Raw genomic sequence first — 109,284 nt, 5'->3', positions numbered from 1 at the left:
CCCTGGTCAGCGCGGGCGAGTTCGGTGATCGTGCGCTCGAACTCGAACGGCGATCCAACGAGGTCGGTAGATCTCCGCTCGAAGGCTGCGCTGGACGTGTACGCCGTACCGGCAAGCGCGAAGTCCCGGGCGCACGCACCCTGTCGAGATCTTGGACGATCGACCACCGATTTCGGTGGTCACGCGTTCAAGATCCAGGACCGCGATGACGCCATGGCCATCAGATTGCGGACCTGTTCGCAGACCACGTGACTTCTGGTGGTCCACCCGCCCGGGATCGGCCGGCTCGTGCTGGACACCCGCATTGATCTGTCAAGGTGTACGGCTCCGGCGGGCCTTGCCTGAAGGCGACCTGAGAACGAGCCTTCGGCGTCACCGAGCGAGGTGAAGCGCGGCTGCGAGAGAGTGCGGGGCCGGCTGGTGGATGCCGGCCTCGCCGTGAGTCCTCAGGCCGCCGGATCCAGATCCAGGGCGTACGAGTCGCCGCGGGGGTGGAAGCCCAGCTTCTCGTAGTAGGGCGACCTCATCCCGGGCGGCGTGAGGACGGTGCGGCAGCCGCGGTCGGCGAAGTAGCGGCTCTGCCGGAAGACGAACTCGCCCGGGGTGAAGTCGCGGTATCGCTGCGTCACGTAGTCGAGGACGACCTGCGCGACCCCGTCGCCGGCCGTGCGGAAGAGGACCACGCCGACCACCTCGTCGCCGTTGACGATCAGGAAGGCGGCCAGGCCGTCCTCCCAGGCGAAGCCCGGGTTGAAGCGCATGATGTCGTCGTGGTGCAGGCGCAGCGTGTGCGCCAGGAACTCGTCGTCGCTGCGGACCTCGACCACCTGGTACGTCGCCGCGTCGTGCCGGGTCGCCAGCATCCGCCACAGGTAGTAGATGTTGATGGCGGCCAGGACGACGTTGAGGCCGACCATCGGCCACACCGCGATGGCCGCGTTGAAGACGATGAGGATGAGGCAGCCGGCCAGGTTCAGGGCGCGCAGCCGGAGGACCCGGCTCTGGAGCAGGGACCAGACGAGCAGGGCGGACCCGGCCCATCCGATGAGGTCGTGGGTTGTCACCCGGTCACTGTCTCATGATCCGGACAGGTGACCCGCAGCTCGGTGTCGCCGAACGGGGCGTCGACGAAGTTGCAGTGGTGCGGCCGGCCGGTCTCCGCGGGGTGCGCGTCCGGCACGAAGAAGCGGCAGGTCACGCACATCTGGGAGACCGGGATGGCCTTACGGTCCTGCAGTTCGCGCATCAGTGTCACGGTGCCGCGCATCATCGCCGCGAAGTCGTCCGGCGACAGGGCCGCCACGGCGCCGCCGAGGTTCTCCGACACGACGTCGAGCCGGGCCGCCTCCTCGGCCCCGGCCGGGGAGAGCGTCAGCAGCACGACCCGGGCGTCGCCGGGGTCACGGACCGCGTCCAGGAGTTCCTTCTTGCGCAGCACCTTCACGGCGTCCGAGACGGTCGGGGGTGTGGAGGCGAGCGCGGCCACGATGTCGCCCTGCCGCAGCGGGGCGCGTTCGGCGGCGAGCAGCGTGACGATGTCGGCCTGCAGCGGCGAGAGGTTGTGCGGGCCGGCGTTGCGCCACGCCTCCATCCGTACGGCCTGACCGAGCCGGGCGAGACCGGCGAGCAGCTGGGTGACGGGCGGGGGGCCGGGGACCTCTTCTTCCATGCCCCCATATTAGTTGGCAGACCGAAGCATCGTATGTATTGTTGGCACTGCCAAAGAAACCGAGGCGACTCAAAGGAGATCACCATGTCCCGTCTCGCCACCGTCGACCCCGCCACCGCCGAGGGTCAGGCCCGCACCCTGCTGGGCCGCGTCGAGCGCGCCCTCGGCGTCACCCCGAACATGATGCGGGCGATGGCCAGCTCGCCGGCCGTGCTCGACGCCTACCTGCAGTTCTCCGGGGCCCTGTCGAAGGGCCACCTGCCGGCCCGGGTCCAGGAGCAGATCGCGCTGGTCGCCGCCGTGGAGAACGAGTGCGGCTACTGCCTCGCGGCGCACACCGTGCTCGGCGCCCGGGCCGGTGTCAGCGAGGAGGACCTGGCCGACGGCCGCTCGGCGCGGGCCTCCGACCCGAAGGCCGAGGCCGCCCTGGTCTTCGCGAAGCAGGTCATCGCCAGCAAGGGCTTCGTCTCCGACGAGGAGCTGGAGGCGGTCCGCGCGGCCGGTTACAGCGACGGTGAGATCGGCGAGATCGTGGCGGCGGTCGCGCTCAACACGTTCACCAACTACTTCAACTCGGTGGGGCAGACCACGCTGGACTTCCCCGAGGTCACCGGCGCCGCAGTGCGGCACTGACCTCGGTACGCGAGGTCACGCCCAGTTTGCGCAGGATGCTGGAGACGTGGATCGCCGCGGTCTTCGGCGAGATGAAAAGGCGCTGGGCCAGCTCGGCGTTGGTCAGCCCGTCGCCGATCAGCACGGCGACCTCGTGTTCCCGCGGGGTGAGGGCCGAGGGTGACGGGCCGAGCAGGACGCGTACCCGGTCGAGCTGGGCGACCCGCCACCCGGCCCATCCGGCGAGCAGCGGCCGAGCGGCCTCCAGGTGGGCGAGGGCCTCGGCGCGGCGGTCCGCTGCGAGCAGGCAGCGGGCCGCGCCGACCCGGACCGTGCCGCGGACGGCCGGCGAGAAGATGTGCGCGTCGACGATGGAGAGGTAGCGGTCCAGCGCAGCCCCGTGCCGGCCGTGCGCCTCGGCGACCTGGGCCTCGACCAGGGTGCGCAGGGCGTCCCAGACGTCGGCGTCCAGCAGTTCGAGGGCCATCCGGTCGAGCCGGTCGGCGGGCAGGCCGAGCTCCAGGGCCGCGGAGATCAGGTCGTGGGCCTGCTCGCCGCTGCGCCAGGACTGGCCGGCCAGCGCCGCGAACAGGTCGTCCAGGGCGGCCTCGGCGCGTGGCCGGTCGCCGCGCCGGCACGCCAGGTGGAAGACCAGGCCGGGGACCGTGGTCGGCGGGTTGTTCGGCAGCGTCATGATGCCCGCGATGAGTTCCTCGACCCGGTCCAGCTCGCCGGCCTCCAGGTAGAGGCCGGCCAGGAAGACCGAGTGGTAGTCGGCCCAGCGGCCGCGGCGCTGGTATCCGCGGTCCTGCTCCCGGCCCTCCTCCAGCGCCGTGATGGCGGCCCGCAGGTCGCCGGCGCGGATGGCGAGCCGGGCCCGGCCCTGGAAGTAGGTGGCGACGGCGAGCGATTCGAAGCCGGCCCGTTCGGCGTCGACCCGCATCCGTTCCAGGTCGGCGGCGTGCTCGACCGGGTCGGCGGGCGGCTCGCCGTGCACCAGGGCGTTGAGGGCGCGGGCGGCGAGCACCCACTCGCCGGCCCGCTCGGCCTCGTCCACCAGCTCGGACAGGATCTTGCGGCCGTCGGCGGCGGTCCGCGGCAGCTCGGAGAGCGTGGAACCCTTCTCCAGCAGAGCGGCGAGGCGCACGTTCGGCAGCCCGAACTCGTCGGCGAGGGCGATCGCCCGGTCGGCCCAGGCCAGGGCGGCGTCGAAGTCGTCGCGCAGGTACGCCGACTGGGCGATCGCGGTCATCGCCTTGGCCTGGTCGGCGCCGGGCGGCAGCTGCGCGATCAGCGTCTCGATGTCCTCGGTGAGCGCCCGCATCTCGGCGGTGTCCCGGACCTCCCAGGCGAGCCGGACCAGCAGGTACAGCGACAGGGCGCGGTCGGTCATGCTGGTGGCCAGGTCACGCCATCTCCGCCCGTACGCAAGCGCCTCGTCCAGGAGGCCGGCCAGCCAGGCCGCGTTGGCGGCCGAGGAGAGCAGTTCGGTGTCGTCGGGCAGCTCGGCCAGGCCCATCTCGGCGAGCTGCAGCGCCTGGTAGGCCGAGCCGATCGAGAGGTAGAGCCCGGCGCCGTGCCGGGCCGCCGCGATCATGTCGTCGTAGCGGCCGGCGCCGTGCGCGTGATGCGCCACCATGGCCGGATCCGACGCCCCCTCACGGAGCAGCACCTCCAATGCTGCCTCGTGCAGCCGGCGGCGCTGGCGGCCGAGCAGCCGGGACGCGATCGCCTCGCGGACCAGCGCGTGCCGGAACGCGAACTCGTCCTCGCCGGACTCCACCAGCACCCCGCGGGTGACCAGGTCGCGCAGCACCGCGATCAGCTCCTCCTCGCCCGCGCCGGTCACGCCGGCCAGCAGGTCGAACGGGATGCGGTGGCCGAGCACGGTGGCCGCCTCGACGATGCGGTGGCTCACCGGGTCGAGGTCGTCGACCTGCCGGCGCAGGACGTCGGCGAGGCTCCACGGCAGGGGCTGCTCGACCAGCGCCTCGACGTCGTTCCCCGGCAGCGCCCGCAGCAGCTCCTCCAGGAAGAACGGATTGCCGCCGGTCCGATGGTGCAGCGCGGTGGCCGCCCGCAGCGGCGCCGGCGACCCGGTCGCGGCGGCCAGGAGGGCGGCCGTCTGCGACGGCGTCAGGCGATCCAACCGTACGTGGGTGACGGCGTGCCGGCGTTCCATCCGGGCCAGCAGCCCCGCCACCGGTTGCCGGCGGGTGACCTCGTCCGGCCGGTAGGTGCCGATGAGCAGCCGCGGCCCGGGCTGGTCGGCGATCCGCTCGAACAGCGCGGCGCTCTCCGAGTCGGCCCAGTGCAGGTCCTCGAAGACGACGACGGCGGGGGAGTCGCCGATCAGCCCGTTCAGGATCGCGAGGCCGGCGTGCAACCGTTCGACCGGGCTGAGCGCCGGATCGGTGAGCCTCTCGGTGTCCACCCCCGAGCGGCCGTCGATGGCGTCGAGCAGCACCTCGTACGGCCGGGACAGCGAGCCGGGCTCGGCCTGCCCGACCAGCACGACGGTCTGCGGGGAGAGGGTCCCCAGCAGCTCGTGCACCAGCCGGGTCTTCCCGATGCCCGGCTCGCCCGCGATGATCGCGACGGCCGGTTCGCCCGCGGCGGCGAGCTGTGCCAGCCGGCTCAGCTCGCCCTCCCGCCCGATCATCATCGGGCTGGCGCCACCGCGGTAGATTCGCACGGCGCCAGCGTACCGGCGGCCTTCGCGCCGGCCGGATGCCCGCGCACCGGCTCACGCCCGGCCCGCAGGAAGCGGCGCGCGCTGCGCAGCAGGCGTCCGCGGTCGGCCTCGGCCACGAGCTCGCGGTGCCGGTCGTGGACCAGCGACATCATGATCTCCGGGTGCATCAGCATGGTTCTCGTCCTCCTCGTTCGTCCTGGTGATGTATTCATCGTCGTGGCTGAGGAGGGGTGCTCACATCGGGAGCGATCACCTAACTCCGCGGGCCAGCGATGCCTAGAAAGGCCTCCTTGCGGTGTAGGAGTAACCGTGGTTACATCGCTTCCATGAGTGGGTGGGTGTTGCTGGCGTACCGGATACCGCGGGAACCGTCGCGGCCCCGGATCGCGGTGTGGCGCAAGCTCGAGCGGCTCGGGGTGGCACGGCTCGGCGACGGTCTCGTGGCGCTGCCGGCCGACGCGCGGACGCGGGAGCAGTTCGACTGGGTCGCCGAGGAGATCGTCGAGGCCGACGGGTCGGCGACGGTCTGGCTGGCCGACCCGGCGACCGCCGAGCAGGAGCAGCAGATCGCGGCCGGGATGCAGGAGGCGCGGGCCGCGGAGTACCGGGCGGTCGCCGACGAGGCCGTGGCGGCGCGCGGCGGCACCGACGCCGAGCGCGGCCGGGTGCTGCGGCGGCTGCGGGCCGAGCTGCACCGGATCGGCAAGCGCGACTTCTTCCCTCCGGCGGAACGCGAGCGGGCCCGCGCCGCCGTCGAAGAACTGACCACCGTCACCGATAGGGAGCACGCATGAGGTGGGCCACCCGGGCCGGGGTGCACATCGACCGGGCCGCCTGCGCCTGGCTGATCCGCCGGCACATCGACGCGCGGGCCGAGTTCGTCTTCGTCGGCTCGCCCGCCGCGGTGCCGGCCGACGCCACGCCGTTCGACATGCGCGGCGCCGACCTCGGCCACCACGGCGGCGACTGCACGTTCGAGACGATCCTGCGCCGCTACGAGCTGCACGACCCGGTGCTCTGGCGGATCGCCGAGATCGTGCACGAGGCCGACGTCGACGACGAGAGGTTCGACGCCCCCGAGGCCCCCGGCCTCGACGTGATCCTGCGCGGCCTGTCGATGGTCTGCGACGACGAGGAGACGCTGCGCGTGACCGCCCCGATGTTCGACGGCCTCTACGAGTACCACCGCCGCGCCCTGCTGCTGAACAGGCCTCCGGCATGACCACGACGACGGACGTGGTGCCGTTCCGGGAAGCCGTCCGCACCTGGTTCCTGATCTCGCTGCAGACGTTCGGCGGCCCGGCCGGGCAGATCGCCGTGATGCAGCGCCACCTCGTCGACGAGCGCCGCTGGATCGGTCAGCGCCGCTTCCTGCACGCGCTGAACTACTGCATGCTGCTGCCCGGCCCGGAGGCCCAGCAACTCGCGATCTACGTGGGCTGGCTGCTCAACGGCGTGCGCGGCGGGCTGGTGGCGGGAAGCCTTTTCGTGTTGCCCGGCATGGTGGCCCTGCTCCTTCTTTCGATCATTTATGCCGCGTACGGCGGGAGCACCGTGGTGACGGCGCTCTTCGCCGGCCTCGCCCCGGCCGTGGTCGCGGTCGTGGCGCAGGCCGTCTGGCGGGTCGGCAGGCGTTCCCTCACGAGCCCGGCTCTGATCGGGCTCGCGGTGGCGGCGTTCCTGGCCCTGGCCGTGTTCGGCATCCCGTTCCCGCTGGTCATCGCGTTCGCGGCGGGCGCCGGGTGGCTGCTGCACCGGATCGGCCGCCTCGACGAGCGCGCCGCCGGCGGGACCCCCGACGGCCCGGCGCCGCTGATCTCCGACGACGCCCTGCACCACGACCGTCCCTCGGCCCGCCGGACCGTCACGATCCTGGCCGCCGGGCTGGCCGCCTGGTTCCTGCCGATCGCGCTGTTCGCCGTCACGACCGGCGCCGGCAGCGTGTTCACCCGGCAGGGCCTGTTCTTCTCGGGCACGGCCGTCGTCACGTTCGGCGGGGCGTACGCGGTCCTCGCCTTCGTGGCCCAGCGCGCCGTCGAGCACTACGGCTGGCTCTCCGCCGGCGACATGGTCCGCGGCCTCGCCCTCGCCGAGTCCACGCCCGGGCCGCTGATCATGGTGGTGCAGTTCGTGGCGTTCCTCGGCGCCTACCACCAGCCGGGCTCGCTCGACCCCTGGGTGGCCGGGGTGCTCGCGTCCCTGCTCACCACGTGGGTGACGTTCGTGCCGTGTTTCCTGTTCATCCTGTTGGGAGCGCCGTACGTGGAACGGCTGCGCGGCAATCGCGCGCTCTCGGCGGCGCTGACCGGCATCACCGCCGCGGTCGTCGGGGTGATCGCCTCGCTGGGGCTGTTCTTCGCGGTGCACACGCTCTTCGGCGAGGTCCGGCCCGGGCCGTGGGCGCTGGAGCTGCCCGTTCCCGGGTCGGTCCGGTGGACGTCGCTGGCGATCGGCGTGGTGGCCGGAGTGTTGATCTTCAAGGCGAAGTGGCCGGTGCTGCGGGTGCTGGGCGTCTGCGCGGCGCTGGGGCTGGCCGCGAATTTCTTCTGACGGTTTCCTCAACCCGCTGGCGGGCGCGGCCGATACGACCTGTCCGCCACGGGGAGGAGCCTTCATCTTGGGAACGAGCACGACGCGACGACGGTTTGCCATCGCTGCCGCCGGACCGGCGATTGCCCTGATTCTCACGGCCGGCGCGGTGCCGGCACAGGCGGCAGCCGCTGAGCACGCTGCCGCGACCGTAGCCGGCGGCGTCGACGACGCTGCCGCGACCATCGCCGCCTCGGCGGGGACGACCTGGGCCGACACGATGCGCCGGAAGTTCGACCTGGAGACGTACACGGCACGCCTCTCCACCCAGTTGCCGGCGCTGAAGGCGGCCGCGGCCACCCGCGGCTCGGCCGCGGCCGAGGCCCGGCAGGCCGAGACGGCTGCCGAGGCGGTCATGGACAAGGCCGTCGGGACGAGGCGCACCATGCTCGCCCGGCACGCCGCCGCGCTGAACGCCGCCAAGCTGGCGAAGAAGGCCCTCGTCGCCGCGAAGAAGCAGAAGCCGTACAGCAAGACCCGGGTCGCCAAGGCCACGGCCGCCGTGACGAAGGCCGAGGCCGCCGCGAAGAACCGGGCCGTCATCGCGCAGACCAGCGCCGCGACCCTGAAGCTCACCCAGACCCGGCACGCGACCGCCGAGAAGAAGCTGGCCGCCGCCACGACCGCGCACGAGACTGCCGTGAAGACCGTCGCGTACGCCGAGAAGCGCATCACGTCGTACCCGAAGGACCGGGCCGCCCTCGCCGCTCAGGCCTCCCAGCTCAGCCAGGCCGTCGTGACCCAGTCCCGGGTCAAGTTCACGACCACCCAGGTCTACGGCGTCACGGTGAACCGGGTCGTCGCCCTGTCGTTCCAGCGCATGATCGACGACGCGGCCAAGTCGGGCGTGAAGCTGTCCGGCGGCGGTTTCCGGACCAAGGATCAGCAGATCGCGCTCCGCAAGGCCAACGGCTGCCCGGACATCTGGACCGCGCCCTCGTCGTCCTGCCGCGTCCCGACCGCGATCCCCGGCCGGTCGCTGCACGAGATCGGCCTCGCCGTCGACATGACCTCCGGCGGCAAGTCCATCAACACCCGCAAGAGCCCCGCCTTCCAGTGGATGGCCGCGAACGCCGGCAAATACGGCTTCGTGAACCTGCCCTCCGAGCCCTGGCACTGGTCGATCACGGGTAGCTGATCGAGGCCGCCACCTCACCCGGCGACCGAAGGCCGGCGTCGACGACGAAGTCCTCGACGCCGGCCTCGTCCAGTATCCGGTCCAGTTCGCCGGACCGCTTCAGGTGCCACTCCAGGCCGGCCGGGTCGTGCTCGTGCCGGCGGATCAGGCGCTCCCGGACGATCGCGAGGTCGACCCGGAGCCGGCCGACGGCCAGCGGCACGCCGAGCGCCTCCCGGTAGGCGTCCCGCTCCTGCCGGCTCTCCACCACCCCGGCCAGGATCAGCCGCTCGGCGCCCGCGGCGAGGAAGTTCCGGGCCACCGCCCGCAGGTTGCGCAGCGTGATGGCGCCGTTGAAGGGGTCGGCCGGCGGGCTGGGCCAGCTGCGCCGCAGCCAGTCGACGTCGACGACGGCGTGCGGGATCCGCTTCTCGGCCAGCAGATCGCCGAGCGCCTCCGCGACCGTCGTCTTGCCCGAGCCGACCGTGCCGGTGAGCAGCAGTGCGTGACCCATCCGGGGACTCCTTTCTCCCTCGTACGATTGAGAATGGCTTTGATGGGCAACTCCACGCGCCATGAAAAGGACGTTGTCCATGATCGCGGGCGCGGCGCTGCTGCTCGCGGGCTGTGGCTCGGTGGGGGGACGTGAGGACGCGGCCTCCGCGGTCGCCGAGCTTCTGCTGTCGGCGACGGCCGCCCGGGACGGCGCGCAGGCGTGCGCCGTGCTGGCCCCGAACACCGTGGCCGAGCTGGAGGATGCGGCCGGGAAGCCGTGCGCCGAGGCGGTCCTCGACGAGGATCTCCCCGAGCCGGGCCCGGTGACCGGCAGCTCCGTCTACGGCCAGTGGGCGCAGGTGCACGTCGCCGGCGACACGGTCTTCCTCGGTGTCTTCGCCGGAGGCTGGCGGGTCGTCGCGGCCGGCTGCACGCCGCGGGGCGAGGCCCCGTACGACTGCTCGTTGCAGGGGAGCTGAGCCGTGCGAACCCTGTTCGTCTCCCTCCTGCTCGTAGTGGCCGCCGGCCTGATCCTCTTCACGGCGCTGGGGGTGCTGCACCGGTGAGGCGATTCCTCCGCGAGAACGCCCTGGGCCTGGTCTTCTGCCTGCTCTTCCTGGTCGTCCTGGTCGGGCAGGCGGTCGCCGGGCACGCCGCCTTCAACCAGCAGCAGCTCACCGAGGGCCTGCCGCCGGTCTCCTTCGGCCGGTACGTCACCTCGGCCAGCTTCGGCGCCGACGTCCTGGAGAACTGGCAGTCCGAGTACCTCCAGTTCTTCCTCTACATCTATCTGACGGTGTGGCTGCTCCAGAAGGGCTCCCCGGAGTCGAAGGAGCTCGGCAAGGCCGGCCGCGAGTCCGATCGGGATCAGAAGGTCGGCGCGTTCGCCGACGACGAGTCGCCGAGGTGGGCGCACGCCCGCGGCGTCAAGCTGTGGCTCTTCTCCAACTCGCTCGGCCTGGTCATGGGCCTGATCTTCGTGCTGTCCTGGCTCGGCCAGTCGATCGCGGGGCGGGCCGCCTACAACGAGGAGCAGCTCGGCAACCTTCAGGACCCGGTCACCTGGACGCAGTACCTGACCGAACCCGACTTCTGGAACCGCACCCTGCAGAACTGGCAGTCCGAGCTCCTCGCCGTCGCCTCCATGGCCGTCCTCTCCATCTACCTCCGCCAGCGGGGCAGCTCCCAGTCCAAACCGGTGGGCGCGGCCCACGGCGCCACCGGCGTCGAGGGCTGACCTCAGACCGCGGTCCCGGGCGGCGACTTGAGGTGCGCCGCCGCCTCGGCCGGCCAGCCGCCGCGCCCCGCCCGGCGGGCGACGGCGGCCAGCCGCACCAGGTCGATGTTGACCCCGGCGGCGCCGCTCGGGTCGTCGACCCGCAACCGCACGTCCAGGCTCACGGCGGTGCCGGCCCACCCCTGCGCCTCGATGTTGAGGTGGGCGATCTTCTGCGACCCGAGGTGCGGCAGATAGCCGAGCGGCGCGATCTCCACCGGGCCGGCGCCGAGCGCGTTCCGCTTGGATTGCTTCTTGCTCTCCGGGTTCGCCACCAGGTTGCGGAAGTCCTCGGTGCCGCCCAGGTTGACCTGGTACGAGCTGGTCAGCGTCAGGCCGCGCTCCTCGAGCAGCCGCAGCAGCGTGCCGTGCACCACCGACACCCCGAACTGGCTGGCCAGGTCGTCGCCGATCAGCGGCAGCCCGGCCTCCTCGTACCGCCGGAGCAGCGCCGCGTCCCGCGCCACCGGGTCGGCCGTGGTGTTCACGAACGCGACGCCGGCCCGCAGTGCCGCCTCGGCGTAGGCGCGGGCGACCTCCGGCCGGCCGCTCGGCGCCGAGTACAGCACCACCTCGGCGCCCGCGAGCGCCGCCGCCACCTCCTCGATCCCGCTCGCGTCGGTGAGCCCTCGCCGCACGACGACGCCCGACGGCGCGAGGTCGCCGCCCAGGCGGGGGACGTTGTTGGGCGGCGCGAAGATCGCCTCGTGCAGGTCCTTGCCGACCTTCGCGCCGGAGAGGGCGAAGGCCGCCACGACGTCGACGTCCCCGACCGTCAGCCCGCCGATCTCCGGCCGGTGGACGCCGGCGAGACTCCCGGTCCGCCGGTACAGGTTCATGCCCTGCACCAACGCCGACGTGTTGTTGCCGACGCCGATGACGGCGACCCTCGCGTTTTCGATCACGGGCCGAGACTACGGGGTTTCGTCGATGGGGGAGCGGGTAGGCGGGGCCGGTGAGCGACACATCCCTCCAGACTCGCAGCAAGGGGCTCGGGCTGCCCGGCATCGTGCTCGGGGTCGGGCTCGGCGGCTTCCTCGACGGCATCCTGCTGCACCAGGTCCTGCAGTGGCATCACCTGCTGACCAGCACCGACACCGACAACATCGGCATCGACTACTATCCGGCGGACACCGTCGACGGCCTGCGGATGAACACGTTGTGGGACGGGATCTTCCACACCGTCACCTGGCTGGCCGTGCTGCTCGGGCTCGCCCTGCTCTACTCGCGGATCACCACCGGCCGGGGGCGGGTGTGGCGGTCGCGGGAGCTGTGGGGCTGGATGCTGACCGGCTGGGGGATCTTCAACCTGGTCGAGGGGATCGTCGATCATCATCTGCTGGGCATCCACCACGTGCACGGCGGTCCGCACCAGCTGTGGTGGGATCTCGGCTTCCTCGCCCTGGGGGCGCTCCTGATCGGAATCGGCCAGGCCCTGCTTCGCGATACAAGAAAGCGCGACGAGAGCCGGTGAGCCACCCGCACCACCTCGACCTCGCGCTGCTGGTCATGGCCGCCGCGATCGGCTACGAGCTGCTGGCCGCGCGCGTCCCGGACTGGCCGCCGCGCCGCACCCTGTTCTTCCTGGCCGGGGCGGCGCTGCTGGTCGCGGGCCTGACCCTGGAGGCGGCCGGCTTCCGCGCGCACATGCTGCAGCACCTGCTGATCGGGATGCTGGCGCCGCTGGGGCTCGTCCTGGGTGCGCCGGTCACGCTCCTTCTGCGTACGTCGCCCCGCCCCGTGGCTCGGCTGATCGGCCGGGCCCTGCGCCACCGCGCCGTCCACCTCGTCGCGAACCCGGTGACCGCCCTGGCGCTGAACCTGGGCGGCCTGGCCGTCCTGCACGTCACCCCGCTCTACGCGGCCACCACCCGCGACCCGGCCCTGGCCACGCTGGTCCACGTGCACTTCGTGCTCTCCGGATACCTGTTCGCCTGGGTGGTGGCCGGCCCCGACCCGGCGCCGCGGCGGCCGTCCGTGCCGGCCCGCCTCGTCGTGCTGGGTGTGGCTGTCGCGTTCCACTCGATCTTCTCGCAGCTGCTCTACGCCGGGGTGATCGACGTGCCGGCGGCGGCGGAGGAGCGGCGGGGCGGCGCCGAGCTCATGTACTACGGCGGGGACATCGCCGAGCTGCTCCTCGCCGCCGCCCTCGTCAGCGGATGGCGGCCCCGGCGTCAGGGTGTGAAGACGGCCCGCACGCAGTCGTCCTCCTTGTCCTTGAACATCCGGTAGCCCTCCGGCGCCCGCTCCAGCGGCATCGTGTGGGTGGCCAGGTGCTCGGTGACCAGCTCACCCTTCGCCATCCGCTGGAGCAGCATCGGGATGTAGCGCTGACCGTGCATCTGCGCACCCCGTACGGTGAGGCCCTTGTTCATCAACGCACCCAGCGGGAACTTGTCCACGAAGCCGGCGTAGACGCCCAGCACGAAGACCGAGCCGCCCTTGCGGCAGGCGTGGATGGCGTCCCGGACCGCGACCGGGCGGTCGGTCTGCAGCCGCAGCTGCTGCTTGAGCTGGTCGTAGCCGAACTGGATCCCGGGGGAGTGCGCCTCCATGCCGACCGCCTCGATGCACACGTCCGGTCCCCGCCCGCCGCTGCGCTCGCGCAGCTCACCGGCGACGTCCTCGCGCTCGTAGTTGACGGTCTCCGCGCCGATGTGCCGGCGTACCTGGGCGAGGCGGTTGTCCAGGCGGTCGATGACGACGACCCGGTCCGCGCCGAGCAGCACCGCCGCCCGGGCCGCCATCTGGCCGACCGCGCCGGCGCCCCACACCGCGACGACGTCACCGGGCTTCACCCCGCCCAGGTCGGCGCCCATCCAGCCGGTCGACGCCGAGTCGGAGGCGAACAGCGCCCGCTCGTCGCTGACCTCGTCGGGGACGGTGAACGCGCCCACGTCGGCGAACGGCACCCGGATGTACTCGGCGTGGCTGCCGGCGTTGCCGCCCATCGCGTGCGAATAGCCGAAGCAGCCGCTCGGCGCGTGCCCCCACAGCGTCTCGGTGATCGCCGGGTTGGTGTTGCCGTTGTCGCAGAGCGAGAAGAGCTTCTGGTCGCAGTACCAGCAGTTGCCGCAGGAGATGAACGAGGAGACGACCACCCGGTCGCCGACCCGGTGGTTGCGCACGTCCGGGCCGGCCTCGACGACCTCGCCGAGGAACTCGTGCCCGAGCACGTCGCCCTTCTCCATGAACGGGATGTAGCCGCCCAGCAGGTGCAGGTCGGAGCCGCAGGTCACGGTCTTGGTGACCTTCACGATGATGTCACCGGGGTTGCGCAGCTCCGGATCGGGAACGGTCCCGACGGCGAGCTTGTTGACCCCCTGCCACTGCAGCGCCCTCACAGCAGGCCTCCCTCGCGGCCGTGCCGGGTGGCGGTCTGCAGCGGCCGGTTCGTGAGGGTCCGCACGGTCGTCGGCGGCCCGGACGGCAGCAGCACGTCCCCGGCCTCGAGCAGCGAACGGGTCTCCCGCAGCGCCCGGCGCACGTCACCCGCCGTGGTCTTCGAGCCTTCCGGGATGCGGACGGCGATCTCGGTCCCGCGGTCGCCGGGCGCGGCCCGCAGCGAGATCTCCACATCCCCGGCGATCTCCCGCAGCGAGCCCGGGAGCTGCTCGGACTCCAGTTCGGACAGCTGCCGGTACACCGTCACCACGTGCCGGCGGGATGCGTTGCCGCGGCTTCCGCGTCTGGTCGCGGCCACCGCGACGGCGCCGGCCGCGAGCGGCCCGGCAATCATCAAGATCCTTCTTGTACGACCCATGGCTGCCTGTTACCACGGGCACCGGGGTCTAAACGACGGGCGGGACCCGCACCTGCCGGGCGACCGTGCCGACTTCGAGGATGTCGAGCAGGCCGGTGATCTCGAGGACCTGGAACACGTTCTCCGACACGGCCGGCATGGCGAACCGGGAGCCCGCCTGGTGGCAGACCCGGCGGCAGCGCAGCAGCGCCCGGATCCCGGAGGAGTCGAGGAACGTGAGCCCGGCCGCGTCCACCTGCACGGGAGTCGTGCCGCAGCGGTGCACCACGCCCGCGATCACGTCCTGCAGCGGCGCCACCTCTTCGCCGTCGAGCTCCCCGGCGAGCATGACGAGGACCGGGCCGCCCGGGTCCGGTTCGGTCACGGCGATGTCGAGTCGCCGGTGCGGGTAGTGGCGCATGGTCCGTACCACGCTACGCCCTTCCGCGCAGCCCGGTGAGAGATCGACAAGATCTTATCCGTACGGAGAGAGTCGCGATCCCGCTGACGTCGGGGCCGGCGCTCTGACAGGCTGATGGCCTCGACCGGCCTGGGCGGCGGATCCGGCGGCATTGTGGAACGTTGATCTCATGACGACAGTGCTGATCACCGGAGCGGGCGGCGGCGTGGCGGCCTACCTGCGCCCGGCCCTGGCGGACGCCTACGACCTGCGCCTCACCGACCGCCGGCCCGGCCCGGGCGTGATCACGGGCGATCTCACCGACGCGGCGTTCGCCCGGCGGGTGTGCGAGGGGGTGGACGCGGTCGTGCATCTCGCCGCGGACGCCGATCCGAACCAGCCGTGGGAGCGGCTGCGCGACCCGAACGCGAACGCCGCCGTGAACGTGCTGGACGCCGCGGTCGCGGCCGGGGTGTCACGGGTCGTGCTGGCGAGCTCGTTGCACGCGGTCGGCGGTCATGCGGACGCCGGGCTGACCGGCGTGGGCGAGGACGTCACCCCGTACCCATGCTGCTCCTATGGGGTGGTGAAGGTCTTCACCGAGAACATGGGGCGCCTGTATGCGGAGGACCACGACCTGAGCGTCGTCTGCCTGCGGCTCGGCGGGGTGCGCGACGAGCCGATGGCCCGCAGCTGGCTCCCGGGCTGGCTGAGCGGCGGCGACCTGGTGCGGCTCGTGACCGGCGCCCTCACGGCGGACGTGCGCTACGGCGTCTACCACGGGGTGTCCGCCAACGGGACGAAGATGTGGCGCTACGACCGGGCGCGGGCCGAGCTCGGCTACGAGCCGCAGGACGACGCCGAGACGTTCGCCGGACGGGTGCCGGACGACATGACCGGCCGCGCGCCGGGGTCGAGGATGGCGCACCTGACCTAGGCGGCTAGGCGGCCGGCGCCTCGCGGCTCAGGTCCGCGAGATCCACGCCCGCCTCGGACAGCAGCCGCTCGACCGCCGCCAGGTCCAGGCCGTCGAGCGTGCTGTCGTCGTGCCGCAGCCGGTACCAGCGCTGCTCGTCGCGGCGGATCACCTCGACCCGCCAGCGGCCGTCCGCGGTCTGCAGCGCGCCCTCCACGAACTCCACCGGCGCCGGGACGTGGACGGCCGCGGCCGGGCTGCGGTCGGTGCGCAACCCCCGCCAGGACGGGTGCCGCAGCCGGCGGTCCGGCGTCCAGTTCCGGTAGGCCACCTCGCCGACCAGCGCCGGCTCCACCCACTGGGCGTGCCGGACGTGCTCGCGTGGCACGCCGGGCAGCGGGGGAGTGGCGCGCCGCAGCGGCCCTAGCTGCTCCCGGAGCTGTTCCAGCACGGCGTGCGTGAATCCGGTCCCGACGTGGCCGGCGAACCGCAGCGTCCCCGCCTCGTCCCGGACGCCGAGCAGCAGCGATCCGACGGTCCCCGCCCGTCTGCCCTCCCCGGGCTTCCATCCGACGATCAAGACCTCTTGGGTACGGGTGAACGGCACCTTCGTCCACGACCCCACCGCGCGGCGGCCGGGCCGATACACGCCGTCGAGGCGTTTCGCGACGACGCCCTCCATGCCGGCCAGTTCGGCGGCCCGCAGCACGGCCCGGCCGTCCGACCCGGCGAAGTGCGGCGGGGTCTGCGGGATCCCCAGCCCGGCCAGCAGTTCCCGGCGGGTCGCGTACGGCTCGTCGAGCAGCGACCGCCCGTCCAGCCAGAGCAGGTCGAACGCGTAGTAGACCACCGGCACCGCGGCGAGCAGCGCCGGCGGGGGCGCGCCGACGTGGATGCGGGCGGACAGCCGGGCGAACGACGGCCGCTCCCCGGCCTCCAGCGCCACGATCTCGCCGTCCAGCACGGCCCGCCGCCCCGCTTCGGCGAGAGCGCCCAGCTCCGGGTAGTGGCCGGTGACGTCGTTGCCGTTGCGCGACATGACCCGGACCGTCCCGCCGTCCACATACGTGACCGCCCGGACGCCGTCGTACTTGAACTCGAACGCCCAGCCCGGCCCGGCCGGCAGCGGCCCGGCCGCGGCCAGCATGGGGGCGATGAGCTCCGGCATCGAGGTCACGATCGTCAGCTACCCGCTCGCGGGCCGCCGATGCGCCGGTGATCGAACTACCGCCGTGGAATTCGCCCGTCGGTGCGACCATCCGGAGACCTGCCGCATAACGGTTTTTCCGCATGGATAATGCCTGGTCGGCGGCGTATGGTGAGCCCCGCCATGAGAGTGACCGCCGACCTCGTCATCGCGGCTCAGCATGGCGACCGCCGATCGCTCGAGGCGTTGATGAGCGCGTCGCTGCCGTTCGTCCACGCCATCGTGGCCCGGGCCGTGGACAGCCCGGACGACGCCGACGACGTCGTGCAGGACACCATGCTGCGCGCCGTCCGCGACCTGCCCGGGCTGCGGTCGCCGGAGAGCTTCCGGCCGTGGCTCGCCGCGATCGCGGTCCGGCAGGTCGGGACCCTGCAGAGCCGGCGGGAGTCGGCGCGGGCCCGGTCGGCGCCGCTCGACGAGGTCGCCGGCGCGCCCGATCCGGCCGCCGACGTCGAGGGCCTCGCGGTGCTGCGGACCCGGATCACCGGTCAGCGGCGGGAGGTGGCCGAGGCGGCGCGCTGGCTCGACCCCGACGACCGGACCCTGCTGTCGCTGTGGTGGCAGGAGACCGCCGGGCTGATGACCCGGGGCGAGGTGGCCGAGGCGATCGGCCTCAATCCGGCGCACACCGGCGTACGCATCCAGCGCATGCGCGAACAGCTCGACCTGGCCCGGTCCGTCACGGCGGCGCTGCGAGCCGACCCGCGCTGCCCGGACCTGACCGCGGCGGCCGCCGGCTGGGACGGCGCGCCGGGCCCGCTGTGGCGCAAACGGCTGGCCCGGCACGTCCGCTCCTGCCCGATCTGCACCGCCGCCGAGCCGGAACGGGTTCCGGTGGAGCGCCTGCTCGGAAGCGTGCCCGCGCTCGCGGTGCCGCCCGGCCTGATCGAGGCGGTCCTGGCCAAGGGCTCGGCCGCGACCCTCGCGAAGGGCGCGGCCGTGACGACGAAGGGCGGCCTGCTGGGTGCCCTGTCCGCGCATCCGGTCGCCGCGGCGATCGCCGGCGTCACGGCGGCGGCCGCCGTGGTGGTCCCGGTCGTGCGCGGCGACGACTCCCTCGCCACCACCACGATCCCGCAGGTCACCGCCGCGCCGCCGGCCCGGGTGACGCCGGCCCGCACACCGGCGTACTCCGCGGCGGCGTCTTCCGCGGCACCGGCGTCCGAGGCGCCGGCCTCTACGGCACCGGCCTCCACGGCGCCGGCTTCCACGGCGCCTGCCCGGCCGGGGACCGTCGGCCGCGGGCGCGTCTCGCTCGCCTGGACCGGCGGCGGCTACGTGACCGCCCGCGAGACCACCACCGCGACGATCCAGGCCACCCGCACCGACCAGCAGATCTTCGAGGCCGTGGACGGCCTGGCCGACCCCGGATGCGTCTCGTTCCGCACCCTCGACGGCCGCTACCTGCGGCACTACGAACTGCTGATCTACACGCACAGCGCCCAGGACACCGCGATCTTCCGGGAGGACGCCACCTACTGCCCCGAGCCCGGCACCACAGCCGGATCCGTCATGCTGCGCTCGCACAACTACCCGGACTTCTGCCTGCGCTGGACCGGCGCCGAGTTCCGGATCGGCTTCGACGACGGCAGCGCGAAGTTCCGGGCCGACAGCAGCTTCGTCGTCGGGGAGCCGGCCGGCCGTTGACGGGCCCGCGCCCGGATGCCGAGTCTGTGCCATGGCGACCGTGCGTTCGGCTGGGATCCGCAGCTTCGCCGGGGTGGTACGGGACCTGGGCGCCGACCCGACGTCCTGGCCGCCACCGGGCTTACGTCGTACCCGAGGCTCCTGAAGATCTCGGGCCGACAGGCCCGTTCATGGACATGCCGTCGGGCTGTCTCGTCCGGGCCGCGGCCACGATGCCCCGGGCGGCGGACCGGCATTCGTGGGCGTTCCGGCAGAACGTGCCGGTCGATGGGTGGATGACCAATCACGCACGACTCGACGAAGGGCTGGTGTACGGATGAGGGCGGTCGTGGTCCGGGACGGTGTGCTGACGGTCGAGGAGGTGCCGCTTCCGGTGCCCGGCCCCGGCCAGGTGCGGCTGCGGGTGACGCGCGCCGGCATCTGCGGGTCCGACCTGCACGTCCGTCACGAGGCCGAGGCCAGCGCCGACGTGGCCGCCGAGGTGGGGTACGACCATTTCATGCGCCGCTCGCACAGCGTCGTGATGGGCCACGAGTTCACCGGCGCCGTCGAGTCCTACGGTCCCGGCTGCCGCCGCCGCTGGCGGATCGGCCAGCCCGTCGTCGCCCTCCCGCTGATCAAACACGGCGACGAGATCCACATGACCGGGCTGTCGACCCGGGCGCCCGGGGCCTACGCCGAATACATGCTGGTGGCCGAGGAGGCGACGTTCCCGGTGCCGGTCGGCGTCCCGGCCGACCTGGCGGCGCTGACCGAACCCCTCGCGGTGGCCCACCACGCGGTCCGGCGCGGCCGGGTGGGCCGCAACGACGCCGCCGTGGTGATCGGCTGCGGCCCGATCGGCCTCGCGGTGATCCTCATGCTGAAGGCCGCCGGGGTCCGGCACGTGGTCGCCGGCGACCTCAGCCCTGCCCGCCGCGATCTCGCCCGATCCTGCGGCGCCGACGTCGTGGTCGATCCCGCCGCCGAGTCGCCGTGGGCCGCGCTGGACTCACGCTCCGAGCTCGTCACGTCGGCCACGGCGCTCTACAGCGCCGGCCTCGACGCCCTGCGCGACCTGCGCCGCCTCCCCGGCGTGCCGTGGTGGACCGCCATGCGGGCGGGTCAGCGGCTCGGGGCGGGCCCGCGCGGCGCCGTCGTCTTCGAGTGCGTGGGCCTGCCCGGCGTCATCGAGGAGATCGTCACGAGGGCTCCCTTCCGCTCCCGGGTCGTGGTCGTCGGCGTCTGCATGAAGCCGGACACCTTCCGCCCCACGATGGCCAGCAACAAGGAGATCGACCTGCGCTTCTCCTTCTGCTACGACCCGGTCGAATTCCGGGAGGCGCTCCAGATGGTGGCCCGCGGACGCCTCGACCCGCGTCCGCTGCTGACCGGCGTCGTGGGGCTGGAGGGGGTGGCGGAGGCCTTCGAGGTGCTGTCCCGAGCCGACAGCCAGGCCAAGATCCTGGTCGACCCGGCCAGCGGAGTGACCACGGTGCGGGCTACGGTGCATCGAAACTGATCTCGATCGATGGGAGCAATGAGGGTGCGCAGACTCGTCACCGCCCTGGCCGTCCTCGTGGTGGCCCTGCTCGGCACCCCGGCACCGGCGTCGGCTGCCGACGACTTCACGACGCTCGTCAACAAGCGCAGCGGGCTGTGCCTGGACCAGGACTACTCCGGCGGCACGCCACACTCGACACCGCTGGCCTGGCGGTGTCTCAACAACAGCAACCAGCAGTGGAACCTGAAGCTGATCAGCACCGGCAGCAGCCCGGGCGTGTACCGGATCATCAACAAGCGCAGCGGCCAATGCCTCGACCAGGACTTCACCGGCGGCGTGCCGCACAGCCGGGTGCTGGTCTGGACGTGCAACGGCAACGGCAACCAGCACTGGGAGCTGGTCCTCAACAACGGCGGTTACCGGCTGCGCAACATCCTCAGCGGCAAGTGCCTCGACGAGGACTACACCGGCGGCGTTGCGCGTTCCACGATCCTGGCGTGGACCTGCAACGACCAGGCGAACCAGCGCTGGTAACCCGGCCCAGCCCCGATACCGCCGGGCGTGGGCGGCGGCGCGGTTCAGCGGCAGGGTTGGTTCCTCCCGTCGGGGTCAGCGCTGCCGCCTGCCGGCACCGTCGCCGCCTGGCTCTTCGGCCCGGCAGGCCGGTGAGTCAGCCGATCGCCGGGTGGAACGAATTCTCCACGACTCCGCCGTAGGCGTTGACCGCCGCCGGGGCCATCCCGGCCTCGGCGCCCTTGTCCTCACCGGTGCGGGCGTCCAGCGTGAACGGCTTGCCGTCGGCCTGTCCGTAGACGGTGCCGTGCCAGGCCGCGGTCAGGTAGGGGTACGGCTCACCGCCCGCCGGAAGCTGCCACAGCAGCTTCCCGGTGCTGGTGTCGAGGCCGAACCCCGCCCGGCTGCCGGTACAGGCCGCCACGCCCTGCTGGTCGTCGTGGCAGGTGTCCACGCTGATGTCCGCCCCGATCGCCAGTTCGGTGAACTTTCCTGCCGCGTCCACCACGGCGACGACGCTCCTCATGTCGTCGGTTTCCAGGCCGTCCACCACGGCGAACTTCGGCCCGGCCGGATCGATGCCGGGAGGAAGCGGGCTGCGCTTCTCCCACAGTGGCTCGCCGTCGGTGACGCGGACGCCGGTCACCGAAGTCAGGTCGGCGCCGGTCAGCCCGACGATCGTGGTGCCGAGCACGGCATGGGCCTCCAGGCCCGGCATGGTCCAGAGCGTCTTGCCGGTGGCCAGGTTCACGGCGACCGTCTCGACGGTGTCCGGATCGGCGCCGGTCGGGATGCCGGAGAGCACCACCGCGACGTCACCCTTCGCGCCCACGAGCGCAAGCCGGCTCATGGATGGATCGGTGACCGGTGGGAGGTCGATCTCCACGGTGCCGAGGCTCGCCCCGGTCGCGGCGTCGGCGACGACGAGCACCCCGCCGTCGTCGACCACGTACGGCGTCACGACGCGGGCACCCGCCAGGACGGGACGGTGGTAGCCCGGATCGCCCTCGTCGGGCGGCCCGTCGGAGGGCTTCAGCAGGCCCGCCCGGGAACCGTCGGTCAGCCGGGTGACGGCCACCCCCTCCCACGTGCCGGCGAACGCCAGCGCCCCGTGCAGCAGCACGTCGTCGGTGCCGAGGGGCAGACCCGCGGGGTCGAACCGCAGCGGTGGGTCGACCTGCCTGCCGGTCATGGTGGGGCCCTGGACGGCGGGCGGGTCCGAGATGGGGGTGGACGGTCCGGCCGCCGGCGTCTTCGTGGAGCCGCAACCGGCGGCGGTGAGCACCGCCAGCAGCGCACCGGCGAGCTTGATCCGACTGGAGATCATGAGAGCGTATTCAAACAGATCCGGTGCGGCTCCATCGAGCGGCGGGGTAACCCCGATCGATGGAGCCGCCCTCGGCGGTCAGCGGGCGGTGCAGGTGGCGGCTGCCGGGCCGGTCCCGGTGCCCTGGAAGCCGAACTGGGTGGTGCGGCCGGCCGCGACGGCGCCGTTGTAGTTCACGTTCGTGAAGGTCACCGCGCCGGTCGTGCCGCTACCGGTCGCGCTCCACGCGTTGGTGACGGCCGATCCGGACGGCAGGGTGGTGCCGACGGTCCAGCCGTTGATCGCCGAGGCGCCGGCGGTGACCGTGACGGTGGCGACGTAGCCGCCGTTCCACGAGTTCAGCGAGATCGAGGCGGTGCAGCCGCCCGGGACCGGCGGCGACGAGGAGGACGGGGACGGTGAGGGCGACGACGGTGAGGGCGACGAGGGTGACGGCGAGACCGGGGTTCCGTCCAGCCCGAAGAAGCTGATCGCCATCCTGGCCTGGCCGGCCATCGGGAGCGAGTGTCCGACGCCGGCGATGCTGATGGCCTGGACCGGCGGCTGCGCCGAGGTGTCGCCGTACCAGGTGCGGGTCCAGCCGGACTGCGGCGTGTCGGTCTTGACCGGTGTCTGGCTGACGCCGTGCACGTCGGTCCACTGCTTGATCTCTTCGCCGAAGTTGTTGTAGTGCAGGGTGGTGTCGGTGACGCCGTGCCACAGCTGCATCCGCGGGCGAGGGCCGGAGTAGCCGGGGTACGAGTTGCGTACCGCGTTGCCCCATTCCAGAGCGGTCTTACTGACCTGGCCGCTCGCGCACGCGCTGTTCCAGCCGGCCTGCTGGCTCGGGTCGGCGGGGTTGCCCGCGGTCGCCTGGAAGCAGGTGTGCGGCACGCCCATGAACGCGGCGCCGCCGGCGAACACGTCCGGGTAGTCGGCGAGCAGCACGTTCGTCATCATCGCGCCGGACGAGGCGCCGGTGACGAAGGTGCGTGCCGTGTCGGTGGCGTACCTCTGCTGCACGTACTTGACCATCGAGGTGATGCCGACCGGGTCGCTGTTGCCGTTGCGGGTCAGCGCGCCCGCCGAGGAGACGTCCCAGCAGTTCCCGGTACGCACTGTCGACGGGTAGATGACGATGAAACCGTACTGGTCGGCCAGCGACTTGAACTCGGTGCCGGAGTAGAACGCCGGGCCGGAGCCGGTGCAGTAGTGCACGGCCACCAGCACGGCCGGCTTGGCGGGCAGCCGGTCGGGGACGTAGAGGTACATCCGGATGCCGGTGGGGTTGGTGCCGAACCCGGTGACCTCGGTCAGCGCCGCCGCGGAGGCCGGCGACGCCGGGAGGAGCGCGGTGGTGGCCACCAGGCCGGCGAGGACCGCCGTGACCGAGGCCAGCAGCGCGCGCCAGTGTCTTCTCATGGTCGGTTCCTTTCGCCGATGCGGCACGGGACGGCCCGTGACCACACCGGGGTGGGGGATGCGGGGTGCGGCCGGAACCGGGCAGTACGGCGAACGACCGGGGGAGACAGCCCTGATCCGGGTCGACCGAAACATTACAAGCGGGCAGCGGCATTTACAACAGTGGATATGCGCTCAGCGCGGCGCTCGATAGCGGGCGTGCCGCATTCACCTGCGACAATATGCTCGCGATCCGGCGGCCGGGCTCCGGAACTTTCGGAGATCGAGCGGTCAGATCGTCACACGCGAGGGGGATGGAGTAGTTCAGGTCCCGCGTACAGACTGAACAGAATCAGTCACTCCGGGGGAGGGGTCCTGGGTTATGCCTAGTGCGCGGATCGCCATCAGAAATGCTGTTCGAGCCGTCAGCGTGAGTGCCGCCGCCCTGGCGCTGACAATGGTGGGAGCGGGGCCGGCCGAGGCCGGCCCGGACTACAACACCCGGGAGGGCGTGACGACATTCGGCGTCACTCGATGCCTCGCCGGGCACTGCGCCCCGCAGGGCCTGCTCAGCATCTCCTACGACTACGTCGGTTCCGGCGGTCACATGCCGTGGCGCATCCGGAGCGGTTTCGAGTACGCCGGGAACGTGTGCAATTGGTGGATCGACTTCAAAGCCACCCACCGGGGTGAGCAGACCTTCCATTCGCAGGGCACCGAACAGCGGTGCACGTGGAAGGGCTCGAGGACGCACGTCGAGTCGACGATGCCCAGCACCTGGCTGCCGAGTGGCAACATGTGCGCCATTCTCTACCGGGACGCCTCCGGGGGGCCGGCGGAAGTGAAGCGGGCCTGCGTGGCGATCGATCCGGAATGAGAGTCGCGGCCTGCTCGTCGGCGCGGGCTGCGGCCAGGTGGCCCCGCGGGTGGCGTGCCATGAATGCCTCCTGCCGCCACGATGGCGGCAGGAGACGGTTCACGTGACCCGGCTCAGAGCGGCCCGAACGCCTCCTCTGTGGGAACGGTCAGATTCAATGTCTCCAGCACCGGCAACAGGCGTCGTTCTTCGTACCGGAAATGGTTCTCCATGATGGCGCCGACGCCTTCCAGATGTTTTCGCAGCTCCTCGGGAGCGGAGGAGCGCCGGACCGCGGCGCTCAATTCGCCGAGCAGGTGAGCGATCATCGAATGGTCCTGTTTCAGCTGCTGGAGAACCGGGCGCAACTCCGGATGCGCCGCCTCGATCGCCGGGAAGAGGGTGTGGTCCTCGGCGCGGTGATGGCCGTCGAGGGCCGCGCAGAAACCGCGGCAGTAGAGCAGCAGATCGTCGATTCTCAGGGAATCGTTCGCGACGTGCAGGGCTTCGCGCAAGCGGTGGTGCACGGCACGCATCTGGTAGGCCCAGGCGACCAGCCTGGAGTTATCGTTCTCGGTCACGGGGAGGAAAGCTCCTCGGGTCCCACGCCTCCATGCCTGACACGGTCTGCCACCGGCACGCGACGCTGGAATCAACCCTACATAATCGTGACCATGACCTATCCGCCCCCGCTCTACCACGGCGACAAGGGTGAGGTGTCGGCGCTCCACCGGCCGGCGGACTCGGAGCCGGAACTCGTCTACCCCAACGGCACAAAGATCCACTACCTGTCGACAGGAGCCTCGACCGGTGGTCTGTTCGGGCTCTACCGCTGGGAGTGCGGCCCCGGCGTGACCGGTCCTGATCCGCACTTCCACCACACGCTCGCGGAGTCCTTCTACATCCTCGACGGTGTGCTGCGGATCTATGACGGCAGCCGGTGGATCGACGCCGAACCCGGCGATTACGTGCACGTGCCGCCCGGTGGGATCCACGCCTTCAAGAACCGGTCGGGCGCGCCCGTGAAGATGCTGCTGCACTTCGCGCCGGGGGCGCCGCGGGAGGGCTACTTCGAGGGCCTGACCGAAATCGCCGAGATGACCGACGAGGAGCGGACCGCGTTCTACCTCGAACACGACAACATCTGGCAATAGGTCGTGCTCGCGTGAGGAGATGCGAGTCGATTCGCCTACGAGAACCACGCCCGAATTCCGTCAGGCGTCGTCGTCGCTGTCTTCCTGAGGGCCGCCGGTCGGCCGATCCCGCGTGGCGTCGAGGATCCGGTCGGCGATCAGGGTGCGCTCGCGGCCCGGCTTCAGGTGCCCGCCCGGGCCGCGCTGGGCCTCCACCGCCTCGGCGAGCCGGCGTTTCTGGCCGGCGTCGAGCGTGCCCAGCATCATGAGCCCGGTCAGCAGCGCGTGATGTTGTTCGAACGCCGACCGTGAGCCGCCGATCGCGTCGATGACCCGGTCGAGGTCGGCCAGCCGCGCGACGTCACCCTGCATCGCGCCGAGCGCCATCGCGCGATCGCCCTCCCCGCCGGTGTCGAAACGTGCCTTGGCCTGCTCGGGGCTCCACCGCCCGGCGGCGGCGTCCTGCCGGGCCACCGAGATGATCCGCTCCAGCTCACCGGTGCGTTCGCGGCCTGGTTGCATGCGCCGGGCCGATTCGTACGAGGCGGCGGCGTCGCTCGTGGACAGAATCTTGGCCGCCTCCCTGCGCAGCTCGGCGGCCTGGACGTCGGCGCCGCGCTGCTGTGCCTCCTCGGCCGCGTTGAGCAGGCCGAGGGCCCGGTCCGCGGCGGACAGCGCGCGCCCGAGGTAGAGCTGGGTGAGCAGCCAGCCGTCGAGGAACCCGAGGATCGAGAAGTAGCAGAGCAGCGCCCCGCCGAACGGCACGCTCGTGGCGGTCCCGCCCAGCGCCGGCGCGATGCCGTTCAGCAGGGTTCCGCCGATCCGGCTCAGCTCACCGATCTGGACGAGACCCACGCCGACCAGGATCTTGGTGAGCCAGTCGGAGATCTGCTCCAGGTTGGTGTTGGCGCGGTACCGCCGGCCGGGTGCCGCGGTGTCCCCATCGGATCCGGTGGCGGCCCGCGGCACGCCGAAGAGGAAGCCGAGGAGCCCGCCCGCCACCGCCGCGGCGCCGGCGAACATGAGCCCGGACGCCAGCACGGTCGCGAAACTCGCGGACGCCGCCGCATAGATGACGATCGTCGTGACGCCGATCGCGGCCGGGATGCCACCCCAGATCAGCGCCTTGCGGCCGGCGCCCGGCCCCTTCTCGGCATCGCCAGATCCGGCCATGCACCCCTACTCTCTGAGTGAGCCTGCCGTCGCACTGTGTCAGCTCGATGTCGCGGCGGTCAACTCCTCGCCGGGAGTCACGATGACCGATGAACCCCTCGACGCGGAACTGCGCGCGATCCTTCCGCCGCGCGCCCGGTTGCTGCTGGACGTCTGGTGCCAGCGCTCCCGGCGCATCAGGCTGGAGCGCGCGCTGACCGACGGGCGGACACCCGCCGTCGTCGCCGTCGTGGTCGTGGAGAAGTGGGACGGCCGGGCCCCCGTACGCATGATCTTGAAGTTTCTGCCGGAGCGGAAACGGACCCGGCTGGAGTACGACACGTTCGCCCGCGCCGTCGACGAGGCGCCGGCGTCGTTCCGGCAGCATCTCGTGCGACTCCACGGCGACCGCCCGGTGGCGGTGGACGCGAACTCCACGATCATCTTCATGGAGTACGCCCTGATCGGCCGGTACAAGCCGATCGCCGTGACCACGCTGCTGAGGAACGCGGCGTTGGGCGAGGCCTGCGAGACCGTCGTGAGGTCGATCCTGCTGGAGTGGAACGATCTCGATCGGTGGAGCGCGCCGGTCATCCCCGCGGACGACTTTCTCCGCGAGGTGGCGTCATGGACCTGCCAGCCGGGCGGCCCGCTGTACCGGTGGCTCCAGCGGGAGGAGCCCGGGCTCCTCGACCAGGACCGCCGGAGTCTGCCCGGCGGTCTGCCCAACCCCGTCCATCTGGCCCGCTCCGGCGACGCGCTGGCCGACCTGGAGATCCGGGCCTTCCGCGGCCGCAGCCACGGCGACCTGCACACCGACAACATCCTGATCCCGAAGGCGGACGATCCCCGATTCGCGGACTTCCGGCTCATCGACTTCTCCACCTACCGGGACGACGGCCTCCTGGCCTTCGATCCCGCCTATCTGATCTGCTCGATCCTCGCCCACCGGATCGGCAGGCTGCCCGACGACGGCGGACCGCTGATCGAGCTGATGCTCGGCGGCGACGGCGGGCGGTCCGCCGACTTCCCGCACGACGTGCGCGAGGCCGTCTTCCGCATCGCCGGCGCCTGCCGGGAATCGGCCCTCGCGCGGGGGTGGAACGAGGACGAATGGGATCCCAATCTGCTCCTCGCCCTGACCGGCACCGCGCTGATCTATGCGGGCCGCAACCTGGCCACCGGGGTGGAGGCGCGCCGATGGTTCCTCCGGTTCGCCGCCCACGCCGCCGCCGCGGCGCTCGACCGCCTGCGTGCCCGATCATCCGGCGCGCGGGTGGAGAGACCGGCCCACTGGGAACGGCTGATCGAGGAGCCGGGGCTCCGCGTCCTCGTCCTGGCCGGCCCGGAAGGGATCGGCAAGACCCACGCGGTGCGGCGGCGGCTCGAGGCCCTGCGGGCGGCGGCCGGGGACGACCTCGTGGTGCGGACCATCGACGTCCATGCCGGGTCCACCTTCGGCGCGGCCGACCTGGTGGCTGCCCTGGAGGAGGAGGCCGGCCCGGACCGGGCCGCGGTGCCGAGGGCGTCCGGCCGGGAGAGCGATCTGCTCCTCGGCCGGCTCGACGCGCTGCTCGACCGGCTCGGCGACCGCCGCGTCGTGCTCGTGCTCGACCCGGTCGACCCCCTGATCGACGCGTCGTGGACGTTGCGGGACGTGTACCTCGACGAGGCCCTGCGGCTGCTCGCCACCCGGCCCGGCCACGAGGTCTCGGTCCTGCTCGTCTGCCGCCGCGACCCGGCGCCGGACCGGCGCGACTGGCTCGCTGCCGCGGAGGTCCACTCCGTCGGGAAGGGCATGCCGGTCGACGAGCTCAAACGGTTCTACGCGGCGTTCGACCGCAACGGCGCCTACCACACGGCCGGGACCGGCGACGAGGTGTGGCGCGAGCTGCACGACCGTACCGGCGGCAACCCGCGCGCCGGCGAGATGGCGTTCGCGCTGCTGGACTTCGCCGAGTCGGGCTTCGCGTCCCTCCGCGACGTGGCCGCCCTGCTCGCCGACGTGCAGTCCGGGAACGCGGTCGACGTGCTGTTCCGGGCCGTCCTGCGAGGGCTCACCGAGCTCCAGCGCCGCATCCTGCTGGCCCTCGCGGTCTACCGGATCCCGGTCGACGCCGCCGCCGTCCACGCCGTGGTGGGAGACCCGTACACGGCCGGCAGCGTCGGGGACGCGCTGCGGAAACTGGCCGCCCGGAACGTCATCCGCTTCGACGCCGACCGCTTCTACCTCCGCAACCCGGACGACGAACGGGTGATCGGCCATCTGGGTGACGACGGGGTACGGCGCGGATTCGGTAAGCGCGCCGAGGCCTATCTCGCCACTCTGTCCCAGGGGCCGGTGGAGCGCCTGCGTGATCTCTGGCCGCACCGGGCTCGCATCGACATCCTCCTGGAGTGCGGCGAGTACAAGGACGCGGGCAGGCTCATGAACGACGTCGAGCGCTGCCTGTCGAAGTGGGGTTACGGATGGCTCCTCATCGATCAGCGCGAACGCGTCAACCGCCACCTCGGCAAGCGTCTCCGGTTCACCAACCTGGACTGGCTCGCCAAGGAGTACACGGACGTGGCCCGCCTCGACCGGGCCGAGGAGTGCTACGCCGAGGCGGCCGCCCTGGTGGACTGGGAGAACGATTGGCCCGGCCCCAAGCGGCTGCTCACCAACCTGGCCGGCGTCCAGTTCCTGAGGGGCAAGCTCGACGAGGCCTTCCGGAGCTACCGGGGCGCCCTGGGGATGGCCCGCCTCGCGTACGACCCGGTGGAGGAGATCGCCCCGCTCGAGGGCCTCGCCGACTGCCACCGCCGCCGGGGTGGCTTCGCCATCGGTCATGTCCTGCTGGAGCGGGCGTTGCGGCTGGCCGAGCAGTCCGACCTCGGCACCGTCCACCTGCGCCTGAAGCTGGCCCGGCGAGACGTCGAGCGTGGCCTCTACCGGTCGGCCGTGCAGCGGCTCCGGCTGGTGGAGGACGTCGTCGACGAGAACGCCGACCCGGCGACGGCCTGCCACCTGTACGACATCGACGCCGACCTGCGCCTCGCGCTCGGCCGGGTCGACCTCGCCCGCGTCCAGGCGCGCCGGGCCGTCCACCTCGCCGGCGAGGTCGGTGACGCGCGCGTGTTCGTCCAGGCCCGGAGCACGCTGGCCGCGATTCATCTCCACGAAGGGCGGCTCGACGAGGCCCGGAAGGCGATCGAGGCGGCGGACCGCCGCCGGCTGGAGGGGGAGTCGCTGCTGGTCCTCGGCATGCAGGCGGTCGTGTGGCACCTGCTGCGCGATCCCGGGGCCGCCGACGCCTTCGCGCGGTTGCGGGATGAAGCCGACGTCCGCCGGGATCGGGACGAACGCGACTTCGGGGCGTGGGACTTCGAGGGGCTGGCGATCTGCGGCCTGTTCCTGCACGGCCGGGAGGACCTCGCGCCTGCGCTGGCGGCTTTCGGCGCCTCGCGCGACATCTGCCGGCCCGAATGGCTCGTCGGCCGGCTCGAAGAACTCCTCACCCACCTCGACGAGGGGACCGGACGACTGGCTCCGGCGATCGCGGCCGCCACCCGGGCCTAACCGGTCAGCCAGCCCCGCTCGTGCGCGCGGATCAGCGCCTCCACGCGGGTGCGGACGCCGAGCCGCTGGTACAACCCCTGCAGGAGCCGGAACATCGCCCGCTCCGAATAGCCCGCCTGGTCGGCCAGGGCGGCGACCGTCGAACCACCGGCAAGGGTACGCAACCACGCGATCTCCTCCGGTGGCGGCCGATCACCGTCGTCCGGCGCGGCCGGGTCGGCGGTCAGCAGGCGCAGCGCCCCGAGCGGGACCGTCGCCTGCCCGTTCGCCAGGCCGGCCACCACCCGCAGCAGCATCTCGGGCGGGGCCGACCGGCCGATCACCGAGACCGCCCCGGCCCGGACGGCCGCCACCCCGCCCGCGTCGGTGGGTGACACCAGCACCGCGATCACCGCGTGCCGGCCGGTGTCCGCGAGCCGGGTCAGCAACCGCCAGTCGTCGTCGGTGTCCACGGTCAGCAGGACGGTGGCGTGCTCGTGCCGCCGGGCCCAGTCGAGGGAGTCGGCGGGCGTGTCCACCTCGTGCCCGGCGCCGGCGAACAGGGCCGCGACGCCGTAGCGGTACATCGGCAGAGGATCGATGACAGCCACCCGCACGCACCCGATCATCGATGGTCGGCGGGTCGCCGGGAAGCGTATGCGGCGGGTGGCGGGAACATGTCGGCAGCTTCCCGCCATCGAACTGACTGAATGCATCTGCGAGATCACTCTGCGTTCAATAAGTCCTGGACCTGCTGAAGTGGCCCGCCATAGCGTCGTCGGCGAACCAGGCGTCCATGCGGGGAGGGATCATGCTGTTCGACGACGACCCGAGCGGCCCGCCGCACCAGCCCCCCGACGAGGACGACGACAGGCAACTGAGGGCGCCCAAGGTCGATCCGAGATACCTCGAGCGGTTCGACGGGCTCGACCGCATTCTCGTCGTGCTGGAGGTCGGTCACCGTGCCCGCCACGAGCGGCTCTCCTATCGAGCCGACCAGGTCTTCGAGAACGCCGGCGTTCCGTGGGACGAGCCGACCTACGACGAGGTCGTGAAGAGGCTGGAGTCGAGCGATCACGCCACGGTGCGGTCGTTCTCGAACGGGATGTTCTTCAAGATCACCGAGTACGGCGCCGACCACGTCCGCAGGCTGACCCGCAGGAACCTTCCGGGCCCGCTGACCGACACCACCCGGCCGGGCCCGTACACGCCTCCCGCTCCTCCGTCACCTTCACCCGGCGGCTACCGGCGCTGACGGCACGGAGCTGCGCTGACCGGGTAGTTTTGCTTTCCGTGTCTGATCCACTGCGCCCCTCCGACCCCCGCGCGATCGGCCGTTACCGGCTGCTGCGGCGGCTCGGGCAGGGCGGGATGGGCACCGTCTATCTGGCCGAGTCGCCCGAGGGGCGGCGGGTCGCGGTCAAGGTGATCCGGCCGGAGTACGCGCACGAGGAGCACTACCGGGCGCGCTTCCGCAGCGAGGTGAGCCGGGCCCGGCAGGTGCCGCCTTTCTGTACGGCCGAGGTGCTCGACGCCGATCCCGACCACGAGACGCCCTATCTGGTCGTGGAGTATGTCGACGGGCCGAGCCTGGGCGAGGTGGTCGCCGGGAGTGGGCCGCTGACCGGCGGGAGCCTGCACGGGGTGGCGGTCGGGGTGGCCACGGCGCTCGCCGCGATCCACGGCGCCGGGGTGATCCACCGTGATCTGAAGCCGCGAAACGTGCTGTTCGCGCTCGGCACCCCCAAGGTGATCGACTTCGGGATCGCGCGGCCGCTCGAGCCGACGAGTTTCCACACCCGAGCCGAGGAGGTGGTCGGGACCCTCGCGTACATGGCGCCGGAACGGCTCGACCCGGAGACCGATCGGCTGCTCACGCCGGCCGCCGACGTGTTCGCCTGGGGTGCCGTGGTCACCTATGCGGGCACCGGCCGTACCCCGTTCGGCGGGGACAGCCCGGGGGTGACGGCGGCGCGGATCCTCACCCAGCCGCCGCGGATCGGTGACCTGCCGCCGTACCTGGCCGAGCTCGTCGTCGCGGCGCTCGAGAAGGATCCGGCTCGCCGTCCCACCGCGCCGGAACTGCTGGACCGGCTGCTCGTCCCGGGTGCGCCGGCCGCGCCGCCGCTGCCGGCCGAGCTCCGGAGGGAGGCCGTCGCCGCCCAGCGGTCGAGCCATGGGGGAGGCCGGCGCCACGGGAGCTCCGGCCGTACGAAAGCAGTGGTCCTCACCACCGCCATGGCTGTCGCCGTGGCAGGCGCCGGCGCGGGCATGGTCCTGCGGGGACGCGACGAGGCGCGCAGCGCCGCGGAGGCGTCGCGCTCGGCAGCGGCCCAGGCACCCGCGGTGGTCGGACCGGCCGTCTTCGACTCGTTGCGTCGACCCGACGGACTCTTCTCCGGCACGGCTGCGTGCACCTACCGGGACGGGCTGCGCGTCACGGCGAAGGCCGGCGACTACGCGATGTGTGGCTCGTACCTTCACACCGTGTTCCCGGCCGCCCAGAGCGCGCAGGTGTCGGCGACGCTCGGTAATGATCGGTCGTGCGCGGCGATCTGGTTCCGGGCCACCGACCAGGACGAGGAGGACTACTTCGCCGACGCCTACCGGCTCGCGGTCTGCCCCGACGAGGTGTCGCTGGTCAGCATCAACGGCGGCGCGGCGAGCCCGCTCGCCTCGGCGCCGCGGGCCACCCCGGTCGGCAGCCCGCACCGGATCGTGCTGGTCGCGGACGAGCGGCAGGCGAACGTCACCGTCGACGGCGCGCCGGTGCTGCAGGGTCCGCTCACCGCCACCAACCTGATCAGCGGCCGGGTCCTGTTCGGGACGGTCGCGGAGAAGGGCGGACGCGGCGAGGTCACCTTCACCGACGTGCAACTGCGCTCGGGTACGAACCTTGAGTCACCCTCCGTGCCCGCGTTCCTCGACGGTGACGCCCAGTTCACGGCGGGCGTGCACATGATCTCGGACCGGGACAGGGTGGCCGTGGTCGAGCCGGCCTCGCTGCTGACCGGCGCGGAGTACTGCCGCCGCTTCGACCTGAACGCCACGACGGTGCGGTGCGAGGACGAGAGCGTGCCGGTGATGAGCGGGACGCAGGTGACGCTCCCGGTCGCCGGCGATCCGGTCTACCGGGATTTCCGGCCCGGCCGGGCGGAGTGCCGCGACCCGCGGACGGCGGCCGGGACCTGCGCGGTGCCGTTCGCTGAGTTCGCCGTCATGTCGGGGGAGCCGTCGCCGTTCCCGGCGCTCGTCACGGTCCGCGGCGGCGAGGTCGTCGAGGTCGCCAAGATTAAGCCTTGACTTAATTAAGGTCGCGCTGAAATAGTTGGGCTGTGCACGCGTTCGACGTACTCGGCGATCCGGTCCGGCGCCGGATCCTGGAACTGCTCGCCGGTGGTGAGCAGCCGGCCGGAGCCATCGGCGAGGTCATCAAGGCGGAGTTCGGCATCTCGACGCCGGCGGTGTCGCAGCACCTCAAGGTGTTGCGGGAGGCCGGTTTCGCCTCGGCCCGCGCCGAGGGCACCCGGCGGCTCTACGCCGTCGAGGCCGAGCCGCTGCGAGAGGCCTCGGCCTGGCTGGAGCGGTTCCGGCCGTTCTGGGAGCAGCGGCTCGACGCCCTGGCGACCGAGTTGGCGCGTGGAAGACGGACTCGTTCCTCGAAGGGGGATTCATGATCGACATCGTCCAGCAGGTCAACGCCACCCATCGTGAGCTCGGTGAGACGCCGGTGGCCGGCGGCGCGGGCCGCTCGCTGCTGCTGCGCCGGGTCTACGACGCCGCGATCGAGGACGTGTGGGACGCCTGCACCGACCCCGCCCGGCTGGCGCGCTGGTTCGGCGAGGTCGGCGGCGACTTCCGCGAGGGCGGCGCCTTCCAGGTCAAGGACAACGCGGGCGGCGAGATCCTCCGGTGCGAGCAGCCGCGCCTGCTCAAGGTCACCTGGGTTCTCGGGGAGAGCATGAAGACCGAGGTCGAGGTACGCCTCGCGTCGACTGGCGACGGCCTCACCACATTCGAACTCGAGCACTCCTCCCCGGCGGAGATCGTCGACGCGCTGGTGAAGGAGTACGGCCCGGGCGGCACCATCGGCATCGGCGGCGGCTGGGACCTCACGGTGCTCGGCCTCGACCTGCACCTGCGCGGCGCCGCCATCGACCCGGCCACCTGGGAGGACACGGCGGAGGCGAAGGACTACGCCACCCGCAGCTGCCACGCGTGGGGTGCGGCGATCCAGAAGGCCTGGGGCGGCACCGACGAGGAGATCGCGGCGGCCGTGGCGTTCGGGGTGCAGCACTACGCGCCGTGAGCCGCTTTTCTCCAGGCCCGTCCGGCCTTTCAGCCGCCGACCGGCCCGGCGTCGAAGGCACGGACCGGCCGGCGGACCCTCATCCTTTCATGATCACTTCGGCGGGATCGCGACCGGTTCGGGCCGGTATCCGAGGGCCGTCATGGCGGCGCCCGAGTCGTAGACCCTGTCGATCCGCCGGGGCAGCGGCCAGCCCCGGGCGTGGAACGCCGCCGCCACCTCGGGCGCCCGCTCGGCGATCACACTCGCGGCGTCGTGGTGCAGGGCGACGCAGTCGGCGCGGGTGAACGGGTACCGCCCGGCGATGTTGAACGTCCCGGTGACCGCCCCGCCGGCCGCGGCGCTCACCGCCGCGGCCGCGACGTCGGCCAGCCGTACCGACCGATGCAGCATGCGGACGGCCCGCACCGGCAACGGTTCCGGGAAGCAGCGGGCGATGCGCAACGTCACCGAGGACAGGGGGCCGGCCGCCACCAGCCGCTCGGCGGCCAGCTTCGTCTCGTCGTACACGTCACGGGGTTGCGGCGTCAGAAGCTCGTCCACCCAGACCGCCCGGTCGGCGGGCACCAGGGCGTTCCCGTAGACGCTCGTGCTGCTGACGTAGACGAAACGCCGCACCTCGGCGGCGCCGGCGTCGTCGAGCAGCGCCGCCGTGGCATCGACGTTCACCGCCCGGAACTCGTCGTCGCCCACGACGCCGACGTGCGGGGCATGGAGCGCCGCCGCGTGCACGACGACGCCGGCGTCCCGGACGAGTTGCCGGCGCACCCTCGAGTCGCGGAGATCCCCGACGACGCCGGTCCGCGGCCCGGGTGATCGGTCGGCGCCGCGGACCGTCCACCCGGCGGCTTCCAGGGCTTGAGCCACCGCCGCGCCGACGCGTCCGGACGTCCCGGTGACGGCAGCGATCGGGGAGGACATGCGGATCTAGGCGCAGCCGATGCAGAACCGGGCGAACGGCCGGGCCGCCAGCCGTTCCGCGGCGATCGGCTCCGCACATCGTTCGCACACGCCGTACGTCCCCGCCTCCACCCGTCCCAGCGCCTCGTCCACCTCGGCGATCCGCTCCCGCGCGGCCGCCAGCAGCGAGATCAGCTGAGCCCGCTCGAACCCGATCGTCGCACCCTCGGGATCGTGCTCGTCGTCGGCGTTCGAGTCCCGCGAGGCCGAGAAGAGCGCCTCCAGACTGGCCGCGAGCGTGGCGGCCTCGGCCTCGGTGCCGGCCCGCAGCCGCACCAACTCCTCCCGAGCCGCCATCCCTCCACTCTAGGTCGCATCACCTGCGGAGGGTATTGAGCCGCCCCGGCGGTCCTCCGCACACTGGGATGGTGACGGTCAGGGAGGTCTATCTCGAATCCGCGGCGGTGGTGGTCGGGCTTCTGCGATCGCCGGCTGTGGCTGCGGGGTGGGCGGCGCCCAGTGCTCTGCCCCGGATGCGGATCGGGGCGCTCGCCTCCCCATCTGGCCTTTCAGATCACGCAGGTGCCGGCGGTTCTGGAGGCGCCGGTCGAGCACGGGAGGATCGGGCTGACCGAGCACTTCGCCCGGTCGACCTGGACGGACGGTGACCTGGACAGTGAGGTCAACACGTTCATCCGGGCGAGTGCCGCGGAGGCCGCGCTGGCCGGGCCGGCCGTGCGGATCGAGGAGGCGGCGGCTGCCCTGGAAGAGCTGCGGCGGAGGCTGCCGGGGGAACCGGCCGACCGGGTGATCCAGTTGCCGTTCGGGCCGTGGGCGCTGACCCTCGACGACTATTTGACGACCCGGCTGCTGGAGCTCGCCGTGCACGGCGACGACCTGGCCGCCAGCGTCGGGGTGGCGTCGCCGCCGCTGCCCGCGCCCTGCCTGGAGAGCGTGGTCACGCTGCTCTGCGCGATGGCGACCCGGAAATACGGCACCGCCACCGTCATCCGGGCGCTGAGCCGGGCCGAACGCTCACCGCGGACCATCGCCGCGCTATGACCGTACGAAATCAGGGTCTGAATCCGCGGAGTGTGAAGCCGATCGTCTCGTCGAGGCTCCGGTCCATCTGCTCGGGGGAGAAGCCGCCGTTGAGCGCGAGCGTGGTCAGGCCCTGCAGCGCGGCGATCAGCGGCACCGCGAGCACATCGACCGGACCTTGCCGCACCTCGCCGCGACGCTGACCGTCTTCGATCACCCGCGTCGCCACGTCCATGAGCCGCTTCGGCGCCGCGGCCAGCTCCGGCGGCGCGTCGGGGTCGTGCTTGCGGGCGAACATGAGTTCCAGCAGAGCGGCATTTTCCCGAGCAAACCCCACATAGGTACGGGTGAGAGCGTCGAGTTGCGCCGCGAAGCTCTCGTCGCCGGCCAGCACGGTCGTCATCGCCGAGGTGAGGCGCTCGAAGCCGTCGAGTGCCAGCGCGTCCAGCAGCGCCTGCTTGGTCTTGAAGTGGCGGCTCGGCGCGGCCGGGCTCACCCCCGCGTCCCGGGCCAGCTCACGCAGCGACAACTCGCCGGGACCCCGGTCGCGCAGGGTCTCCTCGGCGAGGGTCAGCAGCGTGGCGCGGAGGTCCCCGTGGTGGTAGGGGCGATCTTTCATGCCCCCACCCTACGTGATGTAGGCGTTGACTACATTGTTATCACCGCTTACATTCGAAGCATGACGACGAAGGAACGACTCGAGTCCTCCCCGCAATATCGCGGCGGACGCTTCCACAACAGCGTGCCGACCGACACGTCCCTCAAGCTCGCCCAGATGCCGAAGATCGCGCTCGAGGCGCTGACCGGCGGCGCCGGCCGGCGTCCGCCTCGGCCGGTGCCCCTGGTCCGGTCCCGGCCGGAGAGCGCGGACGGTCTGCACGTCACCTGGTACGGGCACTCGAGCGCGCTCGTCGAGATCGAGGGCACCCGCGTCCTGCTCGACCCGGTCTGGAGCAGGCGCTGCTCGCCGTCGCAGCTGGCCGGGCCGAGCCGGCTGCACGAGCCGCCGGTCGCGCTCGACGACCTGCCGCCGATCGACGTCGTGGTGATTTCGCACGACCACTACGACCACCTCGACACCGCGACGATCCGGAAGTTGACCGGGGTGCGGTTCGTGGTCCCGCTCGGGGTGGGCGCGCACCTGGAGCGCTGGGGCGTCGAGGCCGGCCGGGTCGTGGAGCTGGACTGGAACGAGTCCACAAATATCGGAAATGTCGCCCTGACCGCCACCCCCGCCCGCCACTTCTCCGGCCGTGGCATCCGCCGCGACGAGACCCTCTGGGCCAGCTGGGTGATCAAGGGTCCGACCCGGAGCGCCTTCTACTCCGGCGACACCGGCTACTTCGACGGCTTCGCCGCGATCGGCGCCGCGCACGGCCCGTTCGACGTCACGCTCGTGCAGGTCGGCGCGTACGCCGACACCTGGTCGGACATCCACATGTTCCCCGAGGACGGCGTCACGGCTCACCTCGACGTCCGCGGCGGCCTGATGATCCCGGTGCACTGGGCCACGTTCGACCTGGCGCCGCACCGCTGGTCGGAGCCGGCCGAGCGCACCTGGCGCGAGGCGAAGGCGCGCGGCGTCGACCTGTCGATCCCGCGCCCGGGGGAGCGGATCGACGTCGACAACCCGCCGGAGCTCGAGGCCTGGTGGTCCTAACGGCGCCGGCGGTATTCGGCGACCACGAGCGAGGTCAGCTCGTCGAGGGAGGTGTCCTCGGCGCGCCTGTCGAAGGTGATCTCGCCGTGCTGGAGCAGGTTGACCCGGTCGCAGACGTCCAGGACCTGCGCGTAGTTGTGGGCGATGATGATGACCGCGACGTCGCCGCGGTCCTTCAGGTCGCGGATCAGATCGAGGATGAGCATCCCCTCCTTGGCCCCCATGGCGGCGAGGGGCTCGTCCAGCAGCAGGATCCGGGCGTCGGAGTAGACCGAGCGGGCCACGGCGATGGCCTGCCGCTGCCCGCCGGAGAGCTTGGCGACCTCGACGGTGACGTCCGGCAGGTTCACGCCCATGTCCCTGAGGTGCTCCTCGGCGCGCCGCCGCATGGCCCGGTTGTTGAGCAGCGGCCACCGCACGAGTTCCCGGTTGAGGAACATGTTGTGGTAGACCGAGAGCTCGTTGACCAGGGCCAGGTCCTGGTAGACGGTGTCGATGCCGAGCGAGCGGGCGTGGTCGACGCTGCGCAGCGTGACCTCGTCGCCGCCGACGAGGATGCGGCCGGCATCCGGGCGGTGGAACCCGCAGATGATCTTCATGAGGGTGGACTTGCCGGCCCCGTTGTCGCCGATGAGGCCCAGCACCTCGCCCTTCGCGACCCGCAGGTTCACGTCCCGCAGCGCGGTGAGCGCCCCGAACCGTTTGGCGACGTTGAGCACCTGCAGGGCGTCGGCCTCCATCAGGTCCTCCCCGCGCGCCGCAGCCGGGACAGATACTGGTTGGCGATCATCGAGACCAGGATGGCCAGGCCCAGGATCAGGAAGATCGTGTTGGCGCTGTATCCGATCAGGTTGAAGCCGTTCTGCAGCTCGGCCAGCACCAGCGCGCCCAGGAACGCGCCGACGATGGTGCCCGAGCCGCCGGCCAGCGCGGTGCCGCCGATCACGGCGGCCGAGATGGCGTAGAAGGTCAGCGTCGTGCCGCCCCCGATGTTCGGGTCGATCGTGTTGATCCGGAACGCCTCCATGATCCCCACGAGGCCGCCGAGGGTGCTGGTCACCATGAAATTCCCGATCTTGATGCGTGACGCGCGAATACCCGCTTCGGTCGCGCCCAGTGGATTGCCGCCGACCGAGATGGTGTGCAACCCCCATCGGGTACGGGTGAGAACCACGTGGAAGACCGCCACGATGACCACTGCCCAGCTGATGGTGGCCCAGGGGCCGGCGCCGAGCCAGGTCTGGAAGGTCCCCTTCGCGGGCTCCGGGATCGGCACCGGATAGGCGTGCGAGGTGATCAGCAGGATGCCCTGGACCGCGAAGAACGTGCCGAGCGTGGTCACGAACGACGGCACCTTCAGCTTCGTCACGACGAGCCCGTTGAACAGCCCGATCCCGGCCGAGATGATCAGCGCGAGCAGGAACCCGGCGAAGACCGGGAACCCGTAGAAGTCGACGGCGAAGTGGAACAGGAACGGCGCGAGCGCCGCCACGATCCCGACCGACAGGTCGATCTCGCCGCTGACCAGCAGCAGCACGATCCCGACCGCCACGATCGCGACCGGCGCGGTGGCCTGCGCGATGTTCACCAGGTTGTCGCGGGACAGGAAGACCGGGCTGGACGCCCGGAAATAGATCATCAGCCCGAGCGCGACGAGCAGCACGCTCGCCTCGCGCCGGCGCAGGAAGCCGTCGAGCAGGCGGCGGGCGGGCGCGCGGCCCGCCCGCCTCGGCGTCTCGGTCAGCTCAGCCATGTGCGATCGGCCCGCTGCGGTCCACCAGCACCTTGTCCGTGGTGGAGCCCTGGTAGCGCGTCTTGGTCGTCTGGTACGGGCCGACGTTGTCCTTCGTGACGAACAGCAGCCCGGTGTTGGTGTCGCTCGGCGACAGCAGGCCACCGGACAGCTTGTACAGGTAGAGGTAGAGGACCGGCAGGAATCCCTGCAGGTAGGGCTGCTGGTCGATGGTGTAGTCGAGGTTGCCCTCCTGGATGCCGGTCAGCGTCTCCGGGATCAGGTCGAAGCCGCCCGCGACCTTGAGGGCCTTGCCGCGCATGTCGTACTTCTTGACGACCTGCCCGACCGACGAGGTGGAGCCGGCGTCGACCGCGAGCATCCCGGCCAGGTCCTGGTGGCCCTGCGCGTACGCGTCGATGATCGACAGCCCGCGGGTCACGTCGGCGTTGGTGGCCACCGCGGTGAACGTGACCGGCTTGCCGGAGTCCTTGAACGCCTGCTGCGCGCCGTCGATGCGCGGCTGGATGTTGAGGGCGCCCGGTGTCGCGATGAAGCCGGCGACCGGACCCGACTGCACCTGCTGCAGCGCCCGGACGCCCAGCGCGTAGCCGGACTCGTACAGGCCCTGGCCGATGTAGGCCAGCCGGTTCGTGCCCTTGTCCGCGCGGGCGCCGTCGGCGTTGTAGGACACCACCGGGATGCCGGCGTCCAGCGCCTGGTCGACCGGGGCGTCGAAGGCGTCCTTGTCGACCACGGCCACCGCGATGCCGTCCACCTTGGCGCTGACCGCGGTGTTCATGGCGTTGACCATCTCGGCCACGATCGAGTTCTGCGAGCCGGTCCACTGCGGCTTCTCGATGCCGAGCAGGGTCGCGGCGTCCTCCATCCCGTACTGGGTGGGGGTGAAGAACGGGTTCGTCGTCACGTGGTTGACGAATGTGAACTTCCACTTGGGCGTGGCCGGGAAGTTGCCGGTCGCGCCGCTCGGCGTCTCCTCCTGGTCGCCGCACGCGCTCAGCAGGGCGCCGGCGGCCAGGGTCGCGCTGAACAGGCCGGTGCCGGAGAGCAGCCGGCGCCGGGTGACGGGGTTGAGGTCGAGGGTCTCCACCGCCTCCTCGACCCGCGGCGGAACTCTGGTCATCGTGACACCCCGAACTGGTAGACGGTCGTGGTGGCGTACACCTCGCCGGGCCGCAGCACTGTCGACGGGAAGTTCGCGTGGTTCGGCGAGTCCGGGAAGTGCTGGGTCTCCAGCGCGAAGCCGTCGCCCTGCCGGTAGGCGCGGCCGCTCGTGCCGTAGAGCGTGCCGTCCAGGAAGTTCCCGGCGTAGAACTGCAGGCCGGGCTCGGTGGTCAGCACCGTGAGCGTGCGCCCGCTGTCCCGGTCGGTGACCTTCGCCGCCGTTCCGAGACCAGTGAAGGGGTTCAGGACCCAGTTGTGGTCGTACCCTCGCCCGTACACGATCTGCTGGAAGTCGCTCCTGTTCCTGGCCCCTATCGCGGTGGCCCTCGTGAAGTCCATCGGCGTGCCGGCGACGGCGTCGATCGCGCCGGTCGGGATGAGCGTGTCGTCGACCGGCGTGTACCGGTTCGCGTTGATCTGGAGCTTGTGGTCGTCGATCGTGCCGGTGCCCTCGCCGCCGAGGTTCCAGTAGGCGTGGTTCGTGAGGTTGACGATCGTCGCCCGGTCGGTGGTGGCCCGGTAGTCCATGCGGATGCCCAGGTCACGGGTGAGCGTGTAGGTGACGGTGGTCTGCAGCGTGCCCGGGTAGCCCTCCTCGCCGTCCGGGCTGGTCCTGGTCATCCGCAGCCCGGCGGTGTCCTTGCCGAGGACCGGGGTGGCCTGCCAGATGTGCTTGTCGAAGCCGACGAAGCCGCCGTGCAGGTGATTCGGCGTGTTGTTGATCGGCAGGTGGTAGGTGACGCCGTCGAGCGTGAACGTGCCCTCGTCGATGCGGTTGCCGTACCGGCCGATGATCGCGCCGAAGTACGCCGGGTTGCCGCTGTCGACGTACCCGGCCAGATCGGCGAAACCGAGCGTCACGTTAGTCATCCGGCCGTGCCGGTCCGGCGTCTCGACGGTCTGCAGGATCCCGCCGTAGGTCAGGATCCGCACCCGCAGGCGCCCGTTGCTCAGCGTGTACCGCTCGACGGCCTGGCCGCCGACGCTGCCGAACGCCTCCCTGGTGATGCTCGGCTTACCTCCGGCCTGTGACGTCGGCGCCCCGGCCAGCCCTACGACGATCATCATGAGCAGGACGGTCGCCGCCCGCACGAGGGTCCGCGGTGCGTGAATTCTTGCCGCCATGGTGGTGCCTCGCCCCCTTCGGCGAAGCGCCACGCCGCCGCGCCGGCGTGGCGGACGGAGTTGCTCGGGATTTCTCTCAGAACCGACCGGCTGAGCCGGCCCGAAAACGTTTGCTGCCCGCGACCGTAGGCATCGCCATCAATCGACGTCAATCATCTGTACCGGTCACCTCAGCTCGGATGATCCGCTCTTATGGCGAGCCGATCCCTCTTCTGCGGAGAAGCGGCTAATGAGCGTTTTTGCCCCTATCCTTGAATCTCGTCGATCCCGGGCGGTATCGACCACGCCGGGATGGCGGCTTCGGCGCTCCGCCTCCTGGCCGGATGTGGTCTCGGATTGGTGTATCTGGTCGCCGCGCCATGCTGTCGACGCGATAGGCATCGGTGCTCACTCGACTACAACACGAAGGGTGGTCAGTCCCGGATGATCACGCCCCGGGACGCCAGCCTGTCCAGGACGCCCGGATCGTCGAGGCGGGCGAGGGAGACGTAGATCTCGCTGCCGCCGTCGAAGTCGAGACTCTCGATCGTCGCCGCCTGCTCGGATGACACCGGGACGGCGTGCAGGAGATCGAGTGAGGCGCCCAGGGAAGGGCCGACGATCGCGGCGAGGCCGGCCGCGTCGATCGCGCCACTGGTCAGGAGCTCGTCGAGGACGCCGAGGTGCAGGCCACGGGAGGGGAAGGCGACGGTCATGACTCGGTAGTATCCACGGACAGTTCGATCACTGGAGAGTCGATGACTTACCCTCCACCCGTCGACCCCTACGAGTCGCCGCAGCACACCGAGCCGCTCTTCGAACAGCCCCACTACGGACAGCACCATGGGCAGCCGACCTACCCGATGGCCCCGCCTCCGCCGCCGGCCAAGTCCCGGACCCTGGCGATCACCCTGCTCACGGTGTCCATCGTGCTGGTGGTGCTCGTCGGCGGGGGCGTCGTCGCGTACCTGGTCGGCGACCGGTTCTCCGGAAATAAGAGCGTTCAGGGTACGAGTACAAGCGCGAACCCGACGCCGAGCGCCTCCTCGCCGGCGCCGCAGGACACGATCAGCATCAGTGAGCCGGACACCCTGAACGGGCAGCCCAAGATCGAGGCAAACGAGCTGGCGTCGCTCACCACCGACCTGGAGAAGGAGCTGGAGGGATATCCGGGCGCGGCGAACGCGTTCGGCGCCGTCTACGGGGCGCTCGGTCAGAAGAAGCTGACCGCCGCCCTCGCGGCCGAGGTCGACGTGGACGATCCGCAGCGGATGCTCGACACGATGTTCCAGTCGTTCAGCGGGGAGAGCCAGCTCGAAGGGGTGTCGCCGGCCAGCACCGGCTCGCTCGGCGGGGTGGCGCAGTGCGGCAGCACCACCGTGGCGAAGGAGGATGTGGCCATCTGCGGGTGGGCCGACGAGGGCAGCGTCGGCATGCTGCTGTTCTTCTACGAGACCGCTGTCGACGTGAAGGGCGACTTCCCCGACATGCGCGCCGAGATCGAGACGAAGGACTGACCGCCGGTGGCGAAGGTCGAGCTGGACGAACTGGTGGTCGCGGACTCCGGGGCGCTGCGGGCCTGGCTGGAGGAGCACCACGCCACCTCGCCGGGCGTGTGGCTGGCGCTGACCAGGAAGGGCGGCACCGTCACGACGCTGACCTGGCAGCAGGCGGTCGACGAGGCGCTGTGCTTCGGCTGGATCGACGGGCAGGCGCGCAAGCGTGACGAGGCGACGTCGTGGATCCGATTCACCCCGCGCCGGGCCCGCAGCGCCTGGTCACAGCGGAACGTCCAGCACGTCGCCCGGCTGGAGGAGGAGGGCCGGATGACGCCGGCCGGCCGGGCCGCGGTGGAGGCGGCGAAGGCGGACGGGCGATGGGCGGCCGCCTACGCGCCGCCGTCGGAGGCCGTGGTGCCGGACGACCTGCTCGCCGCGATCGCCGCCGAACCCGCCGCACAGGCCATGTTCGACGTGCTCACCAGCGCGAACCGGTTCGCGATGATCCACCGGCTCGGCGCCGTGAAGCGCGCGGAGACCCGCGAGCGCAAGATCGCCGAGTTCGTCGCGATGCTGGCCCGGCACGAGACGATCTACCCGCAGAAGGCACGGCCCGCGCTTGAGTGACATCCAGCGGGCGGGGCGGCGGATGGCCGTCGCCACCCTCGCCTCGCGGGTCGCCGGCTTCCTGCGGATCCTCGTCCTCGCCGCCGCGCTGGGGCTCGGCAGCCGGCTGCTCGACACCTACAACGTCGCGAACACGCTGCCGAACGCCGTCTACGAGCTCGTCGTCGGCGGCACCATGGCCAGCATCGTGGTGCCGCTGCTGACCCGGGCCGCGCTGACCGACGCGGACGGCGGGGTTCTCTACGCCCAGCGGCTGCTGTCGCTGATCGTCTACGTCCTCGGCGCGGTCACGGTGCTCGCCATCGTCGCGGCGCCGCTGCTCATCGACCTGTACGCGCCCGGCTTCACCGCCGGGCAGCGCGAGCTGGCGATCGTCTTCAGCAGGTACTTCCTGCCGCAGATCCTGTTCTACGGCATCAGCGCGACGACCGGCGCGATCCTCAACGTGCGCGGCCGGTTCGGCGCGCCGGCCTGGGCGCCGCTGGTGAACAGCGTCATCGTGATCGCGGTCGGCCTGATCTACCTGGTGATCGGCGGGACCACCGGCACGGAGATCAAAACCGGTCAGCTGCTGCTCCTGGCGATGGGTACGACGGCCGGGGTGGGCGCGCAGACCGTGCTGGTCGTGTGGGCACTGCGGCGCAGCGGGTTCCCGATCCGGCTGCATCTCGACCCGCGCGGCATCGCGATCCGGCGCATCGGCCGGCTCGGCGTCTGGGTGCTGTTGTCGGTGGTGGCGTCGACGACGCTCACCGCGATGGCGACGCGCACGGCGTCCTGGGCCGGGGCGGGCGGGATCACCGCCTATCAGAATGCGAGCGCCGTATATCTCGTCCCGTTCGCCGTCATCGCGGTATCGGTCATGACGGCGATGCTGCCGCGGCTCAGCCAATACGCGGCGCGCGGCGAGCATCAGCGCGTCACGACCGGCCTTTCCCGGGCGGTCCGCACCGCGCTCGTCGTCATGGCGCCGATCGCGGCCGCATTCCTGCTGCTCGGACCGGATATCGCGATAGTCCTGTTCGACCACGGCAACAGCAGCGCGGCCACCGTACGCATGCTCGGTCTCGTCCTTGCCGCATTCGGGCTGACGCTGGTGCCGTTCACGAGCTACATGATTCTGCAGCGCGGGATGTATGCCCTGCAGGACACCAGAACGGCCGCGTTCATCACCGTTCTCGTCGCGGTGGTCGGCGTCGCCGGGTGCGCGGTGGCCGGATGGATTCTGCCGGCGCGCGAGATCGTGGTCGGCATCCCTGTGGCATTCGCCGTCGCCTATGCGGTCGGCCTGAATGTCACTGCCGTGGTGCTGCGGCGGCGATTGGGTTACCTCGATGGAAGACGATTGATTCGTACGCACGTCCGCGTTCTGGCGGCTACCGTCACCGCCGGTATTCTGGCCGTCGCGGCGCTGCGGCTCGTCGACTCCCGCGGCCTCGTTCCGCTGATCGTCGCGGCATTCGCCGGCGCTGTGGGTTATCTGCTGGCGGGGCGGTTGCTGCGGCTCGCCGAACTGCGGCATCTGCTGAACGCGGCGCTGCCCGGCGTGCGGACCTGGTGAGCCTTCATCCGTGGCGGCGGCGCACGGGGTCGCGGCATTCGCGGTGATCGGTGACGATCGACGGATGAACATCCTGTCGTACCGGTCGACCAATTCCATTCTGAGCGCGTACTCCACCGACTCGATCCTCTCCATCGGGTCGATCGGGTCGATCCTGTCGGCCGGATCCTTCGGCTCGGTGCTGTCGGCCGGTTCGATAGGTTCGTTCGGCTCGGTGCTGTCGGTCGGCTCCTTCGGCTCGGTCCTGTCGGTGGGAGCGTTCGGGGCGGCGCTGACCTCGGGCTCGCTCGTGGTGGCGGCCGCGGTCGTGCTGGCGGTCTGCGTGGGGCTGCTGCTAGTCCGGCGGGCCACGCGTAGTCTCGCCTGATGCCGCGAACCCTCGCCCCGGGACAGCTCTGCCGGATCCACACCTTCGACGTCGAGACCGGAATGGCGACGATCGTGCACGTCAGTTCCGGTGTTCTGTTCGAGGCGCCGAACTGGACCGCGGACGGCGATCTGATCCTGAACGGGGATGGGCTGCTGTGGCGGATGCCCGCCGACGGTTCCACGCCGCCGGTCCGCATTCCGATCGACGTCCCGCCGCTGAACAACGACCACGTTCTCGGCACCGGCGGAACCGCATTCCTCTCCGCCGACGACGGGCACATCTACGAGGCCTCGCTGCGGGGCGGACCGGCCCGCCGGGTCACCCACGAGAATCGGATGCACTTCCTGCACGGCGTCAGCCCGGACTCCTCGACGCTCGCCTATGTCGGCATCGAGGAACAGCGCTGGGACGCCGGCAATCTGTGGACCATCGGGACCGGCGGCGGCCCGTCCCGGCGGCTCACCGGCGAGGGCGGCCCCGACGACGGCCCGGAATACAGCCCGGACGGCGCGTGGATCTACTTCAACACCGAGCGGTTCTCGGCGAACGCGCAGATCGCCCGCATCCGCCCGGACGGCACGGGAATGGAACAGCTCACCGCCGACGACAGGGTCAACTGGTTCCCGCACCTCTCACCGGACGGCAGCCGCGCCGTCTATCTGAGCTATCCGCCGGGCACGCAGGGACACCCCGCCGATCGTACGGTCGAACTGCGCCTGGTCGCGGGCGACCGATGGCGAGCGGGGCGGCCGATCGTGACCCTGGAGGGCGGCCAGGGCACGATCAACGTCAACAGCTGGGCGGCCGATTCCCGTCGTTTCGCGTTCGTCGACTACCCCATTCCGCAAAACTGACCCGCGCCCTGACCGGCGCCGTCAGCACGACGTCACCGGTCTCCGCCGGCACGAACACGACCTCCCTGTCGGGCAGGATCACCAGCCGCCGCCCGACGCGGTCGGCCGGCCCGACCGAACCCCGGCGCCCCTGCTCGAATGCGGTCACGACAGCCTCAACGCCATCCGTACACATAAGCACCTACCGTCAACCACCCCGTCCCCTCAGCCGATCCGCGCGATCGGCCCGCGTCTGGGCCGGGGTCGGCCTGCCGTGGCGCTGGGTGCCGTCAAGGTAGTCAGGGGAGTACGGCGCCGTGCAGGAACAGGTCGATCAGGTCGTCGGGCGGCAGGGGGTCGTGTTCCTCGTTCGCTACGGGGTCGGCGAGCCGGGCCAGGGTGAGGAAGGCCGCCGCGAGTCCTGCGGGCGGCAGGCGCAGGCCGTCGGCGGGGGTGAAGAGCGTCTCGACGGCCCGGTGGATCTCGGGGGTGCGGCCCAGGGCTACGAAGTCGCTGCGCCTCGGCGTGCGGTCGCCGGCTTGAGAGGAGGGGCCGCCGGCTTGCAAGAGGGCGATGACGTCGTCGCGGGAGCGGGTGTAGTAGGCCGTCAGGATGTTCAGCAGGGATTTCAGGCGGTGGGGGAGTGGTTCCCCCGTACCGATGGCTCTGATCTTTTGAACCTCGGCTGCCGGATCCGTGGCCGCCGTGATGCTCGCGGTCATCGCGGCCGAACAGGCTCGGACGACGGCGTCCACGTCGGGGAAGACGGTCCGGACCTCGGCCTCGTCGATGCCGGCCGCCTCGGCTATGCGGGCCATCGTGACGCCGCCGGGGTCACCGAGGAGCGGGATGGCCGCCTGGATGATCGTCTGCTCTCGGCTCATGACGCTGCCTCACCGTGCGTGCGTTTCTCCGCACACTATGAGGTCGATGCAACGAAGGCCCACTCCACCGTGACGGTGACGGACAGCTGCTGGCGGCCCGGTTCGATCGGGGTCGCGGAGTCCGCTGCCGCTGCCAGGGAGTCGTAGCTCTTGAAGGGCTGGTAGCTCGGCGTCGCCTCGGTGACCTTGACGACCCGGGAGAGCGAGCGGCCGGACTCGCGCGCGTAGAGCTCGGCCTTCGCCCGGGCGTCGGCGAAGGCCTTGCGGCGCGCCTCGGCCAGCAGGGCGGTGTCGTCGTCGATCGCGAAGGTGACGCCGTTGAGGCGGGCCGCGTCGCCGCCCGCCGTGACGGCCGTGGTGATGGACCGGCCGGCCGTGGACAGGTTGCGGATCTTCGCGGTGAGGCCCTGGCTCACGGCGTACCCAATGATCTTGTCCTTGTCGTTGCGGCGGGTGCTGATGGTGACGTCGGAGGTCTGGAGATCGGCCTTGGCGACGCCGGCCTTGATCAGCGCGTCGCGGACCCTGGTGGCGGCCGCGTTGGCGCGATCGAGGGCCTCGGTCACCGCGCCGGCGGTCGTCTCCACCCCGAAGTTCGCGGTCAGGACGTCGGGCACGCCGGACACCTCGCCCGTGCCGGTCACCACGACGCTCTCGATCGGCTGGTCGGCCAGGGCGGACCCGGCGGGCAGGTTCGCCGAGGCAAGCGCGGGGGTGCCGCCGGCCAGCGTCGATGTGGGGGCGGCGAGGAGAGCCAGGAGGGCGATCACGGGTGCTGTCCGGTTCATGCTGATATTAGATACTATTTTGGGCTATAAGCCCTGCTAGGCGCTCCGGGAGGCCGGGGGAGAAGTAGACGTGGCCCATCCCCGGGACCACCTCGAGCCGGGCGCCCGGGACGGTGGTCGCGAGGAACGCGCCGTGGCTCGGGGCGTAGATCGGGTCCCGGTCGCCGTGGACGACCACCGTGGGCGCGGTGATCGTCGCGAGCGGGACGAGGCGATCGGGGGACATCCGTACGCAGGCCCTCTGATGATTTCCTGCGGCGGCTGCGTCGGTGGTCCTGGCCCAGCAGCGTTCCAGTGCTTCCCTGGCCGTGGGCTCGTCGAACGGGAGTACGCCGCCGTTCATCACCCGGAACAGCGCCAGATCGGACTCCACGCCGGGTGCAGCGCCGTCGGAATCGGTCAGGTGCTGGAGGAAGTGCGCGGCCGGCCCGGGCAGGTCGTGTGGCCCGCGCGCCCCGGCGTACCTCCAGAGGGGACTCGGGTCGTAGTCCATGGGAGTGGTCGAGAGCAGGGTCAGCGACCGTACGCGGGCCGGCTCGTGCACGGCCAGCCACTGCCCGATCATGCCGCCCATCGACGCGCCGGCGATGTGCGCCGACGCCAGCCCGTAGGAGTCCAGGACCGCCACGGCGTCCCGGGCCAGGTCGGCAAGGCCGTACGGATGCTTCTCGAAATCGACGACGGTGGAGAGGCCGGTGTCCCGGTGGTCGTAGCGGATCACCTGCCGGCCCTGCTCCACCAGGCGTTGGACGAGCGCGTCGGGCCAGGTGTAGCCCTGCGCGGACGCGCCCGCGACGAGCAGCACGGCCGGATGCCCCGGATCGCCGATGCGTTCACTCCACAGATGTACGGTCATTTTCCGCCCTGACGTGTCGGATTCGCAGTACGCCGTTCGTAGTACCGGTGAGGACAGTCCTCGGACAAGGGAGTTTTCGATGACGCATTACCTGATCTCGTTCAACGAGGGCGCGATGGACCACATCCCCGCCGAAGAGATCGCCGAGGTCGGCAAGGCCGCGCACGCGGTCTGCCGGGAGGCCGCCGACGCCGGCGTCTGGGTCTTCGGCGGCGGGCTCGACAGGCAGAGGGCGAGCATCGTCGGCACGGACGGGCTGGTCGTGGACGGCCCCTTCCCGGAGACCAAGGAGGTCATCGGCGGGTTCGTGGTGCTCGACGTGCCCACCCGCGAGGAGGCGGTGAAGTGGGCCGGCAAGATCGCCGTGGCCTGCCGGTGCGCCCAGGAGGTGCGGGTGCTCGGCGATGACCCGGAGCGGCCGGCGACCCCGCCGCAGATTCTCTGACGTCGTCAGGCGTCCCGCGCGGCCCAGCCCGTCCAGTCGCTCACGTCGATGGCGACGACCGGGCCGCGCGGCCTCCGCCCGGCGTAGACCGGGTAGCGGGCCGCGAGCGCGTCCAGCGCCGCGGCCGTCTCCTCGTCCGCGTCCGCGTTCGCGTCCGCGTCCTCGTCCTCGTCCTCGTCCTCGGTGAGGATCCGTGCCGTGCCGTCGGCGCGCGCCCACCACAGCCGTGACCAGTCGTCGTCGTAGACGTCGGCGAGCACGCACACCGACGGGTTCGCGGCGATGTTGGCGAGCCGCTTCAGCCGGGTCGTCGACTTCGGCTTGTCGTCCACGACGAAGACGATGCGGTCCGCCTCGGTCTTCGCCGTGGCGCCGACGACCGCGAACGTGATCGGCACCAGGTGCGGGATCCCCTCGGCCGAGACGGTGGCGAGGCGGACGACCGGCGCCGCGGCGAACCGTCGTCGCGCCTCGCTCGCGGTCAGCCGCATCTAGCTCAGGTCCAGGTCCCGTAGGCGCCGGGTCGCCGCGCGGTCGATGCTGGTCCGCACGACCGAGCCGTCCGGCGAGATCAGGCTTCCGCCGAACGAGCCGACGATCACGACGATCAAGAGCAGGGGCATGAGTACGGTGCGGAGCAGCATCGCCCAGCACGCCTTCTTCCCGATGCGGCCGCCGTCGCGCACCCGCACCAGCCGGGTGCCGGTCAGGACGGCGCCGAGCGCGCGCCCGTTGCCGTAGCAGAGGCCGTACAGCACCGGCACCGCCACGAGCAGCGCCCCGGCCAGCAGGGTTATCGTGGTGTCGGACAGGTCGGCCCCGGCGCTCAGCCCGGCGAGCAGCACGAACCCGGCCACGACCCCGGCCGCGAAGACCACGAAGTCGGTGAACCAGGACAGCGTCCGGGCGACGATGCCGGCCTCGACATACAGATCACCGTTCTCGAAGGCGGCGATCCGGTTCGCGGCACGGCGTCCGATCACCGGCTCGGCCCGCTCCTTGGCAATCTCCAACCGGGTCTGCCTGCCCTCGCGCGGGGCCGTCACAGCTTCACTCACAGGCGCAAGATTAGAGCAGCCGCACCAGTGGGGCGCTGCGCCGCCTCCCCAGCGGCACAGCACCCCGATCCGTGGTCAGCCGCAGTGGTCGTCCCACTCCAGCCAGACCATGCCCTTGTAGTCGACGGTGCCGCCCCAGTCGACGCAGGTGTCCGCGGCATAGACGTAGACCGGGCCGGCGTACTGGGTGTAGTAGCCCTCGTCCTCGATCCAGTCGCCGCCGTCCGAGCGCGCGATCTGCGCCGACATCCAGTCCCGGGTGCCCGGCGTGCTCGACACCACGACCACGCAGTTCCAGCCGTTGTTGTAGGTGAGGAACGCCGTCCCGGTCCCGGCGGTCGTGCCGCCGACCTTCATCGAGTCGATGACCCGGTACCCGCTGCCGCAGGCCCCGTTGTACGACGCGGCCTGAGCCGGGCCGGCGGTCAGGCCGAGCGTGCCGGCGGTGATCGCGAGCACGGCCGCGGCGGCGGTCGTCCGGCGCGGCATCAGCACACCTTGCTCGTGGAGCCGCCGGTCGAGTTCAGGTAGCCGGTGACGTGGGTGCAGTGCGCCGCGGTGTTCGCCGGGGCGCCCCACAGCTCGGCGCGGGTCGTGTTGTTCAGCTCGCCGACGCCGTAGTCGCTGCCGCTGTCGCTGTGGTCGATGACGTGCACGTACAGATCCCAGTTGGCGTGGGTGTCCCGGTACTGCTCCCACACGTAGATGTAGGCGTAGTTGTACCCGCATCCGTAGTACTGCTTGACCGACGCGGCCTGCATGCCACCGACGGTGAGGATCCGGGTGGTGCCGATCTGACGGACGCTGCCGCAGCTGGGCGGCGTGCTCGCCAGGGCGGGGGAGGGGTTGATCAGGGTGCCGCCGGCGGCCGAGGCGGCGAGGACGGCCGCGGTGGCCAGGGATTTACGAAGAATCGACATGGCAGACAGGGAACCAGCCGATCACCGGTGTCCGACAGGTGTCGAAACGGCCACCTTTTCCTCCCCAGTATCATCGACGCTCGCCACCGCCCGGGAGCACGGAGGGAAAGACTTGCGCCGTCTGGAGACCATCGGCGTTCCCGGGTGCGAGGACCTGACCGAGATCGGCCGCGGCGGCTTCGGGGTGGTCTACCGGGCCTGGCAGCCGGACTTCCAGCGGACGGTCGCGGTGAAGGTGCTCGATCTCGGCCGGGTCGACGAGTCCCGGTTCGAGCGGGAGGTGCGGGCGCTGGGCCGGCTCTCCGGCCACCCGCACATCGTCACCGTGCACCAGGCCGGGCGCACCGGCACCGGGGCGCCGTACATCCTGATGGCCTACGAGGAAGGCGGCTCGCTGGCCGAGCGGGCCGGCGCGACCGCCTGGCCGGAGGTGCTGGCCGGCGGCGTCGTCGTGGCGGGCGCGCTGGAGGCGGCGCACCGGGCCGGCGTGCTGCACCGTGACGTGAAGCCCGAGAACATCCTGATCTCCCGATACGGTGAGCTCAAGCTGGCCGATTTCGGTCTGGCCCGGCCGGTGCGCCGGGACCCGCCCCGCGAACTACGGTCGGTGACGGCGACGCTGTTGCACGCCGCGCCCGAGGTGCTGCGCGGGGAGCCGGCGACGGCCGCGTCCGACGTCTACTCGCTCGCGTCCACGTTGTACCGCTGGCTCTGCGGGCGTGCTCCCTTCGTACCCTCGCCGTCGGAGACCGCCGCTCAGCTGGTGGCGCGCATCGGCGCGCAACCCATCCCCGACCTGCGCCCTCGTGTCCCGGAGCCGGTGTTCGCGGCGTTGGAGCAGGCGCTCGCGAAGGATCCGGCGGCCCGTCCCGCGTCGGCGGCGGCGTTCGCGGAACGGCTGCGGCGGGCGCAGCGCGAGTGCGGGGTCGCGGAGACGCCGCTGATCGTCGAGCAGACCGGTTCCGCTCCGGAATCCTCGGCGCCGTCGTTGTCGGAGCGGGAGCGCGCCGCCCGCGATCTGTCGGCGACCGTGCCCTCACGGCGCCGCCGGAGTGCGAAATCCCTGCTCGCGGCCATCGCGGCCGGACTCACGCTGACGGCCGGCGGTTCGCAGGCGGCGACCGCGTCACGGCTCGAGGCGCCGGCCGCGGTGGATTTCGGGGAGCAGAAGCTGACAGCTGACGCCGAACCCCGGATCATCACGGTGCGTAACGCGGGGCCGGGCCGGACGCCGCACCTGCGGATCTCGCTGATCGGGGACGACTTCCGGCTGGTGACCGATGAGTGCACCGGCCGGGCGCTGCCGGAGGGCGCGGCCTGCCGGATCGGCCTGGGCTTCGTGCCGCGAGCGGCGGGTCCGCGGCGGGGCCTTCTCCAGATCCTCGATCGTACGGTAGAAGCGTCCGGTCACGGTGCGATCGCGTACGCCCGCGACGACGACCCGCCGCCCGGACCGTGCTACGACGACGCCTACCAGGTGGCCCGCTCCGGCTACGGATACGTCGCCGGGTTCAAGGCGGTGTCGGTGAAGCTGTACTGGTCGCCGGGCTGCCGCGCGGTGATGGCCTACACCTGGGTATGGAAGCAGTACCGCGACACCGCGGGCCCCGGCGGCGCGTGGCGGGTCCGGGTCGCCGCCGAGCCGGGCGGCCGGCCGGCGGTCTCCACCGGGCAGCCGGTCGAGCAGTGGACCGCGCCGATGCCGCTGACCGGGTGTGCGCGGGCCACCCTCGCGATGACCGGAACCGGTCTGGCCGAGCCGCTGGCCGTGAGCACCGGGGAGCACTGCGCGTGACCGGCGGGCCTGGAGATGTACTGGGCGTGACCGGCCATCTGGAGGTTTTCGAGGGCGGCGGCGTCCGGCTGGTGGCGCTGACCGGCGCGCTGCTGTCGATCGGCCGGGCGCCAGCCAACGAGGTGGCGATCGCCAGCCGCCGGGTGTCGCGCCTGCACGCGGTCCTGGAGCGGTTCCCGTCTGGCTGGTCGATCCGGGACCTGGGCAGCACGAACGGCACCACTGTCAACGGCGTCCCGCTGCGGCATGCCCGCCCGCTGCACGACGGCGACCGCATCGACGTGGGCCCGGCCCGGGTGCTGTTCCGCTGCGCGCAGGGGCTGCCGGACACCGAGACGGTCTCGGTGGAGCCTGCCGCGCCGGTGCCGCCGCTCACTCGCCGTGAGGGCGATGTGCTCACGGCGCTCTGCCGGCCGCTGACCACCGGCGGTCAGGTATTCCCGGAGCCGCCGTCGGTGCGCGCGCTCGCCGCGGAGCTCAGGCTGTCCGAGAGCGCGGTCAAGAAGCACCTGGCCAACCTGTACGACAAGTTCGGGCTGACCGGCAACGACGACCGCCGGCGGGCGCGGCTGGCCGGCGAGGCGGTCCGCCGTGGCCTGCACGCGCAGCCGTAGGCCTGAACGCGCAGCCGTAGGTCAGGCGCGGCCGCGGACCAGTGGCAGGAAGACCTCGTCGACGATCTCGACGAGCACGTCGTCGGGGACCGGGGGGACGCCGCGGATCGCGTACTCCGCGCGCAGCAGCATCATCGGGGTGGTTGCGACGCGCGGGTGCACCGCCCGGGCCGGCGCCTCGCCGCGCGCCTCGGCCCGGCCGAGCATGGTCAGCCAGGCGCGGTCCATGGTGTCCGCGCCGGAGCGCTCGCGCATCAGGGTGAGCAGCTCCGGGTCGTCGGCCGCTGCGGCGAGCAGGCCGCGCAGGATGGCGCCGTGCGGTGACGACCACGTCTCGTTCGCGAGCCGCAGCATCGCCAGGGCGTCGCCGCGCAGCGTGCCGGTGTCCGGGTCGGGCATCGCCGCGTCCGACAGGTGGCGGAAGGCGGCGATGCCGAGCGCGGCCCGGTGCGGCCAGCGGCGGTAGATGGCGTTCTTGTTGGTGCCAGCCCGGGCCGCTACCCGGTCCATTGTCATCCCCGCGTACCCGGACTCGCGCAGCTCCTGCGCCGCCGCGTGCAGGATCGCCTCTTCCAGTTCCGCGCCCCGGCGTCTCGTGGTCACACCTTGCAGGGTACGCGACGTACCCTATACGGTACGCGCCGTACCCTACGAGCGGAGCTTCCGATGCGCGTCTTCGGCATGAACTACGACACCGGCTTCGTCAGTGCCGGATCGACCACCCACGAGCCGTTCCGCCCGGACGTGGTGCGGCGCGACCTCGCCGTCATCCGCGACGAGCTGCGCTGCGACGCGGTCCGCATCACCGGCGGCGTGCAGGACCGGCTCGAACTCACCGCCCGGCTCGCCGCCGACGCCGGCCTCGAGGTCTGGTACTGCCCGTTCACCAACGGCCTCGACCGCGACGAGCTGCGGGCGTTCCTGCTCGACGGCGCCGAGCGCGCGGAACGGCTGCGGCGCGCCGGGGTGCCGGTCGTCTACCTCGCCGGCTCCGAGATCACCCTGTTCACCGACGGCTTCCTGCCCGGTCGTGACCTGCCCGAACGCCTGGCCCTGCTGGCCGACCCGGCCCGGATGCGGCAGGCGATCCCGGCCGCCCGGGCCGCGGTCCGCGACTTCCTCGCCGCGGTGGTGCCGGCCGTGCGCGAACGGTTCGGCGGGCCGATCGGGTACGCCTCGATCCCGCTCGAGGACGTCGACTGGACGCTCTTCGACATCATCGCCAGCGACGGCGGGTATCGCGACGCGTCGAACGCCGCCACCTTCCCGCAGACGCTCGCGGCCGCGGTCGGGCAGGGGCGGCCGTACGCCGCTACCGAGTTCGGCTGCTGCACGTTCCGCGGGGCGGCCGGCGTGGCGGGCCGTCCCGAGCCGGTCGCCTTCGACGAGCACGGCCGCGCCAGCCGGCTCACCGTCCCGGGCCTGGAACGGGACGAGGAGGGGCAGGCCCGCTACGTCGTGGACCTGCTGCGCGACTACGAGGCCGGGGGAGTGGAGGCGGCGTTCGTCTACACCTTCGCGAACCGGCACCTGCCGACCGCCACGGACCCGGACAACGACTTCGATCTGGCGGCGCGGGGAATCGTTCGTACATGGCCTGATGGTTCTTGGGCGCCGAAGGCGGCCTTTCACGCTCTTGCCGCCTATGGCCTGGAGCGTGCGGAAAAGCGTGCCCAGCCTGCGCGGCAGCGTCCGACGACGGTGGCCGGCGCGTGATCAGCCGCCCAGCAGGCCGGTGAGGACCCGGGACACCGTGTCCTCGAAGTCGGGCGCCGGCGTCGCCGGGCCGCCGGTCAGCGCCGCCGTCAGATGAGGGTGGCGGCCCGCCGCGACGACGTGGGCCAGGTACGCGCCCTGCCGCACCCGGGCGTCGGAGCCGCCGCCGAGCTCGTGCAGGGCGAGCGCGGCGGTGAGGGTGTTCATCACGGCGAACGCCTCCAGCTTGCGGCCCACGCCGGCCGGATGTCCGTCGAGGACCGCCAGCACGTGCTCGAGCAGGCCGGCGCCGTGCGGGCCGAGCGCCGCGCGGGTGAGGACGAGTTCCGGCAGCCAGCCGTGCCGCAGCATCAGCGCGCGCGCTTGGCGGCACACCTCCAGCAGGCCCGGCAGCCAGGGACCGCCCGGCGGCGGCAGCTCGTAGCCGGCCGCTACCGCGTCGGTCATCAGGTCGAGCAGGTCGTCGCGGCTGTCGACGTAGCGGTACAGCGACGCCGCGCCGGTGCCCAGCTCGGCGGCGACGCGGCGCATCGAGACCGCGGCCAGGCCCTCCCGGTCGGCCAGCGCGATCGCCGCGGCCGTCACCTCGGCCCGGGTCCGCTCGGCGGGCCGGCCCACCCCGGCGCGCCGTTCCCGGATCCACACCGGCACCGTCTCCATGTCTCTTCCCCTTCCGTACGGCCCGAGCCTACCGCTAACGTTGTTCGCGAACAGTGTTCTCGAATGGGGAGGCTTCGATGATCACGGCCCGGAACGGCGACGTCCGGCTCGCCACCGACGACCTCGGCGGCGCCGGTGGTGACCCGCTGTTGCTGCTCATGGGGCTCGGCGTCTCCCGCCACTACTGGCCGGACGGCCTGGTCGCCGCGCTGATCGGGGCCGGTTTTCACGTGGCGTCGTTCGACGGCCGGGACGCCGGCGGCTCCACGCACTTCGACGCCCCCGCCGGCAACCCGGTGATCGGTCTGCTGCGCCGCCGGCCGATCGCCTACACCGCCGAGGACATGGCCGACGACACGGTCGCGGTCCTCGACGCTCTCGGGTGGCAGCGCGCGCACCTGTTCGGCGTCTCGCAGGGTGGCCTCGTCGCCCAGCGCACGGCGCTGCGCCACCCCGGCCGGGTGCTGACCCTGACGTCGTACGCCGCCGTGCCCAGCGACGTCCGGGGCCTCGGCGCCCTGCGCTACGTGCGCCTGCCGTTCCTGGCCCGCCTCGCCCGGATGCGCCACCCGGCCGGCCGGGACGGCGATGTGGCGGCCGGCCTGGATCTGCTGCGGGCCGTCGCCTCACCGCGCTTCCCGTTCGACGAGCGGGACGCCCGGCTCCGCGTGGAGCGCGAACTCGACGCCGGCCTGGCGAGCGGCATGCGTGACAGCCGCGCCCAGGCCCGGCAGACCAGCGCCACCTGGAGCGGCCCGCGCCTGCGTGAGCTCCGCGTGCCCACCCTGGTCCTGCACGGCGAGCACGACCCGTTGATCCGCCCCGCCGCCGGCCGCCGCATCGCCGCCTCGGTGCCGGGCGGCCGCTACGTCGAACTGGCCGGCGCCGGCCACGACCTGCCCCGCGAGGTCTGGCCCGCGGTGGTCCGGGAGATCAGCGCCCACGCGCGCTGAGCGACGGCCTCAGTGACCGTTGATGTGCATACGCTCGCCCAGGCCGCGCAGGGCCGTGCCCCCGGCCTGTCGATTCGAGCGCTCCAGCAACGTGCGAACCGCCGCCGCCAGGTCGGCGGACGTCCGTACGTGCTGGGGGGCGATCCTCTCGGCAGTGAGCAGGAACCGGATCGCCTCGCGGTCCCGTCCCCCGATGCGGGTCAGGGCGCGGGCGGTGTCGGCGTAGTAGAAAACCTGCCGGACGCCCGCCTCGATGGCCGCCGGATCGGTGCGCCGGGCGATCTCGACGACGCGGATCGGGTCGCCGTCGTCGACCTCGATGCTCATCCGCCAGATGTTGACGTTGGTGGGGCCGAAGAACATGCCCATCGTGTCGGTCTCGCCGGTGCGGCGGGCCAGCGCGGACGCCTCGTCGAGCCAGTCGCGGCTGTCGTCGAGGCGGTTGCGGCTGCGGCCGGCCAGCGCGGCGACGAGATACAGCGAGCCGAGGATCTCGGGTCCGCCGGGCCGGGACAGGTGGCCGCTCAGGTCGTTGACGGCGCGCTCGGCGATGGTCTGCCCCCGCTGGAAGGAGCCACAGGCAAGGGCAGAGCGAGCCAATGCGTACGCGGCGCCGCCCCGGAGCACCGGATCCCCGGAGGCGTCGGCCGCGTCCCGGCAGCGTTCCGCGGCGAGCCACGCGTCCGCCGGATGCCCGAGGTTGCGCAGGACCGTGGCGGCGTTCGAGGTCGCCTCGCAGAGCAGCCGCAGCGCCTCGGCGTGGTCCGGTCCGGCGGTCTCGGTGTGCAGGTCGCGCAGCAGATCGGGGTAGACCCGGGCGGCCCCGGCGTAGTCGCAGGCCCGGTAGAGGGCGTCGGCGAGCGCGGTGGTGCGGCGCAGCTCGGCGATCGGCGGCGCGGGCCTCGGCGACGCGGGTTCGGACGGCGGCTCGCTCAGGTCGGTGTCGACGAGGGCCCGGCGCAGGCCGAGCACCCCGGCCTGCGCCGCCGCGGCCGCCCGGTCGGGCGCCGGCACCCCGGTTCCCGCGAGGTCGGCCGGGGCGCACTCCAGCGCCCCAGCGAGGTCCGCCAGCATGAACCGGTTGTCGGCCCCCTGAAGCCCCCGTTCGATCCTGCTCCAGGTGGCGTGCGAGATGCCGGCACGGCTGGCGGCGTACCTGATGCTCCACCCACGAAGCAGGCGGCGGGCCCGGATGCGCTCGCCGACCGCGGGGTCGGCGTGCCGTCGTGGCGTCATGCGACCGACCGTAGCTCCGCTCGTGCGCCGGATGGTGCAAGCCTGTACCGCCGCCGGTGCAGCTCGGTTGAGCCGGCGAGGAGTTCTGGACCGGCAGGGGCCGCTGCCGATGTCTCTCGCCGTGACCGAACAGGCAGACCGCTTCACGCTGACGACCGGCCGCGACGGGCGGGTCCTCCTCTCGTTGGCGCTCCGGCGTCACCCCTGGGCGATCGCCGGCGACTACGTGCGGGCGCAGCGCTACTGGGCCTGCACCCCGGGCGCCGCCCAGCCGCGGTGGCTCGGGCTGGCGCCCGCCGCGAACGGCCGGCAGCCGCTCGACGACCCGGGCGACGCCGACCTGGCGGCCGACGCGCACGCCATCGCCGTGGCCTACGTCCCCGGCGTCTTCTGCTCGGGGTGCGGCGACCGCCGGTGGCGGCCGGTGAACCGTGCGGCGGTCAGCCGGTACGTCCTGAGCGGCGCCACCGGCACGTGCCTGACCTGCCGCGAGGTGGCGCCGCCGCCCCCGCCGAAGCCTGCTTGTGCCCCGCCCGCCGACTTCGGGCCGCCGCAGGTGGTGGAGGCGCGGATCCTGACGCCCGACGAGGCGCGCTGGGGCGAGCCGGCCGCGCCCCGCCGGTCACCGGCCACCGACCTGATCACCCGCAACTACGCGGTGGGGCCGGCCTCCGATCGGCTCCCGGTGGTCCGCGGCTATCTGTGACAGGCTGGCGCGGTGACCGTTGACCTCTTCGCCGGCATCCCGGTCCGCGACTACGCCACGGCGGCCGCCTGGTACGAACGCCTGCTCGGCGGCCCGCCCTCCTTCCTGCCGAACGACGTCGAGGCGGTCTGGGAGCTGGCCGGGAACCGCTACCTCTACATCGAGGTGCGCCCGGACCACGCCGGGCACGCCATGCAGACCGTCTTCGTGAGCGACTTCGACGAGCGGCTCGCCGCCATCGCCGGGCGTGGGCTGGAGCCGGTGTCGCTCGAGACGTACGACAACGGCGTCCGCAAAGCGATCTTCAACGATCCGGACGGCAACGAGATCGGCTTCGGCGGCGGGCCGGCCTGATGAACGGCGGGCCAGCCTGAAGAGCGGCGGGCCGGCCTGAGGAACGGCGGGCCGGCCTGAGCGTCAGGACGCGGGCAGGTCGGCCGCGTCGAAGAGCTGGCCGTTCTGCGGGAAACCGGCCAGCGCGGTCGGCTTCGCGGCGCCGGTGGACCAGCGGGCGTCGGTCTCCCCGTCGATGATCAGATCCGGCCAGCGCATCGGGACGCCCGCGGCGGCGACGGGGACGGCGTGGTCCATCAGCTGCACGTGCAGGTGCGGCTCGGAGGTGTTGCCCGTGTTGCCGACCTCGGCCAGCTGCCGACCCGCCTCGACGCGATCGCCGGCGGTCACGCGAGCGGATCCCCGGCGCAGGTGGGCGTAGGCCGCGAAGGTGCCGTCGTCGTGCTGGACGATCACGTGGTTGCCGAGGATGCGGCCGGCGCCGGCCAGCTCGCGCAGGAACGCCTCGATCGTCATCATCCAGATCAGCGACGGCCAGGTGTCGCGGCTGCGGTGGTCGCGCTGCCGGTCGGTCGCGCGCACCACGATTCCCGATTTCATGGCGAAGACCGGGGACCCGAAGCATGCGTACGAGGTGGCCGCGCGCGTGCGCATCGACCACCCGATCTTCGCGGCCGCGTCCGGGGAGGGTTGGAGCAGATCCACCGCGTACATCTGCCCGTAGGCCTTGACCCCGTGGCTCGGCACGGCCGTCCCCGGACTGTTGATCGCCACCCACCGGCCGCGGACCGGCGGCTCGGCGTCGACCGGCGGCCGTGCCGACCGCGGCGCCCGGACGAACGCGAGCGCCAGTGGCACGGCCATCAGCACGAGGTCGAGCGGCGCCGGGACGGGCACCACAAGGAACACGATGACGAGCAGGACGAACAGCCGCAGCCACCAGGTCTGCAGGCGGGCGATCGCGCGTCTCATCGGCGGGCTCCCATCAGGATGCTGAGCAGGGGGATGACGCGGGCGACGGGCACCTCGTAGCGCCCGCCGCCGGCGGTGTGCAGCCAGCCGGCGGCGACGAGCTGGCGCAGATGGTGGTAGACCTGGCCGCTCGTGCCCATGCCGTCGATCCGCTGGAGCTCGCCGGCCGTGGCGGCGCCGCGCAGCACCTGCTGGAGCAGGCGGATGCGGGCCGGGTGGGCGAGGGCCGCGAGCGCCGCGACGTGCTGCGACCAGTCGCCGTCGACGAGGTCGCCGACGCCGGCCGCCTCCTGCCAGCGGGCGGTGCGGCCGTCCGGCAGCGTCGCGTGGCCGGTGAACAGCACGGCGCCCGGCTCGCCGGCCCGCTCGAGCAGGCCTTCGAGCGCCCAGAAGGCGTCCGGGCCGGGGGCCGGGCCCCGGAACTTCTTCTCCAGCTCGGCCACGCGCTGTTCGAGCGCGGCGAGGCGGTCGGTGTCGCTCACCGTTTCACTATAACGTAATTACGTAGAAGCGTAGGAGCCCGGATTGTGCTTGGATCCCCTCCATGGGTGTCGACGGCAGGGCGCTGGTCCTCGGTGGCGGGGGAGTCACCGGGGTCGCGTGGGAGATCGGGCTTCTGTACGGGCTGACCGAGCACGGCGTCGACCTGACCGATGCGGGGCTGTTCGTCGGCACGTCGGCCGGTTCCTCGGTGGCGTCGCAGGTGCTCTCCGGCGTACCCCTGAAAGAGCTCTTCGCGGCGCAGCTCGCCGGACCCGGCAGTGAGGTCGCCGCGCGGATGAGCCTCGGGAGCATCCTCAGGTTCGCGGTGGCCGGGCTCTGGCCGGGCGATCCGGAGCGGGGCCGTGCCTGGCTCGGCCGGCAGGCGCTGCGCGCCCGCACCATGCCGGAGGCGGAGAGGCGGGCGGTGATCGCGGCGAGGATCGGCGGGGGCGCCTGGCCGGCGACCCGCCTGCTCATCACGGCGGTCGAGGCCGAGACGGGACGGGTACGGATCTTCGACGCGTCCAGCGGCGTGTCCCTGGTGGACGCCGTCGCCGCCAGCTGCGCGGTGCCGCTGACCTGGCCGCCCGTGACGATCGGCGGGGTCCGGCACATCGACGGAGGGGTTCGCTCGGTCGCCAACGCCGACCTGGCCGCCGGGAACGACCGCGTGGTCGTGCTCGCGCCGGTGACCGCGTCACCCCGCCCGTCGGGACGCCCGTCCGCGCAGGTGGCGGCCCTGGGACCGGAGGTGCGCAGCGCCGTCGTCTCGCCGGACGCGGCCGCGCGGTCCGCGATCGGCCGCAACCCGCTCGACCCCGCCCGGCGCCGGCCCGCCGCCGAAGCGGGACGGCGCCAGGCGGCCGCCGAGGCGGAACGGCTTCGCGCGGTCTGGGCCTGAGACCCCCTATATCTCCGCCCACAGCACGCCGCCGGTGTCGGTGGTGTGCGAGCCGCAGTGGAGGGCGCTCAGCCTCCCGCCCACGGTGATCGGTTCCCGGTGGCGGTGCACGACCTCGACGAGCAGGACGTCCTCGCGGCGGCTCAGGATCACCTCGCCACCGCCGGTCCGGGCCGTCAGATCGTCGATCACTGTGGCGGCCCGCTCGGCGAGGTCGGGTGGCAGCCAGCTCCTCAGGCGCGGGGCTGCTCCGCCGGTCAGATCGGCGGAGGACAGCCAGAGGGAGTTCATGCCGCCGCGGCTCGGCTGAGGGCGGGGTGGCGGAGCAGGGATCTGGCGGCCTGGGCGGCGCCGTTGAGGGCGGCGGCCCGGGGCTCGGGGGTGCGGTGGATACGCATGTCGAGGGCCTCGGACAGGGCCCGCGGCAGCGCGGGGTGGTCGGCGCCGTCGCCGACGAGCAGCAGGCCGCGGGCGGTCGCCTCGGCCAGGTCGGCGGCCGGGCAGACGCCTTCGAGGCCGCGCAGGTGGGTGGCCACGACGTCGGCGAGCAGGTCGGCGGTGGCGCCCTGGGCCAGATCGCGGGTGCCGATGTCGGCGCGCCGGGCCACCGTGACCCGGCCCTCGCGGAGCAGGGCCAGCTCGGTCAGTTCGGCGCCCACGTCGGCGACCAGCAGACTGCCGGCGGCCGCCCCGGAACCGATCGCGGCCGCGCGGACCGACTCGATGAACACGGTCCGGCGGGGTGCGAACGCGGTGTCGATGACGTGCCGCATGACCTCCTGGTCGTCGTCGGTGGACAGCACCGGGCGGCAGGCCACGACCACGTCGACGGCCGGGAGAGGCTGTGGGAAGCGGTGGGCCAGCTCGGTCAGCAGGGTGGCACAGCCGTCGGCGTCGGTGATCCGGCCACGGCTCACGAGGGCGCTGCTGGGCGCGCCGACGATGCCGCGCTGGTCGGCCCAGACGATGGCGGTGCTGCTTCCGAGGTCGATGGCGAGGGCTGAGGGGGCCACGTGATTCCTTTCCGGAAGGGCTGCCGCGCCGTCCTGCGGCACGGCAGCCCGACGTGAGTTGCTTATCGCTGGCAGGGGACGCAGAACTTGGCGTGCGGCAGGATCTCCAGCCGCTCGGCCGGGATCGGCTTCTCGCAGCGTTCACACCGGCCGTACGTGCCCTCGGCGAGCCGGCGCAGCGCCCCGGTGATCTGCTCGAGGCTCTGCCGGGTCGCCGCGAGCATCGCATCGCGGTCGTGGGCCTGCGCCGGGTCGCCGGTGTCGGCGTTGATCTCAGTGAGTTCCTTGAGCCGCGCCGTCTGCACGGCGAACTGTTCGCTCAACGACGTACGCAGCGTGGTGACCCATTGCTGGTCGGCGGGTTCGAGCTCGACGGTCATGGTAGATCTCTCCTCTGTCGATGAAGGTGCGGATAAACAAAAAGGGCCGAAGCTGATTCGCTTCGCCCTTGGCGGTGGTTGAGGTGTGCTCGTCCGCCGGTGGCCCGCGTCCTGCGGTGTCGCGGAAGATCGGCGCAGCCTGACGGCCCGTCACACAGGTGACGGGGAGCGAGTGCGCACTCACCTCAGGCATCGGACAACCATAGGTGGGTCCGCGCCGAGAAGCCAATGAGTTCGCCTCGCGGGCACCCGTTAGCATCCGCGGCATGCCCGGGACGATCACCGCCGTCGTCGCCGCCACGGTGGCCGCGCTGCCGCTGGCCGTCCTGGTGGCGTGGGTCCTCGCGCGCCGCCGGGGGTGGCGGGTCGCGACGGCCGAGACCGGCATCGTCTACGGGACCGTGCCGTGGCTGTGGATGATCCTGCTGCCGGGGCGGGAGGAGCCGCGGGTGAACCTGGTTCCGCTGCGGGATCTCCTCGACGTCCTCGCCGCCGGGCCGCGCGTCGCGACCGTCCAGATCGTCGGCAACCTGCTGGTCTTCGCGGCCCTCGGCTTCTTCGCCCCGCTCCGCTTCCGGGTGCTCGCCTCGGTGCCCCGGATGCTGGCGGCCGGCGCGGCCGGCTCGGTCCTGGTCGAGACCCTCCAGTACGTCCTGCGCCTCGACCGCGTGTCGTCGGTGGACGACGTCCTGCTCAACGCGGCCGGGGCGGGGCTGGCCGCGCTCGCCTCACGCCCGTGGTGGCGGGACCGCTCCCTGGTCGCCGCGAGGGGTGGCCGGGGGCAGATCGCGTGTTGAGTTGGGGTGCGGATTGCGCCTCAACTCAACACGCTGCGGGCCGGGTCGGATGGTGTGTTGAGTTGGGGTGCGGATTGCGCCTCATCTCAACACGCTGCGGGCCGGGTCGGATGGCGTGTTGAGTTGGGGTGCGGATTGCGCCTCAACTCAACACGCCGCGGGGCCGTGGTGGGCAGCGCCGCCCACAGCGCCGCCCACCAATCATCCTATCTTCCTAGGACGCAAGAGCGAGAGCGCGGCAGCCGGGTCAGGCCTGCGCCATCTCGGCCGGAGCGCTGCGAGCCGGCCCACCGGCCACATAGGCCACCAGCCCGGCGGCGGCCAGCACACCCGCGACCACCGCCGCCGCGACGCTGTCCGGGGCCTGGGACTGCCACGTCAGGATCCGGCCGGCCAGCGGTTCGGCGCGGGGGAACAGGATCGCGGCGAGGGTCCAGCCGAGCGGCAGGAACCAGGCCCGGGCCGGGCCGGCGACCGCCGCGCCGAGGGCGGTGAGGCCGAGCAGGCCGGCCGCGTCCCGGACGATCAGGCCGGCCGGGCCGAACTCGGCGTTCGTTCCGGTCGTGAGCAGGAGCAGCACCACGACGAGGAGGAAGCCGGCGAGGAGGTGGAGCAGCCGGCGTACCGGCCAGGAGATCGCGGCGGTCGCCTCGAGGGCGTCGTCGGGGCTGCCGAGCGTGGCCGTCAGGACCACGACCAGCAGGAGCACGGTGGTGACGACGGTCTGGACGGCGACGGTCCGGGTGTCGGAGAAGCCGGCCCACAGCGACCACATCAGGACCATGCCGGTCACCGCGGCCGGGATCGCGATCGGCGCCCGCCGGGAGCGCAGGTAGAGCGTCAGCCACCTCACGAGGCGTCGCCGAACAGCGCCGTGCCGGGCGTGCACTTGAGGGCGGCCGCGCGCAGCGCCACGACCTTGGCCTGTGCCTCGGAGCCGGGCAGGGCCTTCAGCCGGTGCCACACGTCGACGGCGCGGTCGCGTTCGGCGCCGTTGCCGTCGGCCGGCGGTTCGGTGCCGATCAGCCAGTACGCGGCCGCGAGCTGGTCACCGAGGGGCGGCGCGTCCTCGCATCCGGGCGGGCCGGTGAACGCTCCCGCCACGGCGTCGCCGAGGGCGAGCTCCGGGTCGGCGAGGTGGGTGTCCTGGCCGGTGTCGAGGCGGACCAGCGCGACTCCGGGATCCCACGGCGCGTAGCGGGTCGGCACGTACGTCGTGGTGTCCTCGTGCACCCGGGTCGGGCCGCCGGGCAGCGCGGCGAGGACGGTGAGCGCCTGCCGGGCGGACGGCAGGAACTCGGGCATCAGGCCGGCGTGCACCCGGCTCAGGCAGACGGCGGGCTCCTGATCGGCGCAGACCAGCTCCTTGGCGACCGGGTCGATCGCGCCGGTGACCACCCGCTTCCCGTGCGGCATCACGGTGATCGCGAGGGCGGCGCCGAGCAGCACCGGCAGCAGCGCGGCCACCCGGAGGCGCCACGTCGCGGCGGCGTACAGCAGCACTCCGGTGACGGCGAGGGCGAGCAGCCAGATCGCCTGAGCGGCGCTGACCCGGCCGGGCACGGTCGCGAAGGCGTCCGGCATGTTCATCTCGTAGATCGGCGAGAACACCAGGGCGAGCCAGCCGCGCGGCCGGGTCGCGCCGGGGATGGTCAGCAGCAGCCCGAGGCCGGCGATGGCGAGCGCCGGTGCGGTGATCAGCCAGGGCAGCAGCCGGCCGATCGCGAGACCGAGCCAGACCGCGGCGACCAGGGCCAGCACCCCGACGGCGGTGACGGCGAAGAACGGTGCGGGCAGGTAATCCGCCGTACCGATGAGCCACGCACCGCCGGCGAGACCCATCACGAGGTAGGCGACGGTCACCGCGGCGGCCATCACCAGGATGACCGGACGCATGCGCTGCGCGACCGGCCGCGGGGTGGTCGCGAACAGCTCGGTCACCTTCCACCGGTGCTCGCGGCGGCCCTGCCAGGCGCCGGCCGCGAGGGCGAGCGGCCAGAGCAGGGCGAGGAAGAGGCGCTGGCTCATGGCCAGCTGCATCCAGCCGTCGGTGAAGGCGATGCCTTCGGCGAAGTAGAGCGCCAGCGCGCCGACCACGGCCAGGATCAGCGCGGATCCGATCGCCGCCGAGCGGCGCAGTTCGATACCGAGGACGTGGGTCACGGGTTCACCGCCCGGTGCCGGCGCAGCAGGGCCGAGTAGCCGCGTTCGGCCGGGCTGTCGCCGGCGTCGCCGTCGCCGCCCTGCGCGATCAGGTCCGCCGGGGTGCCCTGGAAGAGGACCCGCCCCTGGTTCATCATGACGACGTCGCCGCAGGCCGCGACCACGTCCTCGACCAGGTGGGTGGAGACCAGCACGCAGCTGTCCGCGCCGAGGTCGCGCAGCAGCTCCCGGAAGTCGAGGCGCTGCTCGGGGTCGAGGCCGACGGTCGGCTCGTCGAGCAGCAGCACCTCCGGGTCGTTCACGACGGCCTGGGCGATCCCGGCGCGGCGCAGCATGCCGCCGGACAGCGTCTTCATCCGCGCGTCCGCCTTGTCGGCGAGCCCGACCCGCTCGATGGCGCGCTGGGTCGCGCCGGCCACCGCGGTCTTCGGCATCTCCTTGAGCCAGGCCATGTACTCGACGAACTCCCGCACCGTGAACCGCGGGTAGAAGCCGAACTGCTGCGGCAGGTAGCCCAGCCCGCGGCGCACCTTGCGCAGGTCGGCGCGGCCGCCCACCTGCTCGCCGAGCAGGCTCAGCTGCCCGCCGGCCGGCTTGAGCACGGTCGCGAGGGCCCGCATCAGGGTGGTCTTGCCGGCGCCGTTCGGGCCGAGCAGCCCGTGCACGCCGACGTTCAGGGCGAGGTCGAGCCCGTCGACGGCCATGTGCCGTCCGGCGCGCACCTGAAGGCCGTCGGCGTGGACGGCCCACGGATATGTTCGAGGGGCCGTTTCGGCTGCTGTCACCGTACGCATGAAGGTCCTTTCAGTCATGGCTCGTCAATCGGGTGAAGCTGGTGGCGCGGGTCGCGGCGAACCCGGCGAGGAGGACGGTGATCAGCGCCCAGGCGGGGGAGCTGCCGTCGTGGAGCATGGGTGGCAGTTGCGCGGTCATGGCGGCCGGCACCAGGGCGACGACGGTCCAGGCGGCGCCCAATCCGAGGGCGGCGCGGCGGACGCCGATCACCGCGCCCAGGGCGATGGTCGCGGCCGTGAACGCGAGGCACGGCAGGAGCGCAAGAGCCAGGGACAATTGGGTACGGGAACCGGCGACTGCGAGGACCGGCACGATGACGGCCAGCACACCCGCCGTGCGCCTCAGCAGCATCGGGAGCCCGGCGGCCGGAGTGCCGGCGATCAACTCCCAGGCCGGGTCGTGCCGCCGGCTCCACGCGACCGCCACGGCCGGCAGCGGAGCGATCGGGGCGAGCAGCGCGACCAGCGACGGAAGGGCCGGTTGCAGTGCCTGGAGGACGGCGGCGCAGGCCAGGACCGCGATGCTCATGGTCACCCAGGGGATCAGGTGCCAGACGATCCAGCGTCGTTTGATCGCTGTGAGCCGTCGCCGGGTCGGGGCCGGGCCCGCGGCGATGCCCTCGTCGAGGGCGCTGCCGATGCGGTCGAGCAGCATCCGCGAGTCGTCGGTGCTGCTGGTCGCGAGGACGGCCCGGCAGTCCGCGCAGTCCTCCAGGTGCACCTCGACCGACCAGAGGGTGACCTCGTCGAGGGGCGCGGTGTGGTCGGTGTAGCGGGCGATCACGGCAGGGGTCGGATGTGGGGTCATGAGAGCGCCTCCCGCAGCGCGAGCCGGGCCCGGCGGGCCCTCGATTTCACCGTGCTCTCCGGCACGCCGAGCAGCACCGAGGTCTCCCGCGCCGACAGGCCGTCGAGGACCATGGCGCGGAGCACCTCGCGGGCCTCGGGCGGCAGCACCAGCAGCGCCTGTTCCAGCTCCTGGCCCACCCGGCCGGCCATCACCTCGTCCTCGGCGGCCGGGGCCACCTCGTCGGCCAGCGGTACCGCCGGGATCTGGTTGTGCCGGGCGCGGCGGCGGAAGGCGTCGACGAGGCGGTGGGCCGCGATGGTCCAGAGCCAGCCCGAGGCGGAGCCCTGCGCGCCCGCTCCGGAGAAGCCGCCGGCCGCCCGCCAGACCGCCAGGTACGTCTCCTGCATGACGTCGGCGACCACGTCGTCGTCGGCGCAGCGTCGGCGCAGGCGAGCGAGCAGCCACGGCGACGTGCGCCGGTACAGCTCGTCGAACGCGCGCCGATCCCCGGCGGCGGTGCGGCGCACGAGCTCTTCCTCGTCGGCCGCGTCCAGGCTTCTTCGTTTCACAACCAGCCAGACGAAACGGGGTGCGCTTTCGGTGCGCCAGTAGGTGTGGCGTGGGTCACACCGTTCAATCGGCCGCCGCTCCGGTTTCCCGCTGTCGTCAGCCGAGGGGATCGGACTGATCAGGGCGATGCCCGGTCGGGGCACCGGAGCATCATCGAGGGGTGCGGATCGAGGATGTGACCCCGGAGACGATGCGGCCCGTGCGCCGTTCACTGCTGGTCCAGCGCTGGGTGGACCTGACCTTCCTGCACTGGGCGATCGACCCGGCCCGGGTCGCGCCCCTGCTCCCGCCCGGGACCGTGCCGGACACGCTCGGCGGCGTCACCTACGCCGGGCTGATCGGTTTCCGGATGGTCGGGCTCGGGTTCCTGCGCGGCCCCGGCGTGCCCTACCTCGGCACCTTCTGCGAGACGAACGTCCGCCTCTACAGCGTGGACGGCCGGGGCCGTCGCGCCGTGGTGTTCCTGTCCCTCGACGCCGAGCGTCTCCTGCCGGTGCTCACCGCGCGGGCGTCGCTGCGGCTGCCGTACATGTGGTCCCGGATGCGGATGACCCGGGCGGGCGACGTGCTGACGTACACCAGCCGCCGCCGATGGCCGCCGCCGCGAAATGCGGAGAATCGGATGAGCGTACGGGTCGGGCGGCCGATCGCCGAGCCCTCCCCGCTGGAGCACTTCGTGACCGCCCGGTGGGGCCTGCACACCCGGGCCTGGGGGCGATCCCTGCACCTGCCGAACCAGCATCCGCGCTGGCCCCTGCACCACGCCGAGCTGCTCACCCTCGACGACTCGCTGCTGACGGCCGCCGGCCTGCCCGCCGTCGCCGGGCCGCCGGACAGCGTGCTCTACTCGCCGGGCGTGCCGGTCACGTTCGGGGCCCCGGACGTGCTGTCCGGCCGGTGACGCGCATGGTCCAGCGTGGCGAAGTGCTCCCGGAGCAGCCGGTGCGGGAAGACGAACGCGCTGCCGCTGCGGCGGATCAGCAGCCGGTCGTTCATGGCGGTCAGGAATGCGGTGTAGCGCCAGGGCGCGGACCGTTCCCGCACCAGCCAGCCGCGGATCAGATAATGCTGTATGCAGGCGGCGCCGCCGAAGATGAGCGCCGAGGCGATCCCGAAGGGAAGCCCGCCGCCGAGGCCCGCGAGCAGGTAGTCCGGCGGGTCGTCGGCCAGCCGGCCGGCCAGGGCGAACAGCAGGCCGGTCGAGACGCCCAGCCCGGCGCCGACCGCCACGGCGTACCGCGCCGAGCGCCGGATCCCCTCGTTCGGGGCGAAGCGTTCCTCCCGGAGGGTGGGTGACAGCCCAGCGAAACATACGCCGGCGAGCATGAGCGACGAAGCGGCGGAGACGGTGGCGGCCACCGCGAAGTCGGAACCTCCGGCCACCGCCCCTCCGGCGCCGTAGATCACCCCGCCGACCAGCCCACCGCCGACGGCTGTCGGCAGGCCGCGGCGCAACTTGCCCCACGACCACGTCAGCTGTTCCGTCGGCGCCACCGTGATATCCAGTTCGCCGCCGGCGACCAGGCTCATCGCGGCCCACGACACCCCGCACCCGAGGGCGACCGCCAGGCCCGAGAAGGAGGCGACCGCCGCGCCGGCGATGGCGCCGGCCACAGCCGCCGCGGTGGCGCCCGCATAGGCGCCGAAGGCGAGCGCGGGCCGGAACGCGCCGGCCCGGGCGTCACGGACGGCGGTCGCGATGCCCCGGCGTAACCGGAACCAGGACCACACGACCCGTTCCCGCGAGGGCTCGTTCGTGGCGAGGCCGCCGGAGAGCCCGATGAGCAGGGCTCCGAGCGCGGCCGAGGCGATGCCGGCGACCAGGCCGCCGGCGGTTCCCTCCAGGGTTCCGACCTGCAACCCGTACGCCCTTTTGACCAGGGCGAAGGTCGCCCCGCCGACGGCGCCGGCGATGATGCCGCCCCCGGCGACGATCATCCGGTGCGCGTAGCGCCGGTGGGCCAGGGTGGCCAGCCAGGCGGGGGTGAGCCGATCCAGGTGGAATTCGTTCTGGTTCTGCCGTTCCAGCGCTCCGGACAGATCACCGAGCCACCGGACCGCCTGCTCCCCGGTGTAGCGAGCGCCGGCCGGGACCGGCCGCTGTTCCAGCATGCGCGCGACATAGGCCGCCCAGAGCCTGGCCCGCCGTTCCGTGACGGTTCCCGGCCGGCGCAGGTCGTCGGCCTTCCGGCCGTGGTACGCGAGGGCCACGACGTGCAGCATCAGCGGCGAGCGGAGGAGCTCGCGCATGTCCTCGTCGGTCCGCAGGCTCGTCCGCAACTCGCCGGTGGGAGTGCCGGCGTTCTCCAGTTGCCGCAGGTAGAACTCGACCTGCGCGTCGGTGGGCGGCAGCAGTTCCACGGCGTCGTCGAGGCGTAACCGCGCGCCGAGCTCGCTCAGCTCCGCCGTCCGGCTGCAGACGGCGACGGGGACCAGGCCGTTGCGGGCCCGCCATGAGTTGATCGCCTTGACGCAGGCCGTGCGGTGGGGCGGCGGCACCTCGTCCAGGCCGCCCAAGAGCAGGGTCAGCCTGCCGCCGGCCGTCATCCGGTCCGCCAGGTCGCGGGGAATCAGGTAGGACCGCACCAGTTCGTCGGTCACCCACGTCTCGACGGCCTCGCGCCGGCGCGCCCAGGAGGCGAGGCTGAGCACGACCGGGACGGGCTCGTCGGGGCGCTTCGCGGCCCGCCGCAACAGGGCGTCACAGAGTTCCAGCAGGACCGTGGTCTTGCCGGACCCCGGCGGGCCCGCTATCAGCAGGCTGGAGCCCGACCGCTCGAAGATCGATGCGATCGACGCATCGATCGGCAGTGGCTCGCCGGGCCGGTCGGCATGCCGTACGAATCGGCTTCCGAGGGCGAGCAAGCCGGTGTTGCGTTCCAGGCCGAGCGCGAGCCGGGCGGCGTCGGCCAGGGAGGGCTCGAGGATTTCGGCGATCCACTTGTGCCGGATCCGGTTGAGGAGGATGGCGCGCTGCCTGGCGTCGATGTCCGAGGCGTCGCCCGGAGAGCGCAGCCCGATCCAGGGCGCGGGCCGGTGATGCGCCGGGCGGTCAGGGAAGCCCGTCGGATCGCGCCGCTGGCGTCGTACGGAAGGCGCCGGCCTCGTCGAGAATCTCCTGCAAGGACTGGTGGACGATCTCGCCGGCCTCCACCCGCCGGCGCACCGCGTCCTCGACGTGGCCGGCCATCTCGATCCCGTCGTCGGTCTGCGTCCACGGCACGTCGGCGAGCACGTCGGTGGACTCCCGCTCGTCGTTGAAGACGGTCAGCGCGGTGAGCGTCCCGACCCGGTGCACGTGGACCACCTCGGGCCCGATCAGCGGGTAGTAGGCGACCTCGTCACGCCATCCCATCTGCTGGCCCGCGAACACATAACGGCCGGTCGTGTCGTCCACGAACCGACGCTAAGGCGGCGCGGCGGGTACCCGGCTCCGCCCGTACGAAAATGGCCCGGAAGTGACAGGTGAACAATGGGTTAACTCGGTCAGCCCGGCCCTCGCCCGGCCGATCGGGACGAATGTGGGTGCGGGGCAGTGGTTCAGGGACCGGAAGGTCTCCACGAAGGTGCTCGCCGTGGCCGGCGTCGCGATCGCCGGCACGATCCTCACCGGCGGGCTCAGCCTGACCGGCATCGCCGAGCTGCAGACCACCCGGAACACCGAGATCGCCGAGGTGCTGCCGTACAGCACCAACCTCAACGCCGCGGCGCTCACCGCCAAGTCGGCGGCGAACGACGAGCGCGGCTACCTGCTGACCGGCGACACCGGCTACCGCGACGAGGCGCTCGGCCGGCAGGAGAGCCTGAACGAGTCCCTCGCGGCGGCCCGGGCGGTCGCCGACGGCGCCGACTCGGCGGCCCGTATCGACGCCGTCAGGGCGGCGACCGACGCCTGGTTCACCGCCCTTGACGCGGAGTTCACCGTCTACCGGACCAGACCGGCGGCCGCCACCGACGTGGCGCTCAACGCCAACCGGGAGCTGCGCAAGACGTACGAGGAACTGCTCAGCGCCGAGATCGAGTACGCCGGCGCCGCGCTGCTGCAGGGAAAGGACTTCGACGACGCGGTCACCGCGACCCGCGTACGCATCATGATCTGCCTGGTCGCCGCGCTCGCCTTCGGGGTGGTCGCGGCGCTCGCGGTGGCCCGCATGATCATCAAGCCGCTGCACCGGGTGGGCGCCGTGCTGGACAAGGTCGCCGAGGGTGATCTCTCCGGCGACGCTCAGGTCGACCAGCGCGACGAGCTGGGGCACATGGCCGGCTCGCTGCGGCGGGCCACCGGCACGCTGCGGCAGACCGTCACCGACCTGACCGCGCACGCACAGACCCTCGCGGCCGAGGCCGGCACCCTCGCCGAGACCAGCCGGCAGAGCGCGGGCAGCGCCGACCTGGGCGCGCGACAGGCCGCCTCGGTGGCCGACGCCGCGGCCACCATGTCGCACAACATCCAGACCGTGGCGGCCGGCGCCGAGGAGATGGGCGCGTCGATCCGCGAGATCAGCGAGAGCGCCACCCAGGCCGCGCACGTGGCGTCCCGGGCCGTCGACGTCACCACGAACACCGGCGTGGTCATGGCGAAGCTCGGCGAGTCGTCGATGGAGATCGGCAACGTGATCAAGACGATCACCGCGATCGCCGAGCAGACGAACCTGCTCGCGCTCAACGCCACCATCGAGGCGGCCCGCGCCGGCGACATGGGCAAGGGCTTCGCGGTCGTGGCCAGCGAGGTCAAGGACCTGGCCCAGGAGACGGCCCGGGCCACCGAGGACATCGGGCAGCGGGTCGCCGCGATCCAGGCCGACACGGCCGGGGCGGTCGCCGCCATCGAGGAGATCAGCGAGATCATCGCGCGGATCAACGAGTTCCAGACGACCATCGCCTCGGCGGTCGAGGAGCAGACCGTCACCACCAACGAGATGAGCCGTAACGTCACCGAGGCGGCCGAGGCCGGCTCCCGGGTGGCCGGCACGATCACGGCGGTGGCCTCCTCGGTCCAGGAGACCACCACCGGCGTGGCGCGTACCGACCAGGCCGCGGGGGAGCTGGCCGGGATGTCCGAGGATCTGCGCCGGATCGTCGACCGGTTCCGGCTCTAGAGCTGGACGCGCCGCTCCTCCTCGTCGTCGCCGTAGCCGAGGTCGGCGTAGCGGTCGGCCGCGGGGAACCGCCGGACCAGCTGCTCCACCGAACCGAGCAGCCGGTCGGCGTCGGGACCGTGGAGGTGGAGCGTCACCTGCCCGGCGCCGAACTCGTCACCGTCGAGCTCGCCGGTCTCGTCGAGCGCGACGGCCGCCTCGATCGCCCGTTCCAGCCGGCGCACGGCCGCGACCTGCTCGCGCGTCGGCATGCCCCGGCCGCCCAGGTCGATCCCGATCCGTACCGCCTGCTCCGCCTGTTCGGTCACGGCGCCCTCCGCTGCCGGCTGGTCCTCCAGCATGTCACCACCGGGCGTGCGCATCATGGCCTTTGCAGGGACCTCTCCATGTGGTCGACCGCGATCAGCCAGGGCCGTTTCCGGAGGGTGGACCTTTCCCGCAGCAGGTTCTGGATCTCATTCGAGGCGATGTTGGTGGCGATCCCGAACGCCAGGCCGGTACCGGCGTTCAGCACGGGGTCGATGCCGGTGACCACGCCTAGAGCAGCTCCCCCCACACCGCCGATCAACGAGGAGACGAGTGTGAAAGCGCGTCCGTTGCTGGATCGGCTCCGCATCTGCCGGTTCAGCTCGCGCTCGAACCTCTGTGCCACCGTCACCTCGGCGTCGCGAATCTCCGCCGGTCGCAGCACCTCGGAGAACAACTGCCTGGCCTGCGGAATGGCCTGCCGTACTTCCAGCAGCGCGGCGCAGTAGCGGGAGGCGTGCTCGGTCACGGGCAGGGCAGGCAGCGACGAACGCAGCCGATGGCAGGCCGTCTCGACCGGGCTGAGCCGATCGGCCACGAGCGGCGACGCGAGCACCGACGCCATCACGCCGCCGCGGATCAGCAGGGCGGCCGCCGAGGCGGGGATCTCACGAGTGTTGACGGTGTCCACGCCACAGAGCACCGGCGTGGTGTAGTACCGGGCGAGTGCCCACCGGCTGGCCGATGCCCGGAGGGGCTGTGCGTGCCGGGCGACGATGTCGATGAAGTTGTCGACGGAGCCGTCACCGGCGTCGCCGTACTCGCCGGCGGCGTCCGACAGCGGTTCCGCATATCGGCCGAACCGCCCACCGCACACCGAGCGCCGGAAAGCACCGTCGAGGGAGAGGTCGCCCAGGAGCACGCTGCGATTCGCGGCTGCCATGCCGGTCGAGTCGAAGAGGTAGCTCCTCGTGGTGAATCGGTCGAGCATTCGTGCTCGGGCGAGCTCGGCCGCTGTGATGGCCCGGCCGTCCCGGCAGAGATTGTCCTCGAACGTGCCGACGTCATTGCGGCGGGCCGGCTGGATGATCCCTTCGGCGAGCAGCGGTGCCGCCCAGCTGACGGCCGACCCCATCGCCGGTCCGCGGACGATGTGCCGGGCGGGGATGCATATCGAGTCGGCGAAGAGGAGGTACGCGATCAACCGCAGGAAGATGTCGTCGGTGACGACCAGGTCAGGTGTCCGGTCCGGCGCACGGTGATAGGAGGGGTCACCGTAGTTGAAGACCAGAACCGGATCTTGTTCGGATATCCGGTGATCACGAGCGTCCATGAGGCCCCCGCGTGTCTCCTCGACAGCTCGAGGATAGCGAGGGCCTCCCAGAAACGGCGTCTAGTCGACGACGGTCATCGCTGCTCCGCCGCGGCGACCGAGGTGCTGGCCGGCGGCGGGTCGGCCGGGTCGGCCGGGATCTGCTGCGCCGGCGCGGGCGGGGACGAGATCGGCTCGCCGGAGGACTCCACGGTGCCCGGCGGCTCCTTGTCCGGCGTCGGCTCCCCGTCCGGGTGCCGGACCAGGTAGCGGATCGCCGTGTTCAGGACCGCGAGCAGCGGCACCGCGATGAGGCCGCCGACGATCCCGGCGGCCACCACGCCGGCGGCGATGGCGAGGATGACGGCGAGCGGGTGCAGCGCCACCGCCCGGCCCATGATCAGCGGCTGGAGCACGTGCCCCTCCAGCTGCTGCACGGCGATCACGATGGCCAGCACGCCGATGGCGGTGGCGGGCCCGTTCGCGACCAGCGCCACGAGCACGGCCACCGCGCCGGTGACGGTCGCGCCGACCACCGGGATGAACGCGCCGAGGAACACGAGCGCGGCCAGCGGCAGCGCCAGCGGCACCCGGAGCAGGGCCAGGCCGATGCCGATGCCGACCGCGTCCACGAACGCCACCAGCACCGTCGCGTGCACGTAGGAGACCAGCGTGTGCCAGGAGTAGTGCCCGGACCGGGCCACCGGGACGCGCGCCTCCCGGGGCAGCAGCCGGCAGAGGAACGACCAGATGCCGCCGCCGTCGCGCAGGAAGAAGAAGAGCGTGAACAGCACCAGGAAGAAGCCGGTCACCACCTCGCCGAGCGTCGTCGCGGTGCTCAGCGCGCCGCTGGTGAGCGCGTCCTGGTTGCCGGTCACGGTCTCCCGGGCCCGGTCCACGTAGTCGCTGAGCTGCGCGTCGGTGATGTGCAGCGGACTGTTGGACAGCCAGCTCTGTATTTCGTCGATGCCCTCGCTGACCTGCGCCGACAGCGTGTCGAACTGGGCTATGAACGTACGGATGATCAGGCCGAGACCACCGAAGACCAGCAGCAGCGCGGCGACGAGGACCAGCCCCGCGGAGAGCGAGCGGTTCATGCCGCGGCGCGCGAGGGCGGCGCTGGCCGGCTGGAAGAGCGCCGCGAGCAGCAGCGCCACCACCACCGGGATGACGACGACGCGCAACAGTCCGATGAGGCGCAGCAGCAGGTACGCCGCCACCACGAACAGGATGAACCGCCACGCCCAGGCGCCGGCCGTCCGTACCCCGCGGGGCAGCAGATCCTCGCTGCTGGAGCGCTGATTCACCACGACGACCGGCGGCGGGCCGGGGTCCTGGAGGTCCGGTCCCGCCGTGAACGGCGGCGGCACGTTGCGGCTCTCCGCCGCGGCCAATGTCGTCCGGGCACGTTCCCGGACACTCTGCGCCCAACCCATGACGTGCTGTCTGCCCATTTCACGCCGCTTCCATGCGGGTTTCGCGCGCCGGCGGGGTCGCCGTTTTCGCCGCATTCCGTAAGGGTGAGCGGATGGATGCCACCATCGTGCTCGTCCACAGCCCCTCGGTCGGCCCGTCCACCTGGGCACCGGTCGCGGACCGCCTCGACGCGCCGGTCCTCGTGCCTTCCCTGCTGGGCGTGGCCGACGAGGGCCCGCCCTTCTGGCGGCCGGTTGCGCAGGCGGTCCAGGATGTCCTTCATCCGGTACGCCGTGAGCACCCGATCGTGATCGTCGCGCACAGCAACGCCGGCCTCTTCGTCCCGGCCATCGTCGACGCCAGTCCGCGACGAGTGGCAGGCTGCCTCTTCGTCGACGCCGCCCTCCCCGCGACCGCCGGCCCCACCCCGGTCGCGCCGCCGGAGCTGCTCGACTTCCTGCGCCCCAAGCTCCGGCCCGACGGCCGCCTGCCGCAGTGGACGCAGTGGTGGGACGAGGCCGACGTGGCCCCGATGTTCCCCGACCCGGCCACCCGCGCTCTGGTCACCGCCGAGCAGCCGCGCCTGCCACTGTCCTACTACGAGGAGCACGTCCCGGTCCCGGCCGGCTGGGACGACCGCCCGTGCGGCTACCTGCTGTTCGCCCCCGCCTACGAACCGATGGCGAAGGAGGCCGCCCACCGGGGCTGGCGGGTCGACCACCTACCCGGCGAACACCTCCACCAACTCGTCGACCCGGACGCCGTAACCGCCCACATCAGGACGATGACCGCCGGCTGGTCTGGCTGACGTCATCGCCGTGTTCTTTCCTGGCCTCCTCGTTCAACAGCTTCATAACGAGATCAGCTCGCGGTTTTCTACCAAGATTCCTCGCGACCTGGCCAAGAAGAAAATTCTGCACCGCGGTCTTCCCGCTCCGTAATTTGCGGGCGGCGTCGGGCTCTTCCTGCAAGACCATGCGAATGGCGGTCCTCAGCGCATCAGTGTCGTCGCTCGCCAACAGTCCGGCGTCGCGGGCGACTGTATGTGGATCAGTTTCCGGTGTGCGCAGACTGAGGCGCAGAAGTGCGGCGACATTGCTCTTGGGTAGAACACGCTCTTCCACCTGGGACAGGATTCGGGCGATCTGGGCCACCGGAAGCGGAAAATCGGCCGTGCGAATCTTCAGTGTGGACGCTATGTAACTGATTTCCCCCATCCAGAGTGCGGCTGACTTAGCCAGGCCGGCGCCGGCGGACGACGTTGCTCTCACCTTCTCGGCAAGTCCGGCGCGCACGACGCCGACCGCTACATCCCTGGATAGCCCCTCCGTTTCGAGAGCGGCAACCAACGACTTGTCGAACAGCTTCGAGCGCTTGGCTTCCATGCTCGCGTACCACCCGTCGTGCAACGGTATCCCCGACCGGAGGGCGAGCCTTACCCGATTGAGTTTGAATCGGGGATGTTTCTTGCCCAGCGCGACGTGCGCCAGTTCGGGCCGGCCGTCGCCAAGCTGCACGAAGATGACGTAGCGCGAGAGTTCCGTCGCTTTCTTGACATCCGGACTCCTCTGCACGCGATCAAGACTCATGCTCCGGGGAAAGGCGATCGCCGAGATGGCATTGTGACGACGCACGCGAACGCCCTTGACGGGTAGTTCGGCGCATGCGCCAACGATGACCTCGGGCATCTGGCGAGGAAGGTTGATGCCGGCGGATTGGGAGGCCACATCGGGTTTGCTCTCCCACATCTCGTGAAGTACGTGCCGGTCTGCACTGCTGTGCCTGGATGGCCGCGGTACGGCGTCGTCGCCATTGATCGACCGACCGAATTTCGCAGCGAGCCACGGGCTGATGTGCCTCTCCTGCTGCACCGGCGCGACCTGCATCAGGTGAAACTTCCTCTTGCGGTCGAAGCGCCTGTTCACGGTTTTGTCGGCCAGGTTGGCCCTCGCTTCGCCGACGATGTCGATTCCACCTACGAACGCACCGAGAACCTCCATTTCATCAGCCATATGAATGTAAGTGCTGCTCAGTACTTCTTCCCGGAAGTCCAGGTAGGCAATCATCTCGGTGGCGCTGCCCAAGGCGTCCGCCATCAACATCAGGTCTTGGGTCGATACGATCAACGGCAACGATCCTCGGGGCAGCAATCCCTTTCCCCAGAGGATCGGAAGCTGCGTTGCCACCACGCTCAGGTCGTCAGCCGTCGGAATGACGACATAGAGGCGGCGCAATGCACTCTCCTGGAGCGTGAGTGCTTCCCCCGAAGCTGTGCGCAGTTCGACGCACCTGTCCAGTTCCAGCACCCGGGCGAGGCGCGACGCTTGGAAGAAACCTTCGCTGACCGTCTGGCGAAGGTCGGACAGCGCTGCCTCCTCCGACCCTCGGCGGGCGGCAATCGACAGATAGCCACCTTTTCCTTCGATGATGAGACAGACGTCGTGCCACACGAGAATGCCGTCGACCTCCCCTCGAATCCTTCCATCGCGGCTGGAGTAGTAGGCGCCTTCGATGGTTCGGCATCCGGAGAAGACTTCGGAAAGCGTTTGAATAGAGAGTGACTCAACGCTCCTCGCCCTAGCAGAGAAATAGCTTTCTTTGAGATCCAGGGACCACGAATCGCCGATCAGCGAGGACAGATCAGTGGTGATCTTGTGGGGAAGTGCCAGAATGTTCCGTGACCTCGCGGACATGATAGGCCGCTGCCGGAGCGGCGAGTCCATGTAGGGATGGATGGCGGACCGGTCGGACGTCGAGTTGCTCAGTGTTAGTGTCTCCAGCCAGACCGCTGCCTCCTGTTGAAATTCTCGGGGAAGAGAATTCAGGATATCTTCAGAGGTCAGGGACAGTTCAGTTAGTGCGGCGGTCGCCTTCTCGTGCTCGTCCGCCGTCAATTCCTTGTCATGGGTGAGTAGCGATTGAGAGGTGGCAAGCCGTGCCAGAAGGCTGCCGGGAGGGAGGGAATTCATCAACCGGCTCACCACTCCGTTCCAGCGGCGTATGAAGGGCTGAGCCAGCGCGTGTGCGGCTCGCGCATCGGGCCGGTGGATCCCATGGAGTGCCAGGTCTTTTCTGATTGCGTCCAGATACCGCAGATCATACGCCGTGAAGAACTTGCCGCGGCCGGAGAGCCATTCCGTGCTGAAGGCAGAACCGAGGGAGACGTTCGCCCAGGAGAACTCGTGAGGTTCGTCGTTGAGTCCTTCGGCGAAAAGCAGCAGATGGCTGTAGGCGTTGAATTTTCGTGCTTCCCGGAGAGCCCTCAGCGCGGCGCCGACGTCGATCTTCTCCGTCCAACTCGGTCCCGGACGCGAGGCGACGATCAATTCGATCTCATATGAGAACGCGTTGGGTGAGCCCGTGATCGACCGCAGCCTTAGATCGATCTGGCCGAGAAGCACGGCCAGGCTGCCGCAATTCATCGCGCTGGTCTGCGCCATTGCGTCGTCCAGGTTGTGTTTCGCCTCCTCCTGCAGGTTCTTGCAGGTGCGCGTGAAGGCATCCACCTCGGAACTCTTGATCGTGGGTGGTGGCAAGGGTGTCGGCGCGGCGACGTGAATAGCGGAACTGACGTCGAGAAAAAGTTGGGCAACTGGTCCGCCGATCTCGGCGAGAAGATGATTCTTGTCCGAGTCGAAGCCTGAGTCCGTCAGCGGTAGCGGCATGAGGCGATGGTGCCATGCCTATCGATGCTCGCCTGGCCTCGCCGCCGCGCCGGAATCCGCCGACCGCGCGCTCAGTCCGGGAAGTCGTGGAGGGATTCGGCGATCATGTGGTGGCCCTGGGCCTCGAACGCCTCCTCGTGGTTGGCGTAGGCCCAGCACGCCGTGCCGATCGCCTCGCGGAGACGGCCCCGGTTCCAGGCCTCGGTGGCGCGCGGCTCCGACCCGTACCCCTGCATGAAAGCGGCCTCGAGGGCGGGACTGTCCTTGAAGTCCTGGGCGGCCAGGCGGGAGAAGTCGGTGTAGGCGGGGCGCATCGCGGCCCGGCCGAAGTCGATGATGCTGACGACGCCCCGGTGGATGAGCCAGTTGCGGGGCTGCCAGTCGCCGTGGGTGGGGACGACGACGGCTGGTGGCGCGGGCCAGGCGGTGAGGAGGGACCGGAGCCGTTCCACAGTGGGTGCGGCGATGCGGTGCGGGCCGTCGAGGAGTTTCAGGCACTTGGCGTTCTCGCGCGCCTCGTAGTCGTCGACGCCGGTGGCCTGGTCGTGCAGCATCGCCAGCAGAGCGCCGGCCTGTGCGAAGGCGTCCGGGTCGGTGAGGTGGTCGCTGTCCAGCAGGAGCCGGCCCGGCAGGTACGTCGTCACCAGCAGCTTCGCGCCGGTGTCGCCGTGGACCAGGGATGGGGCGCGGCCACGGCTGGTCCACGGCGTCAGCCAGTTCCGGTGGGCGCGGATCTCCCGTTCGATGTGGTGGTCGCGCGGGCCGCCCGCCTTCACGATGAACCGGGAACCGCCGCAGGTGACCTCGAGGACCGTGGTCTGCACGACACCCCAGCTGTGGTCCCGTTCGACGGTGGCGCCGGGAAGCCAGCGGTTCAGCAGTTCCTGTTGGGCAGCCGACAGCACAGCGCGGATGATAGACGTTTTCCCGGCGGGGCAGCGGGGCACTTCCCGGACATGCGACTTCTTACTTTGGCTGCCGGACTCGCCGCCGGCTATGTGCTCGGCACCCGCGCGGGCCGGGAGAAGTACGAACAGATCGCGTCGGTGGCCCGCAAGGCCGCCGGCAGCCCCGCCGTCACCCAGGCGCAAAGCTCCGCGAAGGCGCTGCTCGCCGGGGCGGGCACCGGTGACAGCCGGCCGCGTGCCGCCGGTGTCGTGGAGTCCGAGGAGCCGGTCGCCGGCGCCAAGCCCGCCTCGCTGCGGGACGCGGAGACGCCGGACGGTCCGATCACCTACACCGGCGCGGCCACTCACTGACAACCACCCGAGCATGCCCCGGAGGAGCGCCTAAGCTTCCGGGGCATGCTGCATGTCCGGGTGATCGCGCCCCATGAGGTCACCGCCGAGGTGATGAAAGAGCTTGATGGGTACGCGGCGGTCACGCACCTGATCCTGCTGCCCGACGCGGCCCGTTCCCCGCGCGGCGACGTGATCGAGTTCGACGTCGTCCGGGAGGGCGCCAGCGACGTCCTCGACCGGTTGCGTGAGCAGGGCCTCGACGTGGACGGCGCGATCGTGGTCGAGCGCGTCGACGCGGCGCTGTCGGCGTCGGCCCGGCGGGCGGCGCGGCGGGTGCCCGGCCTCGGCGTGGACGCGGTCGTCTGGCACGAGCTGGAGCAGCAGACCGGCGACGAGACCGCGCTCTCCGCCTCCTACCTGGCGTTCATGACCATCGCCACCATCATCGCGGCCCTCGGCGTGCTGCTCGACCAGCCCATCCTGATCGTCGGCTCGATGGTGGTCGGCCCCGAGTTCGGCCCGCTCGCCGCCCTCTGCGTCGGCCTGGTGCGGCGCAGGGCCTACCTGCTGCGCCGCTCGCTGCTGGCGCTCGGCGTCGGCTTCCCGTTCGGCATGATCGTCACGGTGGTGGCGGTGTGGCTGCTGACCGCCGCCGGCCTGATCGACAAGTCGATGCTGCTGGCCGACCGGCCGCTGACCGACTTCATCTGGCGCCCCGACGCGCTGTCCTGGGTGATCGGCTTCCTCGGCGGGGTGGCCGGCATCCTGTCGCTGACCTCGGCCAAGGCCGGAACCCTCGTCGGCGTCCTGATCTCGGTGACCACCGTCCCGGCGGCCGCGAACGCCGCGGTGGCGCTCGCCTACGGGGTGCGGTCGGAGGCGTTCGGCTCGGCCCTCCAGCTGGTCATCAACCTGGCCGCGATCGTGGTGGCGGGCGTGCTGACGCTCGCGGTGCAGCGGCTGGCGTGGCAACGCTCCACCTGAGACCCACCGCGCCGCCGCCGCTGGCGCCGCCGCGACGCCGCCGCCGCTGGCGCCGCCGCGACGCCGCCGCCGCTGGCGCCGCCGCGACGCTGCCGCCGCCGGCGCGATCTTGGAGACTTTCGGTTGCTCCGTGGGCCGATTTCGCCAAGATCGCGCTGTTGGGGGAGGGCGGCTAGGGGTTGCGGGCGGGCGCGGGGGATCGGGGCTCGGGGCGCTGGGGCGGGACGGCGCCGGTGCGGCCGTTGGCGGCGGGGCGGGTCGAGGGCTCGTCAACAGCGCGGCCGGCGGCGTGGGGCGGGGGCTCGTCGCCGGTGGGGGAGCGGAGGGTGGCGGCGGCCCGGTCGCGGGCCATCCGGGCCAGCCGGGCCGCCGTGCCCGGGTTGAGCCGGGTGCCGCCGGCCACCAGGAGCCGGTCGAGTTCGCGGTCGGTCGCGATGAGACATGTGGTGGGCACGCCGTGGGTGCTCAGCGCGCCGATGCCGGTGAAGGCGAGGACCGGGGTGACCGGCACGTTGACGCCGGCCCCCGCGGTCAGGGCGGTGGCGGCGCGGCCGGCGGCGCGGCGGGCCTCGGCGACGTACGGCAGCCGGCGGCCGTTGATCTGCACCACGTCGCCGACGATGAGGACGCGGGAGATGCCCTGGTCGGCGACGGTGACCGCGTAGATGCCGCCGGGGCCGATCGCGAGGAAGCTCGCCCGGGCGCGGACCGGGTCGTTGTCGTCGTGCCGCCGCGACAGACCGGTCTGTGACCAGTCGACGATGTGCCAGCTCTCCCCGAGGCGGCCGAGCCGCCCGAAGGCGCGGGCGCCGGCGACCTCGAGCCGGCGGTCGACACGGTCGGCCCGGCGGCGCCGGGCCCACTCCGCAGGTGACAGTCTGGTAGACATCCGACCACCGTAACTCCCGTCCCGAAACGGTCACACCGTACGCGCCGGTGCCCACGATCGGGCGATGGCCCCCGGGGGCCGCCTGTGGTCGGCGCGGCCCGGAGAAGGGGTCATTCGTCTGATCATGTGGAAGTGAAGAGCGGGCAGAAGGTCGAGGTCACGGCGCGGCGCAACGGGTTGACCGGCGCCCTGGCCGACTTCCCAGTGGGTACGAAGATCTACACGGCGGTGCTCTGCGCCGCGGTGGTGGCGCTGGTCGTCGGTGTGCTCGGCATGGTGCGGTTGAGCAGCCTCAACGACGACATCAAGGCGATGAAGTCGCAACACGTCGACAGCAGCCTGCAGCTGAGCACCATGCGCGGGGCGCTCTCCGGCGAGTTCCAGGCGCTGTTCGGGTGGGCGCTGGTCCCGGCGGCGCAGAAGGCCGCGTCCCGGGATGCGCTGCCGGCGCTCGACGAGGAGTTCCTGGCCGCCGCCGAGAAGTACCGGACGCTGTCCACGGACTCGGCGGCCCGGCAGGCCGACGTGGCCGAGGTGATCGAGCGCTTCCAGTACTACCAGCAGTTGCGCGAGGTCGCCCTGTTCGGCGAGAAGCCCGCCGCCGGGATGGAGATGCCCCCTGCCGACCAGGTCGCGGCGGTGTGGACGCAGACCCAGGACCAGCTGCGCGCCGCGGTGGTGAAGCTGCAGGACACCGAGAACGACGAGTCGGCGGAGATGGCCGCGCATGCCGAGGACACCTACGGCTCCGCCCGTACCCAAATGATTTTGTGCCTTGTGGTGGGCCTGATTCTCGCGATCGCGATCGCCGTGCTGGTGTCGCGGCTGATCGGGCGGCAACTGAGCAGCGTCTCGAGCGCCCTCGCGGCGGTGGCCGAGGGTGACCTGACCGTGGGCGCCGAGGTGCACGCGCGGGACGAGCTCGGCGCCATGGCGGTCGCCGTGAACACCGCCCGCGAGGGGCTGCGGTCCATGGTGACCCGGCTGACCAGCAGCTCGCAGACGCTCGGTGTCAGCACCGAGCGGCTCACCCGGGTGGCCGAGGAGATCGGGGAGTCGGCGCAGAACGCGGCCGCGCAGGCGAACGTGGCGGCCACCGCGGCCGGCGACGTGTCGCTGAACGTGCAGACCGTGGCGGCCGGCAGCGAGGAGATGGGCGCCTCGATCCGGGAGATCGCGTCGAACGCGTCCGAGGCGGCCCGGGTCGCCAGCGAGGCGGTCGGGGTGGCGGACAGCGCCAACGCGACGGTCTCGCAGCTCGGCGCGTCCAGTTCGGAGATCGGCAACGTGATCAAGACGATCACGGCGATCGCCGAACAGACGAACCTGCTCGCGCTCAACGCCACCATCGAGGCCGCTCGCGCCGGCGAGATGGGCAAGGGCTTCGCCGTGGTCGCGAGCGAGGTCAAGGACCTGGCCCAGGAGACGGCGCGGGCCACCGAGGACATCGCCCAGCGGGTCGAGGCGATCCAGGCGGACAGCTCGCAGGCGGTCGCGGCGATCGGCGAGATCTCCTCGATCATCGCGCGGATCAGCGACTATCAGACCACCATCGCGTCGGCGGTGGAGGAGCAGACCGCGACGACCGGGGAGATGGCGCGCAGCGTCGGCGACGCGGCGCAGGGCACGTCGGCGATCGCCGGCAACATCGACGGTGTCGCGACGGCGGCGCAGACCACGACGGCGGCGCTCGGCGAGGCCCGGGACACGGCGGCCGAGCTGGCCGGCATCTCCGCCGAGCTGCGGACGGTGGTGTCCCAGTTCCGCGTCTGATAACTTTCTTTACAGATTTCTTGACTTCACCTTCCGGGATCCAGTTAAGTCGATGTATCCCTGATCCCCCGGAAGGTGAAGTATGCCCAGAAGACGGCTCTTGTCCATCCTGGCCGCCGTCAGCGTCGCGCTGGCCGGCGCCGCCGCGGCGATCCTCCCCATGACGGCGTCGAACGCGGCCGAGGCCTGCGTCTCCGCCTACAGCAGCTCGGCGGTCTACACCGCGAACATGCGCGCGTCGCACAACGGCCGGAACTGGACCGCCAAGTGGTGGACCCAGGGCGAGGCGCCCAGCACCGGCGGTTCCGGCGTGTGGGCCGACAACGGCGCCTGCGGTGGCGGCGGCACCACGAACCCGCCGCCCGCGACCGGCTGCAACCACCCGAACTGGGTCGCCGGGCAGTACTACAACGCCGGGTCGATCGTGCGCTACACCAACGGGCTCTACTACCGGGCGACGAACGCCAACCCGGGCTACGACCCGGTGATCAGCACCTGGTACTGGGCGCCGTACACCTGCACCGGCGGTGGCACGACCACCCCGCCGCCCACCGGCAACACCGGCGGCTTCCCGGTCAGCGAGGCGCAGTTCAACCAGATGTTCCCGAACCGGATCGGCTTCTACACGTACGCCGGCCTGATCGACGCCGTCAAGAAGTTCCCGGCTTTCACCAGGACCGGCAGCGACACGGTCAAGAAGCAGGAGGCCGCGGCCTTCCTCGCGAACGTGAACCACGAGTCCGGCGGCCTGGTCTACGTCGAGGAGATCAACCAGGCGAACTGGCCGCTGTACTGCGACCGCAACCAGCCGTACGGGTGCCCGGCCGGGCAGAGCGCGTACCACGGTCGCGGACCGATCCAGCTGAGCTGGAACTTCAACTACAAGGCGGCCGGTGACGCGCTCGGCATCGACCTGCTGAACAACCCGGACCGGGTCAAGAACGAGGCGTCGGTCGCCTACCAGACCGCCGTCTGGTACTGGATGACCCAGCGCGGCCCGGGCACGATGACCCCGCACGACGCCATGGTGAACGGCCGCGGCTTCGGCGAGACGATCCGCAGCATCAACGGCTCGCTCGAGTGCAACGGCGGCAACCCGGCGCAGGTGCAGAGCCGCATCAACGCGTACAACCGGTTCGCCGGCATCCTGGGCGTGAGCCCCGGTGGAAACCTGTCCTGCTAAGAGCGTCCGATCCGGACCGGGCCTCTGATGGTGCAGAATTCGGTTCGGTGATCGACGACAGGAGCGGGCCATTCCGGTGAACGACGCGCTCACCCGCGCCCATCGTGACGAATGGGCGCGGGTGGTCGCCGCTCTAGCCCGGCGGTTCGGCGATCTCGACATCGCCGAGGAGGCCGCCGCCGAGGCGTTCGCGGCCGCGGTGGAGCGATGGCCCGCGGACGGCGTCCCGCCCCGCCCCGGCGCCTGGCTCATGACGACCGCTCACCGCAAGGCCATCGACCGGCTCCGGCGGGAGAGCAGGCGCCGGGAGAAACATCAAGAGGCCCAGATCGGGTACGACGAACCGCCCCGCTCTCCCGGAGTCATCGAGGACGAGCGGCTCCGGCTGATATTCACCTGCTGTCATCCGGCGCTCGCCATGGAGACCCGGGTGGCCCTGACCCTGCGCATGGTCGGCGGCCTGACGGTGGCCGAGATCGCCCGGGCCTTCCTGGTCCAGGAGGCGGCCATGAGCCGGCGCATCACCCGGGCCAAGACGAAGATCAAGGCGGCCCGGATCCCGTATCGGGTGCCCGGGCCGGACGATCTGCCGGCGCGGGTCACCGGCGTTCTCGCCGTCCTGTTCCTGATCTTCAACGAGGGCTATCTGGCCACCGGGCCCGGAACCGATCCGATCCGGCGGGACCTGACGTCCTCGGGCATCGAGCTCACCCGGCTGCTCCGCGCCCTGATGCCGGACGACGGCGAGGTGGCCGGGCTGCTCGCGCTGATGCTGCTCACCGAGGCGCGCCGGGCCGCCCGGGTGTCGTCCGACCAGGAGCTGGTCGTCCTGGCCGAGCAGGACCGCGGCGCCTGGGACGCCGGGATGATCGCCGAGGGGCACCGGCTGGTCCGGGCGCGGCTGGCGACCGGGCAGGCGCCGGGGCGGTACCAGATCCTGGCGGCCGTCAACGCGGTGCACACGTCGGCCCGCCACGCCCGGGACACCGACTGGTCGCAGGTGGTGGCGCTCTACGACCAGCTGGTCGCGCTCGACCCGTCCCCGGTCGTCGCGCTGAACCGGGCCATCGCCGTGGCCGAGGTGGACGGGCCCGCGGTGGGGCTGGCCGCCGCCGACCGGCTCGGGGAGGCGCTGGACGGCTACCACGCCTTCCACGCGACCCGGGCCGACCTGCTGCGCCGGCTGGGGCGCGGCGACGAGGCCCGGGACGCCTATGACCGGGCGATCGCGCTGGCCGGCAACAGCGCGGAGATCGCCTACCTGCGGCGCCGCCGAAATTCGTCGCACCGGGCGTCTGACGGTGGGGGAAAAGGGGCGTAGCGTGGTGGCATTGCTCCACGTCGGGTCCCCGGCCATCCAGGTCGCCTTCTCGGCACTCGTCCTCGCAGACGCGGGCGGGTCAACGAAAGCGAACCGGACCGGAGGTTCCGTCATGTTCGTGGACACTGACTATGCCGATTCCCCGCTGTCCGTTCAGCTCCTCACCCGCACGACCGCCCGTTCGGTGATCGCGGTGGCCGGTGAGGTCGACTCCAGCAACAGTGACGCGATGCAGTCCGAGATCCTCGGACGGCTCGGCGAGACGTCGTCCGAGCTCGTCGTGTTCGACCTCAGCGGGTTGGTCTTCCTCGGCTCGGCGGGCCTGCGGGCGCTGCTGCGCTGCCGTGACCTCGCCGAGGAGCGGGGCAGCCGGGTCGAGATCAGCCAGGCGCACGAGAACGTCCGGCAGGTGCTGGAGATCTGCGGGCTCGGCGACCTGTTCCACCTGCCGCCCGCCGAGCCGGAGCCTGCCGAGCCGGACGGTCGGCGGTTCTGGGCGCCCTGGTGGCGCTGATCCGGCGGCCCGTCGTCTCCGCGGGCGTGTCACTTCCGCAGGCGTAGCCCCTGCATGCCGCCGTCGACCGCCAGCACCGTCCCGGTCGTCGCCGAGGAGAGCGGGCTCGCCAGGTGGACGATCGCGTGCGCGACCTCGTCCGCGCTGACCAGGCGGCCGATCGGCTGGCGGGCGTTGAGGGCGGCCCGCTCGGCGGCGGGGTCGCCGGCCTTCGCCAGCAGCCGGTTGATCCACGGCGTGTCGGCGGTGCCCGGCGTGACGCAGTTGACGCGGATGCCGTCGGCGACGTGATCGGCGGCCATCGCGAGGGTGAGTGAGAGGACCGCGCCCTTCGAGGCGGAGTAGAGCGCGCGCTGCGGCAGCCCGGCGGTGGCGGCGATCGAGGACACGTTCACGATCGCGCCGTGCGCGGAGTCGCGCAGCCAGGGCAGCGCCGCCCGGGACACCCGGACCATGCCCTGCACGTTCACGTCGAAGACCCGCTGCCACTCGGCGTCGTCGTTGTCGGTCACGGTGCCCTGCGCACCGATGCCCGCGTTGTTCACCACGATGTCCAGCCCACCGAGTCGCCCGGCCGCCTCGGCGACCGCGGCGCGCACCGAGTCGTCGTCGGTGACGTCCGTGCGCAGGCCGCTCAGCGGGGCCTCGACCTCGGGATTGACGTCGAGGCAGGCGACCCGGCAGCCGCGCGCGGCGAGCAGGTGGGCGGTCGCCAGGCCGATGCCGGAGGCGCCGCCGGTGACGATCGCGGCCAGACCGGTGAATTCGGACAAAGATCAAACCCCTTTCCAGTACGGCGGGAGCAGTCCCGTGGCATTCACCCGGGCGAGGAACAGCCGGCCCGAGCCGGAATGACCGTCCTGGCGTGCCGTGGTGACGACGAGCAGGTCGAGGTCCGGCCCGGCGAAGGCGACGCTGGAGGTGTGCGGGGCGTCGACCGCGACCGTGGCGAGCAGCCGGCCCTCGGGCGTGCGGCACTCGACGCGGCCGCCGCCCCAGATGGCGATCCACAGGTTGCCGTCGGTGTCGGCGCACATCCCGTCGGGGTGGCCGTCGGCGATCCGGAACGCCTCGCGCCGCTCGCCGAGCGGCTCGTAGTCGCGGGCCCAGACGACCCCGGGGACGGTGTCGATGCTGTAGAGGGTCCGGCCGTCCGGGCTCCAGGCCAGGCCGTTCGACAGGGTCAGGTCGTCGTCGATCGTGGTGAGCCCGCCGTCGTCGAGCCGCACGAGCACCTCGGTGCCGGACTTCCCGGCCGGGTCGAGGCTGCCGACCAGGAACCGGCCGGCCGGATCGACCGCGCCGTCGTTGAGCCGGCCGGGATGGCCCTCCTTCAGGACCCGGGCGACATGGGTACGAGACCCGTCCGGTCCGACCCGGGTCAGCGTCTCGCGCTCGGCCACCAGCAGCGACCCGTCGGCGGCCACCGCGACCGCGCCGACCGTGGCGCCGAAGTCCCACCGCCCGGTGGGGGTGACGCCCGCCGCCAGCGAGCCCGCGTGGACCGCGTGGCCGTCGATGTCGACCCAGAGCAGGCGCTGCCGGGCCGGGTCCCAGACCGGTCCCTCGGCCAGCGCGTACGTCCCGGGCCCGGCCGGTCGTGCGGCGAACTGTGGCGTCACGGTTACCATTCGACCACGATCGATTCCCTCGACGGAATCCCGGAGGTCACCCATGCCGCCGCATCGCAGCGCCCAGTGGTACTCGGGCGACGACCGCAACAGCTACATCCACCGGGCCTGGATGCGCCGCGGCCTGCCGTCCGGCGCGTTCGACGGCCGGCCGCACATCGCCATCGCGAACACCGCGTCCGCCCTGACCCCGTGCAACGCCCACCTCGACGAGGTGTCCCGCAGCGTCGCCGACGGCGTGCACGAGGCCGGCGGCATCCCGCTGAACCTGCCCGTCATGTCGCTCGGCGAGACGCAGGTGCGCCCGACTGCGATGCTCTGGCGCAACCTGGCCGCCATGGCGATCGAGGAGATGCTGCGTGCCAACCCGATCGACGGCGTGGTGCTGCTCGGCGGCTGCGACAAGACCATCCCGGCGCTGCTCATGGGCGCCGCCTCGGTCGACCTGCCCGCCGTCGTGGTGCCGGGCGGCCCGATGCTGACCGGCACGTTCCGCGGGGTGCCGCTCGGCTGTGGGACCGGCGTCTGGCAGCTCTCCGAGGAGGTCCGGGCAGGCACCCTGTCGGCCGCCGAGTTCACCCGCTCCGAGTCCTCGATGATCAGGAGCAAGGGCCACTGCAACACCATGGGTACGGCGTCGACGATGGGCCTGCTGTCCGAAGTGCTCGGGATGACACTGCCCGGTGTGGCGGGGACCCCGGCGCCGGACAGCCGGCTGCTCGAGGCCGCCCACGAGACCGGCCGGCTCGTCGTCGACCTCATCGGGCGCGACCTGCGGCCGAGCGCCGTGATGACCCGGGCGTCGTTCCTCAACGCCGTGGTCGCGCTGGCCGCGCTCGGCGGCTCCACCAACGCCGTCGTGCACCTGCTCGCCATCGCCGGCCGGCTCGGCGTCGACCTGACCCAGGACGACTTCGACCGGGTCGGCTCGCACGTGCCGCTGCTGGCCGACCTGCAGCCGGCCGGGCGCTTCCTGATGGACGACCTGTACCGGGCCGGTGGCCTGCACGCCGTCCTGGCCGAGGTCCGCGACCTGCTCGACCCGGCGGCCATCACGGTGACCGGCCGGCCGCTGGTCGACTACCTGGACGCGGCCCGGGTCTACGACCGCGAGGTCATCCGGACCCGGGAGCGCCCGCTGCAGCCGGAGGCCGGGATCGCGGTCCTCTACGGCAACCTCGCCCCGGACGGCGCCGTCATCAAACCGGCCGCCGCCTCACCGGAACTGCTCACCCACCGCGGCCCGGCCGTCGTCTTCGACTCGATCGAGGACCTGCACGCCCGCCTCGACGACCCGGACCTCGACGTCACCCCGGACTCGGTGCTCGTGCTGCGCGGCTGCGGGCCCCGCGGCTACCCCGGCATGCCGGAGGTCGCGAACATGCCGCTGCCCGCGAAACTGCTGGCCGGCGGCGTCCGCGACATGGTCCGGGTGTGCGACGGGCGGATGAGCGGCACGGCGTACGGAACGGTGGTCCTGCACGTCGCCCCGGAGGCCGCCGCGGGCGGCCCGCTCGCCAAGGTCCGCACCGGCGACGTGATCGTCCTCGACGTCCCGAATCGCCGCCTCGAGGTGGACGCGCCCGGCTTCGAGGACCGCGAGCCGGCGCCGGAGGCGGTCGCCGCGTTCACCCGGCCGTCCCGGGGCTGGGAGAGGCTCTACACCGCGACCGTGGGCCAGGCCAACACCGGCGCCGACCTGGACTTCCTGCTCGGCTCGAGCGGCGACGAGGTCTCCCGCGAGTCCCACTGAGAACGCGGGAGCGCTCAGGACCAGGCCAGGCGGCGCCGCAGCAGCCTGCGCTCGGCCGGGTTGGTGGCGAGGCCGAGCGCTCGTGCGCCGGCGAGCCGTGCCCGGTCGTGGTCGCCGAGGTCGCGCAGCAGTTCGGCGCGGGTGGCGTGCAGAAGGTGGTAGTGCTCGAGGTCGGCGGCCAGGGCGTCGGTCTCGGCGAGCGCGGCGGCGGGCCCGGACAGGTAGCGCAGGGCGACGGCGCGGTGCAGGCGGGTCACCGGTGACGGTGCGAGGTGGAGCAGGATGTCGTAGAGGACGACGATCTGGGCCCAGTCGGTGTCCTCCCAGGAGGCGGCCTCGGCGTGGCAGGCGACGATGGCCGCCTGCAGCTGGAACGGGCCGGGGCGGCGCAGGGCGGCGGCGCGGGCGATCAGCCGGCCGGCGTCGGCGATGGCGGTGTGGTCCCACAGGGCACGGTTCTGCTGCTGCAGCCGCACGATCTCGTGGTCGCCGGTGAAGCGGGCGGCGGCGCGGGCCCGGTGCAGGCGGATCAAGGCGAGCAGCCCGGCCGGTTCCGGCTCGGCGGGCATGAGCTGGTGCAGCAGCGCGGCGAGGAATTCGGCGTCGTCGGTGAGGTCGTGGGCGGCGGCCGGCTGGTCGCCGGTGGGCAGGTAGCCCTCGTTGAACAGCAGGTAGATCACGGCGAGGACCTCGGTGAGGCGAGAGCCGAGCTCGTCCGGGCCGGGGATGCGATAGGGGATGCCGGCGTCGCGGATCTTGCGTTTCGCGCGGGTGATGCGCTGCCCCACGGTGCTCTCCGGGACGAGGAACGCCCGGGCGATCTGGGTGGTGGTGAGCCCGCAGACCACGCGCAGGGTGAGCGCGATCTGGGCGGCGCGGGGCAGGGCGGGGTGGCAGCACGTGAAGATCAGCCGGAGCCGGGCGTCGGGCTCCGGTTCGGCGGGCCAGGCCACCAGGGCGAGTCTGCGGCGGTGCCGGTGTTCGCGGCGCAGCCGGTCGAGGCCGCGGCGGCGGGCGACGGTGTAGAGCCAGGCGTCCGGCCGCTCGGGGATGCCGTCGGCCGGCCAGTGGGTGAGCGCTGCCTCGACGGCGTCGGCGACCAGATCCTCGGCGTCGGTGAAGTCCCCGACCAGCGGGATCAGCGCGGCGGCGAGCCGGCCCGCGTGGTCACGGACCACCCGGGCCAGCTCGTCGTGGGTGGGCGGGGTCATCCGGCGACCGGTCGGATCTCCACGATCGGGCAGGCCGGCCAGGATTTCGCCAGGCGCAGCGCTTCGTCGAGGTCGGCGACGTCGATCTCGGCGAACCCGCTGACGATCTCCTTGCCCTCGACGTACGGGCCGTCGGTGATCAGCGGCTCGGCGCCGTCGAGGCGTACGGTGGTGGCCGCGTCGGCGGGCAGCAGATGCACATGGTGGGTGATCTTGTCGGCGTTCTGGCCGAACCACTGCTGCACCCGGGCGTAGGCGCGTTCGCGTTCGGGTTCGTCCATGGCGGCCAGGCCGGCGGCGAACTGCTCGGTGTCGGCGAACATGAGCACGTACTTCACGATGGTCTCCCCTCAGGCGAACAGTGCGGCCATCCGCCGGTTCATCTCGTCCGGGCCGACGTCCTCGACGTGGGTGGCGACCGTCCAGGCGTGCCCGTACGGGTCGACGACGAAGGCGTCCCGGTCACCGTAGAACTGGTTCTCCGGAGCGCGCTTCACCTCGGCGCCGCGTTCGGCGGCCCGTGCCACTACGGCGTCGACATCCTCGACGTAGAGGAACTGGAAGACCGGCGTGCCGGGCAGGCCCCCCGCGGGCGGCGCGGCGGTGCCCCGCTGCGGATCGGCGTCCTCGACGATCACGACGGCGTCGCCGATCTCGATCTCGGCGTGCGCGACGGTCCCGCCCGGGCCGGGCAGCCGCATCCGCTCGGTCGCGCCGAACACCTCGGCGTAGAAGGCGAGCGCCTGTGCCGCGCCGTCGACGACCAGGCACGGTGTGACCCTGCGGTATCCGGCCGGAATGGACTGAGTCATGGGTGTGACCCCCTTCGGTGTCGGTGTCCTCAGCAAGTAAGACGACCGGCGTGCCGCCGGATCCGACACCCTCGCGGGGCGATGTCAGCCGCAACAGGAACAGGCCGGCGACGCGGCCGCCGCCGGGATCGCGCAGCAGGTGTCGCCGCGCCAGGCGTCGCGGCCCTCCTTCAGCGCGACGGCCGCGATGATCAGGGCGGCTGCCGGGTCGGCCCAGGACCAGCCGAGGAGGCTGTTGACCGCGAGGCCGGCGAGTACGACAGCGGACAGGTAGGTGCAGAGCAGCGTCTGCTTCGAGTCGGCGACCGCCGAGCGGGAGCCCAGCTCGCGGCCGGCCCGGCGCTGCGCCCACGACAGGCCCGGCATGACGGCGAGCGAGAGCGCGGCCAGCACCAGCCCGGCCGTGGAGTGCCCGGCCTCGGCGCCGCCGGCCAGGGCGCGCACCGACTCGACCGTCACGTACGCCGCCAGCGCGAAGAACGAGACGGCGATGACCCGCAGCGCGGTCTTTTCCCGGCGCTCCGGGTCGGTACCGGCGAACTGCCACGCCACGGCGGCCGCCGACGACACCTCGATCACCGAGTCGAGACCGAATCCGATCAGCGCGGTCGAGGACGCGGCGGCGCCCGCGGTGATCGCGACGACCGCCTCGATCACGTTGTAGGCGATGGTCGCGGCGACGAGCAGCCGCACCCGCCGCTCCAGGGTCGCGCGCCGCGGCACGGCGACGCCGGTCATCAGCAGCAGTCCTTCGCGGCCGCGTCGCCGCAGGCCTGCGGGTCGACGGCGAGCACCACGCCGAGCAGGTCGCCGAGCGCGTGCGCGAGCCGCGGGTCGGCGAGTTCGTAGCGCATCCGGCGGCCCTCCGGCACGGCCGCCACCAGCCCGCAGCCGCGCAGGCAGGCCAGGTGGTTGGAGAGGTTCTGCTTCGTGGTGCCGAGCAGCTCGGCCAGCCGGCCCGGATAGCCGGGGCCGTCCCGCAGCGCGAGCAGCAGCCGGGCCCGGGTCGGGTCGGACAGCGCGTGCCCGAAGCGCGCCAGCACCGAGCCGTGGGTGAGCGTCTCCATGCCCCGGACAGTACAGCGCAGGCTGTACTGTGCAAAGCCGCATCCGGGGTACGCCAGTCGATCAACTAGGTTGTAGCCCGCAAGGACGGCAACCGGAAGCCGGTGCGAAACCGGCGCGGTCGCGCCACTGTGACTCCCCGCTCGTCCGGGGAGAAGTCAGACCCGGTGCCGTCTCGTTCACCCGGCCCCAGGGACGCGACGCTCCCGGAGAGGTATCCGTGCTCTTCCCCGCCCGCCTGCGACTCGCCGCCGCCGCGGCGCCGGTGCTCCTGCTGCTCGGAGCGTGTTCCGGCCCGACCACGACCGGCCCGGGCGACGCCCTCGCGGTCGCGCTGCAGTTCCCGCCGCGCTCGGCGTACGCCTTCGACGCCGACGACGGCGCGCTGCTGATGACCCTCGGCGTGGCCGAGACCCTCACCGCTGTCGACGCCGACGCGCGGCCGGCGCCCTCGCTCGCGACCGCCTGGGAGCAGACCGAGGACCCGCGGACCTGGCGGTTCACCCTGCGCGAGGGCGTCACCTTCCACGACGGCACGCCGCTCACCGCCGACGCCGTGGTCACCGCGATCACCTACATCACCGGCGTCACGGCCCCGCCCCGCGCGATCGCCGGCATCGGCCTGACCGCGACCGCCGAAGAAGCGGCCCCCGAAAAAGCGCCCGCTGAAGAAGCGGCCCCCGAAAAAGCGCCCGCCGACAGAGCGAGCGCCGGAGAAGCGGTCCTGCTCACCACCGCGCAGCCCGACCCGGTGCTGCCGCTGCGGATGAGCAGCGGCAACCTCGGCATCCTCGCCCCGGCCGCCTACGCCGGCGGCAGGCAGCCCTCGGTGATCCGCACGGCCACCGGCCCGTACGTGCTGACCTCGGTGAACGGCGCCGACTCGGCGGTGCTGGAACGCAACCCGGCGTACTGGGGCACGAAGGCCGGCGCCGCCACGGTGACCGTGCGGTACGTGACCGACCCGCAGAGCCGGGCGCTGGCCCTCCAGTCCGGGGACGTGCAGTTCGCCGAGGGGCTGCCGCACGCCTCGGCGGCCGCGGTGCGGTCGGCCGGCGGCGAGGTGGTCTCCTACCCGGCCGCGCGGACCGTCGAACTGCTGCTCAACCAGTCCGCGAAGCCCTTCGGCGACCTCCGGGTCCGGCGGGCGGTGACCGCCGCGATCGACCGGAACGTGCTGGCCGCGCAGGTTCTGGAGGGCGCCGCCGTGCCGGCGTCCGACCTGTTCGGACCGGCGGTGCCGTGGGGTGCGGCGGCGGCGCCGCCCGCTGCGGACGCGGCCGCCGCGAAGCGCCTGCTGGCGGAGGCGGGTCACGGTCCGGACAACCGGTTGAGGGTACGTCTCCAGACGTTCCCGAACCGGCCCGAGATGCCGGTGCTCGCCACCGCGATCCAGTCGATGCTCGCCGACGCGGGCATCACCGTGGAGGTGACCGTCGGCGACTACGCCGCCCAGGAGCCGAAGCTGCTCGCCGGCGACTTCGACATGTTCCTCAACTCGCGCGGCTACCTCTCCGACTTCGCCGACGCGGCGAGCGTGCTGAGCTCGGACTACACCTGCACGGGCAGCTACAACATCGACCACTTCTGCTCGGCGCGGTTCGACGGCCTGGTCGCCGGCCTGGCCGCCACCGGGGACGTCGAGCAGCGGCAGAAGGGGTTCGCGAAGGCCGCCGCGATGCTCACCGAGGAGGCGGTCGGCGTCATGATCGTGCACCCGAACAACACGGTCGGCCTGCGCGGCGTCACCGGCTTCACCCCGGACCCGCTCGGCGTGCGACCGGTGCTGCCCCCGTTGAAGCCGGCCCAGCTCGCGCCGGCCGGGTGAGCATGCTGCGGCGGCTCCTGCTGCTGCCACCCCTGCTGCTCGCCGCGTCGGTCCTGGTGTTCGCGCTGCCGCGGCTCACCGGGGCGGACACGGTCCGCACGGTGCTGCGCGCCCGGACCGCGTCGGCGGTGCCCGACCCGGCGGCGGAGGCGCGGGTCGCCGCCGAGTTCGGCCTGGACGGCTCGTGGCCGGAGCAGTACCTGCGCTGGCTCGGCGCGGCCGCCCGCGGCGACCTCGGGTACTCGTTCGTCACCCGTACCCCGGTGGCCCCGCAACTGGGTGACGCGCTGCAGGTGTCCGCGCTGCTCGCCGCGCTCGCGCTGGTCCTCGCGGCGGCCCTCGGGATCCCGGCCGGGGTGTACGCGGCGCGGCGCCCCGGCGGATGGCTGGACCGGTTCGTCACCGGCGCGGGCGTGGCCGGCGTGTCGGTGCCGGAGTTCGTGCTCGCCCCGGTGCTCGTGCTGCTGTTCGCGGTGCACGCCGGTGCGCTGCCGGCGATCGGCTGGGGCAGCCCGTCGCACGTCGTGCTGCCGGTGCTGACCCTGGCCGTCTACCCGGCCGCGCTCGCCGGCCAGCTGGTGCGCGCCGAGACCATCGCGGTGCTGGGCAGCCCGCACGTGCGCACCGCCCGGGCGAAGGGCCTGACCCCGCACCGGGTGCTGTGGTGGCACGCGGCCCGGCTGTCCACCACGTCGGTGCTGGCGCTGTCCGGCATGTTCGTCTCCGGCCTGATCGGCGGCTCGGTCGTGGTCGAGGTGGTCTTCGGCATCCCCGGGCTGGGCCGGCTGCTCTACGACGCGGTGCTCGCGCAGGACCTGCCGGTCGTCCAGGCCGGTGTGCTCGCCGTCGTCGCGATCGCGCTGGTCGCCGGGGTGCTGTCGGAAGTGGCGCAACGGGCGCTGGATCCCGTACCCGAATGAAGGTCTTCGTCTTTGATCCTCTCGCCACCGACTTCTCGGCAGTGCTGCGGCCGCCGTCGCTCACGCACCTGCTCGGCACCGACCAGCTCGGCCGGGACGTCGCCGCGCGCCTGACCGCCGGCGGCGTGACCACCCTCGGCCTGACCGTCACCACCGTGCTGATCACCGCGCTCGCCGGGACCGTGATCGGGATGCTCGGCCACCGGCTCCTCATCCGGGTCGCCGATCTCCTCGCCGCCCTGCCCGCCGTCCTGATCGGCCTGGTCGCGGCCGCCGTGCTCGGACCCGGCCTGCCGTCCGTGCTGGTCGCGGTCTGCCTGACCGGCTGGACGCCGTTCGCCCGGCAGGCCCACCACCTGACCGTCCGCGAGTCCGGCCGCGACTACGTGACGGCGGCCCGCTCGCTCGGCGCCGGCCGGACCCGGGTGCTGGCCCGGCACATCCTGCCGAACGTCGCGGGCGCCCTGCTCGCGCACCTCTACCTGCGCTTCGCCGGCACCCTGCTCACCGTCTCCGGCCTGTCCTTCCTCGGCCTCGGCGTGCAACCGCCCACCCCGGAGTGGGGCGCCATGGTCGCGGACGGGCGCGCCTACCTGTTCACCGCGCCGCACCTGGTGCTGGCCCCGGCCGTGGCCGTCGTGCTGGTGGCCACGGCCGCGACGGTCGCGGGCCGCCGCCTCGAACGCCGGTGACGTGGTTCGGCGGCCAACTCCGGGATCGGCACGGCGGCCTGGCTGCGGCTTGTTCGCGCGGCGGCCGGAGGAAGTCACCGCGGGGCCGGCAACCCGGCGGATTCCGGCCGCGCCGCCCGCCGCCTTCAGCCTAGTTTCCTAGGACGCCAAACGGCCCGGAACCCGTTCGCTCCCGAGGGACACCGTTCCGGGCCTGTTCGGGCCGGGCCGGCGGCCGAACCAACTGTCGTCGAGAACACCGGCGAAGCCTGCGAGGAGAACCGATGACCGGAACGAACCCGATGCGCGGCCTTCTGGGCGACCGCCGGGTCAGCACGAAGATCATGGCGGCCGTCGGGATCGTCGCGGCGTTCGGCGTCGGTGACGGGCTCTTCGCCCTCGACAGCCTCGGCGCCACCAACGACCAGGTGAAGAGCGCCTACGTCATGAACGGCGAGCTGAACACCATCGGCAACCTGCGCAGCGCGGTCAACCGGGTCTGGCTCGGCGTCGACGACTACCAGCTCGCCACGACGGACGCCCAGCGCACCGCCGCGCGGGAGGCCATCACCACGGCGCAGAAGCAGGTCACCGAGTACGCGAAGACGTACCAGACGTTCTCGATCAGCAGCGTCGCCACCGAGTCGATCCGGTCGTTCCAGGACGACTGGACGCAGTACACCGGCACCGTCGAGTCGGACCTGATGCCGCTCGCCGACGCGGGCCGGACCGGCGCGCTCGCCGACCTGCGCGCCGGGGAGCTCGCCGAGCGCCAGACGGCGGTCCGGGCCGACCTGAGCACCCTCGCCGACGAGACGGTCAAGGCCGGCGTCGCGCAGGAGGCCGTCGCGCAGTCCCGCTACGACTCCACCCGCAACTGGGTGATCGGCCTGCTCACCGGGTGCACCGTGCTCGGGCTGCTGCTGGCCGCCGCGATCGCCCGCATGATCGTGCGCCCGCTGACCCGTACCGTCGACGCTCTCTCCCGGATCGCCGGCGGCGATCTGACCGCGCGGGTGCCGGTGGAGTCGGCCGACGAGGTGGGCCGGATGTCCGAGGCGCTGAACAGCACGGCCGAGTCGATGGCCGGCATGGTCGGCCGGATCAGCGAGAGCTCGTCCATGCTCGCCGCGGCGTCCGAGGAGATGTCGGCCGTGGCGGCACAGCTGTCCGCGTCGGCCGAGGAGACCGCCGTGCAGGTGGCCACCGTCTCCGACTCCGCCGGGGCGGTGTCGGAGGGCGTGCGTACCGTCTCGGCCGGCGCCGACGAGATGGGCGTCTCCATCCGCGAGATCTCCACGAACGCGAACGAGGCCGCGAGCGTGGCGGCCGAGGCGGCCCGCGCCGCGGCGAGCACGAACGCGAGTGTGGCGCGTCTCGGCGAGGCGTCCGCCCAGATCGGCACGGTGGTCGCGATGATCACCTCGATCGCCGAGCAGACCAACCTGCTGGCCCTGAACGCCACGATCGAGGCGGCCCGCGCCGGTGAGCAGGGCAAGGGCTTCGCCGTGGTCGCCTCCGAGGTGAAGGACCTGGCCCAGGAGACCGCCCGCGCCACCAACGAGATCACCGCGCAGGTGGCCGCCATCCAGGCCGAGAGCGGCGCCGCCGTGACCGCGATCCAGGAGATCGGCCAGGTCATCGAGACGATCAACGACTACACCACGACGATCGCCGCGGCGGTCGAGGAGCAGACGGCCACCACGGCCGAGATCTCCCGCAGCGTGGGCCAGGCAGCCGAGGGCTCCGAGGCCATCGCCGACACCATCGCGGGCGTGGCCGAGGCGTCCCGCCAGGTCACGAGCGGCGCCACCGAGACCCAGCAGACCGCCGCCGAGCTGGCCCGCACCGCCGCCGAGCTCCAGCAGACGGTCGCCGCGTACCGCGTCTGATCTTCCCCTCACCGGCCCGGCCAAGCCCCCGCTTGGCCGGGCCGTTCTGCGTCATGCTGGCGAAGTGCCCGGTTGGTTCTTCGTCTGGTGGCTCGTCGCCGTGGTGGCTCCGCTCACCTCGGCAAGCGACTCCCGTGGCTCGGCCGTCGGGGGTGGCCCCTCCTCGCCGGCCCGGCGATCGCGCTGCTCGGCGCCGCGGCCGCCCCGCTCACGGTGCAGCGGGCCGCCGAGTTCAGCGACTTCGTCGTGACCGCCCGCGTGGAGCCCGGCCCCGGTGGCGCCCGTTTCCCGGCGCCGGGCCGCTACCGGTTGATCGCCGTCGACCCGGCCCCGGCGCATCCCGAGTGCACGGCGTCCGGCCTGCCGCTGCACGAGATCCCGATCAAACCGACGACCCCGGGCGTGGACGGCACCGCCGGCACCACCCACATCGGCGACTTCGTGATCCCCGAGGCCGGCACCTACGAGATCACGTGCGCCGGCGAGGTCTTCGACCACCACGTCGCCGACGCGGGACACTTCCGCGGCGCGGCGGGCCGATTGATCTACCGACCCCGGCCGTTGATCATGTTGATCGGAGCGATTCCAGGACTGCTCGTGATCGCCGGACGGTGGAGACGGGGGAGCGCGTGAAGGTGTTGCTGGACGAGCCGCGGGTCTTCGTCACGTACGGGTCGGCCTCGCTCTACAGCGGCGAAGATCGATTCGGCGGCGACACCGGGAAGGCCTGGCGGGACCACTCGAACGGGCTCGCCGGCGCGGGCCGGAAAGGCCGGATGCACCTGACCGTCGGCACCCACACCGGCTGGGTCCCGTTCCGGGTCGAGCTGCACGACGCCGAGCCGGCGCTCGACGACAGCTGGGGCGAGATCGTCGAGGTGTCCTTCACCGCGGCGAGGAAGAAGGTCTACCTGCAAGGGCTCGACGGTGACCGGCACCGCCTGGAGCTGCCGCGCGACGACTACCGGGTCCGCTACCACGCCCGGAACTTCGACCGGGAGAAGGAGGACTCCTACCTTCTCCAGCTCTGGCCGGCCGCGCCGGAGCGGGGCCGGATCGTGAAGCAGACCAGCGAGGAGGCGGCGTACTGGCACCGCGCCCGCCGCCCGCTCACCGCCGCCGAACGGGCGGAGGACGAGCGGCAGGAGGCCGCCGAGCGGGAGCGGCAGGCCCGCGAGCGCTGGGGTGACCGGGAGCCGGGCGAGCGCCTCCGCAACGCCGAAGGACTCCACCTGCCGGCGATCTCGCGGCTCGACATCGACCTCGAGTTCGCCGTCGCCGGGCTCCCCGACGACGCGCACCGCCGGATCGCCTCCTGGGTGACGCTGCGCTGCCTGGAGCGGGCCGGTCTGATCGGCGTGCCGAAGCTCGCGCCGGCCGTGGCCGCGCTGCGCCGCGGCGAGCGGGTCCCGGTGCCGTTCGACGACTCGGGACATGTCTGGGCGGTCCTGCGTCACCTCGCCGTGCCGCGGACCGAGGTGCCGGCCCCGCCGGACGGCGAGTACGACCAGTCGCCGCAGGACTGGGCGGCCAGTGCGATCTTCCACTCGGCTCTGGACGACTCGCTCGCGGCCGTGCTCGAGGTGCTGGTCTGCATCGCCTACGTCCACGGGCAGCACGGTTACCGGGAGGCCTTCGCCGGAGTGCGCGCGGCGTTCCCCGAACTGTCGGCCGCCCTCTCCTGACCCTCGTTACACTCGGTGCAACGATGCACTTAGTATACCTACGTGGAGATGGATCGCCGGGCCGCGCTGAAGGCCCGCCATCACCGGGCCATCCTCGACGCGGCCAAGGAGCTGATCACCGAGGGTGAGGCGGCGCGGTTCAGCGTCGACCAGCTCGCCGAGCGCGCCGACGTCTCGCGGCGCACGATCTTCAACCACTTCAGCTCGATCGACGACGTCGTGACGAGCGTGTGCAGCGAGGTGCTCGGCGTCGTCATCGAGCAGTTCCGGGACGTGGTGACGACCGACCCGGCCGGCCCGGGTACCCGCGAGGCAGCCTTCGCCACGCTGACCGAGGCGCTGCGTGCTACCGACGTACCCGGGCTCATCGCTTTTCTCTGGCGGGCGCTGGGCGGATTCGACAAAGGGGACCCGCGCCCCCGGCAGATATTCCAGGCGACGTTCTCGCGCACGTCCACGGAATTGGCACGGGAGTTGGCCGTACGGAATGCAGGTCTTGATCCTCTCGAAGCTGAACTCCTGGTCAGCTCGCTCATGCACGGCACCGAGGTGATCGCGGAGCACTGGCTCGCGCTAACCGGGGCGGCCACCGACGAGCCCGCCCGGGAATTGTGGCGCGGATTGCTCGACAGGCTCATCTCCAGCGTTCGACAAGGCTACTGACAAAGGGTGGAAATGGCTGAGTTGCTGTACCGCGTGGGGCGTTTCGCCGCCCGGCGCGCCTGGATGGTCCTGATCACCTGGATGGTGATCCTGGGGCTCTCCGTCGCCGCCTATTTCGCATTCGGCGGCACGCTCTCGTCGCAGGTGACGATCCCGGGCACCGCGACCGCGAAGGTCACCGACCAGCTCGCCGAGCGGTTCCCGAGCGCGAGCGGCGGCAGCGGGACGATCGTGTTCCACACCGCGGACGGCGCGAAGTTCACCGAGGAGCAGCAGGCGGCGGTGGGCGCGCTGCTGAAGAGCACCGGTGAGCGGGACGGGGTGGCGGCGACGACCGACCCGTTCGTGACCCAGGCGCAGCTCACGAAGCAGGCCGAGGAGGTGGCGGGCGGCCGGGCGCAGATCGAGGCGGCCCGGGAGCAGCTCGGCGGCAACCTGCCCGAGGATCTGCAGGCCCAGGCCGCCCAGTTGGAGATCGCGCAGAAGCTTCTGGACATGTCCGGAAAAATCCGGATGGTCTCCGAGGACGGCACCACCGCGGTCGCCTCGATCGTCTTCGACGAGGCGCAGATGGACGTCACGCCGGAGACCAAGGAGGGCGTGGTCGATCACGTCACCGAGGGCGTGCCGGCCGGCGTCGAGGCGGACTTCTCCAACGAGATCACGCAGAGTGTTCCCCAGGTGCTCGGCGTCGGTGAGGTGGCCGGCCTCGTCGTCGCGGCGATCACCCTGCTCGTCATGCTCGGCTCGATCATCGCGGCCGCCCTGCCGATCCTGACCGCCCTGGTCGGCGTCGGTGTCGGCGTGACGGCTTCGCTGGCGCTCTCGGGCGCCGTGGACATGCTGTCGATCACCCCGGTGCTCGGCGTCATGCTCGGCCTCGCGGTCGGCATCGACTACTGTCTGTTCATCCTGAACCGGCACCGCCGCCAGCTCCTCGACGGCGTCGACCTCCACGAGTCGATCGCCCTTGCCAACGGCACGTCGGGCAACGCGGTCGTCTTCGCCGGATCCACGGTTCTGGTGGCGCTGCTGGCCCTCAATGTCACCGGCATCGGATTTCTGGGGCTCATGGGTACGGTCGGAGCCATCTGCGTGGCGGTCGCCGTGGTCATCGCCGTCTCGCTGACACCCGCCCTGCTCGCGCTGCTCGGCCACCGCATCCTGCCGCGTAGGGCGAAGAAGGCCGGCGCCCTTCCCGCCACGCCGATGACCACCGGCCGCGCTATCATCACCGCGGTCGCCGGCCTGGCCGTCCTGATCGTGCTCGCCATCCCGGCGCTGTCGATGCGGCTCGGCCTGCCGGACGGCTCCTCGGAGGCCGAGGACTCCACGCAGTACCAGGCCTACACGCTGATCGAGCAGAAGTTCGGCGCCGGCGTCAACGGTCCGCTGCTGGTGGTGGCCTCGTTGCCGGACGCCGTCGACAGCCCGGAGCCCGAGCAGGCTCGCATCGGGGAGGCCATCCTCGCGGTGGACAACGTGACGGCCGTCGCGCCGATCGGGCAGTCCAGCGACAAGCAGCTGCTCGCGTTCCAGGTGATCCCGGCCGAGGGTCCGAACAGCGAGACCACCGAGCAGCTGGTCCGCGACCTGCGGGCCCTGTCGGTGCCGGACGCCACCCTGGGCGTGGCCGGCAGCGCCAGCGGCAACATCGACATCTCGGAGCAGCTCTCCGACGTACTCCCGCTCTACCTGGGCGTCGTCATCGGCCTGTCGCTGCTCATCCTCATCCTGGTGTTCCGCTCGATCCTGGTGCCGCTCACCGCGACGCTCGGCTTCGTCCTGTCGCTGTTCGCCACGTTCGGCGGCATCACGGCGATCTTCCAGTGGGGCTGGCTCGGCGGGCTCTTCGGCGTGCACGACCCGGGCCCGGTGCTGAGCTTCCTGCCGACCATCCTGATCGGCATCCTGTTCGGCCTGGCCATGGACTACCAGCTGTTCCTGGTCTCCGGCATGCGCGAGGCGTACGCCCACGGCGCCCCGGCCCGGCTCGCCGTCCGGCAGGGCCTGCACGCCGGCCGCACCGTCGTGACCGCCGCGGCGATCATCATGATCTCGGTGTTCGGCGGCTTCATCTTCAGCCACACCACGATGATCCGGTCGCTCGGCTTCGGCCTGGCGTTCGGCGTGCTCGCCGACGCGTTCCTGGTCCGGATGCTGCTGATCCCGGCCGTCATGCACCTGCTCGGCAGGTCGGCGTGGTGGATTCCGCGCTGGCTGGACCGAATCCTGCCGAACGTGGACGTGGAGGGGGCGGCGCTGGAGCGCAGCCACCCGGTTCCCCGCCCCCAGCAGGAGACCGTCTCCGTCAGCTGAGGTCTGCTCGACAGCCCGGGTCGTCATGCGAGGCATCGCACCACGACGGCGACCCGGGCCTCGGCGTCCTTTCCCTACCTTCCCCCCGCCGCCGGTCAGCTGAGCCGGTAGAACGTCGAGCTGCTCGTCGCGCCGCCGTCCGTTGCGAACGTGACCGTCAGGGTGCCGGCCGACTCCGGCATGGCCGGGGTGAAGACCCACTCGCAGTAGAGCGCGGCCTCGCCCGCATGGCCCCCGCTGCTCCTGCCGATCAGCGTGAACCGCGTGCCCGCGTCGTCACCGATCCCCACCGTCATCGATTGCGCCAGGCGCTCGGCGAGCGGCTCCGGAGGCGGGTCCTCCCCGCCGGCCTGACGATGCCGGTCACGCTCTGCTCCTTCCTAATGAACATGAAAACCGTTAGCGTCTAGGCGTGCCGTCCACACGGGACGGCACGTCCGTGAAGGAGTATCCGTGCATAAGTCTCTTGCCGTGGTGGTCATCGCCGTGGCTCTGGCCGGGCCGGCCGTCCCGGCTCAGGCCCACACCACCGCGCCCGTCGTGATCGGTGCCGGTCACGTCGACGTCGTCGACGTCGAGTACGAGGACGGCGCCCTCGAACTCGGCCTGCACGACGAGAGCGTCGAACCCGGCGTCGAGCGCGAACCCTCCGACGTCGTCCTGCTCGTGAAGCGGCAGGCGCAGACCACCGTTCCGGCCGACCCGGCGTTCGCATTCCTCGGCGCGGCCGGCGCGAAGATCTGGGTGCTCCCGGAGATCCAGGACGACGAGCTGCTCTGGCCGGGGCTCTCCACCGAGGAACTCGAGGCCGGCGTCTTCGCCGCCGACACGGTCGCGCTGAAGGTCCGCGGCGTGACCGGCCCGGGCCGGGTCGCCGTCTGGACCGAGGACGCCGTCGGCACGCCGCACGTGCTCGCGAACAGCGGCGACGGGCTGCCGGACGTCGTACCGCTGACGGCGGGGGAGCACCGGCACACCAGCTGGGCGTTCCAGAGGGCCGGCCTCTACCGGATCACCTTCGCGGCGACGGCGACCCTGGCCGGCACCGGAACCGTGGTCTCGTCGGCGCCCGCCACGTACACCTTCGTGGTTCAACCGTGAACCGGCGCGCCCTGACCGCACTGCTCGCGGCCGTCCTCGTCGGTGGTCTCGCCGCGCCCGCCCAGGCCGCGCCGATCACGCTGACCAGCGGCCACGCCGACATCCTCGACGTCGACTACGCCGCCGGCGCACTGTCCCTCGACGTCCTCGACGGCACCGGCCCGGCCGACGTGGAACGGGCACCCGCCGACGTCGTGTTCCAGGTGCCCGCCGCCGCGAAGATCACGGTCCCGGCCGGCTCCGCCTGGTCCTTCCTGGGTCCGTCGGGCGGCACCGCTTGGGTTCTGCCCCAGTCGGGTACGCCGGGCCTGCTCTACGCCGGATGGAACACCCTCGGCGTGCCGGCCGGAGCACTCCAGCTCAACACCGTGACGTTCCGCCTGATCGGGGTGAGCGGCCCCGGCGACTTCAGCGTCTACACGGTGGCCGCCGGCACACCGACGAGGCAGTTCGACAGCAGCGACGGCCTGCCCGACGCCCGGACGGTGGCGCGCAACAGCCACGCCCACGCCAACTGGGCCTTCACGAAGGCAGGCACCTACACGGTCACTTTCGAGGCGACCGCCATCCTGGCCGCGACCGGAGCGACGGTCACCTCGGGAGCGAAGACCTACACCTTCACCGTTCTTCCGTAGCCGTCGTCAGCTCGGGACCGCTCCACGCCAATTGGAGCGGTCCCGAGATCGCCATTATCGCCACCGACGCCGAGGTCGCGCCCGCCCGCGCCGAGGCGGACCGACCCAGCGGGGAGAGAGGGCTGGCGGCTCGCCGAGCCGGTGACCTGACCGTGATCAGCTTCGCTCGCTGGGAAGCGCCTGCTTGACCAGATCGCCCCGGCACCGATAGCACGCCCCCAGGACCGGTGCCTCAGTTCCTCATGGTCATCGTCGGGTGGCGCGTCGGTTCGCGTGGTCGGCCGAGGCAGGTAGGGACGCCTCGAGCCAGCCGAGGATGCGGTCGTAGATCGCGTCGTCACGGCCTCCGGCGTGATGTCCGCCGGCACGGTCGTCGATCATGTCGATCGCGCAGGACTCCAGGTAGAGCCGCAGCGATCGGCGATGCACTGTGCCCTGTTCGGCCAGTTCGACCTTGCCAGGGGCGCACGGCCATGGCTCACCGCAAGCAGTGCAGTTCCACGTCGGCCGGTCGGGCTGATGTGATGTCCTCGGGACGAGCATCAATGGCCGCCGTTTGCGCGGCGCCGCTGAGCCGGGGTGAGTGCTCCGGCTCGCCCGACCTGGTTGTAGGACTGCGTCGGCAGTGCCGCCCAGCTCGGCGCGCTCGGAGTTCGTGGCGGGGTGGTCGCGGTGGGAAGGTCGGTGGTGGTCGTTGCGCCGCACTGCGGGCACCACCGGCTCTTGACCTTGAAGCTGATCAGACCCGCAAGGAAACCCGCCAGGAGCGCGCTCGTCGCCGCTATCGCCACCACTGGGATTCACCTCCGCAAACGCGGCGGTTCGTGGTCGTCACCATGTCCTGCCTTCCGTGATGTCGGGGGCACCCCGACCTGCGACGTACTGCCGGGTGTTGCGGTCACAGCGTGGCGGTCCGTTGACCCGGAAATGAAGGCGACAGGCGTCAGCCGCTGTCAGCCGACGCGGCAGGTGTCGGAGTACAACCCGGAAGGCGTACGGCTACTGTGCGCTGATGAGCGTGGAGCCGAAACGGGCCAGTGAGTGGACCATCCATGGGGAACGGGTTGTCGATGACACCCGCCGGGCGGTGCTGAGCATCGCGGACGTGGAGCTACCCGACGGCGTCCGCTTCGAGCAGTACGTGCTGCGTATCCCGGCCGCCGCGATGGTCATCGTGCTCGACGACGACGAACGCGTGTTGATGATGTGGCGGCACCGTTTCATCGTGGACCGGTGGGTCTGGGAACTGCCCGGCGGCTACCTCGACCCTGCCGAGGATTCCATGACCTGCGCGGCCCGCGAGGTCGAGGAAGAGACCGGCTGGCGGCCACGGAGCATCGAGAAGCTGATCAGCTTCCAGCCGATGGTCGGCACCATCGACCAGGAGAACATCGTCTACCTCGCTCGCGGCGCCGACTTCACCGGCGCGGCCCCGGACATCAACGAAGCCGAACGCCTCGGCTGGATCCCGCTCGACGAGATCCAGCAGCACATCGACAACGGCACCATCGTCGGTGCCGGCTCGGTCTCCGGGCTGCTCGCCCTGCTGCTGCGGAAGGCGACCGGAAAACTCTAGGCGCTGGACAGGACCGGCCGGGCCCGCTCGGCGAAGTCCCGCACCGCAGGGAGTCCGACATGCTTGGAGAGGCGATCGGCGAGGTCGGTCAGATAGTCGCGGGCGCGGGACGAGGACAGCCCCTCCGCGGCCTCGACCGCATCGACACCGACACGAGCTGCTTCCTCCGGCTCGCCGTTCTGCGCATGCGCTACGGCGAGCAGAACGAGATTGAACTGCCGTCCCCGCGCATACTGCTGGCCGTCCATGTCCAGCGACCGGGTGGCGAACCGCGTAGCGAGATCGCCCCGCCCGAGTGTGGTGAAGCAGTGACCGAACTTCGCCGCCAGGTAGGACTCGTCGAAGTAGCCGATCCACTGCGGCTCGCTGGTCCGGTCAGCCTTGTCGAAGATCGCTTCGGCCCTGTTCAGCGCTGACGCGCAGGCTTTCTCGTCGCCGCCGACGGCATGGCCGTGGGCTTCGAGGACGGCTGATTCCGCCTCGATGGCGGCGATGCCCGCCTCGGCTGCTGCGCGGCTGGCGGCCTTTGCCAGGTCGACCGCCTCGGCGGACGCGCGGAGGAACGCGGCCTGATGGCTCATCGCCGCCAGGATCTCCGCCCCCAGCGCCCGATCACCGGCGCCGGCCGCAAGGCGCAGAGCCTGGATGAGGTACCGCTGGGCGAATCCGTGCATCCCGGCGTCGTAGGAAGCCCAACCTGCCAACCGGGTCGCCTCGGCAACCGCCGACAGCAACTGGCGGCCGGTAGCCGCGTCGTAGCGGCCGTTGATCAATTCGGTGACGTCAGCGTTGAGGAACCGGACGAGGCTGTCGCGGATGTGGCCGCCACCGAACTGGTTGTCCAGCGTCCGGTAAGTGGAGGTCATCCGGCGTACGGTCTCGACATCGGGGGCTCCGATCAGCCGCTCACCGTTGCCGGCCGGGCGCTCGTCGAGCGACGACATCAGCCATCGCATCGCCGCGGGCAGGAAGGCCGTCGCGCTGAAGCCCACCTGCCGAAGAAGGTTCCGCCGCTGCATATCGCCTCGCCAAAGATCAACAGCGACATCTAAGCCGTGCCGCCAGTCCGGCGCGAACTCTAGCCCGGACGGCATGGCCACCACCGCTTGTTCGACCGCGCCGGGCCGGGCATCGGTGTCGGCTGACACCTCGGACACCATGGCGGACAACTGCCCGCTCGCTTCGAGCGCCTGATCCAGCAGAACCGCCACCGAAAGGCTCGGCCGTTTGGTCCCCGATTCGAGATCCCACAGGTGGCCGTGCGAACAATGGACCATCCCGCCGAGCCTGCGCAGCGACAATCCATGCTGCTCACGAAGCTCCTTGAGCTTGCGGCCGAAGCCGGGATCGGCAACAACAGTCCGCCGCGGCATTGGCCACCCCCAACGACTAGCAGAACGCCTCGGAACTGGGCATCACCGGAAACCATAGAGCGCATCTGACGGATCATCACGGATGACTGTGGTCGATCGTTGGCGTGTTGTGGCTGGTGATCTGACTGATCAGGACTGGGAGCGGCTGGA

At 71.9% G+C, this 109,284-nt stretch carries 118 protein-coding genes and 1 riboswitch; of the genes, 57 read left to right on the top strand and 61 right to left on the bottom strand.

From position 1 onward, the window contains the following. Positions 1-446: 446 nt before the first annotated feature. Together AB0G10_RS34150 and AB0G10_RS34145 are read right to left on the bottom strand one after the other, a co-directional pair. Positions 447-1,064: a hypothetical protein gene (locus tag AB0G10_RS34150; protein WP_360931334.1), complete on the bottom strand. Its 618-nt coding sequence runs from the start codon at positions 1,062-1,064 to the stop codon at positions 447-449. Beyond that, positions 1,061-1,669 (bottom strand): MarR family winged helix-turn-helix transcriptional regulator, encoded by a 609-nt coding sequence (locus tag AB0G10_RS34145; protein WP_360931331.1) that lies wholly within the window; start codon positions 1,667-1,669, stop codon positions 1,061-1,063. Before AB0G10_RS34145 ends, AB0G10_RS34150 begins: the two co-directional genes overlap by 4 nt. An 84-nt stretch (positions 1,670-1,753) precedes the next feature. Between AB0G10_RS34145 and AB0G10_RS34140 the strand changes: the two genes are divergently transcribed. After that, positions 1,754-2,302, top strand: a complete 549-nt coding sequence (locus AB0G10_RS34140; protein WP_360931328.1) for a carboxymuconolactone decarboxylase family protein — start codon at positions 1,754-1,756, stop codon at positions 2,300-2,302. Here the strand turns inward: AB0G10_RS34140 and AB0G10_RS34135 are convergent. Together AB0G10_RS34135 and AB0G10_RS34130 are read right to left on the bottom strand one after the other, a co-directional pair. Continuing rightward, positions 2,277-4,976 (bottom strand): AAA family ATPase, encoded by a 2,700-nt coding sequence (locus AB0G10_RS34135; RefSeq protein WP_360931325.1) that lies wholly within the window; start codon positions 4,974-4,976, stop codon positions 2,277-2,279. The two genes, AB0G10_RS34140 and AB0G10_RS34135, sit on opposite strands and share 26 nt — an antisense overlap. Further along, positions 4,943-5,149 (bottom strand): hypothetical protein, encoded by a 207-nt coding sequence (locus AB0G10_RS34130; protein WP_360931322.1) that lies wholly within the window; start codon positions 5,147-5,149, stop codon positions 4,943-4,945. Before AB0G10_RS34130 ends, AB0G10_RS34135 begins: the two co-directional genes overlap by 34 nt. Before the next feature lie 153 nt (positions 5,150-5,302). On the opposite strand from AB0G10_RS34130, the gene AB0G10_RS34125 reads away from it, so the two are divergent. The 4 genes from AB0G10_RS34125 (at position 5,303) to AB0G10_RS34110 (ending at position 8,703) form a co-directional block, all read left to right on the top strand. Beyond that, positions 5,303-5,770 carry a Chromate resistance protein ChrB gene (locus AB0G10_RS34125; protein ID WP_360931319.1) on the top strand — a complete coding sequence of 156 codons (468 nt, stop codon included), beginning with the start codon at positions 5,303-5,305 and terminating at the stop codon, positions 5,768-5,770. Then, positions 5,767-6,198, top strand: coding sequence for a chromate resistance protein ChrB domain-containing protein (locus AB0G10_RS34120; protein WP_360931316.1), 432 nt, complete (start codon positions 5,767-5,769; stop codon positions 6,196-6,198). Before AB0G10_RS34125 ends, AB0G10_RS34120 begins: the two co-directional genes overlap by 4 nt. After that, positions 6,195-7,526, top strand: a complete 1,332-nt coding sequence (gene chrA, locus AB0G10_RS34115) for a chromate efflux transporter (protein ID WP_360931313.1) — start codon at positions 6,195-6,197, stop codon at positions 7,524-7,526. The genes AB0G10_RS34120 and chrA overlap by 4 nt, the downstream gene beginning before the upstream one ends. Positions 7,527-7,674: 148 nt before the next feature. Next, on the top strand, positions 7,675-8,703 hold the full coding sequence (locus AB0G10_RS34110; protein WP_360931310.1) for a M15 family metallopeptidase: 1,029 nt from the start codon (positions 7,675-7,677) through the stop codon (positions 8,701-8,703). Here AB0G10_RS34110 and AB0G10_RS34105 read toward each other — a convergent pair. Next, positions 8,690-9,196 (bottom strand): adenylyl-sulfate kinase, encoded by a 507-nt coding sequence (locus AB0G10_RS34105; protein WP_360931307.1) that lies wholly within the window; start codon positions 9,194-9,196, stop codon positions 8,690-8,692. The genes AB0G10_RS34110 and AB0G10_RS34105 overlap by 14 nt on opposite strands. A 79-nt stretch (positions 9,197-9,275) precedes the next feature. Here AB0G10_RS34105 and AB0G10_RS34100 point away from each other — a divergent pair, with 79 nt between their 5' ends. Together AB0G10_RS34100 and AB0G10_RS34095 are read left to right on the top strand one after the other, a co-directional pair. Beyond that, positions 9,276-9,656 carry a hypothetical protein gene (locus tag AB0G10_RS34100; protein WP_360931304.1) on the top strand — a complete coding sequence of 127 codons (381 nt, stop codon included), beginning with the start codon at positions 9,276-9,278 and terminating at the stop codon, positions 9,654-9,656. A gap of 83 nt (positions 9,657-9,739) precedes the next feature. Next, the gene (locus AB0G10_RS34095; protein WP_360931301.1) at positions 9,740-10,414 is read left to right on the top strand and encodes a DUF6766 family protein; all 675 of its coding nucleotides are present in this window, start codon (positions 9,740-9,742) and stop codon (positions 10,412-10,414) included. Positions 10,415-10,416: 2 nt separating this feature from the next. Here the strand turns inward: AB0G10_RS34095 and AB0G10_RS34090 are convergent, their stop codons facing one another. Continuing rightward, positions 10,417-11,358, bottom strand: coding sequence for an inositol-3-phosphate synthase (locus tag AB0G10_RS34090; RefSeq protein ID WP_360931298.1), 942 nt, complete (start codon positions 11,356-11,358; stop codon positions 10,417-10,419). Positions 11,359-11,408: 50 nt separating this feature from the next. On the opposite strand from AB0G10_RS34090, the gene AB0G10_RS34085 reads away from it, so the two are divergent. Further along, entirely contained in the window at positions 11,409-11,927 is a 519-nt protein-coding gene (locus tag AB0G10_RS34085) for a DUF2243 domain-containing protein (protein ID WP_360931295.1), read from the top strand. Then, entirely contained in the window at positions 11,924-12,685 is a 762-nt protein-coding gene (locus AB0G10_RS34080; RefSeq protein ID WP_360931292.1) for a cytochrome c oxidase assembly protein, read from the top strand. The genes AB0G10_RS34085 and AB0G10_RS34080 overlap by 4 nt, the downstream gene beginning before the upstream one ends. Here AB0G10_RS34080 and AB0G10_RS34075 read toward each other — a convergent pair. Genes AB0G10_RS34075 through AB0G10_RS34065 form a run of 3 tightly spaced genes read right to left on the bottom strand, consistent with a single transcriptional unit; the run spans position 12,628 to position 14,616 of the window. Then, positions 12,628-13,797: a zinc-dependent alcohol dehydrogenase gene (locus AB0G10_RS34075; protein WP_360931289.1), complete on the bottom strand. Its 1,170-nt coding sequence runs from the start codon at positions 13,795-13,797 to the stop codon at positions 12,628-12,630. The genes AB0G10_RS34080 and AB0G10_RS34075 overlap by 58 nt on opposite strands. Further along, positions 13,794-14,192 carry a hypothetical protein gene (locus tag AB0G10_RS34070; RefSeq protein WP_360931286.1) on the bottom strand — a complete coding sequence of 133 codons (399 nt, stop codon included), beginning with the start codon at positions 14,190-14,192 and terminating at the stop codon, positions 13,794-13,796. The genes AB0G10_RS34075 and AB0G10_RS34070 overlap by 4 nt, the downstream gene beginning before the upstream one ends. A gap of 52 nt (positions 14,193-14,244) precedes the next feature. Continuing rightward, the gene (locus AB0G10_RS34065; RefSeq protein WP_360931283.1) at positions 14,245-14,616 is read right to left on the bottom strand and encodes an STAS domain-containing protein; all 372 of its coding nucleotides are present in this window, start codon (positions 14,614-14,616) and stop codon (positions 14,245-14,247) included. 169 nt (positions 14,617-14,785) lie between these two features. Here AB0G10_RS34065 and AB0G10_RS34060 point away from each other — a divergent pair, with 169 nt between their 5' ends. Further along, a complete protein-coding gene (locus tag AB0G10_RS34060) occupies positions 14,786-15,532 on the top strand; it encodes an NAD(P)-dependent oxidoreductase (protein ID WP_360931280.1) in 747 nt (248 codons plus the stop codon). 4 nt (positions 15,533-15,536) lie between these two features. Here AB0G10_RS34060 and ligD read toward each other — a convergent pair whose 3' ends face one another. Next, entirely contained in the window at positions 15,537-16,679 is a 1,143-nt protein-coding gene (gene ligD, locus AB0G10_RS34055) for a non-homologous end-joining DNA ligase (protein WP_360931277.1), read from the bottom strand. A gap of 162 nt (positions 16,680-16,841) precedes the next feature. Between ligD and AB0G10_RS34050 the strand changes: the two genes are divergently transcribed. The 3 genes from AB0G10_RS34050 to AB0G10_RS34040 all read left to right on the top strand — a co-directional run bounded on the left by AB0G10_RS34050 (position 16,842) and on the right by AB0G10_RS34040 (position 20,382). Continuing rightward, positions 16,842-18,365, top strand: coding sequence for a sigma-70 family RNA polymerase sigma factor (locus AB0G10_RS34050; protein WP_360931274.1), 1,524 nt, complete (start codon positions 16,842-16,844; stop codon positions 18,363-18,365). Positions 18,366-18,681: 316 nt separating this feature from the next. Then, the gene (locus AB0G10_RS34045) at positions 18,682-19,866 is read left to right on the top strand and encodes a zinc-binding dehydrogenase (protein ID WP_360931271.1); all 1,185 of its coding nucleotides are present in this window, start codon (positions 18,682-18,684) and stop codon (positions 19,864-19,866) included. 24 nt (positions 19,867-19,890) lie between these two features. After that, positions 19,891-20,382 (top strand): RICIN domain-containing protein, encoded by a 492-nt coding sequence (locus tag AB0G10_RS34040; RefSeq protein ID WP_360931268.1) that lies wholly within the window; start codon positions 19,891-19,893, stop codon positions 20,380-20,382. 136 nt (positions 20,383-20,518) lie between these two features. On the opposite strand, the gene AB0G10_RS34035 is transcribed toward AB0G10_RS34040, so the two are convergent. Together AB0G10_RS34035 and AB0G10_RS34030 are read right to left on the bottom strand one after the other, a co-directional pair. After that, the gene (locus tag AB0G10_RS34035; protein ID WP_360931265.1) at positions 20,519-21,688 is read right to left on the bottom strand and encodes a hypothetical protein; all 1,170 of its coding nucleotides are present in this window, start codon (positions 21,686-21,688) and stop codon (positions 20,519-20,521) included. Between the two features lie 78 nt (positions 21,689-21,766). Beyond that, the gene (locus tag AB0G10_RS34030; protein WP_360931262.1) at positions 21,767-23,089 is read right to left on the bottom strand and encodes a PHB depolymerase family esterase; all 1,323 of its coding nucleotides are present in this window, start codon (positions 23,087-23,089) and stop codon (positions 21,767-21,769) included. A gap of 409 nt (positions 23,090-23,498) precedes the next feature. Here AB0G10_RS34030 and AB0G10_RS34025 point away from each other — a divergent pair, with 409 nt between their 5' ends. Continuing rightward, positions 23,499-23,945, top strand: a complete 447-nt coding sequence (locus tag AB0G10_RS34025; RefSeq protein ID WP_360931259.1) for a hypothetical protein — start codon at positions 23,499-23,501, stop codon at positions 23,943-23,945. Positions 23,946-24,058: 113 nt separating this feature from the next. Here the strand turns inward: AB0G10_RS34025 and AB0G10_RS34020 are convergent, their stop codons facing one another. Beyond that, positions 24,059-24,505: a hemerythrin domain-containing protein gene (locus tag AB0G10_RS34020; RefSeq protein ID WP_360931256.1), complete on the bottom strand. Its 447-nt coding sequence runs from the start codon at positions 24,503-24,505 to the stop codon at positions 24,059-24,061. 93 nt (positions 24,506-24,598) lie between these two features. Between AB0G10_RS34020 and AB0G10_RS34015 the strand changes: the two genes are divergently transcribed. After that, positions 24,599-25,078 carry a cupin domain-containing protein gene (locus AB0G10_RS34015; RefSeq protein ID WP_360931253.1) on the top strand — a complete coding sequence of 160 codons (480 nt, stop codon included), beginning with the start codon at positions 24,599-24,601 and terminating at the stop codon, positions 25,076-25,078. Positions 25,079-25,138: 60 nt separating this feature from the next. Here the strand turns inward: AB0G10_RS34015 and AB0G10_RS34010 are convergent, their stop codons facing one another. Continuing rightward, on the bottom strand, positions 25,139-26,230 hold the full coding sequence (locus AB0G10_RS34010) for a hypothetical protein (protein ID WP_360931250.1): 1,092 nt from the start codon (positions 26,228-26,230) through the stop codon (positions 25,139-25,141). A gap of 82 nt (positions 26,231-26,312) precedes the next feature. Here AB0G10_RS34010 and AB0G10_RS34005 point away from each other — a divergent pair, with 82 nt between their 5' ends. Beyond that, entirely contained in the window at positions 26,313-29,768 is a 3,456-nt protein-coding gene (locus AB0G10_RS34005) for an AAA family ATPase (RefSeq protein ID WP_360931247.1), read from the top strand. Here AB0G10_RS34005 and AB0G10_RS34000 read toward each other — a convergent pair. Further along, positions 29,765-30,364 carry a DNA-binding response regulator gene (locus AB0G10_RS34000; protein WP_360931245.1) on the bottom strand — a complete coding sequence of 200 codons (600 nt, stop codon included), beginning with the start codon at positions 30,362-30,364 and terminating at the stop codon, positions 29,765-29,767. The genes AB0G10_RS34005 and AB0G10_RS34000 overlap by 4 nt on opposite strands. Positions 30,365-30,558: 194 nt before the next feature. Between AB0G10_RS34000 and AB0G10_RS33995 the strand changes: the two genes are divergently transcribed. The 4 genes from AB0G10_RS33995 to AB0G10_RS33980 are packed head-to-tail and all read left to right on the top strand — an operon-like array spanning position 30,559 to position 34,056. Continuing rightward, positions 30,559-31,002, top strand: coding sequence for a hypothetical protein (locus AB0G10_RS33995; RefSeq protein ID WP_360931242.1), 444 nt, complete (start codon positions 30,559-30,561; stop codon positions 31,000-31,002). A 38-nt stretch (positions 31,003-31,040) separates the two neighbouring features. Further along, positions 31,041-33,050 (top strand): serine/threonine-protein kinase, encoded by a 2,010-nt coding sequence (locus tag AB0G10_RS33990; protein ID WP_360931239.1) that lies wholly within the window; start codon positions 31,041-31,043, stop codon positions 33,048-33,050. Between the two features lie 32 nt (positions 33,051-33,082). Next, a complete protein-coding gene (locus tag AB0G10_RS33985) occupies positions 33,083-33,424 on the top strand; it encodes a metalloregulator ArsR/SmtB family transcription factor (protein ID WP_360931236.1) in 342 nt (113 codons plus the stop codon). Beyond that, on the top strand, positions 33,421-34,056 hold the full coding sequence (locus AB0G10_RS33980; protein ID WP_360931233.1) for an SRPBCC domain-containing protein: 636 nt from the start codon (positions 33,421-33,423) through the stop codon (positions 34,054-34,056). Before AB0G10_RS33985 ends, AB0G10_RS33980 begins: the two co-directional genes overlap by 4 nt. A gap of 93 nt (positions 34,057-34,149) precedes the next feature. Here the strand turns inward: AB0G10_RS33980 and AB0G10_RS33975 are convergent, their stop codons facing one another. Further along, positions 34,150-34,977 (bottom strand): NAD(P)-dependent oxidoreductase, encoded by an 828-nt coding sequence (locus AB0G10_RS33975; protein ID WP_360931230.1) that lies wholly within the window; start codon positions 34,975-34,977, stop codon positions 34,150-34,152. Positions 34,978-34,983: 6 nt separating this feature from the next. Continuing rightward, positions 34,984-35,313, bottom strand: coding sequence for a TraR/DksA C4-type zinc finger protein (locus tag AB0G10_RS33970; RefSeq protein ID WP_360931227.1), 330 nt, complete (start codon positions 35,311-35,313; stop codon positions 34,984-34,986). Between the two features lie 162 nt (positions 35,314-35,475). On the opposite strand from AB0G10_RS33970, the gene AB0G10_RS33965 reads away from it, so the two are divergent. Next, positions 35,476-36,018, top strand: coding sequence for a maleylpyruvate isomerase N-terminal domain-containing protein (locus AB0G10_RS33965; RefSeq protein ID WP_360931224.1), 543 nt, complete (start codon positions 35,476-35,478; stop codon positions 36,016-36,018). 10 nt (positions 36,019-36,028) lie between these two features. On the opposite strand, the gene AB0G10_RS33960 is transcribed toward AB0G10_RS33965, so the two are convergent. Further along, positions 36,029-36,616: a TetR/AcrR family transcriptional regulator gene (locus tag AB0G10_RS33960; RefSeq protein ID WP_360931221.1), complete on the bottom strand. Its 588-nt coding sequence runs from the start codon at positions 36,614-36,616 to the stop codon at positions 36,029-36,031. A 60-nt stretch (positions 36,617-36,676) separates the two neighbouring features. Here AB0G10_RS33960 and AB0G10_RS33955 point away from each other — a divergent pair, with 60 nt between their 5' ends. Further along, entirely contained in the window at positions 36,677-37,657 is a 981-nt protein-coding gene (locus AB0G10_RS33955) for an MBL fold metallo-hydrolase (protein WP_360931218.1), read from the top strand. On the opposite strand, the gene AB0G10_RS33950 is transcribed toward AB0G10_RS33955, so the two are convergent. From AB0G10_RS33950 to AB0G10_RS33930, 5 genes are all read right to left on the bottom strand, one after another. Further along, positions 37,654-38,397: an ATP-binding cassette domain-containing protein gene (locus AB0G10_RS33950; RefSeq protein WP_360931215.1), complete on the bottom strand. Its 744-nt coding sequence runs from the start codon at positions 38,395-38,397 to the stop codon at positions 37,654-37,656. The genes AB0G10_RS33955 and AB0G10_RS33950 overlap by 4 nt on opposite strands. Continuing rightward, the gene (locus AB0G10_RS33945; RefSeq protein WP_360931212.1) at positions 38,397-39,410 is read right to left on the bottom strand and encodes an ABC transporter permease; all 1,014 of its coding nucleotides are present in this window, start codon (positions 39,408-39,410) and stop codon (positions 38,397-38,399) included. The genes AB0G10_RS33950 and AB0G10_RS33945 overlap by 1 nt, the downstream gene beginning before the upstream one ends. Continuing rightward, positions 39,403-40,533: a sugar ABC transporter substrate-binding protein gene (locus AB0G10_RS33940; RefSeq protein WP_360931209.1), complete on the bottom strand. Its 1,131-nt coding sequence runs from the start codon at positions 40,531-40,533 to the stop codon at positions 39,403-39,405. The genes AB0G10_RS33945 and AB0G10_RS33940 overlap by 8 nt, the downstream gene beginning before the upstream one ends. Beyond that, on the bottom strand, positions 40,530-41,642 hold the full coding sequence (locus tag AB0G10_RS33935; protein WP_360931206.1) for an aldose epimerase family protein: 1,113 nt from the start codon (positions 41,640-41,642) through the stop codon (positions 40,530-40,532). Before AB0G10_RS33935 ends, AB0G10_RS33940 begins: the two co-directional genes overlap by 4 nt. Before the next feature lie 470 nt (positions 41,643-42,112). Beyond that, positions 42,113-42,394: a hypothetical protein gene (locus AB0G10_RS33930; protein WP_360931204.1), complete on the bottom strand. Its 282-nt coding sequence runs from the start codon at positions 42,392-42,394 to the stop codon at positions 42,113-42,115. Positions 42,395-42,436: 42 nt separating this feature from the next. On the opposite strand from AB0G10_RS33930, the gene AB0G10_RS33925 reads away from it, so the two are divergent. The 5 genes from AB0G10_RS33925 to AB0G10_RS33905 all read left to right on the top strand — a co-directional run bounded on the left by AB0G10_RS33925 (position 42,437) and on the right by AB0G10_RS33905 (position 46,589). Then, a complete protein-coding gene (locus AB0G10_RS33925) occupies positions 42,437-43,195 on the top strand; it encodes a hypothetical protein (RefSeq protein WP_360931201.1) in 759 nt (252 codons plus the stop codon). Positions 43,196-43,201: 6 nt separating this feature from the next. Continuing rightward, positions 43,202-43,804 (top strand): YdeI/OmpD-associated family protein, encoded by a 603-nt coding sequence (locus tag AB0G10_RS33920; protein WP_360931198.1) that lies wholly within the window; start codon positions 43,202-43,204, stop codon positions 43,802-43,804. A gap of 22 nt (positions 43,805-43,826) precedes the next feature. After that, positions 43,827-45,365 carry a murein biosynthesis integral membrane protein MurJ gene (gene murJ, locus AB0G10_RS33915; protein ID WP_360931917.1) on the top strand — a complete coding sequence of 513 codons (1,539 nt, stop codon included), beginning with the start codon at positions 43,827-43,829 and terminating at the stop codon, positions 45,363-45,365. 64 nt (positions 45,366-45,429) lie between these two features. Next, positions 45,430-45,732, top strand: a complete 303-nt coding sequence (locus AB0G10_RS33910; RefSeq protein WP_360931195.1) for a hypothetical protein — start codon at positions 45,430-45,432, stop codon at positions 45,730-45,732. Beyond that, positions 45,732-46,589: a hypothetical protein gene (locus AB0G10_RS33905; protein ID WP_360931192.1), complete on the top strand. Its 858-nt coding sequence runs from the start codon at positions 45,732-45,734 to the stop codon at positions 46,587-46,589. Before AB0G10_RS33910 ends, AB0G10_RS33905 begins: the two co-directional genes overlap by 1 nt. A gap of 278 nt (positions 46,590-46,867) precedes the next feature. Here AB0G10_RS33905 and AB0G10_RS33900 read toward each other — a convergent pair whose 3' ends face one another. Genes AB0G10_RS33900 through AB0G10_RS33890 form a run of 3 tightly spaced genes read right to left on the bottom strand, consistent with a single transcriptional unit; the run spans position 46,868 to position 49,096 of the window. Then, the gene (locus AB0G10_RS33900; RefSeq protein ID WP_360931189.1) at positions 46,868-47,452 is read right to left on the bottom strand and encodes a hypothetical protein; all 585 of its coding nucleotides are present in this window, start codon (positions 47,450-47,452) and stop codon (positions 46,868-46,870) included. A gap of 35 nt (positions 47,453-47,487) precedes the next feature. Continuing rightward, positions 47,488-48,240 carry an SIMPL domain-containing protein gene (locus tag AB0G10_RS33895; protein WP_360931186.1) on the bottom strand — a complete coding sequence of 251 codons (753 nt, stop codon included), beginning with the start codon at positions 48,238-48,240 and terminating at the stop codon, positions 47,488-47,490. Between the two features lie 7 nt (positions 48,241-48,247). Further along, entirely contained in the window at positions 48,248-49,096 is an 849-nt protein-coding gene (locus AB0G10_RS33890) for an alpha/beta fold hydrolase (protein ID WP_360931184.1), read from the bottom strand. 79 nt (positions 49,097-49,175) lie between these two features. Between AB0G10_RS33890 and AB0G10_RS33885 the strand changes: the two genes are divergently transcribed. After that, positions 49,176-49,541, top strand: coding sequence for a YciI family protein (locus tag AB0G10_RS33885; protein ID WP_360931181.1), 366 nt, complete (start codon positions 49,176-49,178; stop codon positions 49,539-49,541). Between the two features lie 5 nt (positions 49,542-49,546). Here the strand turns inward: AB0G10_RS33885 and AB0G10_RS33880 are convergent, their stop codons facing one another. The 4 genes from AB0G10_RS33880 to AB0G10_RS33865 all read right to left on the bottom strand — a co-directional run bounded on the left by AB0G10_RS33880 (position 49,547) and on the right by AB0G10_RS33865 (position 51,519). Then, positions 49,547-50,032 (bottom strand): TIGR03668 family PPOX class F420-dependent oxidoreductase, encoded by a 486-nt coding sequence (locus AB0G10_RS33880; RefSeq protein WP_360931178.1) that lies wholly within the window; start codon positions 50,030-50,032, stop codon positions 49,547-49,549. Then, on the bottom strand, positions 50,033-50,599 hold the full coding sequence (locus tag AB0G10_RS33875) for a hypothetical protein (protein ID WP_360931176.1): 567 nt from the start codon (positions 50,597-50,599) through the stop codon (positions 50,033-50,035). Between the two features lie 75 nt (positions 50,600-50,674). Next, the gene (locus tag AB0G10_RS33870; protein WP_360931173.1) at positions 50,675-51,088 is read right to left on the bottom strand and encodes a spore-associated protein A; all 414 of its coding nucleotides are present in this window, start codon (positions 51,086-51,088) and stop codon (positions 50,675-50,677) included. Next, positions 51,088-51,519: a hypothetical protein gene (locus tag AB0G10_RS33865; protein ID WP_360931170.1), complete on the bottom strand. Its 432-nt coding sequence runs from the start codon at positions 51,517-51,519 to the stop codon at positions 51,088-51,090. Before AB0G10_RS33865 ends, AB0G10_RS33870 begins: the two co-directional genes overlap by 1 nt. Before the next feature lie 112 nt (positions 51,520-51,631). Here AB0G10_RS33865 and AB0G10_RS33860 point away from each other — a divergent pair, with 112 nt between their 5' ends. Together AB0G10_RS33860 and AB0G10_RS33855 are read left to right on the top strand one after the other, a co-directional pair. Continuing rightward, positions 51,632-53,314: a serine/threonine-protein kinase gene (locus AB0G10_RS33860; RefSeq protein ID WP_360931167.1), complete on the top strand. Its 1,683-nt coding sequence runs from the start codon at positions 51,632-51,634 to the stop codon at positions 53,312-53,314. Between the two features lie 26 nt (positions 53,315-53,340). Then, the gene (locus AB0G10_RS33855; RefSeq protein WP_360931164.1) at positions 53,341-53,928 is read left to right on the top strand and encodes an FHA domain-containing protein; all 588 of its coding nucleotides are present in this window, start codon (positions 53,341-53,343) and stop codon (positions 53,926-53,928) included. A 21-nt stretch (positions 53,929-53,949) separates the two neighbouring features. Here the strand turns inward: AB0G10_RS33855 and AB0G10_RS33850 are convergent, their stop codons facing one another. Next, entirely contained in the window at positions 53,950-54,531 is a 582-nt protein-coding gene (locus AB0G10_RS33850; RefSeq protein WP_360931161.1) for a TetR/AcrR family transcriptional regulator, read from the bottom strand. Positions 54,532-54,594: 63 nt separating this feature from the next. Between AB0G10_RS33850 and AB0G10_RS33845 the strand changes: the two genes are divergently transcribed. Further along, positions 54,595-55,644 carry a hypothetical protein gene (locus AB0G10_RS33845; protein ID WP_360931158.1) on the top strand — a complete coding sequence of 350 codons (1,050 nt, stop codon included), beginning with the start codon at positions 54,595-54,597 and terminating at the stop codon, positions 55,642-55,644. Here AB0G10_RS33845 and AB0G10_RS33840 read toward each other — a convergent pair whose 3' ends face one another. Then, positions 55,645-56,304, bottom strand: coding sequence for a TetR/AcrR family transcriptional regulator (locus AB0G10_RS33840; protein ID WP_360931155.1), 660 nt, complete (start codon positions 56,302-56,304; stop codon positions 55,645-55,647). 77 nt (positions 56,305-56,381) lie between these two features. On the opposite strand from AB0G10_RS33840, the gene AB0G10_RS33835 reads away from it, so the two are divergent. Further along, on the top strand, positions 56,382-57,257 hold the full coding sequence (locus tag AB0G10_RS33835; protein ID WP_360931152.1) for an alpha/beta hydrolase: 876 nt from the start codon (positions 56,382-56,384) through the stop codon (positions 57,255-57,257). Between the two features lie 9 nt (positions 57,258-57,266). On the opposite strand, the gene AB0G10_RS33830 is transcribed toward AB0G10_RS33835, so the two are convergent. Then, on the bottom strand, positions 57,267-58,493 hold the full coding sequence (locus tag AB0G10_RS33830) for a helix-turn-helix transcriptional regulator (RefSeq protein WP_360931150.1): 1,227 nt from the start codon (positions 58,491-58,493) through the stop codon (positions 57,267-57,269). 121 nt (positions 58,494-58,614) lie between these two features. Between AB0G10_RS33830 and AB0G10_RS33825 the strand changes: the two genes are divergently transcribed. Then, positions 58,615-59,199, top strand: coding sequence for a hypothetical protein (locus tag AB0G10_RS33825; RefSeq protein ID WP_360931147.1), 585 nt, complete (start codon positions 58,615-58,617; stop codon positions 59,197-59,199). Between the two features lie 12 nt (positions 59,200-59,211). Then, complete coding sequence (locus AB0G10_RS33820) at positions 59,212-59,553, top strand: VOC family protein (RefSeq protein ID WP_360931144.1); 342 nt, start codon at positions 59,212-59,214, stop codon at positions 59,551-59,553. A 63-nt stretch (positions 59,554-59,616) separates the two neighbouring features. Here AB0G10_RS33820 and AB0G10_RS33815 read toward each other — a convergent pair whose 3' ends face one another. Together AB0G10_RS33815 and AB0G10_RS33810 are read right to left on the bottom strand one after the other, a co-directional pair. Next, on the bottom strand, positions 59,617-60,465 hold the full coding sequence (locus AB0G10_RS33815) for a M23 family metallopeptidase (RefSeq protein WP_360931141.1): 849 nt from the start codon (positions 60,463-60,465) through the stop codon (positions 59,617-59,619). Next, a complete protein-coding gene (locus AB0G10_RS33810) occupies positions 60,462-60,947 on the bottom strand; it encodes a winged helix-turn-helix domain-containing protein (protein WP_360931137.1) in 486 nt (161 codons plus the stop codon). The genes AB0G10_RS33815 and AB0G10_RS33810 overlap by 4 nt, the downstream gene beginning before the upstream one ends. Positions 60,948-61,009: 62 nt before the next feature. On the opposite strand from AB0G10_RS33810, the gene AB0G10_RS33805 reads away from it, so the two are divergent. After that, positions 61,010-61,849 carry a patatin-like phospholipase family protein gene (locus AB0G10_RS33805; protein ID WP_360931134.1) on the top strand — a complete coding sequence of 280 codons (840 nt, stop codon included), beginning with the start codon at positions 61,010-61,012 and terminating at the stop codon, positions 61,847-61,849. Positions 61,850-61,855: 6 nt separating this feature from the next. On the opposite strand, the gene AB0G10_RS33800 is transcribed toward AB0G10_RS33805, so the two are convergent. The 3 genes from AB0G10_RS33800 to AB0G10_RS33790 all read right to left on the bottom strand — a co-directional run bounded on the left by AB0G10_RS33800 (position 61,856) and on the right by AB0G10_RS33790 (position 63,242). Further along, positions 61,856-62,140, bottom strand: a complete 285-nt coding sequence (locus AB0G10_RS33800; protein WP_360931131.1) for a hypothetical protein — start codon at positions 62,138-62,140, stop codon at positions 61,856-61,858. Further along, positions 62,137-62,862: a cell shape-determining protein MreB gene (locus AB0G10_RS33795; RefSeq protein ID WP_360931128.1), complete on the bottom strand. Its 726-nt coding sequence runs from the start codon at positions 62,860-62,862 to the stop codon at positions 62,137-62,139. The genes AB0G10_RS33800 and AB0G10_RS33795 overlap by 4 nt, the downstream gene beginning before the upstream one ends. 62 nt (positions 62,863-62,924) lie before the next feature. After that, positions 62,925-63,242 carry a TraR/DksA C4-type zinc finger protein gene (locus AB0G10_RS33790; protein WP_360931125.1) on the bottom strand — a complete coding sequence of 106 codons (318 nt, stop codon included), beginning with the start codon at positions 63,240-63,242 and terminating at the stop codon, positions 62,925-62,927. Positions 63,243-63,508: 266 nt separating this feature from the next. Here AB0G10_RS33790 and AB0G10_RS33785 point away from each other — a divergent pair, with 266 nt between their 5' ends. Next, entirely contained in the window at positions 63,509-64,039 is a 531-nt protein-coding gene (locus tag AB0G10_RS33785) for a VanZ family protein (RefSeq protein WP_360931122.1), read from the top strand. Positions 64,040-64,286: 247 nt separating this feature from the next. Here the strand turns inward: AB0G10_RS33785 and AB0G10_RS33780 are convergent, their stop codons facing one another. Genes AB0G10_RS33780 through AB0G10_RS33760 form a run of 5 tightly spaced genes read right to left on the bottom strand, consistent with a single transcriptional unit; the run spans position 64,287 to position 68,355 of the window. Beyond that, positions 64,287-64,892, bottom strand: a complete 606-nt coding sequence (locus AB0G10_RS33780; RefSeq protein ID WP_360931119.1) for a hypothetical protein — start codon at positions 64,890-64,892, stop codon at positions 64,287-64,289. Beyond that, complete coding sequence (locus tag AB0G10_RS33775) at positions 64,889-66,202, bottom strand: hypothetical protein (RefSeq protein WP_360931116.1); 1,314 nt, start codon at positions 66,200-66,202, stop codon at positions 64,889-64,891. The genes AB0G10_RS33780 and AB0G10_RS33775 overlap by 4 nt, the downstream gene beginning before the upstream one ends. Next, entirely contained in the window at positions 66,199-66,996 is a 798-nt protein-coding gene (locus AB0G10_RS33770) for an ABC transporter ATP-binding protein (protein WP_360931914.1), read from the bottom strand. The genes AB0G10_RS33775 and AB0G10_RS33770 overlap by 4 nt, the downstream gene beginning before the upstream one ends. Before the next feature lie 10 nt (positions 66,997-67,006). Then, positions 67,007-67,804: a hypothetical protein gene (locus AB0G10_RS33765; protein ID WP_360931113.1), complete on the bottom strand. Its 798-nt coding sequence runs from the start codon at positions 67,802-67,804 to the stop codon at positions 67,007-67,009. Beyond that, a complete protein-coding gene (locus AB0G10_RS33760; protein WP_360931110.1) occupies positions 67,801-68,355 on the bottom strand; it encodes an RNA polymerase sigma factor in 555 nt (184 codons plus the stop codon). Before AB0G10_RS33760 ends, AB0G10_RS33765 begins: the two co-directional genes overlap by 4 nt. Positions 68,356-68,516: 161 nt before the next feature. On the opposite strand from AB0G10_RS33760, the gene AB0G10_RS33755 reads away from it, so the two are divergent. Continuing rightward, on the top strand, positions 68,517-69,257 hold the full coding sequence (locus AB0G10_RS33755) for a DUF2071 domain-containing protein (protein ID WP_360931107.1): 741 nt from the start codon (positions 68,517-68,519) through the stop codon (positions 69,255-69,257). Here the strand turns inward: AB0G10_RS33755 and AB0G10_RS33750 are convergent. Next, positions 69,200-71,221 (bottom strand): hypothetical protein, encoded by a 2,022-nt coding sequence (locus AB0G10_RS33750; RefSeq protein ID WP_360931104.1) that lies wholly within the window; start codon positions 71,219-71,221, stop codon positions 69,200-69,202. The genes AB0G10_RS33755 and AB0G10_RS33750 overlap by 58 nt on opposite strands. 187 nt (positions 71,222-71,408) lie before the next feature. Then, complete coding sequence (locus tag AB0G10_RS33745; protein WP_360931101.1) at positions 71,409-71,753, bottom strand: hypothetical protein; 345 nt, start codon at positions 71,751-71,753, stop codon at positions 71,409-71,411. Positions 71,754-71,814: 61 nt separating this feature from the next. Between AB0G10_RS33745 and AB0G10_RS33740 the strand changes: the two genes are divergently transcribed. Next, positions 71,815-73,455, top strand: coding sequence for a methyl-accepting chemotaxis protein (locus AB0G10_RS33740; RefSeq protein WP_360931099.1), 1,641 nt, complete (start codon positions 71,815-71,817; stop codon positions 73,453-73,455). Here the strand turns inward: AB0G10_RS33740 and AB0G10_RS33735 are convergent. The 3 genes from AB0G10_RS33735 to AB0G10_RS33725 form a co-directional block, all read right to left on the bottom strand. Then, positions 73,452-73,796 (bottom strand): hypothetical protein, encoded by a 345-nt coding sequence (locus AB0G10_RS33735; RefSeq protein ID WP_360931096.1) that lies wholly within the window; start codon positions 73,794-73,796, stop codon positions 73,452-73,454. The two genes, AB0G10_RS33740 and AB0G10_RS33735, sit on opposite strands and share 4 nt — an antisense overlap. Positions 73,797-73,816: 20 nt before the next feature. Continuing rightward, positions 73,817-75,034, bottom strand: coding sequence for a hypothetical protein (locus AB0G10_RS33730; protein ID WP_360931093.1), 1,218 nt, complete (start codon positions 75,032-75,034; stop codon positions 73,817-73,819). 74 nt (positions 75,035-75,108) lie between these two features. Beyond that, complete coding sequence (locus tag AB0G10_RS33725; RefSeq protein WP_360931090.1) at positions 75,109-76,467, bottom strand: AI-2E family transporter; 1,359 nt, start codon at positions 76,465-76,467, stop codon at positions 75,109-75,111. 74 nt (positions 76,468-76,541) lie between these two features. On the opposite strand from AB0G10_RS33725, the gene AB0G10_RS33720 reads away from it, so the two are divergent. After that, a complete protein-coding gene (locus AB0G10_RS33720; protein ID WP_360931087.1) occupies positions 76,542-77,237 on the top strand; it encodes an alpha/beta hydrolase in 696 nt (231 codons plus the stop codon). Here AB0G10_RS33720 and AB0G10_RS33715 read toward each other — a convergent pair. Together AB0G10_RS33715 and AB0G10_RS33710 are read right to left on the bottom strand one after the other, a co-directional pair. Next, a complete protein-coding gene (locus AB0G10_RS33715) occupies positions 77,206-80,094 on the bottom strand; it encodes a hypothetical protein (RefSeq protein ID WP_360931084.1) in 2,889 nt (962 codons plus the stop codon). The two genes, AB0G10_RS33720 and AB0G10_RS33715, sit on opposite strands and share 32 nt — an antisense overlap. A 71-nt stretch (positions 80,095-80,165) precedes the next feature. After that, positions 80,166-80,999 carry an aminoglycoside phosphotransferase family protein gene (locus AB0G10_RS33710; protein ID WP_360931081.1) on the bottom strand — a complete coding sequence of 278 codons (834 nt, stop codon included), beginning with the start codon at positions 80,997-80,999 and terminating at the stop codon, positions 80,166-80,168. Positions 81,000-81,050: 51 nt separating this feature from the next. On the opposite strand from AB0G10_RS33710, the gene AB0G10_RS33705 reads away from it, so the two are divergent. Then, positions 81,051-81,353: a hypothetical protein gene (locus AB0G10_RS33705; protein WP_360931078.1), complete on the top strand. Its 303-nt coding sequence runs from the start codon at positions 81,051-81,053 to the stop codon at positions 81,351-81,353. Positions 81,354-81,398: 45 nt separating this feature from the next. After that, positions 81,399-82,319 (top strand): DUF389 domain-containing protein, encoded by a 921-nt coding sequence (locus AB0G10_RS33700; protein WP_360931075.1) that lies wholly within the window; start codon positions 81,399-81,401, stop codon positions 82,317-82,319. Positions 82,320-82,491: 172 nt separating this feature from the next. Here the strand turns inward: AB0G10_RS33700 and AB0G10_RS33695 are convergent, their stop codons facing one another. After that, positions 82,492-83,208 (bottom strand): hypothetical protein, encoded by a 717-nt coding sequence (locus AB0G10_RS33695; protein ID WP_360931072.1) that lies wholly within the window; start codon positions 83,206-83,208, stop codon positions 82,492-82,494. Between the two features lie 132 nt (positions 83,209-83,340). On the opposite strand from AB0G10_RS33695, the gene AB0G10_RS33690 reads away from it, so the two are divergent. The 4 genes from AB0G10_RS33690 (at position 83,341) to AB0G10_RS33675 (ending at position 87,999) form a co-directional block, all read left to right on the top strand. Continuing rightward, a complete protein-coding gene (locus AB0G10_RS33690; protein WP_360931069.1) occupies positions 83,341-84,981 on the top strand; it encodes a methyl-accepting chemotaxis protein in 1,641 nt (546 codons plus the stop codon). A gap of 82 nt (positions 84,982-85,063) precedes the next feature. Further along, positions 85,064-86,164 carry a glycoside hydrolase family 19 protein gene (locus tag AB0G10_RS33685; RefSeq protein ID WP_360931066.1) on the top strand — a complete coding sequence of 367 codons (1,101 nt, stop codon included), beginning with the start codon at positions 85,064-85,066 and terminating at the stop codon, positions 86,162-86,164. 76 nt (positions 86,165-86,240) lie between these two features. Continuing rightward, the gene (locus AB0G10_RS33680) at positions 86,241-87,485 is read left to right on the top strand and encodes a sigma-70 family RNA polymerase sigma factor (protein WP_360931063.1); all 1,245 of its coding nucleotides are present in this window, start codon (positions 86,241-86,243) and stop codon (positions 87,483-87,485) included. 112 nt (positions 87,486-87,597) lie between these two features. Further along, entirely contained in the window at positions 87,598-87,999 is a 402-nt protein-coding gene (locus AB0G10_RS33675; RefSeq protein WP_360931060.1) for an STAS domain-containing protein, read from the top strand. A 29-nt stretch (positions 88,000-88,028) separates the two neighbouring features. On the opposite strand, the gene AB0G10_RS33670 is transcribed toward AB0G10_RS33675, so the two are convergent. Together AB0G10_RS33670 and AB0G10_RS33665 are read right to left on the bottom strand one after the other, a co-directional pair. Continuing rightward, the gene (locus tag AB0G10_RS33670) at positions 88,029-88,772 is read right to left on the bottom strand and encodes an SDR family oxidoreductase (RefSeq protein WP_360931057.1); all 744 of its coding nucleotides are present in this window, start codon (positions 88,770-88,772) and stop codon (positions 88,029-88,031) included. Positions 88,773-88,775: 3 nt separating this feature from the next. Continuing rightward, the gene (locus AB0G10_RS33665; protein WP_360931054.1) at positions 88,776-89,621 is read right to left on the bottom strand and encodes an SMP-30/gluconolactonase/LRE family protein; all 846 of its coding nucleotides are present in this window, start codon (positions 89,619-89,621) and stop codon (positions 88,776-88,778) included. Positions 89,622-89,673: 52 nt separating this feature from the next. Here AB0G10_RS33665 and AB0G10_RS33660 point away from each other — a divergent pair, with 52 nt between their 5' ends. Next, entirely contained in the window at positions 89,674-91,383 is a 1,710-nt protein-coding gene (locus AB0G10_RS33660) for a dihydroxy-acid dehydratase (RefSeq protein ID WP_360931051.1), read from the top strand. A gap of 14 nt (positions 91,384-91,397) precedes the next feature. Here AB0G10_RS33660 and AB0G10_RS33655 read toward each other — a convergent pair whose 3' ends face one another. The 5 genes from AB0G10_RS33655 to AB0G10_RS33635 form a co-directional block, all read right to left on the bottom strand. Further along, complete coding sequence (locus AB0G10_RS33655) at positions 91,398-92,594, bottom strand: sigma-70 family RNA polymerase sigma factor (RefSeq protein WP_360931048.1); 1,197 nt, start codon at positions 92,592-92,594, stop codon at positions 91,398-91,400. Further along, a complete protein-coding gene (locus AB0G10_RS33650) occupies positions 92,591-92,932 on the bottom strand; it encodes a YciI family protein (protein ID WP_360931045.1) in 342 nt (113 codons plus the stop codon). Before AB0G10_RS33650 ends, AB0G10_RS33655 begins: the two co-directional genes overlap by 4 nt. 12 nt (positions 92,933-92,944) lie before the next feature. Continuing rightward, positions 92,945-93,406, bottom strand: a complete 462-nt coding sequence (locus tag AB0G10_RS33645; protein WP_360931042.1) for a VOC family protein — start codon at positions 93,404-93,406, stop codon at positions 92,945-92,947. Positions 93,407-93,490: 84 nt separating this feature from the next. Beyond that, positions 93,491-94,144, bottom strand: a complete 654-nt coding sequence (locus AB0G10_RS33640; protein ID WP_360931039.1) for a cation transporter — start codon at positions 94,142-94,144, stop codon at positions 93,491-93,493. Further along, on the bottom strand, positions 94,144-94,473 hold the full coding sequence (locus tag AB0G10_RS33635) for a metalloregulator ArsR/SmtB family transcription factor (protein WP_360931036.1): 330 nt from the start codon (positions 94,471-94,473) through the stop codon (positions 94,144-94,146). The genes AB0G10_RS33640 and AB0G10_RS33635 overlap by 1 nt, the downstream gene beginning before the upstream one ends. A gap of 94 nt (positions 94,474-94,567) precedes the next feature. Further along, a riboswitch (cobalamin riboswitch) is annotated at positions 94,568-94,635 on the top strand. 56 nt (positions 94,636-94,691) lie between these two features. On the opposite strand from AB0G10_RS33635, the gene AB0G10_RS33630 reads away from it, so the two are divergent. The 8 genes from AB0G10_RS33630 to AB0G10_RS33595 all read left to right on the top strand — a co-directional run bounded on the left by AB0G10_RS33630 (position 94,692) and on the right by AB0G10_RS33595 (position 104,449). Next, positions 94,692-96,299, top strand: coding sequence for an ABC transporter substrate-binding protein (locus AB0G10_RS33630; protein ID WP_360931033.1), 1,608 nt, complete (start codon positions 94,692-94,694; stop codon positions 96,297-96,299). A 2-nt stretch (positions 96,300-96,301) separates the two neighbouring features. Further along, on the top strand, positions 96,302-97,219 hold the full coding sequence (locus AB0G10_RS33625) for an ABC transporter permease (RefSeq protein ID WP_360931030.1): 918 nt from the start codon (positions 96,302-96,304) through the stop codon (positions 97,217-97,219). Continuing rightward, positions 97,216-97,911, top strand: coding sequence for an ABC transporter permease (locus AB0G10_RS33620; RefSeq protein ID WP_360931027.1), 696 nt, complete (start codon positions 97,216-97,218; stop codon positions 97,909-97,911). The genes AB0G10_RS33625 and AB0G10_RS33620 overlap by 4 nt, the downstream gene beginning before the upstream one ends. Before the next feature lie 263 nt (positions 97,912-98,174). Continuing rightward, positions 98,175-99,782: a methyl-accepting chemotaxis protein gene (locus tag AB0G10_RS33615; RefSeq protein ID WP_360931024.1), complete on the top strand. Its 1,608-nt coding sequence runs from the start codon at positions 98,175-98,177 to the stop codon at positions 99,780-99,782. A gap of 72 nt (positions 99,783-99,854) precedes the next feature. Next, entirely contained in the window at positions 99,855-100,415 is a 561-nt protein-coding gene (locus tag AB0G10_RS33610; protein WP_360931021.1) for a hypothetical protein, read from the top strand. Further along, entirely contained in the window at positions 100,412-101,467 is a 1,056-nt protein-coding gene (locus AB0G10_RS33605) for a hypothetical protein (RefSeq protein ID WP_360931017.1), read from the top strand. Before AB0G10_RS33610 ends, AB0G10_RS33605 begins: the two co-directional genes overlap by 4 nt. Before the next feature lie 48 nt (positions 101,468-101,515). Continuing rightward, on the top strand, positions 101,516-102,130 hold the full coding sequence (locus tag AB0G10_RS33600) for a TetR/AcrR family transcriptional regulator (RefSeq protein WP_360931911.1): 615 nt from the start codon (positions 101,516-101,518) through the stop codon (positions 102,128-102,130). A gap of 12 nt (positions 102,131-102,142) precedes the next feature. Beyond that, positions 102,143-104,449 (top strand): MMPL family transporter, encoded by a 2,307-nt coding sequence (locus AB0G10_RS33595; protein WP_360931014.1) that lies wholly within the window; start codon positions 102,143-102,145, stop codon positions 104,447-104,449. A gap of 95 nt (positions 104,450-104,544) precedes the next feature. Here the strand turns inward: AB0G10_RS33595 and AB0G10_RS33590 are convergent, their stop codons facing one another. Beyond that, positions 104,545-104,745: a hypothetical protein gene (locus AB0G10_RS33590; protein ID WP_360931011.1), complete on the bottom strand. Its 201-nt coding sequence runs from the start codon at positions 104,743-104,745 to the stop codon at positions 104,545-104,547. A gap of 157 nt (positions 104,746-104,902) precedes the next feature. Between AB0G10_RS33590 and AB0G10_RS33585 the strand changes: the two genes are divergently transcribed. Next, a complete protein-coding gene (locus AB0G10_RS33585; protein ID WP_360931008.1) occupies positions 104,903-105,550 on the top strand; it encodes a choice-of-anchor M domain-containing protein in 648 nt (215 codons plus the stop codon). Continuing rightward, positions 105,547-106,185, top strand: coding sequence for a choice-of-anchor M domain-containing protein (locus tag AB0G10_RS33580; RefSeq protein WP_360931005.1), 639 nt, complete (start codon positions 105,547-105,549; stop codon positions 106,183-106,185). Before AB0G10_RS33585 ends, AB0G10_RS33580 begins: the two co-directional genes overlap by 4 nt. A gap of 246 nt (positions 106,186-106,431) precedes the next feature. Here the strand turns inward: AB0G10_RS33580 and AB0G10_RS33575 are convergent, their stop codons facing one another. Beyond that, positions 106,432-106,614, bottom strand: coding sequence for a hypothetical protein (locus AB0G10_RS33575; protein ID WP_360931002.1), 183 nt, complete (start codon positions 106,612-106,614; stop codon positions 106,432-106,434). A gap of 583 nt (positions 106,615-107,197) precedes the next feature. Between AB0G10_RS33575 and AB0G10_RS33570 the strand changes: the two genes are divergently transcribed. Next, entirely contained in the window at positions 107,198-107,761 is a 564-nt protein-coding gene (locus AB0G10_RS33570) for an NUDIX hydrolase (protein ID WP_203740143.1), read from the top strand. On the opposite strand, the gene AB0G10_RS33565 is transcribed toward AB0G10_RS33570, so the two are convergent. After that, positions 107,758-109,134, bottom strand: coding sequence for a helix-turn-helix transcriptional regulator (locus AB0G10_RS33565; protein ID WP_360930998.1), 1,377 nt, complete (start codon positions 109,132-109,134; stop codon positions 107,758-107,760). The two genes, AB0G10_RS33570 and AB0G10_RS33565, sit on opposite strands and share 4 nt — an antisense overlap. Positions 109,135-109,284: the final 150 nt, after the last annotated feature.

Source organism: Actinoplanes sp. NPDC023714 (assembly GCF_040639855.1).
GTDB lineage: Bacteria > Actinomycetota > Actinomycetes > Mycobacteriales > Micromonosporaceae > Actinoplanes.
Note: the sequence above shows the minus strand (reverse complement) of the source record. Positions and strands in the feature narration are given on the sequence as shown.

What these genes read in the sequence shown, in the direction of transcription:
- AB0G10_RS34145 (WP_360931331.1), bottom strand. Translation starts at nt 1,669, where the DNA reads ATGGAAGAAGAGGTCCCCGGCCCCCCGCCCGTCACCCAGCTGCTCGCC.
- AB0G10_RS34140 (WP_360931328.1), top strand. Translation starts at nt 1,754, where the DNA reads ATGTCCCGTCTCGCCACCGTCGACCCCGCCACCGCCGAGGGTCAGGCC.
- AB0G10_RS34130 (WP_360931322.1), bottom strand. Translation starts at nt 5,149, where the DNA reads ATGCTGATGCACCCGGAGATCATGATGTCGCTGGTCCACGACCGGCAC.
- AB0G10_RS34125 (WP_360931319.1), top strand. Translation starts at nt 5,303, where the DNA reads ATGAGTGGGTGGGTGTTGCTGGCGTACCGGATACCGCGGGAACCGTCG.
- AB0G10_RS34120 (WP_360931316.1), top strand. Translation starts at nt 5,767, where the DNA reads ATGAGGTGGGCCACCCGGGCCGGGGTGCACATCGACCGGGCCGCCTGC.
- chrA (WP_360931313.1), top strand. Translation starts at nt 6,195, where the DNA reads ATGACCACGACGACGGACGTGGTGCCGTTCCGGGAAGCCGTCCGCACC.
- AB0G10_RS34105 (WP_360931307.1), bottom strand. Translation starts at nt 9,196, where the DNA reads ATGGGTCACGCACTGCTGCTCACCGGCACGGTCGGCTCGGGCAAGACG.
- AB0G10_RS34100 (WP_360931304.1), top strand. Translation starts at nt 9,276, where the DNA reads ATGATCGCGGGCGCGGCGCTGCTGCTCGCGGGCTGTGGCTCGGTGGGG.
- AB0G10_RS34070 (WP_360931286.1), bottom strand. Translation starts at nt 14,192, where the DNA reads ATGATTGCCGGGCCGCTCGCGGCCGGCGCCGTCGCGGTGGCCGCGACC.
- AB0G10_RS34065 (WP_360931283.1), bottom strand. Translation starts at nt 14,616, where the DNA reads ATGCGCCACTACCCGCACCGGCGACTCGACATCGCCGTGACCGAACCG.
- AB0G10_RS34060 (WP_360931280.1), top strand. Translation starts at nt 14,786, where the DNA reads ATGACGACAGTGCTGATCACCGGAGCGGGCGGCGGCGTGGCGGCCTAC.
- ligD (WP_360931277.1), bottom strand. Translation starts at nt 16,679, where the DNA reads ATGCCGGAGCTCATCGCCCCCATGCTGGCCGCGGCCGGGCCGCTGCCG.
- AB0G10_RS34050 (WP_360931274.1), top strand. Translation starts at nt 16,842, where the DNA reads ATGAGAGTGACCGCCGACCTCGTCATCGCGGCTCAGCATGGCGACCGC.
- AB0G10_RS34045 (WP_360931271.1), top strand. Translation starts at nt 18,682, where the DNA reads ATGAGGGCGGTCGTGGTCCGGGACGGTGTGCTGACGGTCGAGGAGGTG.
- AB0G10_RS34035 (WP_360931265.1), bottom strand. Translation starts at nt 21,688, where the DNA reads ATGATCTCCAGTCGGATCAAGCTCGCCGGTGCGCTGCTGGCGGTGCTC.
- AB0G10_RS34030 (WP_360931262.1), bottom strand. Translation starts at nt 23,089, where the DNA reads ATGAGAAGACACTGGCGCGCGCTGCTGGCCTCGGTCACGGCGGTCCTC.
- AB0G10_RS34015 (WP_360931253.1), top strand. Translation starts at nt 24,599, where the DNA reads ATGACCTATCCGCCCCCGCTCTACCACGGCGACAAGGGTGAGGTGTCG.
- AB0G10_RS34010 (WP_360931250.1), bottom strand. Translation starts at nt 26,230, where the DNA reads ATGGCCGGATCTGGCGATGCCGAGAAGGGGCCGGGCGCCGGCCGCAAG.
- AB0G10_RS34005 (WP_360931247.1), top strand. Translation starts at nt 26,313, where the DNA reads ATGACCGATGAACCCCTCGACGCGGAACTGCGCGCGATCCTTCCGCCG.
- AB0G10_RS33995 (WP_360931242.1), top strand. Translation starts at nt 30,559, where the DNA reads ATGCTGTTCGACGACGACCCGAGCGGCCCGCCGCACCAGCCCCCCGAC.
- AB0G10_RS33980 (WP_360931233.1), top strand. Translation starts at nt 33,421, where the DNA reads ATGATCGACATCGTCCAGCAGGTCAACGCCACCCATCGTGAGCTCGGT.
- AB0G10_RS33975 (WP_360931230.1), bottom strand. Translation starts at nt 34,977, where the DNA reads ATGTCCTCCCCGATCGCTGCCGTCACCGGGACGTCCGGACGCGTCGGC.
- AB0G10_RS33970 (WP_360931227.1), bottom strand. Translation starts at nt 35,313, where the DNA reads ATGGCGGCTCGGGAGGAGTTGGTGCGGCTGCGGGCCGGCACCGAGGCC.
- AB0G10_RS33960 (WP_360931221.1), bottom strand. Translation starts at nt 36,616, where the DNA reads ATGAAAGATCGCCCCTACCACCACGGGGACCTCCGCGCCACGCTGCTG.
- AB0G10_RS33955 (WP_360931218.1), top strand. Translation starts at nt 36,677, where the DNA reads ATGACGACGAAGGAACGACTCGAGTCCTCCCCGCAATATCGCGGCGGA.
- AB0G10_RS33950 (WP_360931215.1), bottom strand. Translation starts at nt 38,397, where the DNA reads ATGGAGGCCGACGCCCTGCAGGTGCTCAACGTCGCCAAACGGTTCGGG.
- AB0G10_RS33945 (WP_360931212.1), bottom strand. Translation starts at nt 39,410, where the DNA reads ATGGCTGAGCTGACCGAGACGCCGAGGCGGGCGGGCCGCGCGCCCGCC.
- AB0G10_RS33940 (WP_360931209.1), bottom strand. Translation starts at nt 40,533, where the DNA reads ATGACCAGAGTTCCGCCGCGGGTCGAGGAGGCGGTGGAGACCCTCGAC.
- AB0G10_RS33935 (WP_360931206.1), bottom strand. Translation starts at nt 41,642, where the DNA reads ATGATGATCGTCGTAGGGCTGGCCGGGGCGCCGACGTCACAGGCCGGA.
- AB0G10_RS33930 (WP_360931204.1), bottom strand. Translation starts at nt 42,394, where the DNA reads ATGACCGTCGCCTTCCCCTCCCGTGGCCTGCACCTCGGCGTCCTCGAC.
- AB0G10_RS33925 (WP_360931201.1), top strand. Translation starts at nt 42,437, where the DNA reads ATGACTTACCCTCCACCCGTCGACCCCTACGAGTCGCCGCAGCACACC.
- murJ (WP_360931917.1), top strand. Translation starts at nt 43,827, where the DNA reads ATGGCCGTCGCCACCCTCGCCTCGCGGGTCGCCGGCTTCCTGCGGATC.
- AB0G10_RS33910 (WP_360931195.1), top strand. Translation starts at nt 45,430, where the DNA reads ATGAACATCCTGTCGTACCGGTCGACCAATTCCATTCTGAGCGCGTAC.
- AB0G10_RS33905 (WP_360931192.1), top strand. Translation starts at nt 45,732, where the DNA reads ATGCCGCGAACCCTCGCCCCGGGACAGCTCTGCCGGATCCACACCTTC.
- AB0G10_RS33900 (WP_360931189.1), bottom strand. Translation starts at nt 47,452, where the DNA reads ATGAGCCGAGAGCAGACGATCATCCAGGCGGCCATCCCGCTCCTCGGT.
- AB0G10_RS33895 (WP_360931186.1), bottom strand. Translation starts at nt 48,240, where the DNA reads ATGAACCGGACAGCACCCGTGATCGCCCTCCTGGCTCTCCTCGCCGCC.
- AB0G10_RS33890 (WP_360931184.1), bottom strand. Translation starts at nt 49,096, where the DNA reads ATGACCGTACATCTGTGGAGTGAACGCATCGGCGATCCGGGGCATCCG.
- AB0G10_RS33885 (WP_360931181.1), top strand. Translation starts at nt 49,176, where the DNA reads ATGACGCATTACCTGATCTCGTTCAACGAGGGCGCGATGGACCACATC.
- AB0G10_RS33880 (WP_360931178.1), bottom strand. Translation starts at nt 50,032, where the DNA reads ATGCGGCTGACCGCGAGCGAGGCGCGACGACGGTTCGCCGCGGCGCCG.
- AB0G10_RS33870 (WP_360931173.1), bottom strand. Translation starts at nt 51,088, where the DNA reads ATGCCGCGCCGGACGACCGCCGCCGCGGCCGTGCTCGCGATCACCGCC.
- AB0G10_RS33865 (WP_360931170.1), bottom strand. Translation starts at nt 51,519, where the DNA reads ATGTCGATTCTTCGTAAATCCCTGGCCACCGCGGCCGTCCTCGCCGCC.
- AB0G10_RS33845 (WP_360931158.1), top strand. Translation starts at nt 54,595, where the DNA reads ATGCGCGTCTTCGGCATGAACTACGACACCGGCTTCGTCAGTGCCGGA.
- AB0G10_RS33840 (WP_360931155.1), bottom strand. Translation starts at nt 56,304, where the DNA reads ATGGAGACGGTGCCGGTGTGGATCCGGGAACGGCGCGCCGGGGTGGGC.
- AB0G10_RS33835 (WP_360931152.1), top strand. Translation starts at nt 56,382, where the DNA reads ATGATCACGGCCCGGAACGGCGACGTCCGGCTCGCCACCGACGACCTC.
- AB0G10_RS33830 (WP_360931150.1), bottom strand. Translation starts at nt 58,493, where the DNA reads ATGACGCCACGACGGCACGCCGACCCCGCGGTCGGCGAGCGCATCCGG.
- AB0G10_RS33815 (WP_360931141.1), bottom strand. Translation starts at nt 60,465, where the DNA reads ATGAGACGCGCGATCGCCCGCCTGCAGACCTGGTGGCTGCGGCTGTTC.
- AB0G10_RS33805 (WP_360931134.1), top strand. Translation starts at nt 61,010, where the DNA reads ATGGGTGTCGACGGCAGGGCGCTGGTCCTCGGTGGCGGGGGAGTCACC.
- AB0G10_RS33800 (WP_360931131.1), bottom strand. Translation starts at nt 62,140, where the DNA reads ATGAACTCCCTCTGGCTGTCCTCCGCCGATCTGACCGGCGGAGCAGCC.
- AB0G10_RS33790 (WP_360931125.1), bottom strand. Translation starts at nt 63,242, where the DNA reads ATGACCGTCGAGCTCGAACCCGCCGACCAGCAATGGGTCACCACGCTG.
- AB0G10_RS33785 (WP_360931122.1), top strand. Translation starts at nt 63,509, where the DNA reads ATGCCCGGGACGATCACCGCCGTCGTCGCCGCCACGGTGGCCGCGCTG.
- AB0G10_RS33770 (WP_360931914.1), bottom strand. Translation starts at nt 66,996, where the DNA reads ATGCGTACGGTGACAGCAGCCGAAACGGCCCCTCGAACATATCCGTGG.
- AB0G10_RS33765 (WP_360931113.1), bottom strand. Translation starts at nt 67,804, where the DNA reads ATGACCCCACATCCGACCCCTGCCGTGATCGCCCGCTACACCGACCAC.
- AB0G10_RS33735 (WP_360931096.1), bottom strand. Translation starts at nt 73,796, where the DNA reads ATGCTGGAGGACCAGCCGGCAGCGGAGGGCGCCGTGACCGAACAGGCG.
- AB0G10_RS33730 (WP_360931093.1), bottom strand. Translation starts at nt 75,034, where the DNA reads ATGGACGCTCGTGATCACCGGATATCCGAACAAGATCCGGTTCTGGTC.
- AB0G10_RS33725 (WP_360931090.1), bottom strand. Translation starts at nt 76,467, where the DNA reads ATGGGCAGACAGCACGTCATGGGTTGGGCGCAGAGTGTCCGGGAACGT.
- AB0G10_RS33720 (WP_360931087.1), top strand. Translation starts at nt 76,542, where the DNA reads ATGGATGCCACCATCGTGCTCGTCCACAGCCCCTCGGTCGGCCCGTCC.
- AB0G10_RS33715 (WP_360931084.1), bottom strand. Translation starts at nt 80,094, where the DNA reads ATGCCGCTACCGCTGACGGACTCAGGCTTCGACTCGGACAAGAATCAT.
- AB0G10_RS33705 (WP_360931078.1), top strand. Translation starts at nt 81,051, where the DNA reads ATGCGACTTCTTACTTTGGCTGCCGGACTCGCCGCCGGCTATGTGCTC.
- AB0G10_RS33700 (WP_360931075.1), top strand. Translation starts at nt 81,399, where the DNA reads ATGCTGCATGTCCGGGTGATCGCGCCCCATGAGGTCACCGCCGAGGTG.
- AB0G10_RS33695 (WP_360931072.1), bottom strand. Translation starts at nt 83,208, where the DNA reads ATGTCTACCAGACTGTCACCTGCGGAGTGGGCCCGGCGCCGCCGGGCC.
- AB0G10_RS33685 (WP_360931066.1), top strand. Translation starts at nt 85,064, where the DNA reads ATGCCCAGAAGACGGCTCTTGTCCATCCTGGCCGCCGTCAGCGTCGCG.
- AB0G10_RS33675 (WP_360931060.1), top strand. Translation starts at nt 87,598, where the DNA reads ATGTTCGTGGACACTGACTATGCCGATTCCCCGCTGTCCGTTCAGCTC.
- AB0G10_RS33660 (WP_360931051.1), top strand. Translation starts at nt 89,674, where the DNA reads ATGCCGCCGCATCGCAGCGCCCAGTGGTACTCGGGCGACGACCGCAAC.
- AB0G10_RS33655 (WP_360931048.1), bottom strand. Translation starts at nt 92,594, where the DNA reads ATGACCCCGCCCACCCACGACGAGCTGGCCCGGGTGGTCCGTGACCAC.
- AB0G10_RS33645 (WP_360931042.1), bottom strand. Translation starts at nt 93,406, where the DNA reads ATGACTCAGTCCATTCCGGCCGGATACCGCAGGGTCACACCGTGCCTG.
- AB0G10_RS33640 (WP_360931039.1), bottom strand. Translation starts at nt 94,144, where the DNA reads ATGACCGGCGTCGCCGTGCCGCGGCGCGCGACCCTGGAGCGGCGGGTG.
- AB0G10_RS33635 (WP_360931036.1), bottom strand. Translation starts at nt 94,473, where the DNA reads ATGGAGACGCTCACCCACGGCTCGGTGCTGGCGCGCTTCGGGCACGCG.
- AB0G10_RS33625 (WP_360931030.1), top strand. Translation starts at nt 96,302, where the DNA reads ATGCTGCGGCGGCTCCTGCTGCTGCCACCCCTGCTGCTCGCCGCGTCG.
- AB0G10_RS33620 (WP_360931027.1), top strand. Translation starts at nt 97,216, where the DNA reads ATGAAGGTCTTCGTCTTTGATCCTCTCGCCACCGACTTCTCGGCAGTG.
- AB0G10_RS33615 (WP_360931024.1), top strand. Translation starts at nt 98,175, where the DNA reads ATGACCGGAACGAACCCGATGCGCGGCCTTCTGGGCGACCGCCGGGTC.
- AB0G10_RS33600 (WP_360931911.1), top strand. Translation starts at nt 101,516, where the DNA reads ATGGATCGCCGGGCCGCGCTGAAGGCCCGCCATCACCGGGCCATCCTC.
- AB0G10_RS33595 (WP_360931014.1), top strand. Translation starts at nt 102,143, where the DNA reads ATGGCTGAGTTGCTGTACCGCGTGGGGCGTTTCGCCGCCCGGCGCGCC.
- AB0G10_RS33590 (WP_360931011.1), bottom strand. Translation starts at nt 104,745, where the DNA reads ATGACGGTGGGGATCGGTGACGACGCGGGCACGCGGTTCACGCTGATC.
- AB0G10_RS33570 (WP_203740143.1), top strand. Translation starts at nt 107,198, where the DNA reads ATGAGCGTGGAGCCGAAACGGGCCAGTGAGTGGACCATCCATGGGGAA.
- AB0G10_RS33565 (WP_360930998.1), bottom strand. Translation starts at nt 109,134, where the DNA reads ATGCCGCGGCGGACTGTTGTTGCCGATCCCGGCTTCGGCCGCAAGCTC.